The 111,373-nt window shown below is 71.8% G+C and carries 97 protein-coding genes, 13 tRNA genes, 1 other RNA gene and 1 pseudogene (1 of these 112 only partly in view); 60 read left to right on the top strand and 52 right to left on the bottom strand.

Annotated elements, in window-relative coordinates; translation table 11 throughout:
* Positions 1 to 334: 334 nt before the first annotated feature.
* Positions 335 to 883: a MarR family winged helix-turn-helix transcriptional regulator gene (locus ACWEEU_RS23235; RefSeq protein ID WP_385748214.1), complete on the bottom strand. Its 549-nt coding sequence runs from the start codon at positions 881 to 883 to the stop codon at positions 335 to 337.
* A 134-nt stretch (positions 884 to 1,017) separates the two neighbouring features.
* Between ACWEEU_RS23235 and ACWEEU_RS23230 the strand changes: the two genes are divergently transcribed.
* On the top strand, positions 1,018 to 2,277 hold the full coding sequence (locus ACWEEU_RS23230; protein ID WP_385748216.1) for an MFS transporter: 1,260 nt from the start codon (positions 1,018 to 1,020) through the stop codon (positions 2,275 to 2,277).
* Between the two features lie 12 nt (positions 2,278 to 2,289).
* Here ACWEEU_RS23230 and ACWEEU_RS23225 read toward each other — a convergent pair whose 3' ends face one another.
* Positions 2,290 to 3,945: an ATP-binding SpoIIE family protein phosphatase gene (locus ACWEEU_RS23225; RefSeq protein ID WP_385748212.1), complete on the bottom strand. Its 1,656-nt coding sequence runs from the start codon at positions 3,943 to 3,945 to the stop codon at positions 2,290 to 2,292.
* Between the two features lie 130 nt (positions 3,946 to 4,075).
* Positions 4,076 to 5,452 (bottom strand): NAD(P)/FAD-dependent oxidoreductase, encoded by a 1,377-nt coding sequence (locus ACWEEU_RS23220; RefSeq protein ID WP_451734681.1) that lies wholly within the window; start codon positions 5,450 to 5,452, stop codon positions 4,076 to 4,078.
* Between the two features lie 374 nt (positions 5,453 to 5,826).
* Between ACWEEU_RS23220 and ACWEEU_RS23215 the strand changes: the two genes are divergently transcribed.
* Positions 5,827 to 6,525 (top strand): TetR/AcrR family transcriptional regulator, encoded by a 699-nt coding sequence (locus ACWEEU_RS23215; protein WP_385748208.1) that lies wholly within the window; start codon positions 5,827 to 5,829, stop codon positions 6,523 to 6,525.
* Positions 6,526 to 6,819: 294 nt separating this feature from the next.
* On the top strand, positions 6,820 to 8,790 hold the full coding sequence (locus ACWEEU_RS23210; protein WP_451734679.1) for a sigma-70 family RNA polymerase sigma factor: 1,971 nt from the start codon (positions 6,820 to 6,822) through the stop codon (positions 8,788 to 8,790).
* Here ACWEEU_RS23210 and ACWEEU_RS23205 read toward each other — a convergent pair.
* Positions 8,777 to 10,861 carry an asparagine synthase-related protein gene (locus ACWEEU_RS23205; RefSeq protein WP_385748204.1) on the bottom strand — a complete coding sequence of 695 codons (2,085 nt, stop codon included), beginning with the start codon at positions 10,859 to 10,861 and terminating at the stop codon, positions 8,777 to 8,779. The two genes, ACWEEU_RS23210 and ACWEEU_RS23205, sit on opposite strands and share 14 nt — an antisense overlap.
* Positions 10,862 to 11,618: 757 nt before the next feature.
* Between ACWEEU_RS23205 and ACWEEU_RS23200 the strand changes: the two genes are divergently transcribed.
* The 4 genes from ACWEEU_RS23200 to ACWEEU_RS23185 all read left to right on the top strand — a co-directional run bounded on the left by ACWEEU_RS23200 (position 11,619) and on the right by ACWEEU_RS23185 (position 16,733).
* Positions 11,619 to 13,043 carry a hypothetical protein gene (locus tag ACWEEU_RS23200; RefSeq protein WP_018547437.1) on the top strand — a complete coding sequence of 475 codons (1,425 nt, stop codon included), beginning with the start codon at positions 11,619 to 11,621 and terminating at the stop codon, positions 13,041 to 13,043.
* 109 nt (positions 13,044 to 13,152) lie between these two features.
* Positions 13,153 to 14,370, top strand: coding sequence for an L-2-hydroxyglutarate oxidase (gene lhgO, locus ACWEEU_RS23195; RefSeq protein WP_451734677.1), 1,218 nt, complete (start codon positions 13,153 to 13,155; stop codon positions 14,368 to 14,370).
* Positions 14,371 to 14,495: 125 nt separating this feature from the next.
* A complete protein-coding gene (gene trmB / locus ACWEEU_RS23190; protein WP_385748198.1) occupies positions 14,496 to 15,326 on the top strand; it encodes a tRNA (guanosine(46)-N7)-methyltransferase TrmB in 831 nt (276 codons plus the stop codon).
* 72 nt (positions 15,327 to 15,398) lie between these two features.
* On the top strand, positions 15,399 to 16,733 hold the full coding sequence (locus ACWEEU_RS23185; RefSeq protein WP_385748196.1) for a PrsW family intramembrane metalloprotease: 1,335 nt from the start codon (positions 15,399 to 15,401) through the stop codon (positions 16,731 to 16,733).
* A 13-nt stretch (positions 16,734 to 16,746) separates the two neighbouring features.
* On the opposite strand, the gene ACWEEU_RS23180 is transcribed toward ACWEEU_RS23185, so the two are convergent.
* The 4 genes from ACWEEU_RS23180 to ACWEEU_RS23165 form a co-directional block, all read right to left on the bottom strand.
* Positions 16,747 to 17,700 (bottom strand): aldo/keto reductase, encoded by a 954-nt coding sequence (locus ACWEEU_RS23180; RefSeq protein WP_385748194.1) that lies wholly within the window; start codon positions 17,698 to 17,700, stop codon positions 16,747 to 16,749.
* 68 nt (positions 17,701 to 17,768) lie between these two features.
* The gene (locus ACWEEU_RS23175; protein WP_385748192.1) at positions 17,769 to 18,797 is read right to left on the bottom strand and encodes a M23 family metallopeptidase; all 1,029 of its coding nucleotides are present in this window, start codon (positions 18,795 to 18,797) and stop codon (positions 17,769 to 17,771) included.
* 425 nt (positions 18,798 to 19,222) lie between these two features.
* A tRNA-Met gene (locus ACWEEU_RS23170) sits at positions 19,223 to 19,296 on the bottom strand.
* Between the two features lie 66 nt (positions 19,297 to 19,362).
* On the bottom strand, positions 19,363 to 20,496 hold the full coding sequence (locus tag ACWEEU_RS23165; RefSeq protein WP_451734675.1) for a dihydrofolate reductase family protein: 1,134 nt from the start codon (positions 20,494 to 20,496) through the stop codon (positions 19,363 to 19,365).
* Between the two features lie 70 nt (positions 20,497 to 20,566).
* On the opposite strand from ACWEEU_RS23165, the gene ACWEEU_RS23160 reads away from it, so the two are divergent.
* From ACWEEU_RS23160 to ACWEEU_RS23150, 3 genes are all read left to right on the top strand, one after another.
* On the top strand, positions 20,567 to 21,091 hold the full coding sequence (locus tag ACWEEU_RS23160) for a MarR family winged helix-turn-helix transcriptional regulator (protein ID WP_451734673.1): 525 nt from the start codon (positions 20,567 to 20,569) through the stop codon (positions 21,089 to 21,091).
* Between the two features lie 172 nt (positions 21,092 to 21,263).
* Positions 21,264 to 21,896 carry a GTP cyclohydrolase II gene (locus tag ACWEEU_RS23155; RefSeq protein WP_385748186.1) on the top strand — a complete coding sequence of 211 codons (633 nt, stop codon included), beginning with the start codon at positions 21,264 to 21,266 and terminating at the stop codon, positions 21,894 to 21,896.
* 170 nt (positions 21,897 to 22,066) lie between these two features.
* Positions 22,067 to 22,693: a LuxR C-terminal-related transcriptional regulator gene (locus ACWEEU_RS23150; RefSeq protein WP_385748184.1), complete on the top strand. Its 627-nt coding sequence runs from the start codon at positions 22,067 to 22,069 to the stop codon at positions 22,691 to 22,693.
* 7 nt (positions 22,694 to 22,700) lie between these two features.
* On the opposite strand, the gene ACWEEU_RS23145 is transcribed toward ACWEEU_RS23150, so the two are convergent.
* The 7 genes from ACWEEU_RS23145 to ACWEEU_RS23115 all read right to left on the bottom strand — a co-directional run bounded on the left by ACWEEU_RS23145 (position 22,701) and on the right by ACWEEU_RS23115 (position 31,054).
* Positions 22,701 to 23,066 (bottom strand): hypothetical protein, encoded by a 366-nt coding sequence (locus tag ACWEEU_RS23145; protein WP_451734671.1) that lies wholly within the window; start codon positions 23,064 to 23,066, stop codon positions 22,701 to 22,703.
* 75 nt (positions 23,067 to 23,141) lie between these two features.
* Positions 23,142 to 24,284, bottom strand: a complete 1,143-nt coding sequence (locus ACWEEU_RS23140; RefSeq protein ID WP_451734669.1) for a hypothetical protein — start codon at positions 24,282 to 24,284, stop codon at positions 23,142 to 23,144.
* 148 nt (positions 24,285 to 24,432) lie between these two features.
* On the bottom strand, positions 24,433 to 25,596 hold the full coding sequence (locus ACWEEU_RS23135; protein WP_451734667.1) for a hypothetical protein: 1,164 nt from the start codon (positions 25,594 to 25,596) through the stop codon (positions 24,433 to 24,435).
* A gap of 721 nt (positions 25,597 to 26,317) precedes the next feature.
* Positions 26,318 to 26,390, bottom strand: a tRNA-Lys gene (locus ACWEEU_RS23130).
* A gap of 76 nt (positions 26,391 to 26,466) precedes the next feature.
* Complete coding sequence (locus tag ACWEEU_RS23125) at positions 26,467 to 27,957, bottom strand: amino acid permease (protein ID WP_451734666.1); 1,491 nt, start codon at positions 27,955 to 27,957, stop codon at positions 26,467 to 26,469.
* Positions 27,958 to 28,099: 142 nt separating this feature from the next.
* Positions 28,100 to 30,256 carry a DEAD/DEAH box helicase gene (locus ACWEEU_RS23120; protein ID WP_451734664.1) on the bottom strand — a complete coding sequence of 719 codons (2,157 nt, stop codon included), beginning with the start codon at positions 30,254 to 30,256 and terminating at the stop codon, positions 28,100 to 28,102.
* Positions 30,257 to 30,544: 288 nt separating this feature from the next.
* Positions 30,545 to 31,054, bottom strand: a complete 510-nt coding sequence (locus ACWEEU_RS23115) for a hypothetical protein (RefSeq protein ID WP_451734663.1) — start codon at positions 31,052 to 31,054, stop codon at positions 30,545 to 30,547.
* Between the two features lie 131 nt (positions 31,055 to 31,185).
* Between ACWEEU_RS23115 and ACWEEU_RS23110 the strand changes: the two genes are divergently transcribed.
* The 9 genes from ACWEEU_RS23110 to ACWEEU_RS23070 all read left to right on the top strand — a co-directional run bounded on the left by ACWEEU_RS23110 (position 31,186) and on the right by ACWEEU_RS23070 (position 38,765).
* Positions 31,186 to 31,536 carry a metallopeptidase family protein gene (locus tag ACWEEU_RS23110; RefSeq protein ID WP_385747299.1) on the top strand — a complete coding sequence of 117 codons (351 nt, stop codon included), beginning with the start codon at positions 31,186 to 31,188 and terminating at the stop codon, positions 31,534 to 31,536.
* Positions 31,537 to 31,623: 87 nt separating this feature from the next.
* Positions 31,624 to 33,105: a metallophosphoesterase family protein gene (locus ACWEEU_RS23105; protein WP_451734661.1), complete on the top strand. Its 1,482-nt coding sequence runs from the start codon at positions 31,624 to 31,626 to the stop codon at positions 33,103 to 33,105.
* 111 nt (positions 33,106 to 33,216) lie between these two features.
* Positions 33,217 to 33,292: transfer RNA gene (locus ACWEEU_RS23100), tRNA-Glu, on the top strand.
* 238 nt (positions 33,293 to 33,530) lie between these two features.
* Positions 33,531 to 33,605, top strand: a tRNA-Asp gene (locus ACWEEU_RS23095).
* A 24-nt stretch (positions 33,606 to 33,629) separates the two neighbouring features.
* A tRNA-Phe gene (locus tag ACWEEU_RS23090) sits at positions 33,630 to 33,703 on the top strand.
* A gap of 144 nt (positions 33,704 to 33,847) precedes the next feature.
* A complete protein-coding gene (locus ACWEEU_RS23085; RefSeq protein ID WP_451734659.1) occupies positions 33,848 to 34,204 on the top strand; it encodes a hypothetical protein in 357 nt (118 codons plus the stop codon).
* A 127-nt stretch (positions 34,205 to 34,331) separates the two neighbouring features.
* Complete coding sequence (hrpA, locus tag ACWEEU_RS23080) at positions 34,332 to 38,276, top strand: ATP-dependent RNA helicase HrpA (RefSeq protein WP_451734657.1); 3,945 nt, start codon at positions 34,332 to 34,334, stop codon at positions 38,274 to 38,276.
* A gap of 105 nt (positions 38,277 to 38,381) precedes the next feature.
* A tRNA-Asp gene (locus tag ACWEEU_RS23075) sits at positions 38,382 to 38,456 on the top strand.
* 123 nt (positions 38,457 to 38,579) lie between these two features.
* Positions 38,580 to 38,765, top strand: coding sequence for a DUF6274 family protein (locus tag ACWEEU_RS23070; RefSeq protein WP_385747292.1), 186 nt, complete (start codon positions 38,580 to 38,582; stop codon positions 38,763 to 38,765).
* A gap of 431 nt (positions 38,766 to 39,196) precedes the next feature.
* Here the strand turns inward: ACWEEU_RS23070 and bldC are convergent, their stop codons facing one another.
* Together bldC and ACWEEU_RS23060 are read right to left on the bottom strand one after the other, a co-directional pair.
* Positions 39,197 to 39,403, bottom strand: a complete 207-nt coding sequence (gene bldC / locus ACWEEU_RS23065; RefSeq protein ID WP_003949541.1) for a developmental transcriptional regulator BldC — start codon at positions 39,401 to 39,403, stop codon at positions 39,197 to 39,199.
* A gap of 603 nt (positions 39,404 to 40,006) precedes the next feature.
* Positions 40,007 to 40,849, bottom strand: coding sequence for a hypothetical protein (locus tag ACWEEU_RS23060; protein ID WP_385747290.1), 843 nt, complete (start codon positions 40,847 to 40,849; stop codon positions 40,007 to 40,009).
* A gap of 273 nt (positions 40,850 to 41,122) precedes the next feature.
* On the opposite strand from ACWEEU_RS23060, the gene ACWEEU_RS23055 reads away from it, so the two are divergent.
* Positions 41,123 to 42,220 carry a Leu/Phe/Val dehydrogenase gene (locus ACWEEU_RS23055; RefSeq protein ID WP_451734655.1) on the top strand — a complete coding sequence of 366 codons (1,098 nt, stop codon included), beginning with the start codon at positions 41,123 to 41,125 and terminating at the stop codon, positions 42,218 to 42,220.
* Positions 42,221 to 42,565: 345 nt separating this feature from the next.
* Positions 42,566 to 42,817 (top strand): DUF3073 domain-containing protein, encoded by a 252-nt coding sequence (locus tag ACWEEU_RS23050; protein WP_161181528.1) that lies wholly within the window; start codon positions 42,566 to 42,568, stop codon positions 42,815 to 42,817.
* Positions 42,818 to 42,948: 131 nt separating this feature from the next.
* On the opposite strand, the gene purM is transcribed toward ACWEEU_RS23050, so the two are convergent.
* The 7 genes from purM to purS all read right to left on the bottom strand — a co-directional run bounded on the left by purM (position 42,949) and on the right by purS (position 50,420).
* Positions 42,949 to 44,019, bottom strand: a complete 1,071-nt coding sequence (gene purM, locus ACWEEU_RS23045) for a phosphoribosylformylglycinamidine cyclo-ligase (protein ID WP_451734653.1) — start codon at positions 44,017 to 44,019, stop codon at positions 42,949 to 42,951.
* A 42-nt stretch (positions 44,020 to 44,061) separates the two neighbouring features.
* Positions 44,062 to 45,591: an amidophosphoribosyltransferase gene (gene purF, locus ACWEEU_RS23040; protein ID WP_385747285.1), complete on the bottom strand. Its 1,530-nt coding sequence runs from the start codon at positions 45,589 to 45,591 to the stop codon at positions 44,062 to 44,064.
* Positions 45,592 to 45,792: 201 nt separating this feature from the next.
* Complete coding sequence (locus ACWEEU_RS23035) at positions 45,793 to 46,227, bottom strand: META domain-containing protein (RefSeq protein WP_451734651.1); 435 nt, start codon at positions 46,225 to 46,227, stop codon at positions 45,793 to 45,795.
* A 165-nt stretch (positions 46,228 to 46,392) separates the two neighbouring features.
* Positions 46,393 to 47,109 carry a sterol carrier family protein gene (locus ACWEEU_RS23030; RefSeq protein ID WP_385747282.1) on the bottom strand — a complete coding sequence of 239 codons (717 nt, stop codon included), beginning with the start codon at positions 47,107 to 47,109 and terminating at the stop codon, positions 46,393 to 46,395.
* A gap of 115 nt (positions 47,110 to 47,224) precedes the next feature.
* Complete coding sequence (purL, locus tag ACWEEU_RS23025; protein WP_385747281.1) at positions 47,225 to 49,483, bottom strand: phosphoribosylformylglycinamidine synthase subunit PurL; 2,259 nt, start codon at positions 49,481 to 49,483, stop codon at positions 47,225 to 47,227.
* Positions 49,480 to 50,160: a phosphoribosylformylglycinamidine synthase subunit PurQ gene (gene purQ, locus ACWEEU_RS23020; protein WP_385747279.1), complete on the bottom strand. Its 681-nt coding sequence runs from the start codon at positions 50,158 to 50,160 to the stop codon at positions 49,480 to 49,482. Before purQ ends, purL begins: the two co-directional genes overlap by 4 nt.
* On the bottom strand, positions 50,157 to 50,420 hold the full coding sequence (purS, locus tag ACWEEU_RS23015; protein WP_385747277.1) for a phosphoribosylformylglycinamidine synthase subunit PurS: 264 nt from the start codon (positions 50,418 to 50,420) through the stop codon (positions 50,157 to 50,159). The genes purQ and purS overlap by 4 nt, the downstream gene beginning before the upstream one ends.
* Before the next feature lie 310 nt (positions 50,421 to 50,730).
* Here purS and ACWEEU_RS23010 point away from each other — a divergent pair, with 310 nt between their 5' ends.
* The 8 genes from ACWEEU_RS23010 to ACWEEU_RS22975 all read left to right on the top strand — a co-directional run bounded on the left by ACWEEU_RS23010 (position 50,731) and on the right by ACWEEU_RS22975 (position 55,294).
* Entirely contained in the window at positions 50,731 to 51,048 is a 318-nt protein-coding gene (locus ACWEEU_RS23010; protein WP_199581778.1) for a histone-like nucleoid-structuring protein Lsr2, read from the top strand.
* 150 nt (positions 51,049 to 51,198) lie between these two features.
* A tRNA-Gly gene (locus tag ACWEEU_RS23005) sits at positions 51,199 to 51,270 on the top strand.
* A 79-nt stretch (positions 51,271 to 51,349) separates the two neighbouring features.
* Positions 51,350 to 51,422 (top strand) — tRNA-Gly (locus ACWEEU_RS23000).
* A 144-nt stretch (positions 51,423 to 51,566) separates the two neighbouring features.
* On the top strand, positions 51,567 to 52,505 hold the full coding sequence (locus ACWEEU_RS22995; protein ID WP_451734648.1) for an ABC transporter ATP-binding protein: 939 nt from the start codon (positions 51,567 to 51,569) through the stop codon (positions 52,503 to 52,505).
* Positions 52,502 to 53,302, top strand: a complete 801-nt coding sequence (locus tag ACWEEU_RS22990) for an ABC transporter permease (RefSeq protein WP_385747273.1) — start codon at positions 52,502 to 52,504, stop codon at positions 53,300 to 53,302. Before ACWEEU_RS22995 ends, ACWEEU_RS22990 begins: the two co-directional genes overlap by 4 nt.
* 16 nt (positions 53,303 to 53,318) lie before the next feature.
* A complete protein-coding gene (locus tag ACWEEU_RS22985) occupies positions 53,319 to 54,584 on the top strand; it encodes a sensor histidine kinase (protein ID WP_385747272.1) in 1,266 nt (421 codons plus the stop codon).
* Complete coding sequence (locus ACWEEU_RS22980; RefSeq protein ID WP_385747270.1) at positions 54,581 to 55,195, top strand: response regulator; 615 nt, start codon at positions 54,581 to 54,583, stop codon at positions 55,193 to 55,195. The genes ACWEEU_RS22985 and ACWEEU_RS22980 overlap by 4 nt, the downstream gene beginning before the upstream one ends.
* Before the next feature lie 23 nt (positions 55,196 to 55,218).
* Positions 55,219 to 55,294, top strand: a tRNA-Gly gene (locus ACWEEU_RS22975).
* A gap of 37 nt (positions 55,295 to 55,331) precedes the next feature.
* On the opposite strand, the gene ACWEEU_RS22970 is transcribed toward ACWEEU_RS22975, so the two are convergent.
* From ACWEEU_RS22970 to ffs, 6 genes are all read right to left on the bottom strand, one after another.
* A complete protein-coding gene (locus tag ACWEEU_RS22970) occupies positions 55,332 to 56,228 on the bottom strand; it encodes a phosphoribosylaminoimidazolesuccinocarboxamide synthase (RefSeq protein WP_451734645.1) in 897 nt (298 codons plus the stop codon).
* A 72-nt stretch (positions 56,229 to 56,300) separates the two neighbouring features.
* On the bottom strand, positions 56,301 to 57,803 hold the full coding sequence (locus ACWEEU_RS22965; RefSeq protein ID WP_385747267.1) for a N,N-dimethylformamidase beta subunit family domain-containing protein: 1,503 nt from the start codon (positions 57,801 to 57,803) through the stop codon (positions 56,301 to 56,303).
* Between the two features lie 201 nt (positions 57,804 to 58,004).
* Positions 58,005 to 59,810, bottom strand: coding sequence for a hypothetical protein (locus ACWEEU_RS22960; RefSeq protein ID WP_451734643.1), 1,806 nt, complete (start codon positions 59,808 to 59,810; stop codon positions 58,005 to 58,007).
* 266 nt (positions 59,811 to 60,076) lie between these two features.
* A complete protein-coding gene (gene purD, locus ACWEEU_RS22955) occupies positions 60,077 to 61,327 on the bottom strand; it encodes a phosphoribosylamine--glycine ligase (protein WP_385747264.1) in 1,251 nt (416 codons plus the stop codon).
* Positions 61,328 to 61,414: 87 nt separating this feature from the next.
* Positions 61,415 to 63,652, bottom strand: a complete 2,238-nt coding sequence (locus ACWEEU_RS22950; protein WP_451734641.1) for a DNA polymerase III subunit gamma and tau — start codon at positions 63,650 to 63,652, stop codon at positions 61,415 to 61,417.
* 103 nt (positions 63,653 to 63,755) lie between these two features.
* Positions 63,756 to 63,852: signal recognition particle sRNA small type (ffs, locus tag ACWEEU_RS22945), an RNA gene on the bottom strand.
* A 155-nt stretch (positions 63,853 to 64,007) separates the two neighbouring features.
* Here ffs and ACWEEU_RS22940 point away from each other — a divergent pair.
* Positions 64,008 to 64,095, top strand: a tRNA-Ser gene (locus ACWEEU_RS22940).
* Between the two features lie 72 nt (positions 64,096 to 64,167).
* Here ACWEEU_RS22940 and ACWEEU_RS22935 read toward each other — a convergent pair.
* Complete coding sequence (locus ACWEEU_RS22935; RefSeq protein ID WP_451734639.1) at positions 64,168 to 65,844, bottom strand: ricin-type beta-trefoil lectin domain protein; 1,677 nt, start codon at positions 65,842 to 65,844, stop codon at positions 64,168 to 64,170.
* 302 nt (positions 65,845 to 66,146) lie between these two features.
* Positions 66,147 to 66,485 (bottom strand): hypothetical protein, encoded by a 339-nt coding sequence (locus ACWEEU_RS22930; RefSeq protein ID WP_451734637.1) that lies wholly within the window; start codon positions 66,483 to 66,485, stop codon positions 66,147 to 66,149.
* Positions 66,486 to 66,721: 236 nt separating this feature from the next.
* On the opposite strand from ACWEEU_RS22930, the gene ACWEEU_RS22925 reads away from it, so the two are divergent.
* Together ACWEEU_RS22925 and ACWEEU_RS22920 are read left to right on the top strand one after the other, a co-directional pair.
* Positions 66,722 to 66,973 (top strand): hypothetical protein, encoded by a 252-nt coding sequence (locus ACWEEU_RS22925; RefSeq protein ID WP_451734635.1) that lies wholly within the window; start codon positions 66,722 to 66,724, stop codon positions 66,971 to 66,973.
* 130 nt (positions 66,974 to 67,103) lie between these two features.
* Entirely contained in the window at positions 67,104 to 67,736 is a 633-nt protein-coding gene (locus ACWEEU_RS22920) for a mycothiol-dependent nitroreductase Rv2466c family protein (protein WP_385746333.1), read from the top strand.
* Here the strand turns inward: ACWEEU_RS22920 and ACWEEU_RS22915 are convergent.
* From ACWEEU_RS22915 to ACWEEU_RS22900, 4 genes are all read right to left on the bottom strand, one after another.
* A complete protein-coding gene (locus ACWEEU_RS22915; RefSeq protein ID WP_451734633.1) occupies positions 67,733 to 68,335 on the bottom strand; it encodes a poly-gamma-glutamate hydrolase family protein in 603 nt (200 codons plus the stop codon). The genes ACWEEU_RS22920 and ACWEEU_RS22915 overlap by 4 nt on opposite strands.
* Before the next feature lie 34 nt (positions 68,336 to 68,369).
* Positions 68,370 to 70,160 (bottom strand): copper resistance CopC/CopD family protein, encoded by a 1,791-nt coding sequence (locus tag ACWEEU_RS22910; RefSeq protein WP_451734691.1) that lies wholly within the window; start codon positions 70,158 to 70,160, stop codon positions 68,370 to 68,372.
* A 108-nt stretch (positions 70,161 to 70,268) separates the two neighbouring features.
* Positions 70,269 to 70,883, bottom strand: coding sequence for a GNAT family N-acetyltransferase (locus ACWEEU_RS22905; protein WP_385746329.1), 615 nt, complete (start codon positions 70,881 to 70,883; stop codon positions 70,269 to 70,271).
* Positions 70,876 to 72,984, bottom strand: coding sequence for a penicillin acylase family protein (locus ACWEEU_RS22900; RefSeq protein ID WP_451734631.1), 2,109 nt, complete (start codon positions 72,982 to 72,984; stop codon positions 70,876 to 70,878). Before ACWEEU_RS22900 ends, ACWEEU_RS22905 begins: the two co-directional genes overlap by 8 nt.
* A gap of 82 nt (positions 72,985 to 73,066) precedes the next feature.
* Between ACWEEU_RS22900 and ACWEEU_RS22895 the strand changes: the two genes are divergently transcribed.
* From ACWEEU_RS22895 to ACWEEU_RS22875, 5 genes are all read left to right on the top strand, one after another.
* Positions 73,067 to 73,789 carry a siderophore-interacting protein gene (locus tag ACWEEU_RS22895; protein WP_451734629.1) on the top strand — a complete coding sequence of 241 codons (723 nt, stop codon included), beginning with the start codon at positions 73,067 to 73,069 and terminating at the stop codon, positions 73,787 to 73,789.
* Between the two features lie 37 nt (positions 73,790 to 73,826).
* Entirely contained in the window at positions 73,827 to 74,426 is a 600-nt protein-coding gene (locus ACWEEU_RS22890) for an HhH-GPD-type base excision DNA repair protein (protein WP_385746323.1), read from the top strand.
* A 60-nt stretch (positions 74,427 to 74,486) separates the two neighbouring features.
* Positions 74,487 to 75,197, top strand: a complete 711-nt coding sequence (locus tag ACWEEU_RS22885) for an HdeD family acid-resistance protein (protein ID WP_385746322.1) — start codon at positions 74,487 to 74,489, stop codon at positions 75,195 to 75,197.
* A gap of 121 nt (positions 75,198 to 75,318) precedes the next feature.
* Positions 75,319 to 75,633, top strand: coding sequence for a hypothetical protein (locus ACWEEU_RS22880; protein ID WP_451734626.1), 315 nt, complete (start codon positions 75,319 to 75,321; stop codon positions 75,631 to 75,633).
* Between the two features lie 56 nt (positions 75,634 to 75,689).
* Positions 75,690 to 75,818, top strand: a complete 129-nt coding sequence (locus ACWEEU_RS22875; protein ID WP_385746318.1) for a hypothetical protein — start codon at positions 75,690 to 75,692, stop codon at positions 75,816 to 75,818.
* 30 nt (positions 75,819 to 75,848) lie between these two features.
* Here ACWEEU_RS22875 and ACWEEU_RS22870 read toward each other — a convergent pair whose 3' ends face one another.
* The gene (locus ACWEEU_RS22870) at positions 75,849 to 77,483 is read right to left on the bottom strand and encodes a helicase HerA-like domain-containing protein (RefSeq protein WP_451734624.1); all 1,635 of its coding nucleotides are present in this window, start codon (positions 77,481 to 77,483) and stop codon (positions 75,849 to 75,851) included.
* Between the two features lie 160 nt (positions 77,484 to 77,643).
* Here ACWEEU_RS22870 and ACWEEU_RS22865 point away from each other — a divergent pair, with 160 nt between their 5' ends.
* Positions 77,644 to 77,940 (top strand): type II toxin-antitoxin system VapB family antitoxin, encoded by a 297-nt coding sequence (locus ACWEEU_RS22865; protein ID WP_003986294.1) that lies wholly within the window; start codon positions 77,644 to 77,646, stop codon positions 77,938 to 77,940.
* 157 nt (positions 77,941 to 78,097) lie between these two features.
* Entirely contained in the window at positions 78,098 to 78,736 is a 639-nt protein-coding gene (locus ACWEEU_RS22860) for a LytR C-terminal domain-containing protein (protein ID WP_385746314.1), read from the top strand.
* Between the two features lie 31 nt (positions 78,737 to 78,767).
* Here the strand turns inward: ACWEEU_RS22860 and upp are convergent, their stop codons facing one another.
* Entirely contained in the window at positions 78,768 to 79,403 is a 636-nt protein-coding gene (upp, locus tag ACWEEU_RS22855) for a uracil phosphoribosyltransferase (RefSeq protein WP_385746311.1), read from the bottom strand.
* Between the two features lie 753 nt (positions 79,404 to 80,156).
* Here upp and ACWEEU_RS22850 point away from each other — a divergent pair.
* The 7 genes from ACWEEU_RS22850 to ACWEEU_RS22820 all read left to right on the top strand — a co-directional run bounded on the left by ACWEEU_RS22850 (position 80,157) and on the right by ACWEEU_RS22820 (position 84,288).
* A complete protein-coding gene (locus tag ACWEEU_RS22850) occupies positions 80,157 to 80,693 on the top strand; it encodes a tRNA adenosine deaminase-associated protein (RefSeq protein WP_385746347.1) in 537 nt (178 codons plus the stop codon).
* Between the two features lie 59 nt (positions 80,694 to 80,752).
* Positions 80,753 to 81,184 (top strand): tRNA adenosine(34) deaminase TadA, encoded by a 432-nt coding sequence (gene tadA / locus ACWEEU_RS22845; protein WP_037801730.1) that lies wholly within the window; start codon positions 80,753 to 80,755, stop codon positions 81,182 to 81,184.
* A gap of 90 nt (positions 81,185 to 81,274) precedes the next feature.
* A tRNA-Ser gene (locus ACWEEU_RS22840) sits at positions 81,275 to 81,359 on the top strand.
* A 163-nt stretch (positions 81,360 to 81,522) separates the two neighbouring features.
* A complete protein-coding gene (locus tag ACWEEU_RS22835) occupies positions 81,523 to 81,702 on the top strand; it encodes a hypothetical protein (protein WP_161179052.1) in 180 nt (59 codons plus the stop codon).
* 10 nt (positions 81,703 to 81,712) lie between these two features.
* Positions 81,713 to 82,006, top strand: a complete 294-nt coding sequence (locus tag ACWEEU_RS22830) for a Dabb family protein (protein ID WP_385746309.1) — start codon at positions 81,713 to 81,715, stop codon at positions 82,004 to 82,006.
* 195 nt (positions 82,007 to 82,201) lie between these two features.
* The gene (locus ACWEEU_RS22825) at positions 82,202 to 83,053 is read left to right on the top strand and encodes an RNA polymerase sigma factor SigF (protein ID WP_385746344.1); all 852 of its coding nucleotides are present in this window, start codon (positions 82,202 to 82,204) and stop codon (positions 83,051 to 83,053) included.
* Positions 83,054 to 83,361: 308 nt separating this feature from the next.
* Entirely contained in the window at positions 83,362 to 84,288 is a 927-nt protein-coding gene (locus ACWEEU_RS22820; RefSeq protein ID WP_199581704.1) for an RNA polymerase sigma factor SigF, read from the top strand.
* A gap of 105 nt (positions 84,289 to 84,393) precedes the next feature.
* Here ACWEEU_RS22820 and ACWEEU_RS22815 read toward each other — a convergent pair whose 3' ends face one another.
* Complete coding sequence (locus ACWEEU_RS22815) at positions 84,394 to 84,588, bottom strand: hypothetical protein (protein ID WP_385746305.1); 195 nt, start codon at positions 84,586 to 84,588, stop codon at positions 84,394 to 84,396.
* Positions 84,589 to 84,793: 205 nt separating this feature from the next.
* Here ACWEEU_RS22815 and ACWEEU_RS22810 point away from each other — a divergent pair, with 205 nt between their 5' ends.
* From ACWEEU_RS22810 to ACWEEU_RS22795, 4 genes are all read left to right on the top strand, one after another.
* Positions 84,794 to 85,288, top strand: a complete 495-nt coding sequence (locus tag ACWEEU_RS22810) for a MarR family winged helix-turn-helix transcriptional regulator (protein ID WP_385746303.1) — start codon at positions 84,794 to 84,796, stop codon at positions 85,286 to 85,288.
* A gap of 13 nt (positions 85,289 to 85,301) precedes the next feature.
* A complete protein-coding gene (locus tag ACWEEU_RS22805) occupies positions 85,302 to 87,827 on the top strand; it encodes an MFS transporter (RefSeq protein ID WP_451734621.1) in 2,526 nt (841 codons plus the stop codon).
* 109 nt (positions 87,828 to 87,936) lie between these two features.
* Entirely contained in the window at positions 87,937 to 88,758 is an 822-nt protein-coding gene (locus tag ACWEEU_RS22800) for a YceI family protein (protein WP_385746299.1), read from the top strand.
* Between the two features lie 99 nt (positions 88,759 to 88,857).
* Entirely contained in the window at positions 88,858 to 89,325 is a 468-nt protein-coding gene (locus ACWEEU_RS22795; RefSeq protein WP_385746297.1) for a PPOX class F420-dependent oxidoreductase, read from the top strand.
* Here ACWEEU_RS22795 and ACWEEU_RS22790 read toward each other — a convergent pair.
* The 6 genes and pseudogenes from ACWEEU_RS22790 to ACWEEU_RS22765 form a co-directional block, all read right to left on the bottom strand.
* A complete protein-coding gene (locus tag ACWEEU_RS22790; protein WP_451734688.1) occupies positions 89,322 to 90,101 on the bottom strand; it encodes a TetR/AcrR family transcriptional regulator in 780 nt (259 codons plus the stop codon). The genes ACWEEU_RS22795 and ACWEEU_RS22790 overlap by 4 nt on opposite strands.
* Before the next feature lie 28 nt (positions 90,102 to 90,129).
* Positions 90,130 to 90,680: pseudogene (locus tag ACWEEU_RS22785) on the bottom strand (hypothetical protein); the annotation flags it as partial.
* Between the two features lie 43 nt (positions 90,681 to 90,723).
* Positions 90,724 to 91,065 (bottom strand): hypothetical protein, encoded by a 342-nt coding sequence (locus ACWEEU_RS22780; RefSeq protein WP_451734619.1) that lies wholly within the window; start codon positions 91,063 to 91,065, stop codon positions 90,724 to 90,726.
* The gene (locus tag ACWEEU_RS22775) at positions 91,065 to 91,802 is read right to left on the bottom strand and encodes a response regulator transcription factor (RefSeq protein WP_451734617.1); all 738 of its coding nucleotides are present in this window, start codon (positions 91,800 to 91,802) and stop codon (positions 91,065 to 91,067) included. The genes ACWEEU_RS22780 and ACWEEU_RS22775 overlap by 1 nt, the downstream gene beginning before the upstream one ends.
* A 199-nt stretch (positions 91,803 to 92,001) precedes the next feature.
* Positions 92,002 to 92,895, bottom strand: a complete 894-nt coding sequence (locus ACWEEU_RS22770; protein WP_451734615.1) for a DUF2797 domain-containing protein — start codon at positions 92,893 to 92,895, stop codon at positions 92,002 to 92,004.
* 234 nt (positions 92,896 to 93,129) lie between these two features.
* A complete protein-coding gene (locus ACWEEU_RS22765) occupies positions 93,130 to 93,492 on the bottom strand; it encodes an HGxxPAAW family protein (protein WP_451734613.1) in 363 nt (120 codons plus the stop codon).
* Between the two features lie 79 nt (positions 93,493 to 93,571).
* On the opposite strand from ACWEEU_RS22765, the gene ACWEEU_RS22760 reads away from it, so the two are divergent.
* The 3 genes from ACWEEU_RS22760 (at position 93,572) to ACWEEU_RS22750 (ending at position 96,116) form a co-directional block, all read left to right on the top strand.
* Positions 93,572 to 94,051, top strand: a complete 480-nt coding sequence (locus ACWEEU_RS22760; RefSeq protein WP_451734611.1) for a MarR family winged helix-turn-helix transcriptional regulator — start codon at positions 93,572 to 93,574, stop codon at positions 94,049 to 94,051.
* 109 nt (positions 94,052 to 94,160) lie between these two features.
* Positions 94,161 to 94,493: a DUF952 domain-containing protein gene (locus ACWEEU_RS22755; RefSeq protein ID WP_451734610.1), complete on the top strand. Its 333-nt coding sequence runs from the start codon at positions 94,161 to 94,163 to the stop codon at positions 94,491 to 94,493.
* 1,422 nt (positions 94,494 to 95,915) lie between these two features.
* Positions 95,916 to 96,116 (top strand): hypothetical protein, encoded by a 201-nt coding sequence (locus tag ACWEEU_RS22750; RefSeq protein ID WP_451734608.1) that lies wholly within the window; start codon positions 95,916 to 95,918, stop codon positions 96,114 to 96,116.
* 305 nt (positions 96,117 to 96,421) lie between these two features.
* On the opposite strand, the gene ACWEEU_RS22745 is transcribed toward ACWEEU_RS22750, so the two are convergent.
* Complete coding sequence (locus ACWEEU_RS22745) at positions 96,422 to 96,985, bottom strand: GNAT family N-acetyltransferase (protein ID WP_451734606.1); 564 nt, start codon at positions 96,983 to 96,985, stop codon at positions 96,422 to 96,424.
* On the bottom strand, positions 96,982 to 97,755 hold the full coding sequence (locus tag ACWEEU_RS22740) for a GntR family transcriptional regulator (RefSeq protein ID WP_451734604.1): 774 nt from the start codon (positions 97,753 to 97,755) through the stop codon (positions 96,982 to 96,984). The genes ACWEEU_RS22745 and ACWEEU_RS22740 overlap by 4 nt, the downstream gene beginning before the upstream one ends.
* A gap of 192 nt (positions 97,756 to 97,947) precedes the next feature.
* Between ACWEEU_RS22740 and ACWEEU_RS22735 the strand changes: the two genes are divergently transcribed.
* The 4 genes from ACWEEU_RS22735 to ACWEEU_RS22720 are packed head-to-tail and all read left to right on the top strand — an operon-like array spanning position 97,948 to position 101,052.
* A complete protein-coding gene (locus ACWEEU_RS22735; protein WP_451734602.1) occupies positions 97,948 to 98,202 on the top strand; it encodes a hypothetical protein in 255 nt (84 codons plus the stop codon).
* Positions 98,203 to 98,234: 32 nt separating this feature from the next.
* Positions 98,235 to 99,626, top strand: a complete 1,392-nt coding sequence (gene repSA / locus ACWEEU_RS22730) for a replication initiator protein RepSA (RefSeq protein WP_451734686.1) — start codon at positions 98,235 to 98,237, stop codon at positions 99,624 to 99,626.
* On the top strand, positions 99,623 to 99,829 hold the full coding sequence (locus tag ACWEEU_RS22725) for an excisionase family DNA-binding protein (protein WP_451734600.1): 207 nt from the start codon (positions 99,623 to 99,625) through the stop codon (positions 99,827 to 99,829). Before repSA ends, ACWEEU_RS22725 begins: the two co-directional genes overlap by 4 nt.
* Complete coding sequence (locus tag ACWEEU_RS22720) at positions 99,826 to 101,052, top strand: tyrosine-type recombinase/integrase (RefSeq protein ID WP_451734598.1); 1,227 nt, start codon at positions 99,826 to 99,828, stop codon at positions 101,050 to 101,052. Before ACWEEU_RS22725 ends, ACWEEU_RS22720 begins: the two co-directional genes overlap by 4 nt.
* A 77-nt stretch (positions 101,053 to 101,129) precedes the next feature.
* Here the strand turns inward: ACWEEU_RS22720 and ACWEEU_RS22715 are convergent.
* Both ACWEEU_RS22715 and ACWEEU_RS22710 read right to left on the bottom strand, forming a co-directional pair.
* Positions 101,130 to 101,202: transfer RNA gene (locus tag ACWEEU_RS22715), tRNA-Arg, on the bottom strand.
* A gap of 242 nt (positions 101,203 to 101,444) precedes the next feature.
* Positions 101,445 to 101,535: transfer RNA gene (locus ACWEEU_RS22710), tRNA-Ser, on the bottom strand.
* Positions 101,536 to 101,991: 456 nt separating this feature from the next.
* Between ACWEEU_RS22710 and ACWEEU_RS22705 the strand changes: the two genes are divergently transcribed.
* Positions 101,992 to 106,560, top strand: a complete 4,569-nt coding sequence (locus ACWEEU_RS22705) for a PAS domain-containing protein (protein ID WP_451734596.1) — start codon at positions 101,992 to 101,994, stop codon at positions 106,558 to 106,560.
* Between the two features lie 139 nt (positions 106,561 to 106,699).
* Here the strand turns inward: ACWEEU_RS22705 and ACWEEU_RS22700 are convergent, their stop codons facing one another.
* On the bottom strand, positions 106,700 to 108,358 hold the full coding sequence (locus tag ACWEEU_RS22700) for a long-chain fatty acid--CoA ligase (protein WP_451734594.1): 1,659 nt from the start codon (positions 108,356 to 108,358) through the stop codon (positions 106,700 to 106,702).
* Between the two features lie 142 nt (positions 108,359 to 108,500).
* A complete protein-coding gene (locus tag ACWEEU_RS22695) occupies positions 108,501 to 109,112 on the bottom strand; it encodes a SigE family RNA polymerase sigma factor (RefSeq protein ID WP_385749017.1) in 612 nt (203 codons plus the stop codon).
* Positions 109,113 to 109,390: 278 nt separating this feature from the next.
* Here ACWEEU_RS22695 and ACWEEU_RS22690 point away from each other — a divergent pair, with 278 nt between their 5' ends.
* Both ACWEEU_RS22690 and ACWEEU_RS22685 read left to right on the top strand, forming a co-directional pair.
* Positions 109,391 to 110,281, top strand: a complete 891-nt coding sequence (locus tag ACWEEU_RS22690) for a bifunctional DNA primase/polymerase (RefSeq protein ID WP_451734592.1) — start codon at positions 109,391 to 109,393, stop codon at positions 110,279 to 110,281.
* Between the two features lie 197 nt (positions 110,282 to 110,478).
* Complete coding sequence (locus ACWEEU_RS22685) at positions 110,479 to 110,868, top strand: VOC family protein (protein ID WP_451734590.1); 390 nt, start codon at positions 110,479 to 110,481, stop codon at positions 110,866 to 110,868.
* A gap of 20 nt (positions 110,869 to 110,888) precedes the next feature.
* Here ACWEEU_RS22685 and trpS read toward each other — a convergent pair whose 3' ends face one another.
* A protein-coding gene (gene trpS / locus ACWEEU_RS22680; protein ID WP_451734588.1) for a tryptophan--tRNA ligase crosses the window boundary here: on the bottom strand, positions 110,889 to 111,373 show its 3' end. Its footprint extends 559 nt past the window's final position; 485 of the gene's 1,044 nt are visible here — the last part of the coding sequence; its start codon lies beyond the right edge, outside the window; the stop codon is at positions 110,889 to 110,891.

Below are 111,373 nucleotides of genomic sequence, written 5' to 3'. Positions count from 1 at the left end.
TCCCTTTCCGGCGGTTCCGACTCTATCAGATCCTTTTCGGTGTCTGACCCCCAGTCAGCGGGGTTTGTCTTCCCGGCCTCGCGGCCGTTCCGACGTCTCAAACCTTAGCGGATCAACCCCGGCAGTTCCTAATCGGGCTGCCGAGCCCCATTCGAATTGAATTCGGACACGCCGAAAGCTATCCCAGGGGGAGATCGTGCTGGTGGTTTGTGGTGCCGCTCGAGGCGGCGGAGTGTTGCAGGAGAACCGTTACGTCTCCGTGCAACCCGAAGAACTCTACGGATCCGCACGGGGCGAGTCAACCCCTGCTGTCAAGATTTTTTTGAGCGGCAGGTCAGTCCAGGTCGGTGAGCCGGCCGTCCGCGTCCGGCTGGGCGTGCTCCACGCGGCGCAGCAGCCGGGTGAGGACCTCGCCGAGGACCGCGCGCTCGGCGGGAGTGAGGTCCTGGAGCAGGTCCTCCTCGAAGACGGTCGCGAGGCGCATCGCCTCCAGCCACTTCTCGCGGCCCTCGGGGGTCAGCTCCACGATGACGCGGACGCGGTTGGACTCGTCGCGCTCGCGGGTGACCAGCCCCTCCCCCACCATGCGGTCGATGCGGTGAGTCATCGCGGCCGGCGTGAGGCCGAGCCGCTTGGCCAGCTCCCCGGGGCCCATGCGGTAGGGGGCGCCGGACAGGACGAGTGCCTTCAGGACCTCCCACTCGGCGTTGCTGATGCCCAGCTCCGAGGTCTGACGGCCGTAGGCGACGTTCATCCGCCGGTTCAGCCGGGACAGCGCCGACACGATCTTCTCGACCTGGGGGTCCAGGTCCCGGAACTCGCGCTGGTAGGCGGCGATCTGTTCTTCGAGTGTCGGCTCCGCGACGCCGGGGGTGTCGGCCATGCGCGCAGTATCGCACGGGGTCTCCTTGCTTTGAAGTCCTTCGGTATGTAGTCTTTAGCTTCGAACTTTAGCTTTGAAGTCTTCACTCCTAACTAGTGAAAGAGGTGAACGTGACCAGGGCGATGGGGGCGGCGATGCGCCGCATCCACGTGGGCAACGCACTCAGTGCGTTCGGGCTCGGCTTCACGGTTCCGTACCTGTACGTCTATGTGGCGCAGGTGCGTGGGCTGGGAGCGATGACGGCGGGACTGGTGCTCGCCGTCTTCGCCGCGGCCGCGTTGGTCGTGCTGCCCTTCGCGGGCCGCGCGATCGTGCGACGCGGTCCGCTGCCCGTCCTGCTCGCCGCCCTGGTGCTGGCCGCGCTCGGCGCGCTGGGTCTCGGGCTGGCGAGCAACGCGGCGGCGGTCCTGGTGACGGCGGCGGCGCTCGGCGCGGGCCAGGCCGTCATGCAGCCGGCGCTGGCGACGATGATCGTGGACTGCTCGCCGACCGAGACGCGTTCGCGCGCGTTCGCCATGCAGTTCTTCCTGCAGAACCTCGGGCTCGGCATAGGCGGACTGATAGGCGGCCATCTGGTCGACACGACCAAGGTCTCCTCCTTCACTCTGCTGTTCGCGTTCGAGGCGGCGATCTTCCTGCTGCTGGCCGTCGTGATGACGACGGTGCGGATGCCGCGCGCGCCTCACATCACGGACCAGCCGGAGGGCGTGGCCCGGGGCGGCTGGCGGCAGATGGCGGGCAACCGCGCGATGGTGCAGCTCTGCGTGCTGGGCTTCGTCCTCTTCTTCGCCTGCTACGGCCAGTTCGAGTCCGGGCTGAGCGCGTACGGCGTGGAGGCGGCCGGGATATCCACCTCGACGCTCGGCACGGCGCTGGCGGCCAACACGATGATGATCGTCGTGGCGCAGTTCGCCGTGCTGAAGCTGGTCGAGCGGCGGCGCCGGTCGCGGGTGATCGCGCTCGTCGGGCTGATCTGGACCGTCGCCTGGCTGGCGGCGGGGTACGCGGGGCTCGGGCACGGCAGCCGGGAGATGGCCACGGCCGCGTTCGTGTCGACGTACGCCCTGTTCGGGCTGGGTGAGGCGATGCTGTCGCCGACGCTCGCCCCGCTGGTGGCCGATCTCGCGCCGGAGGGCAGCGCAGGGCAGTACAACTCGGCCTTCGCGCTGGTCAAGCAGCTCGCGCTGGCCATCGGTCCGGCGGTGGGCGGTCCGCTCGGGGCCTCGCTGCACGCGCCGTACATCGTGACCTTCCTGCTGTTCTCGCTGGCGATCAGCGTGCTGGCGCTGCGGCTGGGGCGGCGGCTCACGGCCGCGCAGGACCGGCCGTGGTCGCTGGTGCAGAGCCGGGTGGTGGCCCGGGGCAAGGCGTCGGCGGAGTCCGTCAGCGCCTGAACCCGCCCGGGGCTATCCCTTCGGCAGCAGGAACTCGCACCACACCGCCTTGCCGCCGCCCGGTGTCTTCCGGGCGCCCCAGGACGAGGCGATGGTGGCCACGATGTCGATGCCGCGTCCGGACTCGTCGGCGGGTTCGGCGCGGCGGCGGCGCGGGAGGTGGTCGTCTCCGTCGGTGACCTCGATGATCAGGCGGCGGTCGGTGCGGCGGAGCCGCAGCCGCATGGGCGGGATGCCGTGCTGGAGGGAGTTGGCGACCAGTTCGCTGGCGGCCAGGACGCCCAGGTCGTGCAGTTCGACGGGGAAGCGCCAGCTCGTGAGCACGCCGGAGGCGAAGGCACGGGCGCGCGGGGCCGCCTCGATGCCGCCGAGCAGTTCGAGGGCGGCGTTGCGGAAGAGGTCGCCCTCGGGGCCGGTGCGGGCGGGGTGCTGGAGGACCAGGACGGCCACGTCGTCGTCGTGGTCGGCGGTGACTCCGGCGGAGCGGACCAGCCGGTCGCAGACGACCTGGGGGCTGCCCGTTGCGCCGGCGAGGGCGCGCTCCAGGGCGGCGATGCCCTCGTCCAGGTCCTCGTCGCGCCGTTCGACCAGGCCGTCCGTGTAGAGGACGGCCGTGGAGCCGGGGCCGAGGGGGACCGTGCCGGAGGCGTGCACCCAGCCGCCGGTGCCGAGCGGGGGGCCGGTGGGTTCGTCGGCGCGCAGCACGGTGCCGTTCTCGTCGCGGACGAGGATGGGCAGGTGGCCCGCGGAGGCGTAGACCAGGCGGCCCTCGTTGGGGTCGTGGACGGCGTAGACGCAGGTGGCGATCTGGTTGGCGTCGATCTCTATGGCAAGGCCGTCGAGGAGCTGGAGCACCTCGTGGGGCGGCAGGTCGAGGCGGGCGTAGGCGCGGACGGCGGTGCGGAGCTGGCCCATGACGGCGGCGGCGCGCACCCCGCGGCCCATGACGTCGCCGATGACGAGGGCGGTGCGGCCGCCGCCGAGGGTGATGACGTCGTACCAGTCGCCGCCGACGGCGGCCTCGGTGCCGCCGGGCTGGTAGGTGGCGGCGACGCGCAGGTCGTCGGGTTCCTCCAGGTCCTGCGGGAGCAGGGAGCGCTGGAGGGTGACGGCGGTCTCGCGCTGGCGGCGCTCGCTGGCGCGCAGGCGTTCGGCGGCCTCGGCGTGGTCGGTGACGTCGGTGGCGAAGACGAGGACGCCCGCGTCGCGGTCGCCGTCCTTGGTGACCGGGGTGCAGGTGAAGGTGTAGAAGCGGCCGTCGACGGCGCGGCGGGACTTCAGGGTGCGGGGGCGGCCGCTGCGCAGCACCTGGTCGAGGAGGGGGAAGAGGCCCAGCTCGGAGAGTTCGGGGAGGGCTTCTCGGGCGGGTTCGCCGGGGGTGCGGGTGCCGAAGGCGGCGCGGTAGGCGTCGTTGACGTAGGCGAGGCTGTGGTCGGGGCCGTGGACGAGGGCGACGAGGGCCGGGACGCGGTCGAGGACCTCGCGGGCGGGCAGTTCGTCGACGGCCGGGACGAAGGCCGTCGGTCCGTCGGGGTGTTCGCCGCGGGCGGCGGGCACGGAGCCTTCCCCCGGTGGGTTCGGGGACACCGCCTGTACCGCCTGCTCGGTCCGTGCCGCGGCGCGGCGCTGCGTTCCGGGGAGCCGGGCGCTCCAGCGCGTGAAGTTCACAGTGGGGAAAGCCTCGTGTGTGCTGAGTGCGGGCGGATGCCCGGCCGGGGACAGGGGGCAGTCTGGCAGGTGGCCGTCCGGGGCGATATCCGTCAGACGCCCCGGTGCGGGGTGGAGTTCCCCGGTCCGGTCAGGACGACCCCTTCGGGTCGTCGTATGGGGGATGCGGGGGAATTCCACCGGCCGCCAGTTCGAACTCCGCGCGGGGGTGTTCGAGTGAGCCGAGCGAGACGATGTCGCGGCGGAAGAGTCCGGCGAGGGTCCACTCGGCCAGGACGCGGGCCTTGCGGTTGACGGTGGGCACCCGGCCGAGGTGGTAGACGCGGTGTATGAGCCAGGCGGGACAGCCGGTGAGCCGGTGTCCGTACACCTGGGCGACGCCTTTGTGCAGACCGAGTGAGGCAACGGACCCGGCATGAGCGTGCGCGTAGGTCTCCAGGGGTTCGCCGCGCAGGGTGTGGACAAGGTTGTCGGCGAGGACGCGGGCCTGGCGGACGGCGTTCTGGGCGTTGGGCGCGGTCTGGGTGCCGGGCCCGGCGGTGACGTCCGGTACGGCGGCGGCGTCGCCCGCGCCCCAGGCGTGTGCGGTGTCCTCGACGGTCAGCTCGGCGGTGCAGCGCAGCCGGCCGCGGTCGGTGAGCGGCAGGCCGGTGGCGGCGAGCAGGGGGTGGGGGCGGACGCCCGCGGTCCACACCAGGGTGCGGGTGGGGAAGCGCTGGCCGTCGCTGAGCACGGCGATCCGGTCGGCGCAGGATTCCAGGCGGGTCTCCAGCAGGACGCGGATGTTGCGGCGGCGCAGCTGGGTGACGGTGTAGCCGCCGAGTTCGGGGCCGACCTCGGGGAGGACGCGGCCGGTGGCCTCGACGAGGACCCACTTCATGTCCTCGGGGCGGATGCCCGGGTAGTAGCGGGTGGCGTGGCGGGCCATGTCCTCCAGTTCGGCGAGGGCTTCGACGCCCGCGTAGCCGCCACCGACGAAGACGAAGGTGAGGGCGGCGTCGCGGACGGCGGGGTCGCGGGTGGAGGAGGCGATGTCGAGCTGTTCGATGACGTGGTTGCGCAGTCCGATGGCCTCCTCGACGGTCTTGAAGCCGATGCCGTGCTCCGCGAGGCCGGGGACCGGCAGGGTGCGGGAGACGGAGCCGGGGGCGAGGACGAGTTCGTCGTAGCCGAGGAGTTCGTCCGGGGCGTCGCGTTCGGCGGTGGCGAGGGTGCGGACGGCGGCGGTGCGGGTGGTGTGGTCGAGGGAGGTGACCTCGCCGACGACGACCCGGCAGCGGTCCAGGACCCGGCGCAGCGGGACGACGACGTGCCGGGGCGAGATCGAGCCCGCGGCCGCTTCCGGCAGGAACGGCTGATAGGTCATATACGGGTCGGGGCTGACCACGGTGATCTCGACATCGCCCTGTCTGAGCTGCGGTTTCAGCTTCCGCTGGAGACGCAGGGCGGTGTACATCCCGACGTGGCCGCCGCCGACGACCAGAATGCGCGCGCGTTCCTTCACCATCCCATGACGCACCCGGCGCCTTTGTTTGTCCACAGCCCCGGCGATTTGTGTGACCGGAAGACGGTTGTGCGCCGCGTGGGACGCGCCGTCCGGACGGGGGAATCGTGGTCGTGCCGTCGGGTACGGCGGGCGGTGGTGAAGGCATGGAATCCGGACATAGATGGCTCGTACTCCGATCGGGGGCGCACTGTGCGGAACCTACCCCTTCTGAATTGACGCCCTCTCAACTATGTTCATGTGTCGACGGGGTGCGGGGAATGTGGCCGAACGGGGCCCGCGCGGAGCGGTCCGCTCAGGGGCCGGGCCGGTTCCGCGTACCTCCGGCATCAGTGGCGGGGAGTCTCCGGGGGGAGACGTCATCACCGGGGGAACACATGCATCTTCAGGAAACGCACTGGTCGGCCGCGTCCGTCGTGACCGGCGGCAAACGGGGGGACGGTCCGCGCTCGGCACCGCTCCGGGTGGACGCACAGCGCAATCTCGAGCACGTGCTGCGGGCGGCGCGTGAGGTCTTCGGCGAGCTGGGGTACGGCGCGCCGATGGAGGACGTGGCGCGGCGCGCGCGGGTCGGGGTCGGCACGGTGTACCGGCGTTTCCCCAGCAAGGACGTGCTGGTGCGGCGGATCGCCGAGGAGGAGACCGCGCGGTTGACCGAGCAGGCGCGGGCGGCGCTCGGTCAGGAGGACGAGCCGTGGTCGGCGCTGTCGCGCTTCCTGCGGACCTCCGTCGCCTCGGGCGCGGGCCGGCTGCTGCCGCCGCAGGTGCTGCGGGTGGGGGTCGCGGACGACGAGGCCCGGGTGCCGCAGCAGCGCTCGCAGGCGGCCCCCGGTTCGGGTGAGCTCCGGCTGGTGGCGGACGAGTCCACGAGCGTGACCGCGCTGCTCGAAGTGGTCGGCCGCCTGGTGGACCGCGCCCGCGCGGCGGGCGAACTCCGCCCCGACGTCTCCGTGGCCGACGTCCTTCTGGTCATCGCCACGGCGGCCCCCTCCTTGCCGGACGCGGCCCAGCAGGCGGCCGCATCGGCCCGTCTCCTGGAAATCCTCCTGGAGGGCCTGCGGTCCCGCCCGGCGTAGGCCCCGCGTCATCGATCGCGGGCTTCGCGCAAACGATCGCGGGTTCGGCGCGAGCGGCACCGGGTCCGGTGACTCCACCGGACCCGGAGTGCGTCATGGAACCCTCCGCACCCCGCCTCCGGAGGATCACAACACCCTTGCGTGAGCGTCCCGTTCGGATTCCGTTCGTAAGGCGTGGGGATTAATCCGCCCGGACGAGTGACGGGTCGGACGAGTGGCCCAGGGGTGTAAACCTTTGTGGCACCCTGAGCCGGTACGGATTCGGCTGTGCCGGGCATCGGGGGATTTTCGGGGATGAGTGTCGACGGGTGGGACGGCGCGCGCGGTGAAGGTGACGCGGAGGCCAGGGGTCTGACGTCGCCGCAGGTGCCGAGCCAGGGCGGGCGTGGTCCCGGGGCCGAGCAGCCGCGCCAGGCCGAGTCCGCCGAGGCGAGTCTTCCCACCCAGCGCGAGGGCAGCGTACTGCCGCCCCCGCGTGACCTGCCCCCCGCCGACATGCCCCCCGCCGACAGCGAGCTGATCGAGCGGATGCGGGCCGGTGACGACTCCGCGTACGAGGAGCTGTACCGCAGGCACGCCGACGCCGTGAAGCGCTACGCGCGTACCTGCTGCCGTGACGGCCACACCGCCGACGACCTCACCGCCGAGGTGTTCGCGCGGATGCTCCAGGCGGTGCGCGGCGGTTCGGGACCCGAGTACGCGGTGCGCGCCTATCTGCTGACCTCGGTGCGCCGGGTCGCCGCGCACTGGACCAAGTCGGCCCGGCGCGAGCAACTCGTCGACGACTTCGCGGTGTTCGCGCAGCAGGCGGCCCGTTCCTCCGAGGTGTCCGACGACGACACGCTGGACCTCGGCGCCGACGTGCGCGCGATGCACGAGGCGGAGCAGTCGATGGCGATGCAGGCGTTCCGCTCGCTGCCCGAGCGCTGGCAGGCGGTGCTCTGGCACACCGAGGTGGAGGACGAGTCGCCGAGCGACGTGGCCGTGCTGTTCGGCCTCGACGCCAACGGCACGCGCGTGCTGGCCAGCCGGGCCCGCGAGGGCCTGAAGCAGGCGTACCTCCAGGCGCACGTCAGCGCGAGCCTGGTGAGCGACGAGGAGTGCGCGCGCTACGCCGACCAGCTCGGCGGCTACGCCCGCCGCAAGCTGCGGGTGCGCGCGGAGCGCGGCCTGCGCAAGCACCTGGAGGAGTGCGCGAAGTGCCGTCTGGCAGCCGCGCAGATCCAGGAAGTCGCGAGCGGCATCCCGGCGGTCGTACCGGTGGCCGTCATCGGCTGGTTCGGTGCCGCCGGCTACGCGAAGGCGCTCGGTGTCATCGCGGGCGGCGCGGGAGTCGGCGCGGCCGGAGCCGCCGCGGCGGCGACCGGGGCCACCTCCGGAGGCGGCGCGGGCGGTGGCGCGGCGGCCTCGGAGGGGCTCGGCGCGCCGGTGAAGGCGGGTATCGCGACCGGTGTGGTGGCGGTGGCCGCCGCGGCGGTCGCCCTCGCGCTGGTGAACGACAGCCATCCGACCCGGGAGATCGCCAAGCCCTCCCCGTCCCCGGTGATCCAGCAGCCGCACACCCCGAAGCCCGCTCCCGCGCCGAAGAAGCCGGCCCCCGCGCCGGTGGCGGCCGCCCCCGCGCAGCCCCCCGCGCCCGCGCCGAAGCCGACCCCCAAGCCCACGCCGAAGCCGGCCCCGAAGCCCACGCCCACCCCGAAGCCGACCCCGACTCCCAAGCCGACTCCCAAGCCGACGCCGAAGCCCACGCCGCCCCCCGAGCCCACGCCCACGCCGCCCCCCGAGCCCACGCCCAAGCCGACCCCGAAGCCCACCCCGCCGCCCGCGCCCGAGGTCTACGAGACCAACGCGCTGAACTACGACCTCACCGGCGACGGCACCGAGCCCGAGGTGCGCCTGGGTGACAGCAGCTGGGTGTGGCGGCGCTACGACCTGTCGATCGGCGGCACGCACTACTCCCCCGGCATCACCGTGCGCGGCGACTCCTCCGTCACCGTGGACCTCAACCGCCAGTGCACGGCGTACGACGCCCTGGCCGGGGTGGACGACCTCAACCTCACGCGCGGCAAGGTGGCCTTCTCGGTCTACGCGGACGGGGTCCGGCTGTGGCAGTCCGGCGCGGTCGGGGGCGGCGACGCGGCGGTGCCGGTGCATGTGGACCTGACGGGGCGCAGGACGGTGCGGCTCGTGGTGGAGCAGCGCGGCCACACCTTCGAGCAGGTGGCCTTCGCCGACTGGGCGCGCTCCCGCTTCACCTGCCGCTAGCGGCTCCGAGCGCGCCCCGCTGCGGGTCGATGCCCGCGGGGACGGCGCGGGCGCGGGCCGGGGTGCCGGTCCAGCAGCTTCCCCGGCGGGCGAGCAGGCGGCCGAGCCAGAGTTCGACGGAGACGAGGTCGGCGAGGCCGTCCAGCGGGAGGGGTTCGCCCGCGGCGGCCGCGCGGACGGCCTTGCGGACCACGCGGGCCTCGACCAGACCCGCGTCGGCGAGCAGCGGGGTGGCGAAGAGGTCCACGAGGGAGTCGGCGGCGACGCGCAGGCCCGTGCGGGCGGCTGCCGCGCCCGCGGCGTGCGAGGGGGCGCCCCAGCCGGGCGGCAGATCGGTGACCCCGGCGCCGTCGAGGACGGTGCGCAGGACGGCGGCGCGGGCGCCGGGCTTGACCCGCAGAGCCTCGGGCAGGGCGCGGCAGGCGCGCACGACCTGGTTGTCGAGGAAGGGCGCGTGCAGCCGCTGGGAGCGGACCTCGGCGGCCTGTTCGAGGACGCGCAGATCGGCGGCGTGCCGGGCGAGGACGGCGGCGGCGCGGAACTCGCCGGGCCGCACCCCGGGTCCGCCGGAGGCGCGGTCCGCCCCGGACTGCAGAAGAACCGATACTTCAGCCAGTGCTTCCCCGGTCAGCCACCGCGCGGCCGGACCGGGTCTTCCCCAGGTCAGCGCGGCGAGGGACGCACCGACCGCCCCCTTGGGTTCGTCGAAGCCGCGCCGCATCAGCCGCTCGGCCAGCGCCTCCATGCCCGTGCGGTACGGCGTACGGGCCAGGCGGCGGGCGGCGCCGTAGACCCGCGCGGGGACCAGGACCGAGCCGTCGGCGCGGGTGAGGGCGGCGACCGGGCGGACCAGGTGGCGCCGTCTGCGGTCCAGGAGCAGGTCGGCGAGGCGGGCGGGGTGGGCGTCGAGGACCTGGCGGGCGCCGTGTCCGGTGAAGTGGTCGGCGCTGCCCGCCGCGAGCCGGGCGCGGTGCCGGGCGGCGGTGACCAGGGAGGGACCGGGTTCGTCGGTGAGGGGTCCGTCGAGGTCGGCGTAGGGGAGGGTGTCCTCGCCGCCGGTGACCACCACGTGGTGCAGGCGCGGGTTGGCCGCGAGGGCGCCCGCGCGTTCGAGTTCGGCCTCGCGGCCGCCGACGGCCAGGTCGTTGAAGGTGACGGCGAGGAGCCGCTCGCCCGCGCCGGTGCCGTGGCCGAGCAGGGTCCCGGGTCTGCCGGGCAGCCCGGCGGCGAGCAGGGCCAGCGTGCCGGAGGCGGGGCCGCCGGAGAGGTCGGCGCCGATGCCGGGCACCGGCATCCCGCGCGCCGCCCGCCGCTCGGCCGGCCCCATGCCGGGCACCGGCCCGGGATCGAGGCCGGGCACGTGCCGGGGGGCGGCGAGCCGGACCCGGACCGCCTCGATCAGGGCGTCGCGCACGGCGTCCACGGCGTGGGCCGGGTCGGCCGGGGGCGCGGCGACGGCGAGGGAGGCGACCGGCTCGTACCCGGTGATCTCGCGCGCTCCGGCGCGCAGGATCAGCGCGTGTCCCGGCGGAACGCGGCGCACGCCCTCGTACGGCGTGGTGTCGCGCAGCGCGGCGGGGATGTCGGGGGCGGCGAGCAGGGCGGCGAGGTGGCCGAAGTCCAGGTTGGCCTCGGTGAGGTCGGCCAACGGCAGGGCGGCGGTGGCGTAGGAGGTGCCGCCGTTCCAGGGGGCGTGGAAAACGGGGCGGGCGCCCGCGAGGTCGCCGCAGACGGTGATGCGGCGGCCGGCCTGGACGACGGCGGTGTAGCTGCCGGGCCAGGCGGTCAGGTGCCGGAGCGCGCCCCCGCGCGCGGTGAACAGGCCCCGGCGCAGCTCGTCGTCGGAGGCGCCGCAGATACCGAGGACGGCGATGCGGTTCTGCGCGTCGCCCTGGACCACGCGCACCTCGTCGGGGCGCCAGTCGCCGACCGCCCACAGCGGGTCGGGGCCGCCCCACAGCAACTGGGAGCCGACCGGGTGCGGGGTCTCGTCGTCGTATCCGGAGGGGTCCACGGCGCCGGGTCCGAGGCCGCCCGTCGCGGCGCTGCTCCACCCCACCAACCACCGCATCGACGCCTCCACAGGCTGTGGACAATCAGTGCACCGCACGAACCGGACCCATGCTGCCATGAAGAACGCGCCGGAGAGGGGCGGCGGCGCCGCCTTCGCGCGGGAGAAACCTGAGCGAAACGGCGTGCGGGGGCGGGTGCTTGGCACGGAAGGGCAGGGTCACACCGGCAGGCGGCGGTCGGCGGGACCCATGGACGACGCCCTCGGAACACCGGGTGTATGCGATGCGAATGCGCCCCGGTTCACTCCCCGAAAACCCCCTGTGCGCCCTCAACTGCTCTGGTGAGAGCGGGGATCAGCGGTCCGAAAGGAGGGCGGTTTTCGGCCAATTCGTGGGCGGCGTACGGCGGTTGAGCACGCTCCGTACAGAGCTGGGCAGAGCCCCGCGGCCCGGGAGCCGCGCACAGTCCGGGAGGCGGGCATCGCCTCCCGGACCGGTCCGCCACCCGCGGGGATGAAGGTGGCGGTGTCCCCCAGCCCACTGGATTCAGTACAGCGGGCCGACCCACGCGACACCCATGGAACCGCTCCCGAGGGTGGCCGGAGAAGAGCGCACGGACGGGCGCACGGCCACACGGCCGGGGGCACGCCGCGACAGGGCGTGCACGGTGCGTACAGGGCCGTACTCCCGTACGGACCGCAATCACGCCATCCGGAACAATGCCTCTTAACGCTTGGGATGCGGCGAACTACGCTGTGTTTACGAATGCCGCGTGGTTATGCCAGCGGGGCAGCCGTCTGTGTCGAGGGGTGGCGCATGTCCAGGGAGCAACGCGGGCCGAACGAGAAACTCGGCGCCGTTCTCGCCCTCGCGGGAATCAGCAACGCGGGACTGGCGCGGCGCGTCAACGATCTGGGTGCCCAGCGGGGGTTGACCCTTCGCTACGACAAGACGTCGGTGGCGCGCTGGGTTTCGAAGGGCATGGTGCCCCAAGGTGCGGCACCGCACCTGATCGCGGCCGCGATCGGCCAGAAGCTCGGCCGGCCGGTGCCGCTGCACGAGATCGGCCTGGCGGACGCCGACCCGGCGCCCGAGGTCGGTCTCGCCTTCCCGCGCGACGTGGGCCAGGCGGTCAAGTCGGCCACGGATCTGTACCGGTTGGACCTGGCGGGACGCCGGGCGGGATCCGGCGGCATCTGGCAGTCGCTGGCGGGCTCGTTCGCCGTGAGCGCCTACGCCACGCCCGCGTCCCGATGGCTGATAACCCCCGCCGACAGCTCGGTGGAACGCGAGGCGGCCTCGGCCGAGGGCGCCGGCGCACCGATCAAAGTCGGCCACAGCGATGTGCGCAAACTCCGGGAGGCCGCCGAGGACGCCCGGCGCTGGGACTCCAAGTACGGCGGCGGCGACTGGCGTTCGTCCATGGTCCCGGAGTGCCTGCGCGTGGAGGCCGCGCCGCTGCTGCTCGGCTCCTACTCGGACGAGGTGGGCCGCGCCCTGTTCGGCGCGGGCGCCGAACTGACCCGGCTCGCGGGCTGGATGGCGTTCGACACCGGCCAGCAGGAGGCCGCCCAGCGGTACTACATCCAGGCGCTGCGGCTGGCCCGCGCGGCGGCCGACGTACCGCTCGGCGGCTATGTGCTCGCCTCCATGTCCCTCCAGGCCACCTACCGGGGCTTCGGCGACGAGGGCGTGGACCTCGCGCAGGCCGCCCTGGAGCGCAACCGGGGCCTGGCCACCGCCCGCACGATGAGCTTCTTCCGACTGGTGGAGGCGAGAGCGCACGCGCGCGCGGGCGACGCCCAGGCCGCGGGCGCCGCCCTGAAGTCGGCCGAGGGCTGGCTGGAGCGTTCCCGCGAGGGCGACAACGACCCGTCCTGGCTCGGCTTCTACGGCTACGACCGCTTCGCCGCCGACGCCGCCGAGTGCTACCGCGACCTGAAGGCACCCCGCCAGGTACGCCGCTTCACCGAACAGGCGCTGTCCAAACCGACCGAGGAGTTCGTGCGCTCGCACGGGCTGCGCCTGGTCGTCTCCGCGGTGGCCGAGCTGGAGTCGGGCAACCTCGACGCGGCCTGCGAGCAGGGCGTGCGCGCGGTGGAGGTGGCCGGACGGATCTCCTCGGCGCGCACCACCGAGTACGTCAAGGACCTGCTGCACCGCCTGGAGCCGTACGGCGACGAGCCGCGCGTGGTGGAGCTGCGCGAGCGGGCCCGGCCGCTGCTGATGGCTCCGGCGTGAGCGGTCCCGGCGTGCCGGGCCCGACGGCTCCGGCGTAGTGGACCGGCCACGTGCCGTCGGCCGCGTTTGAAGCCGTTGTCAGTGGCGCAGTGCACTATCGAGTCGGGAGGTGGTGCAGGTGAGGACGGGCGCGTACGACTGCGATGTGCTGGTGGTCGGTGGCGGGATCGTCGGGCTGTCGACGGCGTACGCGATCACCCGCGCCGCGCCGGGTACGCGGGTGACGGTGCTGGAGAAGGAGCCGGGCCCGGCCCGGCACCAGACCGGGCGCAACAGCGGGGTGATCCACAGCGGGATCTACTACCGCCCCGGCTCCCTGAAGGCGCGGTACGCGGTGCGCGGCGCGGCCGAGATGGTCAAGTTCTGCGCGGAGTACGGCATCCCGCACGCGGTCACCGGCAAGCTGATCGTCGCCACCGAGCGCTCCGAGCTGCCCCGGCTGCACGCCCTGGTGCAGCGCGGCCGGGAGAACGGCATCGCGGTGCGGGAACTGGGCGCCGCCCAGATCGCGGAGTACGAGCCGGAGGTGCGCGGCCTGGCCGCCATCCACGTCGGCACGACCGGCGTGTGCGACTACGGCGCGGTCGCGCGGCAGCTCGCGCGCGCCTCCGGCGCCGACATCCGCTACGGCGCGCGGGTCGTGCGGATCGACCGGCGCCCGGAGCGGGGCGTGGCCGTGCTCACCTCGTCCGGCCAGGTGGTGCGCGCCCGCGTCCTGGTGAACTGCGCGGGGCTGTACTGCGACGAGGTGGCCCGCCTCGCCGGGGACGAGCCGGACGTGCGCATCGTGCCGTTCCGCGGGGAGTACTGGGAGCTGGCCCGGCCCGAGCTGGTGCGGGGCCTGGTCTATCCGGTGCCGGATCCGGCGTTCCCGTTCCTCGGGGTGCATCTGACCCGGGGCATCGACGGCGAGGTCCACATCGGCCCCAACGCGGTCCCGGCGCTGGCCCGCGAGGGGTACGGCTGGGGTGTCGTACGCCCCCGTGAGCTGGCGGGCACGCTCGCCTGGCCCGGCACGTGGGCACTGGCCCGGCACCACTGGCTGTACGGCGCCGGTGAGCTGCGCCGGTCGGTGTCCAAGGGGGCGTTCCTGAAGGCGGTGCGGAGGCTGGTGCCCGCCGTCGGGGAGACGGACCTGGTGCGGGCCCCGGCCGGGGTGCGGGCGCAGGCGGTGGCGCGGGACGGCTCCCTGGTGGACGACTTCCTGCTGCGCGAGGCCCCGCGCACGATCCACGTCCTGAACGCGCCGTCCCCGGCGGCCACGGCCTGTCTGCCGATCGGCCGCGAGGTGGCGGCCCGGGCGCTGGCGATGCTGGGCGGGACATGACCCGGCACCCGGGCACGCCACACGGCCCGGCCCCCGTACGGGCGTGACCCGCCGTACGGGCGTGACCCGTCACACGAGGAGAGCAGAGGGAGAGCCCCTGCCGACCGCCTAAAATCGGATGCACTGTGTCTGACTTCGTGAACGCCCCCGCAGCCGAGCGACCCGCCACCGACGGGTCGTCCGTTCCGCTGTCCGCCCGGACCTCCCGGAGCAAGGGGGAGCCCCGGTTCCCGGGCGGCCCCCAGGCCGATCCCGCCGGGTCGCACTTCGAGCGGCGCATCCGCAGCTTCCAGCCGCGGCGCAGCCGGGTGACCACCGGGCAGGCCGACGCCCTGGAGCGGCTGTGGCCGCAGTGGGGCATGGACATCGACGGCCGGCGGGTCGTCGACCTCGCGGAGCTGTTCGGGAACACGAACCCGGTCGTCCTGGAGATCGGCTTCGGCATGGGCGAGGCGACCGCGCAGATGGCGGCCGCGGCACCCGACGTCAACATCCTCGCGGTGGACGTGCACACCCCCGGCCAGGGCAATCTGCTGAACCTCGCGGACCAGGGCGGGCTGACCAACGTGCGGGTGGGCAACGGTGACGCGATCATCCTGCTCCGCGAGATGCTCGCGCCCGACTCCCTCGACGGTCTGCGCGTCTACTTCCCGGACCCGTGGCCCAAGAAGCGGCACCACAAGCGGCGGCTGATCCAGCCGGCGTTCCTGAGCCTGGCCGCGACCCGGCTGCGGCCCGGCGCGGTCGTGCACTGCGCGACGGACTGGGAGCCGTACGCCGAGCAGATGCTGGAGGTGCTCTCGGCGCACCCGGACTTCGAGAACACGCAGGCGGAGGGTGGCTTCGCGCCGCGTCCCGGGTTCCGGCCGCTGACCCGTTTCGAGGGCCAGGGACTGGACAAGGGTCACGTCGTGAACGATCTTCTTTTCCGCCGCGTACCTCACCGGCAGCCGTAGGCCCGTCCGGTCGTCGCGTCGGGCCCGTATTTCCCGATGGCCTGCCGTCGGGTCACCGTTAGGGTCGATGCCGTGGCCACCAGTTCTCCCTCTCCGATAGCCCCGGAACACCCCGGACGCCATAAGCATCCGCACTGGTGGCAGCGCCGCTGGGTGCGCTACGGCGCGCTGAGCACGCTGCTCGCGCTGTCCGGGCTCGTCATCCTCGCGCTGGTGCGGCTGCAGACCGGGACCGAGGGGTTCCTGGTGGGGCTCGGGCTCGCGGTGCTGCCGGTGCCGTGGCTGATCGCCGCGTTCCGCTGGCTGGACCGGGTGGAGCCGGGTCCCTGGCGGAACCTGGTCTTCGCGTTCGCGTGGGGCGCCTGTGCGGCCGCGCTCATCGCCATCGTCGCCAACAGCTTCGCGACCCACTGGATCGCCACGGCCGCCGCCGACCCGGACGACGCCGACACGCTCGGCGCCACGTTCATCGCGCCGGTCGTGGAGGAGTCCGCGAAGGGCGCCGCCGTGCTGCTGGTCTTCCTCTTCCGCAGACGCGACTTCACCGGTCTGGTGGACGGCGTGGTGATCGCGGGAGTGACGGCCACCGGTTTCGCGTTCACCGAGAACATCCTCTACCTGGGCACCGCCTTCGGCGAGGACCGGGTCTCCGGCGCCGGGGGCATCGTCTCGGTCACCGCCGCCACCTTCTTCGTCCGCGTGGTGATGTCCCCGTTCGCGCACCCGCTGTTCACCGTGTGCACCGGCATCGGCTTCGGCCTGCGCGCGCTCGCGGCGCCCCGGCAGCGGGTGCGACGCGTGCTGTTCCCCATCGGCGGCTGGCTGCTGGCGATGACCCTGCACGGCCTGTGGAACGGCTCGGCGTCCTTCGGCCAGTTCGGCTTCCTCTTCGTCTACGCCGGTTTCATGGCGCCCGCGTTCGGTCTGCTGACCTGGCTCGCGGTCTGGACCCGGCAGAACGAACTGCGCACGGTGCGCGAGGAGTTGCCGACCTATGTGTACGCCGGGTGGCTCGGCCCCGGCGAGCCGTTCGTGCTCGGCTCGATGCGGGCCCGCCGGGTGGCCCGCGACCACGCCCGGCACCACCTCGGCGGCCGGCCCGCCGCCCGCGCGGTCGCACAGTACGAGGCGTACGCGACCTCGCTGGCGTTCCTGCGCCGCCGGGCGCGCCGGGGCAGGGCCGGATCGGACTTCCTGACCCGCGAGCACGAGCTGCTCGCCGCGCTGTGGCGGCGCCGCGAGGTGGCCCGGCCCGCGCTGGAGTACGCGGCCCGGGTCACCGCGCCCGCACCCCGTCCGCAGTGGCCCGCCTACGGCCACCCGGCGGTGCCGTACGCGGGCTACGGACACGCGGGGTACGGCTACCCGTCGGTGCCGTACTCCGGCTACAACCCCTACCGGTCGTAGCCGGCGCGCCCGCTCAGGCGGAGGCGGCGGTCAGCCGGTCCAGCTCGTCCTGGGTCAGGCGCAGGTCGGCCACCCCGAGCAGGGCCGGGAGCTGGTCGACCGTGCGCGCCGAGGCGATCGGGGCGACCACGGTCGGCTGTGCGGCGAGCCAGGCGAGGGCGACCGTGGCGACCGGCGCGCCGTGGGCGGCGGCCACCTCGTCCAGGACGGTGAGCACCTTCTGGCCGCGCTCGGACGCCAGGTACTTGGCGGCGCCTTCGGCACGGGGGCTGTCCACCTGGGTGCCGGGCCGGTACTTGCCGGTCAGGAAGCCGGAGGCCAGGGCGTAGTACGGCACCGCGGCCAGCCCCTCCCGGGCGGCGAGGTCCTGCAGCGGGCCCTCGTAGGTGTCGCGGGATACCAGGTTGTAGTGGGGCTGGAGGGCGACGTAGCGGGCCAGCCCCTCGCGGTCCGAGAACTCCAGGGACTCCCGCAGCCGGTCGGCGCTGATGTTGGAGGCGGCGATGTGCCGGACCTTGCCCGCCTTCACCAGCTCGTCGAGGGCGCCGATGATCTCCTCGACCGGCACCTCGGGCTGGTCGAAGTGCGTGTAGTAGAGATCGATGTGGTCGGTGCCCAGGCGGCGCAGGGAGGCGTCGGCGGCCGCCTTGATGTTGGCGGCGGACAGGCCCTTGAAGTCGGGGTGCTGGCTGACCTTGGTGGCGACGACCACCTGGTCGCGGTTGCCGCGGGCGGCGAGCCACTTGCCGATGATGGTCTCCGACTCGCCGCCGGAGTTGCCCTCGACCCAGGCCGAGTAGGAGTCGGCGGTGTCCACGAAGTTGCCGCCCGCCGCCGTGTAGGCGTCCAGGACGGCGAAGGAGGTCTTCTCGTCGGCGGTCCAGCCGAAGACATTGCCGCCGAGGGCGAGCGGGAAGACCTCGAGGCTGGAGGCACCGAGCTTGCGCAGATGAGGAGAGGCAGTCATGTCTCTACTCAACGATCACGCGGCACCCGTCCATTCCGCCCGTCACCCGAATGCCGTCGCGAAAGGGCTCAGGGATTGAGCCCCTTGCCGCGCAGCCACGTCATCGGGTCGATGCCGGTTGCCTGGCCGCCCGGGTGGACCTCCAGGTGGAGATGGGGCCCGGTGACGTTGCCGGTGGCGCCGACGCGGCCGATGACCTCGCCGGTGGCGACCTTCTGGCCGGTCTTGACGCTGATCGAGGACTGGTGGCAGAACCACAGCTCGGTGCCGTCGTCCAGGGTGAGGACGGTCCGGTAGCCGTAGGCCCCGGCCCAGCCGGCCTGGGTGACGGTGCCGCCGTGGATGGCCTTGATGAGCGTTCCGGTGGGCGCGGCGAAGTCGAGACCGGTGTGATAGCCGGAGGACCACAGGGCGCCGGGCTCCCCGAAGGTGCCGGTGATCGTGTACCCGGAGGTCGGCAGCGTGTACTGCTTGGCCAGGGAGGCCAGCCGGTCCGACTCGGCCTTCTTCCTGGCGTCGGCCTCCGCCTTCTCCTTGGCGTCGGCGGCCTGGGCGGCGGCCTCCTTCGCGGCCTTGTCGGCGGCGTCGGCGGTCTGCTTGTCGGCCGCGGCGACGGCGGCCGCGGTGGCCCGGCTCTCGGCCTTGCTCTGCTGGTGGGCGGCCTGGGCGATGATCCGGCTGCGCAGTGCCTCGCCCGCGTCGGAGGCCTCCTCGCTCTGCGCGGAGGCCGAGCCGACGGCGCTCAGCGAGGGTGCGGGCTCGGGCTCGGCGGAGCCGTGGTCGAGGAGGGAGTCGACGCCGGGCAGGTCGGGCAGCGCGATGGAGACGGGCGGCTTGCCGGTGTTGGCGCTGGCCATGCCGCCCGCGCCGACGGCGGCGATGACACCGACGCCGAGCACGGTGGAACTGCGGGCGAGCCCGCCGCCCCGCTGCTTGGCGACGCGGTGCCGGCCGCCGCGGGCGGAGGGGAGGGTCTCCTCGGTGGGGTTCCACTCCTCCCAGGGGCCGTCACCGCGCGGTGCGCCGTAGCCGAAGGTGTCGAAGGTGTCGTGCTCGCCCGGGGTCGGTGCGAAGGGGGTGTGGGGGTCGGACGCCACGGGGGCGCGCTCCTTTCCTGCCTTCGCCTGCTACCGGGTTCGCGGTGGGGGCGATCCCCGCCTTCGAGGGCCGGGGGAGGGTGTGGGATGCGGCGCGTGCGCACGGAGCCGTCCGGGGTGACGGCTGGGTCGACCGCGCTGCGTTATCGAACGTTAATAGACCCGGCTATCGGTTTCCAAGCCGATCCGCTTGATCTTTAAGCTTCTTCGGAGCGGACTTAACCGCCAAGCCGGACACAAAGAGGGCGAGTTGACCGGCGATCAGCAGTGAGCGCGTTTTTGATGATGACTCAGAATCGCTGCGGAGGGAAACCTTTACCTCACACTGCGTGACGGCGAGGGCGGGAAATCCGGATCGAAGCCCGGGGCCGGAAAACACTCAGGGCCGGAATCCGATGAACTGGATTCCGGCCCTGAGTCTTCAGTAGCGGGGACAGGATTTGAACCTGCGACCTCTGGGTTATGAGCCCAGCGAGCTACCGAGCTGCTCCACCCCGCGTCGTTGTGTCTCAACCATACGTCATGCGCGGGCCCAGATGCACATCCATTCCGCGTGACCTGCGCCTCAGGGCAGCAGATGGCCGTTCGGTGCCTTCGCGGCGGCTTCGTACTCCGGCAGCGTCACCACCGTCGCACCCGCGTCCGCCAGCACCCCGGACCCGTCGGCCGCCGCCACGAAGGTGTCGGGCTCGCGCCACGCGGTGACCACCCGGCGTACGCCGGAGCGCAGGATCAGACCGGCGCACGGGACGGGCCGGGAGGCGCGGCGGGCGCACGGCTCCAGGCTGCTGTAGACGGTGGCGCCGGGCAGCCGCGGGTCGTCCGGGGCGATCTTGGCGAGGGCCGCCTCCTCCGCGTGGACCACCGGGTCGCCGCCCTCGCGCGAGTGACCTCGCGCGAGCTCGGTGCCGTCGGCGGCGACCACGACCGCGCCGACACTGAAGGCGGTGTCCGAGGGCGGGCACAGCGCGGCCAGCTCGCAGGCGGTGCGCAGCCAGCGCCGGTCGGCGGCGACGGGCAGCGGTCCGGTGCCGGGGGCGGTGGGCTCGTAGCGCATGAGCACCACGTCCTCGATGCGGCGGCTCTCGGTGAGTCGGAGGCGGCCGCCCTGGTAGGCGCCCGGTCCGAAGAGGCGGGGCGCGGCCGGGTCGCCGACGAAGAGCGGTGCGAGGACCAACTGGAGTTCGTCGGCCAGGCCCTGCTGGAGCAGCTGGGTGTGGACGGCCCCGCCGCCCTCGACCATCAGACGCCGTACGCCGCGCTCGTCGTGCAGATGCGTGAGCAGGGCGCGCCAGTCGAGGGCGGGGCCGAGGGAGACGACGTCGGCGGTGTCGCCGAGGACGCGGGCGGCGCGCTCGGCGCCCGCGTCGGTCGTGTAGACGGCCTTCTCGCCGCCGGTGTGCCAGAAATTGGCCTTCGGGTCGAGGTCGCCGGAGGCGGTGACGGTGACCTTGAGCGGGTACTCCGCCCTGCCCTCGGCCCGGCGGGCGGCGCGGCGCCCGGGGGCGTTGACGAGGAGGCGGGGGTTGTCGGCGCGGATGGTGCCGGCACCGATCAGGATGGCGTCGACGGAGGCGCGCACCTCGTCGACCCGGTCGAAGTCGGCGGGGCTGGAGAGCAGGAGGCGGTCGGGGCCGGTGTCGTCCAGGTAGCCGTCGAGGGAGACGGCGGCGGACAGCAGGACGTACGGGTACGGCATCGGCGCGCTCTCTCCGGGTGACTCTCGGGCTGATCTTGGTTCAAGTTTGAAACAAACCTACACTGGAGGCATGACGACCCGCTGGCTCACGCCCGAGGAGCAGCGCGCCTGGCGCGCTTACCTCGCCGCCTCCCGGTTGCTGGACGACGTGATCGACCGGCAGCTCCAGCAGGACGCCGGGATGCCGCACCTTTTCTACTCCGTCCTGGCCATCCTCTCCGAGGCGCCCGACCGGCGGCTGCGCATGACCGACCTCGCGGAAGAACTGAAGATCACCCGCAGCCGGCTGACGTACGCGGTGACCCGCCTGGAACGGGACGGCCTGGTACGGCGCGAGAACTGCCGCTCGGACCGGCGCAGCAGCCTCGCCGTACTGACCGACGAGGGGATGTCCGTCCTGGAGCGCACCGCGCCCGGCCATGTCGGCACGGTCCGCGCGACCCTCTTCGACCGCCTGAGCCCGGAGCAGGTGCGGCAACTGGAGGAGATCTGCGCGGGGGTCGCGCGGGGGCTCCAGGGCGAGGAGGCGGGGGCTACGGCGGAGGAGGTGCCGTGGCGGCGGCGGTCGACGCCGTGTACGGAGCCGCCACGCTGAGGCGGTGGGTCCCAGTGCCGGCCGGTGGCGGACCGCTCACGGACGGTTGATTCAACTTTTAAGCATGGGATAGGGTCCGAGACCGTACCGCTGTTTCAAATCTGAAGCAGATGGAGCGCGGACGACGACCGACCACGACCGCGACGCCGACCGCACGGAACCCGGAGGCCCGATGCCCGACACCCCTGCCGCCACCCCGCGCGCCCGCGTCCGGGTGCCGCTTCGCTTCGGCGACGGCTACGCGGCCGACGCCGAGCTGGTCACCTTCCACGGGCTCACCGACGGCCAGGAGCACCTCGCCCTGGTCCTCGGCGACCCGGGCCCGGTGCCGCTGGTGCGGCTGCACTCCGAGTGCCTGACCGGCGACGTGTTCGGTTCGGCCCGCTGCGACTGCGGACCGCAGTTGCGCGAGGCGGTCGAGCGGATCGCCGTGCGCGGCGGCGTTCTCCTCTACCTCCGCCAGGAGGGCCGGGGCATCGGCCTCTACAACAAGCTCGACGCCTACGCCCTCCAGGACCAGGGCCTCGACACCTACGCCGCGAACGCCGCCCTCGGCCTGCCGGAGGACGCCCGCGACTACACCGCCGCCGCCCAGATGCTGGGTGCCCTCGGCGTCACCGAGCTGGACCTGCTCTCCAACAACCCCGACAAGGCGGCCCAGTTGCGCGCCCTCGGGATGACGGTCCGCGAGCGGGTCCCGACGGGTGTCTTCTCCACACCGCACAACGTCCGTTACCTGCGTGCGAAGGTCCTCCAGACCGAACACACGCTGCCGCTGGCGGAGTTGGGGGAAGTGGGAGCCTGACGGGTACCGGTGCGCCCGGCGCCGCCCCGCAACGGCCCCGGCTTCCCCCGGACGGATCACCGGGGGTGCCGCCGCTCGCGCCAGGGCGGACTCTGGGACCGGGCGGCCTCCACCGCCCGCCGTTCCGCCGCGCAGCAGACGGTCTCGCCCCACCCCCGCCGGAGCGTCCGATGAGCCGAGCCGTGACCTCGTTGGTCGTCATCTGCGACTGGCCCCTGCTGCAGCTCGGTCTCGCGCAGGCGATCAAGACGCAGCCGGACCTCGACATCGTCACGTTCGTGGCGAGCGTCGACGAGATGCCGCGGGTGCCGTCCGCCGCGGAGATCGTCCTCTACGTCAACCTTCAGTCCAGCGACCAGGTGACCTCGGGTGAGGTCGCCCGGCTGAACCGCGCCGGGCACGCGGTCGTCGTACTGTCGGCCTCGGAGCCGCAGTCCGACGCCGTGCTGTGCATCAAGGCCGGAGCCCGCGGCTATCTGGGGCGGCGCACCGGCATCCCGGAACTGCTGACGGCCCTGCGCGCCGTCGCCTCGGGCAGCGACTACTTCGGCGCGAGCCTCGCCGGGCGCAGCATCCCCGCTGCTCCCCCGCGCATCACCGCCCGGGAGCGGGAGATCCTCCAGCTCCTGGCCGGCGGCGCGACGGACCGCGAGATCGCCACCAAGCTGAACATCACCGAGAACACGGTCCACACCCATCTGGAGCGGCTCCGCAAGAAGAGCGGTGCCCGACGCCGGGCGGACCTGACCCGGCTGGCCCTCGAGTACGGCGTCATCGACACCGGTCCGGCGAAGTGAGCGCGGCTCAGCCACCGGATGTGCTCGCGCCCGCGCTCGGGGCGCTCGGGTGGATGTCGTTCAGGCTGCCGACGATGGTCACGGACGGCGGGCGGGGCGGTACGGGCACCTGGACGAGGATGGGGATGTAGACGATCTCCCCGTGTCTGAACTCGGCCTTCGCCGAGACGCGGTAGCACGTGACGGTCCCCGGGTCGCGCTGCGTCGCGTAGCAGCGGAGTTCTGTCGGGGAGGCGGGGGCCCGGGTCTGCCGTGTCCGCGTCGCGTCCGGCGGACCACTTGCGCCGGCCTCGGTGGCGCTCGCCGACGTACCCCACGCGCCGGCCGCGCAGCAGGCCGTGATGACCGCGACCGCGAGACTCACACCACGCACGGTCGTCTCCTTCCGCGTGTCGAGCATGTTCGTGCCCCGCGGAGGGGGTCCTCCGCGAGGCACGAACTTTCATGGTCAGCCCTGGGTGCCGCCCTGGGTGTTGCCGCCGCCGCCACCCTGGGTCCCGCCCTGGGTGTTGCCGCCGCCGCCACCACCCTGCGTACCGCCCTGGGTGTTACCGCCGCCGCCACCCTGCGTGCCGCCCTGGGTGTTACCGCCGCCACCACCCTGCGTACCGCCCTGGGTGTTACCGCCGCCGCCACCCTGGGTGCCGCCCTGGGTATTGCCAGTGCCGCCACCCTGCGTGCCGCCCTGGGTGTTACCCCGGCCACCGCCCTGGGTGCCGCCCTGGGTGTTACCAGTGCCGCCACCCTGCGTACCGCCCTGGGTGTTACCGCCGCCACCACCCTGCGTACCGCCCTGGGTATTGCCGCCGCCGCCACCCTGGGTCCCGCCCTGGGTATTGCCGGTCCCGCCACCCTGGGTCCCGCCCTGGGTGTTACCAGTGCCGCCACCCTGCGTGCCGCCCTGGGTGTTACCCCGGCCACCGCCCTGGGTGCCGCCCTGGGTGTTACCAGTGCCGCCACCCTGCGTACCGCCCTGGGTGTTACCGCCGCCACCACCCTGCGTCCCGCCCTGGGTATTGCCGCCGCCGCCACCCTGCGTACCGCCCTGGGTGTTACCGCCGCCACCACCCTGCGTACCGCCCTGGGTGTTACCGCCGCCACCACCCTGCGTCCCGCCCTGGGTGTTACCGCCGCCACCACCCTGCGTACCGCCCTGGGTGTTACCGCCGCCACCACCCTGCGTCCCGCCCTGGGTGTTGCCGGTCCCGCCACCCTGCGTACCGCCCTGGGTGTTACCGCCGCCACCACCCTGCGTACCGCCCTGAGTGTTACCGCCGCCACCGCCCTGGGTCCCGCCCTGGGTATTGCCAGTGCCGCCACCCTGCGTACCGCCCTGAGTGTTGCCCCGGCCACCGCCCTGGGTCCCGCCCTGGGTGTTGCCGGTCCCGCCACCCTGCGTACCGCCCTGGGTGTTACCCCGGCCGCCACCCTGCGTCCCGCCCTGGGTATTGCCCCTGACCTTGCAGTTCTTACGCTGCTTGCACGGCTTCGGCTTCTCTGGCGACAGGTGGTGCGCCTGCGTCGAACCGGAAGGAGTCGATACCGGTGCCGCTGAGGCCGGGCCGCCGATGGTGATGATGCCTCCCACCATGGCCGCCGACGCTATCGCGGTCGCTATTTGCTGCCTCCGAGAGTGCCGCATGATTGGTTTCCTCTCTTCCCTGTGGGGTCGTGTCGACTTCGGCGTCTGGTGCTGCGACGCGCGGTGTTGTCGATTCACCGCGCGAATTGCTTTGCCGTCAGGTCACGGGTGTCGCGGGGGCTGGAACGGTCGCGCCACCCTGAGTCCCGCCCTGGGTATTGCCGGTCCCGCCACCCTGAGTCCCGCCCTGGGTATTGCCGGTCCCGCCACCCTGAGTCCCGCCCTGGGTGTTACCGGTCCCGCCACCCTGAGTCCCGCCCTGGGTGTTACCGGTCCCGCCACCCTGAGTTCCACCCTGGGTATTGCCGGTCCCGCCACCCTGAGTCCCGCCCTGGGTGTTACCGGTCCCGCCACCCTGAGTTCCACCCTGGGTGTTACCGGTCCCGCCACCCTGAGTTCCACCCTGGGTATTGCCGGTCCCGCCACCCTGAGTCCCGCCCTGGGTATTGCCGGTCCCGCCACCCTGAGTTCCACCCTGGGTGTTACCGGTCCCGCCACCCTGAGTTCCACCCTGGGTATTGCCGGTCCCGCCACCCTGCGTTCCACCCTGCGTGTTACCGGCCCCGCCACCCTGCGTCCCGCCCTGGGTATTGCCGGTCCCGCCCTGCGTTCCGCCCTGGGTGTTACCGGTCCCGCCCTGCGTACCGCCCTGGGTGTTGCCCTGGCCGCCGATCTGGGTGCCACCGATCGTGTTGCCGGTGCCGCCGTTGATCGTGTTGTTGACGATGTTGGTCGTGTTGTTGGTGACCTGGTTCACCACGGTGGGCGGCAACCCGAGCCGCTGCGCCTCCGCTTGGGCCGTCTGCCGTCCGATGGCGACCGCCTGCTGCTGGGAGGCTCCGTTGCGCACTGCCTGCTGTGCCGCCGCCGTGCCCTTCGCGGTCGCCGCGGCCGCCGCGGCGGACTGTGAGGCGTTCCCGCCGGCTTCCGACCCGGAGGACGAGCACTGCGTGCCGCCCACGGCGAAGGGGCCACCGCCGGTGACACCGGCCTGAACGCCGCCGTTCGACCCCGCCGAGACGCGAGAAATAGTTTGTCCACCGCGCGTGACGTTGTACGACTGATTGGGGGTGAATCCGCTTCCCCGCACCGTCCCGTTCTGCAGGCTGCACGTCGCCGAGGGGACCGCGGCAGCGGGGTTTGCGGGAAAGGCGAAAACGACCGCCCCTGCCGACAGCGTCGCGGTTATCGCGGCTGCCACAATTCCTTTTCTCATGGATTTCTCTTCTCCTGCGGGGGTGAGTCCGATACGTTCACGCAATGCATCGGAGAGCTGACCCGAACCAGGGAAATGGATACCGCTCGTCGGATTCAGGCACGCCGGACAAGCGGCTCAGTTCCCCATGCTGGTCCCACCCGTAGGTCGCGTCAACTCAAGGCGCAGGTCAGCGAATATCTCCCCTCGCTGCCGTCACCGAAAATACCGACAGGTCCCCGGGAAACTCCTCGGGAGCGCCGCTTGACTTGACACATAAACTAGCGACACCACTGTGGTCACAAATGACGACCCGCCCACACATCGCCATTCCTTATTATGGTCGCCCTCGGCTACCAGAATCCGTCGAGGCACAAATGCCTCGCATTTCGAGCTTTCGCAGCCCGCGCGCGGAACAGGAGACGTAGCGGCACGCCCGACGAAGGGTGCTACCGGAGTCCACCAGGGTGGTCGGGCTCTCCCGTACGGGCCGTGGAGACGCCCAGCTCCTCGGTGGCCGGGCGGTGTGCCCATGGCGTCGACAGGACCAGCGAGGGGCTCGTGGAGCGCGGCAAGGTGCCGTCGAGGGCGAAGGCGGCCCGGGTACCCGTGTCTCACGACCGCCGCTCCGCTCCCGGCGCGAAGCCGCGTACCGGCACCGGTACTTGACCGCCACTCGGGCTGTACTGCGCTTCGGCGGAGCACCGGTTGGGCGGGAGCCTCGGAGGGCAGCCGCAGAAAGGACACGCCCCCAGCTCGATACCTCTCCGAGCTGGGGGCGTCCTCGTAGGCCCTGTGGGACTCGAACCCACAACCAATGGATTAAAAGTCCACTGCTCTGCCAATTGAGCTAAGGGCCCAGGCGATGTTGCCTGTCCGAGCATAGCGGGAGGCGGCCGTGTCTCCGATCGGGTATCGGGGACACGGCCGCGTCGATCACTCCTTGGACCGGGCCAGGAACCAGTGGCGGGCCGAGGCGAGCCACCAGGTCGCGGCGAAGCCGAGGACCACCAGGACCGCGATCGGGGCGTAGTTGAAGGTCTCCCAGGTGACGGGGGAGACCTGGGGAAGCATGAAGAGGATCGTGATCAGGACGACCCAGGCGACCGAGACGACGCCGATGGGGACCGACCAGCGGCCCAGGTGCCAGGGACCGCGAACGAAGCCGTCGCCCTTGCGGACGCGGAGCAGGGTCGGGATGACGTAGGCGAGGTAGAGACCGATGACCGCGATGGACGTCACGGCGGCGTAGGCCGTGGAGTTGATGAGGTACGGCAGGCCGAGCGCCAGGGCGCCGAGGGCCGCCAGCCAGACCGCCGCGACCGGGGTGCGGGTGCGGGGGCTGACCGTGTGCCAGACGCGGGAGAAGGGCAGCGCGCCGTCGCGGGAGAAGGCGTAGATCATGCGGCTGTTGGCCGTCACGGAGGCCATGCCGCAGAAGAGCTGGGCGCCGATGACGATCAGGAGGAGGAGCTTGCCGGTCGTGGCGCCGAGGGCGTCGAGGAGGATCTGCGCCGGGGGCGCGCCGGTCGGGGACTCCAGCGCCTTGTCATACGACTGGATCGCGAAGGTGAAGCCGAGGAGCAGGACGAAGCCCGCGATCCAGGAGGTCCAGATGGAGCGGACGATGCCCTTGGGGCCCGCCGTCGCCGCGTCGTGGGTCTCCTCGGTCATGTGGGCGGAGGCGTCGTAGCCGGTGAAGGTGTACTGCGCCATCAGCAGGCCGAGCAGGACGACGTAGAAGGAGCTGCCCCAGCCGGTCTCGTTGACGAACTTGGTGAAGACGAAGGACGCCGACTGATGGTGGTCCGGCAGGATCGCCAGGGCGCCGACGATGACGGCCACCCCCACCACGTGCCACCACACGCTGACGCTGTTGAGCAGCGCGACGATGCGGACGCCGAAGGTGTTCAGCAGGCCGTGCAGCAGCAGGATCGCGGCGAAGAGGAGGACCGTGCGGCCGGGGGTCACCTCGAAGCCGAACTGGAGGTTCAGCCAGGCGCCGAGGAAGGACGCCGCGCCGAAGTCGATGCCGGCGGTCACCGCGACCTGCCCCAGCACGTTGAACCACCCCGTGAACCACGCCCACGCCGCCGCCGACCGCTCCGGCGCCAGCCGGTGCGCCCAGAAGTACAGGCCCGCCGAGGTGGGATAGGCGGAACAGATCTCGGCCATCGACAGCCCGACGAACAACGTCATCAGACCGACCGCCACCCACCCCCAGGTGATCACCGCCGGGCCACCGGTCACCATGCCGAAGAGATACAGCGTGAGACACCCGGACAGCACCGAGATGATCGTGAAGGACACGGCGTAGTTCGAGAACGCCGACATCCGGCGCGCCAGCACCTGCGTGTAACCGAGCTGAGCGAGCCGCTCCTCGTCGGAGAGAACCGGCTCGCCCCCGGTCTTCGTATCGTCTGTCATGCCCCCAGCAATTCCCTGACCGCTGACGTGACATGCGTCACGCGATGGCCGGAAACCATCGGAAACCACGGGGTAACGCGAAGGGCCCGTACGGAACGAATCCGTACGGGCCCTTCGTGAGTTCAGCTCAGCTCACGAGCCGTCAGCCGTTGCGCTTCCAGCGGGGCTTGTCGTCGCGGCGGCCGAAGGAGGAGGAGCCGCCGGTGCTGCCCCGGTGGTCGTCGCGGCGGCCGTACGGGCGGTCGTGGCCGCCGGTACGGAAGCCGGGACGGTCGTCACGGCGCTCGCGGTTGAACGGACGGTCGCTGCCCCGGTGGCCGGTGCGCTCGTCGCGGCGGAAGCCGCCACGGTCGTCACGGCGCTCGAAGCCACGGCCGCCACGGTCGTCACGACGCTCGAAGGAGCCGCCGTTGCCACGGTCGTTGCGGTCACGGTCGAAGGAACGACCACCACGGTCGTCACGGCGCTCGAAGCCACGGCCACCACGGTCGTCACGACGCTCGCGGTCGAAGGAGCGGCCGCCACGGTCGTCACGGCGCTCGAAGGAGCCGCCGTTGCCACGGTCGTTGCGGTCACGGTCGAAGGAACGGCCACCACGGTCGTCGCGACGCTCGAAACCACGGCCACCACGGTCGTCACGACGGTCACGGTCGAAGGAACGGCCACCACGGTCGTCACGGCGCTCGAAACCACGGCCACCACGGTCGTCACGACGGTCACGGTCGAAGGAACGACCACCACGGTCGTCACGGCGCTCGACACGCTCGGTCTCGCGCGGGGCCGGACGCTCGGCCTCGGCGGACGCCTCGGCGACGGCCTGCTCGGCGGACGCCTGGGCCTCGGCGACGGCGGCCTCCGGGTCCTCGCCACGGTCGCGGGCGACCCGGGCCACGAGGCGGTCGGCCTCGTCGCGCAGCTCGGCGGCGCGGCGCTGGGCACGCTCCAGCTCCTTGGTGAGCTGGGCGACCTCGCGCTCGGCCTGCTGCGCGGCGTTGCCCGCGGACTCGGCCTGGACCTCGGTCATGGAGCGGGCGCCGGTGATCTCGGCGACCTCCGGGTCGAAGGCGTCGCCGCCCTGGATGATGTGACGCCCGGCGTCGACGCCCGCGTCCTCCATCAGACGGAAGATCTGACGGCGCTGGTGCGGCAGCGACAGGGAGACGACGGTGCCGGTGCGGCCGGCGCGGGCGGTACGCCCCGCACGGTGCAGGTAGTCCTTGTGGTCGCCCGCCGGGTCGACGTTCAGGACCAGGTCGATGCCGTCGACGTGGATGCCGCGCGCGGCGACGTCGGTGGCGACCAGGACGTTGACGTAGCCGTCCTTGAAGTCGGCCAGGGTGCGGGTGCGCGCGCCCTGCGTCATGCCGCCGTGCAGAGCGTCGGCCTTCACACCGGACTCGCGGAGCTGCTCGGCGACACGGTCGGCACCGAGCTGGGTGCGGACGAAGATGATCGTGCGGCCCTTGCGGGAGGCGATCGCGGCGGTGACCGGCGCCTTGTCCTTGGGCTTCACGATGAGGATGTGGTGCGACATGGTCGTGACGTTGCCCTGGGCGCTGTCGACCTCGTGCGTGACCGGGTCGTTCAGGTAGCGCTTGACCAGCGTGGAGATCTCGTTCTCCATGGTGGCGGAGAACAGCATCCGCTGACCGTCGGCCGGGACCTGGTCGAGCAGCTCGGTGACCTCGGGCAGGAAGCCAAGGTCGGACATCTGGTCGGCCTCGTCGAGGACGGCGATCTGGACGTCCTCCAGCGAGCAGGCGCCGCGGTTGATGATGTCGCGCAGACGGCCCGGGGTGGCGACGAGGACGTCGACACCGCGCTCCAGGGCGTAGATCTGGTTGCCCATCGAGGTGCCGCCGCAGACGACCTTCATCTTCAGGCCGAGGACGTCGCCGTAGGGCTGGAGGGCGTCGGCGACCTGCATCGCCAGCTCGCGGGTCGGCGTCAGGATGACGGCGCGCGGGCGCTTCTTCTCGGTGCGGCCGCCGGCCAGCGTGGCCAGGGTGGGCAGACCGAAGGAGAGGGTCTTGCCGGAGCCGGTGCGGCCACGGCCGAGGATGTCCTTGCCGGCCAGGGCGTCCGGGATGGTCGCGGCCTGGATCGGGAACGGCGTGGTGACGCCGTTCTGCGCGAGCTTGCGCACGATGCCCTCGGGCAGACCGAGGTCGGCGAAGGTGATCTGGGGGGTGTCGGTGGTGTCGTCGGCCTCGACGACAGCGGTGACCTCGTTCGTCTCGTCGACGGGGGCGTCCCCGTTCTCGGGCACGACGAACTGATCAGTACTGGACACGGACATGCGAATGCGAAACCTTCCGGAGTCTCTTCGGCACGCGCCCGTCAACTCCGTGTTTCGCTTCTACGACCGCCTAGATGCGGTCCGCCACGGCAAAGGAGAGTACGCGCCACACGGCGCGCTCTGCAGTGGCGCCGGGCAAATGGGATCAAACGATCTACCACCATACGCACCCCCTGCCCTCGAAGGCAAACCCGCTCGTGAGGGCCCTGTGCGACCCCGAAAAGCCGCGCACGGACCCCTTCCGTGCCGCCATCGCGACCGCCTTCCGCCCGCCACCGCGACCGCGTTCTACGCCGCCACCGCGACCGCCGGAACCGGCACCCGCTCGACCAACTGCGGTCCCGGGTCCTCGTGCGCCGAGGAGGACGGCTCGGCGGTCGGCGGCGGGGAGTCCGGCGGCGGCGCACTGGAGGCGGGCGGCTCCGGCGGGGCGGAGCTGGCCGGCGGGGTCGGCGGCACGTTGGTCGGAGCGGGCTCGCCCGGGTGCACGGTCTGGCCCGGCTTCGGCGGCGCCGCCGAGCGGTCGTGCTTGCCGGAGGCGCTGGCGGACGCCGAGGCCGACTCGCCCGGCTTCTTCTTGCCTCCGTGCCCGTGCTTGTCGTCCCCCGCCGCCTCCTCGTACCCCGGCCCGCCGCCACCCGCGACCGGGGCGCCGCCCGGCGCACCGCCGTGGCGCTGCCCCACCGAGTGCTCGGGCCGGGCCGGTCCCGCGCCCTCCCCCACGCGCACGCAGCCGGTGGCAGCGGCGGCGGCCAGCACCATGACGACCAGACGGACGGGTACGTACTTGGGGCGCACGGCGGCCACCTCCGGGACAAGGGAAGGAGTCGACCTGTCCAACTCCCGCCGCCCGCAAGAGGACACGCCCGTTGTTCGAACCGGCTCACCCTCAACCACCGTTCGGGCCGTCCGTCCCCGACAATGGCGGTGTGCTGGAGATGACACGCGACAGGTTCGAAGAGCTGGTGAGCGAGGCCCTGGACCGGATCCCGCCGGAACTGACGCGGGTCATGGACAACGTGGCCGTCTTCGTGGAGGACGAGCCGCCCGCCCACGACCCGGAACTGCTCGGCCTCTACGAGGGCACCCCGCTCACCGAGCGCGGTGAGTGGTACGCCGGGGTCCTCCCCGACCGCATCTCGATCTACATGGGCCCGACCCTGCGGTACTGCGGCTCGCAGGAGGACGTGGTGCACGAGGTGGCCGTCACCGTCGTGCACGAGGTCGCCCACCACTTCGGCATCGAGGACGCCCGGCTGCACGAGCTGGGCTGGGGCTGAACCGGGGCGTGAGCCGGAGCCCCGGTCGGCGCCGAGCCGCACCGGGGCCTCCGCATACCCCGTGGCGCCGCTGGGCATACGGCCCCAATGTCCCGCGTCCCCGCCGCCCCGCTCCGCCGCCGGAACCGGAGAACAGAAGACCGCCGACGTCTCCCCTTCCTCGCCCTCACCGCCCGGCCCCGCCCCTGGCTGCGGGCGCTCGGCCTCGTCACGGTCGTGCTCACCGGCGCCTGGCTGGGGCTCCTGGTCGTCGGCAACGTCCGCACCCCGGTCGGCCCGATGGACACCACCATGGCGCTGCGGCCCTCCCTCAGCGGTGGCACGAAGATCAACGTCTCGCCTCTGGGCGCGCTCACCCTCGACAGCCATGTCGCCCCGCTCCGCCTGGACGTCGACATGGACCAACTGGACCCCGTGCGCGCACAGGCGCTGGTGGACCACCCGGAACGGCTCGCGGGGCTCCAGCAGGAGGTCACCGACGACATCGAGCACGGCACGCTCGACCTCGCGCTGCGCTCCACGGTCGCCGTCGTCACCGGCGCCACGGTCCTCGGCCTCGCCGTCTACCGCAGGCCCCGCCGCGCCCTCGCGGCCGGCGGACTGGCCCTCGCCCTGCTCGCCGCCTCGGGAATCTCCGCCTACGCCACCTGGAACCCGCGCTCAGTGCTGGAGCCCCGCTTCTCCGGGCTGCTCTCCTCGGCGCCGTCGGTGGTGGGCAACGCGCGCAGCATCGTCACCGAGTTCGACGTGTACCAGAAGGAGCTGGCCCGGCTGGTGACGAACGTGACGAAGCTGTACGACGTCGCGTCCACGCTCCCCGCCTACCAGCCCGACCCCTCCACGATCCGGGTGCTGCACGTGTCGGACATCCACCTCAACCCGGCGAGCTGGAAGATCATCGCGTCGCTGGTGACCCAGTACAAGGTGAGCGTGATCGTGGACTCCGGCGACACCATGGATCACGGCACGGCGGCGGAGAACGGCTTCCTGGACCCGATCGAGGATCTGGGCGTGCCCTATGTGTGGGTCAGGGGCAACCACGACTCCCAGGCCACCCAGCGCTATCTGGAGCACATGAAGAACGTGCACGTCCTGGACGACGGCCGCGCCGCGACGGTCGGCGGGGTGCGGTTCGCGGGCACGGGCGACCCCCAGTTCACGCCCGACCGCTCCCAACCGACCGGCGGCGACGCGGCCGAGCGCCTCGCGGGGGCGCGGCTGGCCTCGGCGCTGCGGGACCAGCGGGCCAAGGGCACGCCGGTGGACATCGCGGTGGCGCACGAGCCGGTGGCGGCGCAGGAGACGGACGGCACCGTGCCGCTCGTGCTCTGCGGGCATCTGCACACCGAGGGATCGAAGATCCTGCCGCTGGGCACCCGGCTGCGCCGCGAGGGCTCGACCGGCGGCAGCGGGCTGCGCGCGGTCGAGGGGCAGTACCCGGCGCCGATCGAGGCGTCGATCCTCTACCTGGACCGCGACACCCGCAGGCTCCAGGCGTGGGACGAGATCGGACTCGGCGGGCTGGGGCGTACGACGGCCGAGGTCAGCCGCCATCTGGCCAAGAAGTGAGGTGCCAGGGGACCTCGCCCGTCGCCGTAAAGCGTTTTGCCGATACCACTGGACATCCCCTATGCTGCTCACGTCCCCGACGCGCTGCGAAGCGCCCACGGCGGGCCGATAGCCCTCATCGTCTAGCGGCCTAGGACGCCGCCCTTTCAAGGCGGTAGCACGGGTTCGAATCCCGTTGGGGGCACCAGAGCAGAGTTGTCACGAAACCCGTCCTGATCCAGGGCGGGTTTTCGCGTTCCCGGCGTTCCGGCGTTTGCCGGCGTTTCCTGGCGCCCCTCCGCGTTCCCAACACGTTTTCGGAGCACCCCCGGTGCTCTGATACGCTTCTCCAGCGACGTCAGCCCAACAGATGCGCACCTCACAGCAGGTGGGAATCACGTTGGGAAGACCCGCAACCGTGTGCGACACTGTCGTACACAGCGCTTGGTCCTGTGGAGCAGTTTGGAGTGCTCGCCACCCTGTCAAGGTGGAGGCCGCGGGTTCAAATCCCGTCAGGACCGCTGAGGTTTCACGTGAAACCTCGTGGCTGGGTAGCTCAGTTGGTACGAGCGATCGCCTGAAAAGCGATAGGTCGCCGGTTCGACCCCGGCCCCAGCCACAAACGCCCTCACCAGGGCCGACACCCCCTCCGGAGTATCCGGCGGGGGTGTTTTCGTATGCCAGGGCACGCGGTTGCGGGCATCCGGCGCGGGGGCCACAGTGAAGAGGGCCAATCGCGGGAAATCACCCCGAGGGAGCTCCCATGCCCGTCACGAAAATACAGCGGGCGGCTGTGTTCAGCTCGATGTTCGTAGCCGCGGCCGTCGTTCTCGCTCCGGTGTCCTTCCAGCAGGTCGCCTCGGCGGCTCCCGCCACCGCCCAGACCGGGACGGTGACAAGGCTTCCGGCTTCCCCCGGGGACCCCAGGGACTACCAGGACGGTTTCCGGGACGGATTCAGGTCCGGGTTCCGGGACGGTCAGCGCACCTGCTACCGCTGGAACGACGGCCACCGTCAGTTCCCGGTCCGCTCGCTGCCGCGGGACCCGCGCTGGGACTACCAGGACGGCTACCGGGACGGGTACGGGTCCGGGTTCAGGTCCGGGCAGCGAAGCTGCTGAGCCGAGCGGCGGACCTGCCGAACCGAGGGGACGGGCCCTGCGCGGATCCGTCCCCGCTGGGCGCCACGGATCCCGGGCGGCAAATCGTTCGCGCGCTGTTTCCCCGAGGTGAGATCCTGGATCGCGTATGTCTACGCATCCCGCCCCCGCCCCGAGCGCCCTCGCCTCCCGACTGACCGAGCTGTCGCTGCGCGACGAGCACCGGCTCGGACGCAGGCTCGAGGGCGCGCGCAAGATCCGTAAGCCGGAGGCCCGCGCCGCCGTCCTCGCCGAGATCGAGGGCGAGATCGGCCAGGCCGCCTCCCGCATGGACGTCCGGCGCTCCCGTGTGCCCGCCGTCACCTACCCCGAACAGCTTCCGGTCAGCCAGAAGAAGGACGAGATCGCGGCCGCCATCCGCGATCACCAGGTCGTCATCGTGGCCGGTGAGACCGGCTCCGGAAAGACCACCCAGATCCCCAAGATCTGCATGGAGCTGGGCCGGGGCGTGCGCGGCATGATCGGGCACACCCAGCCCCGCCGCATCGCCGCCCGGACAGTGGCCGAGCGCGTCGCCGACGAGCTGAACACCCCGCTCGGCGAGGCCGTGGGCTGGAAGGTCCGCTTCACCGACCAGGTGAACCCGGACGCCACCTTCGTGAAGCTGATGACGGACGGCATCCTCCTCGCGGAGATCCAGACCGACCGCGAGCTGCGCGCCTACGACACGATCATCATCGACGAGGCCCACGAGCGGTCCCTCAACATCGACTTCCTCCTGGGCTACCTCGCCCAGTTGCTGCCGAGGCGCCCCGACCTCAAGGTCGTCATCACCTCGGCCACCATCGACCCCGAGCGCTTCTCCCGCCACTTCGGCGACGCCCCGATCGTCGAGGTGAGCGGGCGGACGTACCCCGTCGAGGTGCGCTACCGGCCGCTCCTGGAGGAGGACTCCTCCGACGCCGACCGCGACCAGATCACCGCGATCACCGACGCCGTCGAGGAGCTGATGGCCGAGGGCAAGGGCGACATCCTCGTCTTCCTCTCCGGCGAGCGCGAGATCCGGGACACCGCCGACGCCCTGGAGAAGAAGAAGTACAGATTCACCGAGGTGCTGCCGCTGTACGCGCGCCTCTCGCACGCCGAGCAGCACCGCGTCTTCCAGCCGCACACCGGACGGCGGATCGTGCTCGCGACCAACGTCGCCGAGACCTCGCTGACCGTCCCCGGCATCAAGTACGTCATCGACCCCGGCTTCGCCCGCATCAGCCGCTACAGCCACCGCACCAAGGTCCAGCGGCTGCCCATCGAGCCGGTCTCGCAGGCCAGCGCCAACCAGCGCAAGGGCCGCTGCGGCCGTACCTCCGACGGCATCTGCATCCGGCTGTACTCCGAGGACGACTTCCTCGCCCGGCCGGAGTTCACGGACGCCGAGATCCTGCGCACCAACCTCGCCTCCGTCATCCTCCAGATGACCGCGGCCGGCCTCGGCGAGATCGAGAAGTTCCCCTTCATCGACCCGCCGGACCACCGCAACATCCGCGACGGCGTGCAGCTCCTCCAGGAACTCGGCGCCCTCGACCCCGCGCAGAAGGACCCGCGCAAGCGCCTCACCGATACCGGCCGCAAGCTCGCCCAGTTGCCGGTCGACCCCCGTCTTGCCCGCATGGTCCTGGAGGCCGCGCGGAACGGCTGTGTCCGCGAGGTCATGGTCATCGCCGCCGCCCTGTCCATCCAGGACCCGCGCGAGCGCCCCTCCGACAAGCAGACCCAGGCCGACCAGCAGCACGCCCGCTTCAAGGACGAGACCAGCGACTTCCTCGCCTACCTCAACCTGTGGCGGTACATCCGCGAGCAGCAGAAGGAGCGCGGTTCCTCGTCGTTCCGCCGGATGTGCAAGCAGGAGTACCTGAACTTCCTGCGCATCCGCGAGTGGCAGGACATCTACAGCCAGCTCCGCACGGTCGCCAAGCAGATGGACATTCGCATAGGCGAGGAGGACGCCCCCGCCGACCGCATCCATGTCTCCCTGCTCGCGGGCCTCCTCTCCCACGTCGGCATGAAGGACGTGAAGGACGGCAACAAGAACGAGTACCTGGGCGCCCGCAACGCCAAGTTCGCGATCTTCCCCGGTTCCTCGCTCTTCAAGAAGCAGCCGAAGTTCCTGATGTCGGCCGAACTCGTGGAGACCTCCCGCCTCTGGGCGCGCGTCAACGCCAAGATCGAGCCGGAGTGGGTCGAACCGCTCGCAGGCCACCTCCTGAAGCGGACGTACAGCGAACCGCACTGGGAGAAGGACCAGGCCGCCGTGATGGCGTACGAGAAGGTGACGCTGTACGGCGTCCCGATCGTCGCCCAGCGCAAGGTGAACTACGGCCGGATCGACCCCGAGCTGTCCCGCGAACTTTTCATTCGCAACGCGCTGGTCGAGGGCGACTGGCGCACGCACCACAAGTTCTTCGCCGACAACCGCAAGCTCCTCAGCGAGGTCGAGGAGCTGGAACACCGCGCCCGCCGCCGGGACATCGTGGTGGACGACGACACGCTCTTCGACTTCTACGACCATCGCGTGCCCGAACACGTGGTCTCCGGCGCCCACTTCGACTCCTGGTGGAAGCGCAAGCGGCACGAGCAGCCCGACTTCCTCGACTTCGAGCGGGAGATGCTCATCCGGGAGTCGGCGGAGGCGGTCACCAAGGCCGACTACCCCGACACCTGGCACCAGGGGAACCTCAAGTTCCGGGTGACGTACCAGTTCGAGCCAGGCGCGGACGCCGACGGCGTGACGGTGCACATCCCGCTCCAGGTGCTCAACCAGGTCACCGACGAGGGATTCGACTGGCAGATCCCGGGCCTGCGCGAGGAAGTCGTCACCGAGCTGATCCGCACGCTGCCCAAGCCGATCCGCCGCAACTACGTCCCCGCGCCCAACTACGCCAAGAAGTTCCTGGAGCGTGCGGTTCCCCTCCAGGAGCCGCTGACGACCACCATGGCGCGCGAGCTGAAGCGCATGGTCGGCGTGCCCTTCGAGGCAGCCGACTTCGACTGGTCCAAGGTGCCCGAGCATCTGAAGGTCACCTTCCGGATCGTCGACGAGCGGCGCCGCAAGCTGGCCGAGGACAAGGACCTGGAGGCGCTGAAGCTCCAACTGCGCCCGAAGGCCCGCAAGGCCCTCTCCCAGGCCGCCGCGGCCACCGCCTCGCGGCAGGGCGGGGAGTCTCTGGAGCGCTCGGGCCTGACCGACTGGACGATCGGCTCGCTGACCCGCGTCTTCGAGACCAAGCGGGCCGGACAGCCCGTCAGGGCCTACCCGGCGCTGGTGGACGACGGCGACACGGTCTCCGTACGCCTCTTCGACACCGAGGAGGAGCAGGCAGAGGCGATGTGGAAGGGCACGCGCCGGCTCATCCTGCGCAACATCCCGGTGAACCCGGGCAAGTTCGCCTCCGACAAGCTGACGAACGCCCAGAAGCTGGCGCTCTCGGCCAACCCGCACGGCTCGGTGCAGGCTCTCTTCGACGACTGCGCGATGGCCGCGGCCGACAAGCTGATCGCGGACTTCGGCGGCCCGGTGTGGGACGAGGAGTCGTACCGCAAGCTCTACGACAAGGTGCGCGCCGACATCGTGGACACCACCGTGCGCGCGGTCGGCCAGGTCCAGCAGGTGCTCGCGGCCTGGCAGGCGGCCGAGCGGCGGCTGAAGTCGGTGAAGAGCCCGACCCTGCTCGCCAACCTGACGGACGTGCGCCGGCAGTTGGACGCCCTGGTGAAGCCCGGCTTCGTGACCTGGGCGGGTCTCAAGCGGCTGCCGGACCTCATGCGGTACCTGGTGGCCGCCGACCGGCGACTCCAGCAGATGCCGACGAACGTCCAGCGGGACACCTCCCGCATGGAGAAGGTCCAGGAGATGCGCGACGAGTACGCCTGGCTCCTCGAGCAGCTCCCCCAGGGGCGCCCGGTGCCCCGGCAGGCGCTGGACATCCGCTGGATGATCGAGGAGCTGCGGGTCAGCTACTTCGCCCACGCGCTGGGCACGGCGTACCCCGTCTCGGACAAGCGGATCGTGAAGGCGATCGACGCCCTGGCGCCCTGATCACAGCGTGACGGGAGATGCACAGAGGGTGAGTTCGACCTGGACATCCACCCTCGTGTACAGTCCTTCTCGCAGCACAACGCAGCAGCAAGTGCCGCGAGAGATGGTCCTGTGGAGCAGTTTGGAGTGCTCGCCACCCTGTCAAGGTGGAGGCCGCGGGTTCAAATCCCGTCAGGACCGCAGTAAGGAAGGGCCCCCGCGAGGGGGCCCTTTCGTCGTTCCCGGCGCTCTTGACGGCACGGGCCGGGCTCGGTACCCAGAAGGCAGGCCGTCTTTCCCCCGTGCGGCCTCCGGAGGTGGCGGATGGCGGCATCGGCCCGGCACGCGACGCGGGCGCTTCTGAGGGCGCATCTGTCGGCCGCCTCCGCCTATCGGCACGCCACCCGGCACTGCCCCGTGTGCCATCGCCTCCAGCGCCTCGCCATGGACACCGACGCACGCGCCGAGGAACCGGACGAGAACCCCAACACCCGTCCGCACAAGGGCTGATGGAGCGCGCGAACCCAATAGCGCACACATGCCGGTGGCAACAAGACGCCTGGCCTGTGACGGGAGTCACGGCATGATTTTTTGAAAGTGTGGTTCTTACCAGTGTCCTACAACGGGTCAATTTAATATGTGCAATTGCACCTGCCTCACGGGTCCCGCACGGCGCTTCCCACACTCCTCCCCAGACTCCGACACAAGCCCGACAAGGCCGCGCACGGAGGATCAGGAAGGGCCCCTCGTGGGCACAAAAAAGATCGCGCTGGACCCGGCGGAGTCCAGCGCGATCTACGACGCACCCTGTGCCACTTACTCAAGCATGTGAATCGGCTCGGGCGGGGGACCTGTTGGGGCAGGTCCCGCGTCGTTCAGAGCTAGGGTTCGGGCGCCCCGACCAGTTGGGGTTCGGTCGTTCTGCCCGGTTATGGAGTTGTTCAGGCCTCGCTGCGCTGCTGCGGGATGCCCGCGAGCAGGGCGCGGACCTCCGCCTCGCGGTAGCGGCGGTGCCCGCCGAGCGTGCGGATCGACGTGAGCTTGCCGGCCTTCGCCCACCGCGTGACCGTCTTGGGGTCGACACGGAACATGGTGGCGACCTCAGCCGGGGTCAGCAGCGGCTCGGCATCAGGGGTGCGAGCGGTCATGAGCGGCCTCCTCGGGAGAACCGACGTTCTCGGTTCTTTCCTCTAAATTCTGCACCTTGACCCGCGTTGCCCGAAATGGCGGACGCGAGTCGAGTCGGTTATAGGACGAACGGCTTGTCCTCGGCACTACAACTACACCATCTGTCCAGCCGCGTCGGCCAAACCGATGGAATTGCCCTCCCAGGTGTTCATCAGCGACGGAAGCCGATGGACCATGCCATAGCGGACAGTCACGCCGATGTGACGATCAGTCACTTCGGCGATCAGGAGGCACCGGACCCCCCAAAGCGGGCAATGCTGCGATTCCGCCCATAGTGGAGCACAGATGGACAGACGGAGCCCTCCCCGGGCTCCTTGTCCTATTTTGGCATGAGGAGCGGCAAGAGACGCAAGAGCCGCGTAAGTGCCGTCCATCACCCTTGATGGGAAAAAGCCCGGATCGGGACCAACATCCCGTCAGATGAGTCAAGTCCACAGACCGTACGCTGTTCGAGGCCATTTCGACCGTGATCTGCGTCACTTCTCGTCTGTTCGGGATGCGCCGTCATCAAGGAGTACGTACGGACAAGGCGATCAGTTCGCCCAGATGTACGGACAGGGCGATCAGTTCGCCGAACGCAGGTCCCGCACCGCTCGCCAGCGCTGCACCAGGCGGCCGTAGACCCGTCCCGCGGCCGGGCCGTCGCCCCGGCGCAGCGCGTCGATGCCCGCGGCCACGTCCGCCGCGGAGTGGTCGTCCTCGAGCGCTCCTGCGGGCACCGCGTGGACCAGACCGCCGTAGTCCAGCTCCACCAGAGAGCGGGGGTGGAACTCCTCCAGCCAGCGGCCGACGTCCACCAGGCCGTCGATCAGCGGACCCTCCTCGACCGCGTCCTTCAGCGTGCGCAGTGCCCGCGCCACGCGCCGCCGGGCCTGCACCATCGGCGTGCGGTAGCGCAGCAGCGGGGGCACGTCGCCGGTGCCCTTCTCGAAGCGCCGCTCCTCGTCGCCGACGAGCACGAACCAGTTGAGCGGCACCTGCCAGGTCGCGGTGCGGATCCAGGGCCGCGCCTCGGGATTACGGGCGAGCCAGCGCTCGTAGTCCAGGGCGGCCTGCTGGCGCACAAGCGGGGGCAGGACCGCGTCCAGCACCGGCGGGGGCAGTTCCTCGTCCAGAGCGGCCAGCGCCTGCCAGCCGCGCAGCCGGGTGCGCCAGGGGCAGACGCAGAGGACGCCGTCCACCTCGGTCACGAAGGCGTCCGCGCTCTCGTGCACCGGCACCGCGACCGGCGGCGTCGGCAGCAGGTCGGCCAGCGAGCGGCGCAGCTCGTCCTGGTACGAGGGACGGTCGCGCCGGCGGGCGTACCGCGCCCAGTGGGTGCGCTCCGGCTCGGGGAAGGCGGCCAGCGGCTCGTACACGCGCAGGTACGCGGCATAGGGGACGACCACGGAGGACACCTTGGGCACGCTCCCTCCCTCCCCCTCGCGCCCGGCTCGAAACCCCCGCCGGGTCCGGCTCGGAACCACTGGGCATCGTGCCACGGCGAGCGGCCGCGCGGGCACGGAAGAGTGATCCCCGGCGTACCCCGGATACGGGCCGCGAGCAGGCTCTACGCTCAGCCTTGCGGCCCAACGGCCGCGTGGCAGCACCCCGCCACCCACCCCCACGGCCAAAAGTGTGGGGAAACCCCAGGGGCCACCCCGGCCCCGTCCGCCGCTACACGCACAGGAGTCACCACCGTGACCTACGCAACCGGCGCATCCACTGACGTCCTGCGGACCCTCTTCCACTCGGACCAGGGCGGCCATGAGCAGGTCGTGATCTGCCAGGACCGCGCCAGCGGCCTCAAGGCCGTCATCGCCCTCCACTCCACCGCCCTCGGTCCCGCCCTCGGCGGCACCCGGTTCCACCCGTACGCCACCGAGGCCGACGCCGTCGCCGACGCGCTCAACCTCGCGCGCGGAATGTCGTACAAGAACGCGATGGCCGGTCTCGACCACGGCGGCGGCAAGGCCGTGATCATCGGGGACCCGGAGCGCGACAAGACCGAGGAACTGCTGCTCGCCTACGGCCGCATGGTCGCCTCGCTCGGCGGGCGCTACGTGACCGCGTGCGACGTCGGCACGTACGTCGCGGACATGGACGTGGTGGCCCGCACCTGCCGCTGGACCACCGGCCGCTCCCCGGAGAACGGCGGCGCGGGCGACTCCTCCGTGCTCACCGCCTTCGGCGTCTACCAGGGGATGCGCGCCTCCGCCCAGCACGTCTGGGGCGACCCCTCGCTGCGCGGGCGCCGGGTCGGCGTCGCGGGCGTCGGCAAGGTGGGCCGGCACCTGGTGGGCCACCTGCGCGCCGAGGGCGCGGAGGTGGTGCTCACGGACGTACGCCCGGACGCGGTACGCGGGATCCTGGCGCAGTACCCCGAGGGGGTGACGGCGGTGGCGAGCACGGACGAGCTGATCCGTGTCGAGGGTCTCGACGTCTACGCCCCCTGCGCGCTGGGCGGCGCCCTGGACGACCTGACCGTGCCGGTGCTGACCGCCAAGGTGGTGTGCGGCGCGGCCAACAACCAGCTCGCGCACCCGGGCGTGGAGAAGGACATCGCGGACCGCGGCATCCTCTACGCCCCCGACTACGTGGTGAACGCGGGCGGCGTGATCCAGGTGGCGGACGAGCTGCACGGGTTCGACTTCGAGCGGTGCCGGGCGAAGGCCGCGAAGATCTTCGACACCACGCTGGAGATCTTCGCGACCGCAAAGGCTGACGGCATTCCGCCGGCCGCCGCGGCCGACCGGATCGCCGAGCGGCGCATGGCGGACGCCCGCGCGGCGCGCTGACGCGCGGGGGCTCCGTACCGGCCGATTCACGCCCGTACGGCCCCCGGGCCGGGTGCCCGGCCGCACGGGCGGGCGGTACCCGCCGGAGGCAACTTGGAGAGAACTCTCACTTCCACCGGCGGGTCGTACCCCGATAAGTGGTTAAAATCGCTGTTGACCAGCGAGGACAGGGCTCCTCGAGGGTCCTGTGCACACGCGCGTGCTGCGGGCGACGTACCGTATGGGCGCGGGCTCAGGTACCGTGGAAGCCCTACGGACCGGCATCTCTGCGGAGAGTCCGTTCCAGATCATGAACGCGTGTCAGACTCTGGGGCCGTTGAGCCCCGTCACCGAGGGGGTCGAGCCATGGGGCGCGGCCGGGCCAAGGCCAAGCAGACAAAGGTCGCCCGCCAGCTGAAGTACAACAGCGGTGGGACTGACCTGTCACGGCTGGCCAGTGAACTGGGCGCATCGACTTCGAGCCAGCCGCCGAACGGCGAGCCGTTCGAGGACGATGAAGATGACGAGGATGACCTCTACTCCCGTTACGCCGACCTCTATGAGGACGACGACGAGGACGAGGACGACGGTCCCTCACAACACCGTCGCGGCGCTTGACCTTGCACTGAGCATCAAGCCGGTCGGTGGCACTGCCACCGACCGGCTTCTGTGCTGCCGGTGAAGCGGTCGGGGCGGTCGGTGCATCACAGAGGGCGGGCGCCCCGCGGGGAGCCCGCCCTACAGGTGTTCTAGCGCGCGTAGTCCCCGGTCAGCTCGGCGCCCGAGGCGCGGCCGTCCCGGCCGGTGATCTCGCCGGCCACCCAGGCGTCCACGCCGCGGTCCGCCAGCGTGGTCAGGGCCGCCTCGACGGACTCGGCGGGCACGGCGGCCATCATGCCGACGCCCATGTTCAGGGTCTTCTCCAGCTCCAGGCGCTCCACGTCGCCCGTGCGGCCGACCAGGTCGAAGATGGCACCCGGGGTCCAGGTCGAGCGGTCCACGGTGGCGTGCAGCCCGTCCGGGATCACCCGGGCCAGGTTGGCCGCGAGGCCGCCGCCGGTGATGTGCGAGAAGGCGTGCACCTCGGTGGTGCGGGTGAGCGCGAGGCAGTCCAGCGAGTAGATCTTCGTGGGCACCAGCAGCTCCTCGCCGAGCGTGCGGCCCAGCTCCGCGACCTCCGCCTCCAGGGCGAGTCCGGCGCGCTCCAGGAGGACGTGGCGGACCAGGGAGTACCCGTTGGAGTGAAGACCGGAGGACGCCATGGCGATCACGGCGTCACCCTCGCGGATGCGGTCCGGGCCGAGCAGCCGGTCGGCCTCCACCACGCCCGTACCGGCGCCGGCGACGTCGAAGTCGTCCGGGCCGAGCAGACCGGGGTGCTCGGCCGTCTCGCCGCCCACCAGGGCGCACCCGGCGAGCACACAGCCCTCCGCGATGCCCTTGACGATGGCCGCGACCCGCTCGGGGTGGACCTTGCCGACGCAGATGTAGTCGGTCATGAAGAGCGGCTCGGCACCGCACACCACGATGTCGTCCATGACCATGGCGACCAGGTCGTGGCCGATGGTGTCGTACACGCCGAGGCGGCGGGCGATGTCGACCTTGGTGCCGACGCCATCGGTCGCGGAGGCGAGCAGCGGGCGCTCGTAGCGCTTGAGGGCGGAGGCGTCGAAGAGCCCGGCGAAGCCGCCGAGGCCGCCGAGGACCTCGGGGCGGCGGGTCTTCCTCACCCATTCCTTCATCAGCTCGACCGCGCGGTCGCCCGCCTCGATGTCGACGCCCGCGCTCGCGTAGCTGGCACCCGTGGTCTCAGAGGACATGACTGTGAGAACTTTCCTGTCGTACGGCTCTGACGGCGCAGCTCAGGGACGCCGGATGGCGTCGGCCGCGGCGGTGGCGGCGGTTCCTGCCGCCAGCTCGGTCTCCAGCAACTGCTTGCCGAGCAGCTCCGGGTCGGGCAGCTCCATCGGGTACTCGCCGTCGAAGCAGGCGCGGCACAGGTTCGGCTTGGCGATGGTGGTCGCGTCGATCATGCCGTCGATGGAGATGTACGCGAGCGAGTCGGCGCCCAGGCTGGTGCCGATCTCCTCGATGGTCATGCCGTTGGCGATCAGCTCGGCGCGGGTGGCGAAGTCGATGCCGAAGAAGCAGGGCCACTTCACGGGCGGCGAGGAGATCCGGATGTGGACCTCGGCGGCGCCGGCCTCGCGCAACATGCGCACCAGGGCCCGCTGGGTGTTGCCGCGCACGATCGAGTCGTCGACGACGACCAGGCGCTTGCCCTTGATGACTTCCTTGAGGGGGTTCAGCTTCAGCCGGATGCCGAGCTGGCGGATGGTCTGCGAGGGCTGGATGAAGGTGCGGCCCACGTAGGCGTTCTTCACCAGGCCGTTGCCGAAGGGGATGCCGGAGGCTTCCGCGTACCCGATGGCGGCCGGGGTTCCGGACTCCGGGGTGGGTATGACCAGGTCGGCCTCGACCGGCGCCTCCTTGGCGAGGCGGCGGCCCATCTCCACGCGGGAGAGGTAGACGTTCCGCCCGGCGATGTCGGTGTCCGGGCGCGCCAGGTAGACGTACTCGAAGACACAGCCCTTGGGCTTCGCTTCCGCGAATCGGGAGGTGCGCAGGCCGTTCTCGTCGATGGCGACGAACTCGCCCGGCTCGATCTCACGGACGTAGCTCGCGCCGCAGATGTCGAGGGCGGCGGACTCGGAGGCGACGACCCAGCCGCGCTCCAGGCGGCCGAGGACCAGCGGGCGGATGCCCTGCGGGTCGCGGGCGGCGTACAGCGTGTGCTCGTCCATGAAGACGAGGCTGAAGGCGCCCTTCACCTGCGGGAGGATGCGGTGGGCCGCCTCCTCGATGGTGAGCGGCTTGCCGTCCTCGTCGACCTGGGCGGCGAGGAGCGCCGTCAGCAGGTCGGTGTCGTTGGTGGCCGCGACCCGGGTGGAGCGGCCGTTGGTGTCCTTGGGCAGGTCGGCGACCATCTCCGCGAGCTGCGCGGTGTTGACCAGGTTGCCGTTGTGGCCGAGCGCGATCGAACCGTGCGCGGTGGCGCGGAACGTCGGCTGGGCGTTCTCCCACACGGAGGCGCCGGTGGTCGAGTAGCGGGCGTGTCCGACCGCGATGTGACCCTGGAGCGAACCGAGCGAGGTTTCGTCGAAGACCTGGGAGACCAGGCCCATGTCCTTGAAGACGAGGATCTGGGAGCCGTTGCTGACCGCGATTCCCGCGGATTCCTGACCCCGGTGCTGGAGGGCGTAGAGCCCGAAGTACGTGAGCTTTGCGACCTCTTCGCCAGGCGCCCAGACACCGAAGACGCCGCAAGCGTCCTGGGGGCCTTTTTCGCCGGGAAGCAGATCGTGATTGAGTCGACCGTCACCACGTGGCACGGCTCCGAGTGTAGGCGAGGCAGACGGTTACTCCGAATTGGGGATACGTAGCGGCTGCCGAACCCAGACTTGCGATCACCTTGGTGCTTTTTCCGTTTCGCCTGGTCACAGCGGTGCGTATCGGGTGGCTTCCGGCACGGCCGGGCGCTCCGCGGCGTCTGGGGCGGTCCTGCCGGGGCGCCCCGAGTGAGGTGTCGCACATCAATCGGGCGCGACCCGGGTCAGGTTCACGCGCTCCCCGCGACCGCCCGTGAGCGTGAGTTTCCCGTCCTCGGTACGGGCGGTGAGGGTCTGCCGGTCGAGCGCGGCGGCGAGTGCCCGCTCGAAGGTCATCCGGGGACGGTCACAGGCGACCTTGGTCGTCCGCAGGGCCCCGAACGCGATCCGGTCGTCGCGCACGGTGGCCCGGGCGCCGAAACTGTTGCAGCCGAGGTTCCCGCCCGCGCTCCCGTCCTCCTCCACCCGCAGCCGGGCCCCGGCGGGCGCGCGGAGGGTGGTGTGGGACGCGGTGATGCCGTCGACCCGCCACTCCACCCCGGTCACCGGCTGCTCGGGCCCCACCGCCCCGCTCCCCGCCCCCTCGGTCCCACAGCCCACCGCGAGCGGGACGAGCACGGCGACCGCCGTCAGGTTCATGCGCTGCTTGTGCCGATACATACCGGTTCGACGCGGGCGGACGGCTGGGGGTTCCGCCGGGGGCCAGAGCCGGGGAGGCGAGCCGCCGTGGCCGGGCGACCCCGGGACGTCCCTACGGCCCGGCCGACGCGGGTTACGCCGCGGTCCGGCGGGCGCCGGCTTCCGCTACGGCAGCAGTGGGAGCAGCCCCGACAGGTCCGCTCGCTCCCCACTGGCGCTCACCTCGGCGCGGGCGAGGGCGTCTGGCCAGGTCAGGCGTCCGGATGCCAGACGGAGCCAGGTCAGGGGGGTGGTTTCCACGACGTTGGGCGGGGTGCCCCGGGTGTGGCGGGGTCCTTGCACGCACTGGACGACGGCGTAGGGGGGTACCCGGACCTCGGTGGAGGCGCCGGGGGCCTTGAGGGCGAGGGCGTCGGCGAGGGCGCGGGTGGCGGTGGCGAGGGCCTGACGGTCGAGAGGGACGTCGTGGCCGCGTGCGGTGAGGTCGTCGGCGCACAGGACCAGGTCGACGAGCCGGGTGACGAGGAAGTCGTCGAGGGCCATGACGCCGGGACCGACGTCCACGGGGTGTCCGGCGGGGTGGGTGTCGAGGAGGTCCCGCAGGCGCGCCTCGGCCTCCGCAAGGGGAGCGGCCGAGCCGCCCGGCCGGACGCCCGGTGCCAGGAACCACTCCGCCGGGGTGAGCGTCGGCTTCGCGCCTGTCGGGCGGGCGAGGGCGTGCTCGACCTCGGAGAGGGAGGCGGCGACCGCCGCCGTCAGCGTACGCACCGGCTCGGAGTCCAGGTCCCGGACGGCATCCCGCACATGACCGAGCTGGGCGAGGACCGCCGCACGCGTCTTGGCGGGGTCGTACCTGCGAGGGCGTTTCTTGGCCGGGGGCATGGCGGTGAGCCTATGCGGCCCCCGCGCCGCCAGGCTCCCGTGCGGCGTGACCGCGCGGAAACAAGAAGGCCCCCCGCGCCCTCGGGCGGGGGACCTTCTCCGTCACGTCCGATCCCTACGCCAGCAGCGCCGGAATCGTGTTCTCGTGTGCCTCGCGCAGCTCGGCCAGGGAGAGGGCGAACTCGCCCTGGATCTCCACCGAGTCGCCGTCCACGACACCGATGCGGGTGGCCGGCAGTCCCCGCGCGCCGCACATGTCGGTGAAGCGCAGCTCCTCCGAGCGCGGCACGGCCACCAGGGCACGGCCCGCGGACTCCGACAGCAGGAAGGTGAACGCGTCCAGACCGTCCGGGACGATCAGCCGCGCGCCCTTCTCCCCGAGCAGCGCCGACTCGACCACGGCCTGGATGAGGCCGCCGTCGGAGAGGTCGTGCGCGGAGTCGATCATGCCGTCGCGGGAGGCGGAGATCAGGATGTCGGCGAGCAGCCGCTCCCGCTCCAGGTCGACCTTCGGGGGCAGCCCGCCGAGGTGGTCGTGGACGACCTGGGACCAGGCCGAGCCGCCGAACTCCTCGGAGGTGTCGCCCAGCAGGTAGAGGAGCTGGCCCTCCTCCTGGAAGGCGACCGGGGTGCGCCGGGCCACGTCGTCGATGACGCCGAGGACCGCGACCACCGGGGTCGGGTGGATGGCGGCCTCGCCGGTCTGGTTGTACAGCGAGACGTTGCCGCCGGTCACCGGGGTGCCGAGCTGGAGGCAGCCGTCCGCCAGACCGCGTACGGCCTCCGCGAACTGCCACATCACGGCCGGGTCCTCGGGCGAGCCGAAGTTCAGGCAGTCGGAGACGGCGAGCGGCTTGGCGCCGGTCGTCGCCACGTTCCGGTAAGCCTCCGCCAGCGCGAGCTGCGCGCCCGTGTACGGGTCGAGCTTGGCGTAGCGGCCGTTGCCGTCGGTGGCGATGGCGACGCCGAGACCGGTCTCCTCGTCCACGCGGATCATGCCGGAGTCCTCCGGCTGGGCGAGGACGGTGTTGCCCTGCACGAAGTGGTCGTACTGCGAGGTGATCCACTTCTTCGACGCCTGGTTGGGCGACGCGACCAGCTTGAGGACCTGCGCGCGCAGCTCCTCGGGCGTGGCCGGGCGGGGCAGCTTGTTCGCGTCGTCGGCCTGGAGGGCGTCCTGCCAGTCGGGACGGGCGTAGGGGCGCTCGTAGACCGGGCCGTCGTGGGCGACGGTGCGCGGGTCGACGTCCACGATCTTGCCGCCGTGCCAGAAGATCTCCAGCCGGTCGCCGTCGGTGACCTCACCGATGACGGTGGCGATGACGTCCCACTTCTCGCAGATCTCCAGGAAGCGGTCGACCTTCCCGGGCTCGACCACCGCGCACATGCGTTCCTGCGACTCGCTCATGAGGATCTCCTCGGGCGAGAGCGTGGAGTCGCGCAGCGGTACGTCGTCCAGGGTGACGCGCATACCGCCGGAGCCGTTGGAGGCCAGCTCGCTCGTCGCGCAGGACAGGCCCGCAGCGCCGAGGTCCTGGATGCCGACGACGAGCTTCTCCTTGAACGCCTCCAGGGTGCACTCGATGAGGAGCTTCTCCTGGAAGGGGTCGCCGACCTGCACCGCGGGGCGCTTGGAGGGCTTGGCGTCGTCGAAGGTCTCCGAGGCCAGGATCGACGCGCCGCCGATGCCGTCGCCGCCGGTGCGGGCGCCGTAGAGGATGACCTTGTTGCCGGCGCCGGAGGCCTTGGCGAGGTGGATGTCCTCGTGCCGCATGACACCGATGGCACCGGCGTTGACCAGCGGGTTTCCCTGGTAGCAGGCGTCGAAGACGACCTCGCCGCCGATGTTGGGCAGACCCAGGCAGTTGCCGTAGCCGCCGATGCCGGCGACCACGCCGGGCAGCACGCGCTTGGTGTCGGGGTGGTCCGCGGCGCCGAAGCGCAGCGGGTCCACCACGGCGACCGGGCGGGCGCCCATCGCGATGATGTCGCGCACGATGCCGCCGACGCCGGTCGCGGCGCCCTGGTACGGCTCCACGTACGACGGGTGGTTGTGCGACTCCACCTTGAAGGTGACCGCGTAGCCCTGGCCGACGTCCACCACACCGGCGTTCTCACCGATGCCGACGAGCAGGGCGTCCGACTGGGGCGCCTTCTCGCCGAACTGGCGCAGGTGGACCTTGGAGGACTTGTACGAGCAGTGCTCGGACCACATGACCGAGTACATGGCCAGCTCGGCGCCGGTCGGGCGGCGGCCGAGGATCTCGACCACGCGCTCGTACTCGTCCTTCTTCAGACCGAGTTCGGCCCAGGGCAGCTCGACGTCAGGGGTGGCGGCCGCGTTGTCGACCGTGTCCAGAGGCGTCCGGCTCATGCGTTGACCAGCTTCTTGAGGATCGAGGTGAAGAACGGGAGGCCGTCGGTGCGGCCCGTGCCGATCAGCGGCTCGACGGCGTGCTCGGGGTGCGGCATCAGGCCGACGACGTTGCCGGCCTCGTTGGTGATGCCGGCGATGTCGCGCAGCGAGCCGTTGGGGTTGACGTCCAGGTAGCGGAAGACCACCCGGCCCTCCGCCTCCAGCTTGTCGAGCGTGTACTCGTCGGCGACGTACCGGCCGTCCATGTTCTTCAGCGGGATGTGGATCTCCTGGCCCTGGCGGTAGTCGCCGGTCCACGAGGTCTCCGCGTTCTCCACCCGCAGCTTCTGGTCGCGGCAGATGAAGTGGAGGTGGTCGTTGCCGAGCATCCCGCCGGGCAGCAGATGCGCCTCGGTGAGGATCTGGAAGCCGTTGCAGATACCGAGGACCGGAAGTCCGGCCTTCGCCTGCTCGATGACGGACTCCATCACCGGCGAGAAGCGGGAGATCGCCCCGGCGCGCAGATAGTCGCCGTAGGAGAAACCGCCGGGCAGCACCACGGCGTCGACCTGCTTCAGGTCCTTGTCCTTGTGCCACAGCGCGACCGGTTCGGCACCCGCGAGCGTGATCGCCCGCCGGGTGTCACGGTCGTCGAGGCTTCCCGGAAATGTGACGACACCAATACGAGCGGTCACTCCGTCGCCCCCGCGACTTCTTCCACCTTGACGGTGAAGTCCTCGATCACGGTGTTGGCGAGGAAGGATTCCGCAAGCTCATGGATGCGGGCGAGCGCGGCCTCGTCGACCGGTCCCGCTACTTCCAGCTCGAATCGCTTTCCCTGACGGACGTCCGAGATCCCTTCGAAACCCAGACGCGGCAGCGCACGCTGGACCGCCTGGCCCTGGGGGTCGAGGATCTCCGGCTTGAGCATGACGTCGACTACGACGCGTGCCACTGGCACTCCCGGTGTGTGGTGCTGAGCAGGTTCCTTCAGACTACCCGTACAAAATTTCTACGCGAGTAGAGTTGGAGGAAAGTACGTGACCCGCATCACGATCGGGTGTCGAAGACGTGCGCCCGCGAAAATTTCTGGGAAAGTTCTCCAGTCCGTGCGCGACATCTATTGAAGGCGGACACGCGGGCGGTTTTAGTGGGTCTTCCCCTTTCATTGCCGAGCGCTGTACAAATGAATTGGCAATAGCGGATACTCGGCATGTCGTAGCCGGTGAGCCGTATCAACGTGCCGCACGAAGGGACCGATATTCGTGGCGCAAAAAGTCGTGGTCACTCTGTTTGACGACATCGACGGCTCGGAAGCGGCGGAAACGATCGCCTTCGGGCTCGACGGCAGGTCGTACGAGATCGACCTGAACGAAACCAACGCCCGGAAACTGCGCAAGGCGCTCGCGCCCTACGTGGAGGCCGGCCGCAAGCGCGCCCGCTCGGGCAAGGCGTACAAGCAGACCGAGGTCGCCCCCGACCCGTCGGCCGTCCGCGCCTGGGCCCAGGCCAACAAGATGGACGTCCCCGCGCGCGGCCGCATCCCCAAGAAGGTCTACGAGGCGTTCAGCGCGGCCCAGTGAGCCGTGGCGGTTCCTCGGGGCCCGGCAGCGGGCCCTGAGAGTCGCTCACCTGTCCGCGGGGGGAACCGACTTGCGCTACCCCCCTGCCGATCGGCTAATGTCTGGAGCACGCCGAGGGGCGAGGCCGAAAGGCCGAATCCCGAGGACCGTGCGGGTGTAGTTCAGTAGTAGAACATCCCCCTTCCAGGGGGAAGGCGCAGTGTGCGATTCCTGTCACCCGCTCTGGCACCGGTCACAAGCATCCTTTTGGATCAGGTAGGCTGGTGCTCGCACCGATCGGTGGGAGCCGGTCGGGAGCAGTGCGGACGTAGCTCAGTTGGTAGAGCGCAACCTTGCCAAGGTTGAGGTCGCGAGTTCGAGCCTCGTCGTCCGCTCGGGAAAAAGACCCCGGTCCACTGGACCGGGGTCTTTTCGTATGCTGTCAATCCGCTGCTCCTCCGGTCCGTTCTGACATTTGTCATGCCGGTCGATGACAGCGCGCACTGCCGACCCGTGGCCGCCGCCGGGACGCTGAACTCATGGACAGCGACGAGCAAGAGCACGTGATCGAGGTCACCGACCTGCGGCGCGTCTACGGCACCGGATTCGAGGCCGTGCGGGGCGTCACCTTCTCCGTGGCCCGCGGGGAGATCTTCGCCCTGCTCGGCACCAACGGCGCGGGCAAGACCTCGACCGTCGAGCTGCTGGAGGGACTGGCCCGTCCGGCGGGCGGCCGGGTCCGGGTCCTCGGCCGTGATCCGTACCGTGAACGTGCCGCCGTACGCCCCCGCACCGGGGTCATGCTCCAGGAGGGCGGGTTCCCCACCGATCTCACCGTCGCGGAGACCGCCCGCATGTGGGCGGGCTGCACGAGCGGGGCGCGGCCCGAGGCGCAGGTGCTGGAGCGGGTCGGGCTCGCCGGGAAGAGCGGCGTACGGATCAAGCAGCTCTCCGGCGGCGAGCGGCGCCGCCTCGACCTGGCGCTCGCCCTGCTCGGCGATCCCGAGGTCCTGTTCCTGGACGAGCCGACGACCGGGCTGGATGCCGAAGGGCGGCGGGACACCTGGGAGTTGGTGCGCGCTCTGCGCGACGCGGGCACCACCGTGCTGCTCACCACGCACTATCTGCACGAGGCCGAGGACCTGGCCGACCGGCTCGCGATCCTGCACGAGGGACGTATCGCCGCGTCGGGCACCCCGGCGCAGGTCACCGCGGACCGGCCCGCGCGCATCTCGTTCCGGTTGCCCGAGGGCTGGTTCCCCGGCGATCTGCCGCCGCTGGCCGAACTCGGCGTGTGCGGACACGAGGTCAGCGGACGGACCGTCCGGCTGAGCACCCGTGAACTCCAGCGCTCCGCCACCGGGGTGCTGCTCTGGGCCGAACGGAACCGGGTCGACCTGCACGGACTGGACGTACGCCCTGCCTCACTGGAAGAGGCGTTCCTCTGGATCGCCGGAGAGCGGGAGGCGGCGGCATGAGCGGGACCGTCATCACGGCGGCGGAGAAGCGGGGCCCTTCGGCCGTTCAGCGGCTGACCGCGCTCGCCCGGGCCGAACTCGCCCTCCTCGGACGCAATCGGGGTGTCGTGCTCACCGCGCTGATCGTGCCGCTCACTGTGCCGTTCAGCCTGCGCGGGGCGGTGAACACGATGGACCTGAGGCAGGCGGGGCTCACCGTCGGCGCGGTCATGCTGACCGCCGCCCTCGGCTTCACCTTCCTGTTCGCCGTCTACACCGCGCTCGTCAACGCCTACGTCGCCCGCCGCGAGGAACTCGTCCTCAAGCGGCTGCGCACCGGCGAGCTGTCCGACACCGAGATCCTCACCGGCACCGCCGTGCCCGCCGTGAGCCTCGGCTTCGCCCAGGCCCTGCTGCTGTGCGCGGGCTGCGCGGTGCTGCTGCGCACCGGGCCGCCGAAGGCGCCGCATCTGATGGTGCTGGGGGTCGTCGCGGGGCTGGTGCTGAGCGCCGCGCTGGCCGCGCTCACCGCCTCCTTCACCCGGAGCGTGGAGAGCGCCCAGGTCACCGCGCTGCCGCTGGTGTTCGTCTCGATGATCGGCTCCGGGATCATGTTCCCGGCCGAGATGATGCCCGACGGGCTCGCCCGGATCTGCGCGTTCCTGCCGCTCTCCCCGGCGCTGCGGCTGGTGAGCGGCGGCCTGACCGGCTCGATGAGCGCGTACGAGGCGCTGGGTGCCGTCGCGGGCGCGCTGGCCTGGGTGATCGTGGCCGTGTTTGCTGTACACCGGTGGTTCCGCTGGGAACCGCGCCGGTGACTTGGGGGGAGCGGGGATGCTCGGGCACGCGCGGCGGCTGCGGCAGCGGCACTGGCGGGAGCGGAGCAAGGCGGAGCGGGTCGAGCTGACGACCGTCGTCATGTGGTACCTGACGCCGTGGCTGCTCGGGCTGGTGTGGATGGTGCAACCGGTCGTCCTCGGGGTGCGCCACCGGCCGGCGCCGCTCGTCCTCGGCGCGCTGCTCCTCGTGGCGGGCGCGCTCCAGTGCGCGGACGCCAACCGGCTCACCCGGACCGCGCTCGACCACTACCTCGGGCGGCGTGAGCTGCCGGGGCGGGCGCTGTGGGGCTCCTGGGCGCTGCTCGTCGTGACGCTCGCGCCGGCCCTGGCGCTGGCCGCGCTGAACGGCGCCGAGCCGGTGACGGTCAAGCTCTCGCTCGGCGCCGCCCTCATGCCGTTCGGGCTGCTGTACGGCATGGTGACGCCGGTGCGGACCTATCTGCGCACGGCGGCGGTGCTCACCGTGGTCCTCACGGCCGTGTTCGGGCTCGTCCACCCGGACGGCTCCGGCATCCTCGGCACCGCCCTGGTGACCGCCTTCGGCGCCCTGTTCCCGCTGGCCGCGTGCCGGTGCGGTGCCTGGACGCTCTCCGTGCTGTGGGAGGCGGAGCGGGCCCGGGAGACCGAGGCGCGGCTCGCGGTCGCGGAGGAGCGGCTGCGGTTCGGGCGGGATCTGCACGACGTGCTGGGCCGGAACCTCTCGGTGATCTCCCTGAAGAGCGAGCTGGCCGTCCAACTCGCCCGGCGCGGACGGCCGGAGGCGGTGGAGCAGATGATCGAGGTGCAGCGGATCGCGCAGGAGTCGCAGCGCGAGGTCCGCGAGGTCGTACGCGGCTACCGCGAGGCCGACCTCGCCGTCGAACTCGTCGGCGCACAGGGCGTGTTGAGCGCCGCCGGAATCGTGTGCGAGGTGCGTGCGGAGACGGCGGAACTGCCCGCGTCCGTGCAGTCCGCGCTGGGCTGGGTGGTGCGCGAGGCGGCCACCAACGTGCTGCGGCACGGGGACGCGCAGCACTGCGCCGTCGCGGTGCGGGTGGGCGAGGGGCGCGCGGTGCTGACGGTGGAGAACGACGGCGTGGGCGAGCCGGCCGGGAGCGGCGGCTCGGGGCTCGCCGGGCTGCGCGAGCGCCTGGCCGCCGTGGGCGGCGCGCTGGAGGCGGGACCGGTGACCGGGAACCGGTTCCGGCTGGTCGCCGAGGTGCCGCTGTGCCGTACGGTCCCGGCGGCGGAGGTACGGCACGTGAGCGAGGTCGCCCCGTGAACGGTCCGGTACGGCTGCTGCTGGCCGACGACGAGCATCTGATCCGGGGTGCGCTGGCCGCCCTGCTCTCCCTTGAGGACGACCTGCTCGTGGTCGCGGAGGCGGCGAGCGGGCCCGAGGCGCTGGCCATGGCGCGGGCCCACCGGCCCGACGTGGCGGTGCTGGATCTCCAGATGCCCGGCGCCGACGGTGTGAGGGTCGCCACATCACTGCGGGCCGAACTGCCCGGCTGCCGGGTGCTGATCGTCACCGGGCACGGGCGCCCCGGGCATCTAAAGCGGGCGCTCGCGGCCGGAGTGCGCGGGTTCGTGCCGAAGACGGTGAGCGCCCAGCGGCTCGCGGAGATCATCCGTACCGTGCACTCCGGACAGCGGTACGTCGACCCGGAGTTGGCCGCCGACGCGATCTCCGCCGGTGACTCCCCGCTGACGGCGCGGGAGGCCGAGGTGCTGGAGCTGGCGGCGGACGGGGCGCCGGTCGCGGAGATCGCGGACCGGGCCGCGCTGTCCCCGGGGACCGTGCGGAACTACCTCTCCTCGGCGGTCACCAAGCTCGGCGCGGAGAACCGGCACGCGGCGGTGCGTCTCGCACGGGAGCGGGGTTGGGTATAGTTGGCTCCGCGCCACGGCGCACTGCGGACGTAGCTCAGTTGGTAGAGCGCAACCTTGCCAAGGTTGAGGTCGCGAGTTCGAGCCTCGTCGTCCGCTCCATGAAGAAGCCCCCGGTTCCCACCGGGGGCTTCTCGCGTTACCAGCGGGTGCCGGTCAGGTGCTCGTACGCCTCGATGTACTTGGCGCGGGTCGCCGCGACGACCTCGTCGGGGAGCGCGGGCGGGGGCTGCTCGCTCGTGCGGTCCCAGCCGGACTCGGGCTCGGTGAGCCAGTCGCGCACGAACTGCTTGTCGTACGACGGCTGGGCGCGGCCCGGCTGCCACTGGTCGGCCGGCCAGAAGCGGGAAGAGTCCGGGGTGAGGACCTCGTCCGCGAGGACGAGCGTGTCGCCGTCGTAGCCGAACTCGAACTTGGTGTCCGCGAGGACGATGCCGCGTTCGCGGGCGATGTCGCGGGCGCGGGAGTACACGGCGAGGGTGGCCTGGCGGAGCTGGGCGGCGGTCTCGGCGCCGACCTGACGGGCGACCTCCTCGTAGGAGACGTTCTCGTCGTGCTCGCCGACCTCGGCCTTGGTGGCCGGGGTGAAGATCGGTCCGGGCAGCTCCGAGCCGTCCTCCAGACCCTCCGGCAGGGCCAGGCCGCACACCGTGCGGGACTCCTTGTACTCCGCGAGGCCCGAGCCGGTGAGGTAGCCGCGGGCCACGCACTCCACGGGGACCATGCGCAGCGACTTGCAGACCAGGGTGCGGCCCTCCCAGTCGGCAGGAGCGCCCTCGGGCAGCTCGGTGCTGATCACATGGTTGGGGACCAGGTCGCGGAGCTGGTCGAACCACCACAGTGAGAGCCGGGTCAGGACGCGGCCCTTGTCGGGGATCTCGCTGGGCAGCACCCAGTCGTAGGCGGAGATGCGGTCACTGGCGACCATCACGAGGTCGCCCGCCTCGTTCTGGTACAGGTCGCGCACCTTGCCGGTGTGCAGGTGCACCAGACCCGGAACCTCGATCGGCTCGGGCTTTTCTACGAATCCGGACACGGTTCCTCCCCGTGGTTCTGTCCAACTGCCTCGATTCTCCCGTATACGGCGAAGAGGGTGTCGTCCGGGTGGTCAGTCGCGTTTGCAGATGCGGTCCAGGAGGTTGGCCGTGGCCCGCTGGACGCGGGGGTCGACATGGCCGGGGCGGTCGAGCGCCGGGGACCACGCGAAGGTGCCGGAGGCGAACACCCAGGCGCCGGAGGGGGCGCGGTAGAGCGAGGTCTCCTGGTGGCGCCGTACGCCGTCGCCGTCGAGGTAGGGGGAGTGGGCGAGGAGGACGCGCTCCTCGTGCTCGGGGAGGGCGGTGCGCGGGAAGTAGCGGTCGGCCTCGCCCGCGACCAGACCCTCGATGCCGTCGCCCTCGCGGGCGCCGGTCGCCTCCCACAGCCAGTGATCGGCGTTGCGGACGATCAGGGGGCTGGGCTCGGGGACACGGCCGGCGTACTGGATGCCGATGAGCTGCTGTTCGGGGCGGTCGATCTCGCGCCAGAGCACCGGCTTCCCGGGACCCTTGCGCTTGCGGCAGGTCAGCAGCCGGTCCGGGACACCGGAGGGGGAGGGCGCCAACTCCACCTGCCAGTACATGGTGTTGGCGGACAGGAAGACCAGCGAGGTGCCGTGGTCGCGGGCGTTCTCCACGGCCCGGCGCATCGGCACCGACCAGTACTCGTCGTGGCCGGGGAAGACCAGGCCCCGGTAGCGGGTGGGGTCGACGCGGCCCGCATGCAGATCGCGGGCGTCGGCGTAGGCGAGGTCGTAGCCGTAGCGCTCGGCCCAGCGGATGAAGTCGTAGGCGTGGCCGACGTGCAGGGGCAGGCCCGCGCCCGCGTACGGCCGGTCGAAGGAGACCGTGACGGCCGCGTCGGCCTCGCCGAGCAGCCGGCCCTTCTCGTCCCAGGCGTGGTAGAGGCTGGCGCCGGTGTGGCCGTCCTCCGGGTAGAGGTTGTACGCCTGCCAGGTGATGTCGGGAAGCAGCAGGAGCAGGTCGGCGGGCTGGTCGTCGCGGACCGTGAAGGGGATGTGGGAGCGGTAGCCGTCGTGGGTGGTGAGGACGGCCACGTAGGCGCCGACCTGCCACTCCTCGGGGACCTGGAGGCGCCAGGACAGCCACCAGTGGTGGCAGGAGACGGTGCGGTCGGCGGCCAGCGGCTCGGGCTGGACGATGCCGGACAGCCGGGGGCTGTTGGTGATCTTCGCGGCGCCGTGCCCGGCGTAGTGGCCGATGCGGTAGATGTCGACGCTGAACTCCTGCGGCGGGTCGACCGTGACGTGGAAGTCGATCGCCTTGCCGGGCTCGACCGCGCCGGTGGAGGTGAAGCCCTTGATCTGGCGGTGCACGTCGTCGGCCGAGCGGGGGCCGGGACCCGCCGAACGGGGAGCGGGGACGCGGGTGCCGCTCGCACTCGACGTGGTGTGCGGCTGGGTGGTGTCCACGTACCAGGGCACCACGTGACCGGTGTCGTCGAAGTAGGTCTCACTGCCGCGCAGCCAGGGCACCGGGCCCAGGCCGAAAGGGTCGGTGACGGCGTGCGCGAGTGCTCCGGACTCCCAGCGGCGGATGTGGTCCGAGGCCATGGGCGCTCCCCTCCCTCATGCCCCCGTTGCCGTTGTGGTGGTGCGGGTGGTGCCGTGTCGCTCGGTGCGGGTCTGCTCGGCGTGTCTTATGCCGATGCCATGTGCGTGTCGGTCCCAGCACATCACATAAAGCACGTCTCCGGTCACTATTCGTTGTGAATTGGCCTGAAGTGGAAGTCCGTGCTCCGTTATCGGCCGAAGTCAGCCCAGCCGGACCGGCTTCTCCGGACGTATCCCGGCGGCGGCGAGCCAGTCCCGCAGCGGCGCCGGGTCGCCCTCCTCGATCAGGCTGAGCACCCTCGGCCCGAGGTCGGCGGCCCGCTTGCCGCCGAGGAGCAGCGTCGGCCCGTCGAGCCAGTCGAGGCCCGGTGCGGCTCCCGCCGAGTCGACGGCCGCGCAGCACACCATCGCGGTGACGTGCGCGACGAGCAGCTCCCGGCCGGTCCGGGGCGGCTGCAGGGGGAACAGCGGCAGGGCGCCGTCGTCCCACGACGCGCCGTCCCGCCCGAGTCCGGAGGCGGTGGCGCCCCGGGGCACGCCGCTCTCCTCCCGGGCCAGCTCGGCGCTGAGACCGGCGGCGAGGGCGGAGCCTCGTTCGGTGGTGGGGTCGGGGTCCTCGGGGTCGGTCCGCGCGAGGGCGTCGGCGGGCGTGGTCGGTGCGTCGACGGGGCCGGCCGGTGCGTCGTCGTCCGGCTTCCTGCGCCCGGGCACCCCGGGGGGAGCCGCCAGATGGTCCAGAACCCGCGCCAGAGTGGCGCCGCCCGGGGCCGGGGGACGGTCGGGGAGGGCGTCCAGGACGCGGTGGAGGCGGGCCGCCTCCGCGCGCCAGGTGCGGTCGACGACCTCCTCCGGGTAGGCGTGCCAGTCGACCGGGGACCACTGGGGGCCCGGGCCCGCCGGGGCGCCGTGGAAGAGGCGGGCGGCGAGCAGGGAGACCGCCTCGTCCGCGACCCCCGGCTCCTCCAGGAGGTCGCAGGCCGGGCGCTCACCGAGCCGCGAGGTGAAGCCCTCGGCCAGCCGGTCGCGCCGGGACAGCTCGGTCAGCGCCGCTACCACGCCCGCGTCCAGGCGGGACGGCCAGCGGCCCATCCGCCAGGCGGGCAGCGCGACCTTGGTCAGCAGCCGGTCCCAGCCCGCGTAGGCGAGCCCGACCTGCTCCTGGGCGACGATCCGGGGGCCGTAGTCCACCGCCTGGGCCCGCTCGGCCGCCGCCGCGGCGACCCCACGCTCCATCAGCACCGCGTGCTCCCGGCAGGCGCGCAGCAGCAGCCTGGCCATCCAGCCGAGCGCCCCGCACACCCCCCGGGTCAGCGGACAGCGCCCGCTCGTCGCGGAGACGGCCACCGCCGCGTCCAGGCCCCGTACGAAGCGCCGGGCGGCGGCTATGTCCGGGTGCGCGGACGGGCCCGTACCGGCGACGACCGGGGCGAGCACCGCGCGCAGCTCGGCCACCCGCATCCACCACAGGAACGGGGAGCCGATGACGAGGACGGGCGCGGTCACCGCACGGTGCGGCGCGCGGGGGTCCGCACCGGGGACAGGGGCGAGTCCGGGCACCTCTGCGGGCGCGGCCGTCTCCCGCGCCGGAGGCCCGTGCGCCGGGTGCGTGCGGTCCTCCAGCCAACTGTCGCAGTCGGGCGTGAGCGCTATCGCGGACGGCGCGGGCACGTCGAGGCGCTCGGCCAGGTCCCGCACCAGCCGGTACAGATCCGGCGCGGCCCGCTCCGGAACCGGCACCGTGGGCGTCTCGGCCGGCCGCGCGCGGGCCACGACCAGGGCGATGCCGGCTGCCGCCAGCAGCACCACCAGCGCGAAGCCGCCGACGATCCAGCGGGCCAGATCCCAGCCGGGTCCGGCGAACTGGCCGGTGGCACCACCCGTCAGCAGGATCACCTCGGCCGCCGCGGGCAGCAGTGCCACGCCCAGCGCGCGGCCCCGGACCCGCAGCACGGCCAGGGCCCGCGAACGCGCGGCCCGCGCGCCCGCCTCCCCACCGATTCCGGTCATGAGCGGAGCTCACCCCCTCCGTGCCGCTCCCGTGCTCTCCTGGCGTTGCCCACTCCCCCACTGTGGCACCCACCACCGACATCGCAATGCCGGTGGGCCAAGTGCCGGAATGCTTGCGCCGCACCATAGTTGGGGCCCCGGCCCCCGTCAGCCGGATAGCTGATTGCTCACTCGATGGAATGGCTTTGGTTAGAGGTGGGTGACAGAAAGCAAAGATCAGGCCCCGGATTCACGCATGTCCGGGGCCTGATCGGAAAAACCCGGGGTTACGCCTCGGCCGCCCGCGCGGCGATGTCACCGCGGTGCTGCGAGCCGTCCAGCCCGATCCGGGTCAGCGCGCGGTACGCCCGCTCGCGCGCCTTCGCCAGATCCTCGCCGACCGCCGTGACGGACAGCACCCGGCCGCCCGCGCTGACGATCTCCTCGCCCTCGCGCCGGGTCCCGGCGTGCAGGACGTAGGCGTGCGGGGCGTCCTGCTCGGCCACCTCGTCCAGACCGGTGATCGGGTCGCCGGTGCGCGGGGTACCGGGGTAGTTGTGCGAGGCGACGACGACGGTGACGGCCGCGTCGTCGCTCCAGCGCAGGGGCTCCAGGTCCCCGAGCGTGCCGTTCGCGGCGGCGAGCAGCACCCCGGCCAGCGGGGTCTTCAGCCGGGCCAGCACGACCTGCGTCTCGGGGTCTCCGAAGCGCGCGTTGAACTCGATGACCCGCACCCCGCGCGAGGTGATGGCGAGCCCGGCGTACAGCAGCCCGGAGAAGGGCGTGCCGCGCCTGCGCATCTCGTCCACGGTCGGCTGGAGCACGGTGCGCAGCACCTCGTCCACCAGCTTCGGGTCGGCCCACGGCAGCGGCGAGTACGCGCCCATGCCGCCGGTGTTCGGACCCTCGTCGCCGTCGAGCGCGCGCTTGAAGTCCTGCGCGGGCTGGAGCGGTACGACGCTCACGCCGTCGGTGATCGCGAAGAGCGAGACCTCGGGGCCGTCGAGGAACTCCTCGATCACCACGCGCTCGCACGCGGCCGCGTGGGCCCGGGCCGCCTCCGCGTCCTCGGTGACGACGACGCCCTTGCCCGCGGCCAGCCCGTCGTCCTTGACGACATAGGGCGCGCCGAAGGCGTCGAGAGCCACGGAGACTTCTTCGGGCGTCGTGCAGACGTAGGAGCGGGCGGTCGGCACCCCGGCCGCCGCCATGACGTCCTTGGCGAACGCCTTGGACCCCTCGAGCAGCGCGGCCTCCTGCGAGGGGCCGAACACGGGGATGCCCGCCTCGCGCACGGCGTCGGCGACACCGGCGACCAGGGGCGCCTCCGGGCCGACCACGACGAGGTCGGCCTCCAGCTCACCGGCCAGCGCGGCGACGGCCTTGCCGTCGAGCGCGTCGACCTGGTGCAGCTCGGCCACCTCGGCGATGCCGGCGTTGCCGGGGGCGCAGTACAGCGCGGTGACGTCGGGGTCGAGGGACAGGGAGCGGCACAGGGCGTGTTCGCGGGCGCCGCTGCCGATGACGAGGACCTTCACGGGGGTCAGCCTATCGGCTGGGTGACCGAACCCCGGAGGCCGGTGAATTCGTGCGATCCCACAAGCGGGTTGACCGCTCGCGGCCGCTCACTGGTCGTTGGAGATCTCCTCGACGACCGTGGCGCCCAGTTCCCGCACGATCAGGTCGCGGCCGGAGAGGGCCGACTCGTCCAGGTCGGGGTCGTCGTCCTCGGGGGTGTCGTCCTCGGGCGAGACGTGGCGCACGGGAGCGGGGGTGGGCGCGGGGGCCGCCGGGGCCGGGGGTCTCGCCTCGGGTGCGGCGGACGGCTGCTGCTGCGTGGCGGGCTGGGGTGAAGGGGCGGCGGGGCGCGGGGCGGACGCCGGGGCGCCGTAGCCCCCGGCGGGTGCGGAGCCGTAGCCCTGCGGGGGGCCGGGCGGGGGCGCGGAGCCGCCACCCGAGGGGTCCACGACCGCGTCGATCTTCCACTGCACGTTGAACTGCTCGGCGAGCGCCTGGCGCAGGACGTCTTCGCTGCCGCCGCTCGTGAAGGTGTCACGGGCGCCCGCGTTGACGAAGGCGATCTGGAGGGTGGTGCCGTCGAAGCCCGCGACCTGGGCGTTCTGGCTGAGCAGGATCCAGGTGAAGCGGCGGCGGTTCTTGACGGCTTCCAGGATGTTCGGCCACAGGACGCGGGGGTCGAGGCCGCCGGCGGGGGCGGGAGCGGGGGCCTGGGTCTGGGGCGCGGCGGCCGGGGTCTGCGGCTGCTGCTGCGGGCGGCTCGGGGACTGCGGCTGCGACTGCGGCTGGGCGCCGCCGCCACCGGCCGGGGCGGCGGTGGGCCAGCCGCCGGGGCGGCGGCCGCTGCCCACGGGGGCGGCGGTGGGCCAGGCGCCCGGGGCCGGGGCGGAGGCGGCGGGAGCGGCGGGCGGCTGCTCCACGGGCTCGGGAGCCGCAGGCGCAGGTGCGGGAGTGGGCGCGGGAGGCGCGACGGGAGCCGGGGCGACCGGCGGTACGGCCGCGGGAGCGCCCGGGCCCTGTCCCCGTACGGCGGCCCGGGCCGCGGCGGGCCCCCCGCCGGGCGGCATCGAAGGTCCCGAGGGCTCGGCCGTGCCCATGCCGGGGTGGGCGTCGGGGCCGGGGACGTACCCCATGGCCGGGGCGACGGGGGCGGCACCGACACCGGCTCCTGCACCGATACCGGCTCCGACCCCGCGCTCAAGGCGGTCGAGGCGGGCCATGACGGAGCGCTCGTCGCCGTAGGCGGCCGGGAGCATGACGCGGGCGCAGATGAGTTCGAGCTGGAGGCGGGGCGAGGTGGCGCCGCGCATCTCGGTCAGGCCCTCGTTGACCAGGTCGGCGGCGCGGCTCAGCTCGGCGGCGCCGAAGGTCTCGGCCTGGGCCTGCATCCGCTCCAGGACGTCGGCGGGGGCGTCGATGAGCCCCTTCTCGACGGCGTCGGGCACGGCGGCGAGGATCACCAGGTCGCGCAGCCGCTCCAGCAGGTCGGCGACGAAGCGGCGGGGGTCGTTGCCGCCCTCGATGATGCGGTCGACGACCTCGAAGGCGGCGGCGCCGTCACCGGTGGCGAATGCCTCGACCACGGAGTCGAGGAGGGAGCCGTCGGTGTACCCGAGGAGGGAGGTGGCCATGGGGTACGTCACACCGTCCTCGCCGGCACCGGCGAGGAGCTGGTCCATGACGGACATGGAGTCACGGACGGAACCGGCACCGGCGCGCACGACGAGCGGCAGGACGCCGTCCTCGACCGGGATCTTCTCCTTCTGGCAGACCTCGCCGAGGTACTCGCGCAGGGTGCCCGGGGGCACGAGCCGGAAGGGGTAGTGGTGGGTCCGCGACCGGATCGTCCCGATGACCTTCTCGGGCTCGGTGGTGGCGAAGATGAACTTGAGGTGCTCCGGCGGCTCTTCGACGACCTTGAGCAGGGCGTTGAAGCCGGCCGACGTGACCATGTGGGCCTCGTCGATGATGTAGATCTTGTACCGGCTGGAGGCGGGGCCGAAGAACGCCTTCTCGCGCAGCTCACGGGCGTCGTCCACACCACCGTGCGACGCGGCGTCGATCTCGATGACGTCGATCGATCCCGGGCCGTTGCGCGCGAGGTCCTGGCACGACTGGCACTGACCGCAGGGCGTGGGCGTGGGACCTTGCTCACAGTTCAGACAGCGGGCCAGGATGCGCGCGCTGGTCGTCTTGCCACATCCGCGCGGCCCGCTGAACAGGTACGCGTGATTGACCCGGTTGTTCCGCAGCGCCTGCTGCAGCGGGTCGGTGACATGCTCCTGCCCGATGACCTCGGCAAAGGTCTCGGGTCGGTAGCGGCGGTACAGCGCGAGAGACGACACGCATACGAGGTTATAGGGGAGCACCGACAACCGGCCGCGCTCCGGAACCGGGCACCGTCCCACCGCAGGTCACAGCCTGGGCCCCGCCCCGCGCTCGGGAAAAAGCAAGGGCCCCCCACGCACCTGCCAGAGCCGACCTACCCTTGCTGCCTTCCGGCCCTGGGGGAGTTCAGTCAGATAGCACCGCGTGGGGGGCTGCCGAAAGAGTACCCGATCCGGACCGGTGGGAGGTACCTCGCCAGGGCTCACCGCGAGACGTCTCGCACCCCCCGCGAAGAGCCCTGGTCCGAGCCCCCGTCCGAGCCTCCGGAACGAGGTTCGCGAGCACCCTCCGCGGTCATGTAATGTTTGCGGCGGAGGATTCGCCTAGAGGCCTAGGGCGCACGCTTGGAAAGCGTGTTGGGGGCAACCCCTCACGAGTTCGAATCTCGTATCCTCCGCCAAGTGCCTCACCGGGCACTAAGTCGAAGGGCCCCGCTGCTTGCAGCGGGGCCCTTCGACGTGAGGGGCTGTTCTCAGGCCAGGGAGAACTTCTGGGCGGCGGAGCCGTTGCAGTCCCAGATCTGGAGGCGGGTGCCGTTGGCGGTGGCGCCCGAGGGGGAGTCGACGCAGCGGCCCGTGGTCGGGTTGGAGAGGGAGCCGTCGGCGCCTGGGACCCAGTTCTGGTAGCCGCCGCCGTTGCAGGTGGCGAGTTGGAGCTTGGTGCCGGCCGCGTTCGCGCCGCCGGCGATGTCCAGGCACTTGCCGAGGGTGCGCAGGGTCTGGCCGTTCCAGGTCCACTTCTGGTCCAGGGAGGTGGCCTGCTGGCAGTCCCACAGCTGGACGGCGGTGCCGTCGCCGCCGGTGTCGTCGCCCGCCACGTCCACGCACTTGCCGCCCGGACCGTAGATCGGGGTGCCGATGGCGAACTGCTGGGCGCCGGAGCCGTTGCAGTCCCAGATCTGCAGGCGGGTGCCGTTGGCGGTGGCACCGGAGGGTGAGTCGACGCAGCGGCCCGAGGCCGGGTTGCGCAGCGTGCCGTCGCTCTGGCGGAGCCAGTTCTGGTAGCCGCCGTTGTTGCACGTGGCGAGTTGCAGCTTCGTCCCGGCGGCGCTGTCGCCTCCGGCGATGTCCAGGCACTTGCCGAGGGTCTGGAGGGTCTGGCCGCTCCAGGTCCAGTGCTGGTCCTTGGCTCCCTGCTGGCAGTCCCACAACTGGACCGCGGTGCCGTCACCGCCGGTGTCGTCACCGGACACGTCCACGCACTTGCCGCCGGGACCGGTGATGGTCTGGCCGGTCACCGAACCGCCCCCGCCCCCGCCCCCGGAGCCCGGTCCCTTGTTGTACACGGCCACCGAGTCGACGACCAGCTTGCCGCCGGAGACCGTGGCCGCGTTCGGACCACCGCCGAAGGCGTCCGGGAAGCCGCCGCCGATCGCCAGGTCGTAGATGATGAAGAAGGGGTGGTCGACCGCGTCCGCCCAGGTCGTCGCGTCCACCTGGCTGGCGTTGACGGTGAAGAAGTTGTTGCCGTCGAGGTAGAAGCGGATCTGCTCCGGCGACACCGAGCGGTCGATCTCGGCGGCGTAGTCGTGGAAGCCGGTCTGGCAGCCGGAGCAGGCGCGTTCGCCGGAGCCGATGCCGGTCGACTCGTTGCACGGTCCGCCGGGGTTCACCCCGCAGTGCAGCGTGCTGAAGACGGAGCTGCGGCCGTTGATGTCCTCCATGATGTCGACCTCGCCGGACTTCGGCCAGGTCACACCGGAGCGCAGCGGGGCGCCGAGCATCCAGAACGCGGGCCAGTAACCAGCGCCGTTGGCGGTGGTGACGTTGGGCTGCTGGAGGACGGACTCGATGCGTACGACGCCGCCCGCCGCGGCGCCGAAGCCCGCCGACTGGGTCTCCACGCGCCCCGACGTCCACCCGGAGCGGGGGTCGGAGCCGGAGTGGAGTGCCTGGAGGACCAGGTGCCCCTGACCGTCGTAGTAGACGTTCGAGGTGCTGTTGGTCATGGTCTCGATCTCACCGGTGCCGAAGCTGCTGCCCGGCCCGGTGTCGTACTTCCACAGGTTCTGATCGATGCCGGTGCCGGAGGCACCGTTGAAGTCGTCGCTCCAGGTGAGCGTGAAGCCCGACGGCGTCGGGGGCACCGCCGCCTGGGCGTCCAGCGAGGCGACGGCGGTGGTCGCCGTCATGACCGCGACGACGGACACCAGGTTGAGAACTCTCCGCCATCTGCCGCGCCGCGGCTTGGTACATCTCGGGCGCATCTGTCCGACCTCCGTGGGGAAGGGGCGTGCTTGCGTGGGGGTCCGCTGTGACCTCTTCGGCGGGGCGCGCCCGGGCAGGTGACGCCGGGGCGCGTCAGCCCGCCCGGCGGGAACGAGCACCCGCCGAGTGTCATGTACACAGCTTGTCCACGGGGTTGGTACGGGACAAGGCTGCTGACAGGTCTAGTCCTTCGACTTTGCGAACCGTTGACGCCGAGCCGGGGCGGCGGCGCGACGACACGCCCTCAGCCGGAGACGACCCGGCGCCGCCTCCAGTCCAGCAGCGCCTCGACCCCGATGGTGAGGAGCAGCAGCACGACGCAGCACCCGAGACCGATCGCGCCGCCGATGGCCACGAAGCCCGGACGCGGATCCGTACACGCCAGAAGCGGCCGGCAGCCGACGGCCCGGGGTGCCGGCGGCGGTCCCGCCGACCGCAGGACGACAGCCACGCAGAGCACGGAGACGACGGCCCCGGCACCCAGCATGATCCACCGGACCCGTCGGCTCCCCCACCACGACAGGAGCCACCCCACGAGGATCACCGCCGGCAACGTGAAGACGTAGCCGAGGATCACGTCCACGCGGAGTCGCTCCGCGAGGTCGAGGTGCGGGCGGTCCGCCGCGGGGTGAGATGGTTGGCCATGGCGGTCAACGTACCGTCGGGGAACGGCGTTCGGCAGGTCACCCGCCGGTTTCCGCGCCCTCGCCTCCGCGGCTCTTCCCTTCACCGACGGACGTATCCCTCGGAGTCCCGCCCATGGGGCCGGAGTGCCACCCGGGGAGGGCAGGCTGGGCGGGACGCCTTAGGGTCGCGCGCATGAGTGAGGACAGCCGGGCGCCGGGCACCGCCGAACGCGAAGGCCGCACCTGTCTGCGATGTGACATCCCGCTGCGGAAGCGGCGCATACCCCGCCTGTTCTGCTCGGCCGGTCATGCGGCTCAGGGAGCGGCTGCGGGGGTGCTTTTCGTCTTCGCGGCCGAGCGGTTCGGGCTGCGCTTCGTTCTGCGGGTGGTGCGTGCGGCGCTCTACTTCGCCCACCTGCGGGGGTGGTTCGGGCTCCAGGACTGAGCCGGGTGGACAGCGCCGTCTGACTGGTGACGGGGCACATCGCATCACGCGAGAGCGGGCGCAGTGGCCCACGATCCCCGCCCCGAATTGGACCTCGCGGCCATGCCACCTCCGCCCATAGCGTCGCCCAATGACCATCGACGCGCCAACTCCCCAGTCTCCGACCCGAGTCGACTTCTACTTCGACCCCGCCTGCCCCTTCGCCTGGATCACCTCGCGGTGGATTCTCGAAGTGGAGCCGTTGCGGGGGCTCGACGTGCGGTTTCACGTCATGAGCCTGTATCTGCACAACGAGGGCAATGAACTTCCCGAGTGGTACCGGGACTTGGTGGACCGCTCGCTCGGGCCGGTCCGGGTCGCCGTCGCGGTGGGCGAGGCTCATGGCGAGGGCGTACTGCGGGAGTTGTACACCGCTCTCGGCAGCCGCATCCACGACAAGGGGAACAAGGACTTCGACGCCGTCACCCTGGAGGCGCTGGAAGAACTGAAGTTGCCCGCCGGACTGGCGGCGGCGGCGCGGAGCGCGGAGCACGACGACGCCCTGCGGCGCAGCCACGACGCGGGGAAGGATCCGGCCGCCGGTGGTTACGTGGGGACGCCCACCCTGCACATCGACGGTACGGCCTTCTTCGGGCCCGTGCTGAACAGCATCCCGCGGGGGGAGGAAGCGGCGCGGCTCTTCGACGCGGTGCGGACGCTCGCCGCGCACCCGGACTTCTTCGAGCTGAAGCGGGAGCGGACGGGGAGCCTCAGCTTCGGCTAGTTCGACCGGGCGCCGAGTCGTCGTACGCCCTCCGTCACGCCCGCCACCACCTCCTCCGGCGGTACGTCCCGCAGCCCCCGTGTCCGTGCCGTCAGGGGCAGTTCGATCTGTACGCCACCCTCCCGGGTCAGGTTCACCGGGTTGCTGGGGTGGAGGCCGCGCAGGCCGGAGGGGATGGCCGTCAGGTCCGTCACCGGTGTGAACGACGGGGTCAGGGTGCGCAGTGCCTCCGCCAGGATCTGCGCCGCCTCCCGGTTGGTCCCGCCCAGGAAGATCGCGTCGGGAGTCGCCGGTCTCAGATGACCGTGCAGGGAGATCGTCAGGGACACGGCGGACAGGAACGCCTCCAGTGTCCTCGACCGCGCCTTGGACAGGAGGTGGGACGAGATGTGCGTCCGGGGAGGCGCCGGCTGGGAAAAGGTCAGGCAGGTCGCACCCGTCCGCGCGGCCACCTCCTCCGCGAGTTCCGCCGTGCCGCCCTCCAGACCGCCGTGCAGGGCGAGGAGTCCGAGGCGGGAGTCGCGGGGCGTCAGACGCAGGACGAACTCCGTGCCGTCCAGCCGCAGCCGTTCGGTGGTCGTCTCCTCCCGGGCGGGCATCAGGCGGTCCCCCGCGCGCTCTCCCGTGTGTCCATCAGCGCACCACCCGCACCCGCCGCTCCACCGTCACCTGGTCCAGCTCCGACACCCGCACCGTCACCTTCATCGTCCACGTACCCGGCATCGGCAGGCTGAAGGTGTTCGCCGCCCAGTAGCCGCCGCGGTCGGTGACCTTGGTGTCCAGCGGGCCCAGGTCACGGCTGGGCAGGACAAAGGCGATCCGCAGCTCGGGTACGGAGGCGAAGCCGCCGTCGGGGCCGTAGACGACCGCCTGGACGGAGTTGGGGCCGACCCGGCCGGGGTCGAGGGTGATCTGGACCCGGCCACGGCCGCCGGTGGTGCCGGTGTCGAAGGGGATCGTGGTGACCGAGGCGGACGGAATGCCGGCGACACCCGACCCGGCCGGGCCCGCACCGGTCGCCGCCTCCTGTGCCGCGCGGCCCGGCAATGTGCTGGTCAGCAAGGTCGTCAGCACCAGGACCACCACCGCCACGGCCGCCTCCGCGAGCACCGAGCGCCGTAGGTACGTCAGCGTGAGCGAAGGGGAGAGCGGCTCGGGAACCGGGGAGACCGCGGGCGCCCCCGCCCCCTCCAGCACCCGCACCCGCTCCGCCGCCGGCCGCGCCAGGCTCGCCGTCCACACCCGCGACCACGCCGCCGCCAGGAGCAGCAGCGTCACCGCCGCCAGCTTCGCCAGCAGGATGCGGCCGTACGACGTGTCGGTGAGCGCCTGCCAGGAGCCGAGGCCGCGCCAGGACTGGTAGGTGCCGGTGATCACCAGGACGACGACCGAGGTCAGGGCCACGCGGGAGAAGCGGGTGACCACGCGCGGGGGCAGCGCCTCCGCGTCCTTCGCGCGGCGCAGGGTCAGCAGCAGGGCCGCCAGGCCGCCGAGCCAGGCCGCCGTGGCCAGCAGATGCAGGGTGGTGGAGGCGAGGGCGACCGGGACCTGGATGCCCGCCGAGGCGTGGTCGGAGGCGGACCAGGTGAGGGTGAGGGCCACCGCGAGAACGGCGGCGGACGTGAGGGCCGCCCGGCGCGGTATCCGGCGGCGCCGGTGCCGCAGGGTCAGGACGCCCGCCGCCGCGACGAGCAGCAACAGCAGGCGGAGCAGGAGCAGTTCTCCCGGGCGGGTGGTCACCGTGCGGGCGAGGGTGGCGAAGGCGTTGGACGGAGCCGTGCCCTCCTCGTACGGCCCCCGCAGCAGAAGCAGCGCCAGCGTCGTGCCGAGCAGCGTCCACGCGCCCACCAGGAGCAGCGGACGCAGATGGTCCCGGCTCGGCGGGCGGCAGTACGCCGCGAACGCGGCCGTGCCGAGCAGCAGGGCCATCGCCAGGTACGCGAGGTAGCGGGCGATGTTGTAGAGGCCGGCGGTGGTCTGGTTCTCGGTGCGGTCGGGGAGGGCGGTGACCGGGGTGGCCGTGCGCTCGCCGACCGAGAAGGTGAGGGCGCCGGAGACGGGGTGGCTGTCGGCCGAGACCACCCGCCAGGCGACCGTGTAGGTGCCCTTGCCGAGGCGCGCGGGGAGGGTGATGCGGGCGGTGTCGGAGTGGCCGGGGGCGTGGCCGGCCTCGCCGGTGCGCAGACGGTGGTTGCGGGGGTCGTAGACGCGGAAGGAGTCGGTCAGCAGGCCGACCGACTCGCTGAAGGTCAGGGTCAGCTCGCGCGGGGCCCGCTGGAGAACCGTTCCGTCGGCCGGGTCGGAGCCCCGCAGCGTGGCGTGCGCGGAGGCGGGGACGGCGGCGCCGAGCACGAGCAGGACGAGGGCGGCGCAGGCGGTGAGCGCCCCGCGCAGCGCGCCGAACGGCGCCTTGAACCCCGGCATCCGGCGCCGCCGCCGCTCCTCACCACGCACGTCGTCCGCCCTCCGCATCCCGCGCGTGACCGTGTGTCCCGCGTGTCCCGTTACGTACGGACGCCGGTGGCGTCGCGCTCACACGGTAACGGTGCCGCTTCCGGGGGCGAACGCCGTCTCCCGGGTCAGGAAGGCCAGTTGGGCCCGCTTCTCGGGGAGGTACACGTCCGGGAGGTCGATCTCCGGGAGGACGACCTCGGGTCCGGTGGTGAAGCCCTGGCGGGCGAAGCGGGCGATGGCCTTGGTGTTGCGGACGTCCGGGTCGACCACCACGCGCTCGCGGTCGAGCACGACCAGGACGTACGTCGCGATCGCGGTCAGCAGGGCGGAGGTCCAGCCGGGGCGGTGGCCGTCCGTTCCGGCGGGGGCGAGCAGGAGGTGGACGCCGATGTCGCCGGGTCGGACCTCGTACACCTCGCTGACGCGGTCGGCGGCGGGTTCGTAGGTCTGGAGCAGGGCGACGGGTGCGCCGTCCTTGGTGACGAGGTGCGCGTGGTGGGTGGGAAGTCCGGCCATGTGAGCGTAGATCTGCACCACTTGGGCCTGGGTGAGGCCGTTCATGCCCCAGAACGCCGCGCGTTCCTCGCTGACCCAGGAGTGGACGACCTCGGCGTCGGCGGCCGGGTCAAGGGGGCGGATGCGGACGGTGCCGAAGCCGGGGAGGGGTTGCTCGAAGGCGTTCTGATCAGTCATCGAAGTCCTCGTGGTCTTCCGTGTGTTCGAGGGTGAGGAGGGTCCAGTCGGTGACCACGGGGGCCAGTTCTCCCGTGAGCCACATGGGGAGTTGGTCGCGGTGGTGGTCGCTGCCGGGCACGCCGTCCGCGCCGAAGGGGACGACCCACCGGCTGTTGGCACGGTCGGCCAGGTCCCAGACGTAGCGGGCGGCGGGGCCCCGGCCCGCGAGGTCGGTGATGCCGGGAACGGCGGAGGTGCACAGCACGCAGTCGTGGTCGCCGGCGAGGCCGGGCTCGCCCTGCGGCGCGCCGGGCAGCGCGCGCCATGGGGCGAGGCGGTGGGTGTCGGACCAGGGTCCGGCGGGGGGTGCGGCGGCGACCTCCTCCAGTGCGGCACGTACGGCGCCGTCGCGGTCGATGCCATACAACTCCTTTGCGCATAGCAGGTGTTCGAGGGCGTAGCCGATGCGCGCGGTGAGGGACATCCAGGGGAGGAGGACCTCGGGGTAGGCGGGCGGTTCGGTGAGGGCGGCGAGGGCCGGGTGGGCGGCGAGGCGTCGGACGACCGCCGAGCGGAGCGCCGCGTAGGCCGCCGCGTCGGTGCTGTCGGCGTCCATGTGCCGGTCCCATGAGTGGAGTTGGTCGCGCAGGGCGGCCGCCTCGGGGGTGAGTCCTTCGAGTGCGGCGGCGCGGTCGAGGAGCGCGCCGGTCGAGCCGAGGTGGGTGTCGGTGTGGATGCGGGGCAGTTCGGCGGCGGACCAGACGCGGCGCTCCTGGAGCAGGGCGTGGATGCGGTCGGCGCGGTGCGGGGCGGCGAACTCGACACCGAGCGCGGTGGCGAGGCCGCGCTGGTTGGCCATCACCGCGGTGCCGTCCGTGAGTGGGACGTGCGGGGTCTCCAGCCAGCCGTTCCACTCGTGGCCGGGCTCCCAGGCGGGCACCAGACGGCGCCGGTTGGCCTCGGAGCGCGCCGGTACCCGGCCGGCGACCCGGTGCAGCAGGCCGCCCTCGGTGTCGGCGGCCTGGACGACGTTGACCGGCTCGGCCCAGGCGTTCAGGGCGTCGTCCACGTCGTCCACGGTGCGGGCGCGCAGCAGCGGGAGCAGGGCGCCGAAGCCGAGGTCCTCGGTGACGCGGGGCGGGTAGCGCAGGGCGAGGGCGGTGGGCGATTCCGGCTCGGGGGAACCGGATTCGAGCCCTTCCGGGCCGCCCGCGACGACCGGGCCGCGCTCGGTCTCGACGACCTCGATCTCCACCGGGGACTCGCCCGCCACCTCGACCGACTCGGTGTGCCGGGCGGCGCGCCGCCACTCGCCGTCGGGGCCGAGGGCCTGGACGCCCGCGCCGGTGCGGCGCAGCCGCTCGCGGTAGAGGTCCTGGTAGTCGGCCATGGCGTTGGTGATGGCCCAGGCGACCGTGCCGGTGTGTCCGAAGTGGGCGATGCCGGGGACGCCCGGGACGGCGATGCCGACGACGTCGAACTCGGGGCAGGACAGGCGGATCTGCTGGTAGACGCCGGGGTCCTCGATGAAGCGGTGCGGGTCTCCGGCGATCAGGGGGAGACCGGTGTCGGTGCGGTCCCCGGCGAGGAGCCAGCCGTTGCTGCCGGAGGTGCCGGGACCGTCGGTGGCGAACAGGCCGACCGCCTCGGGGCCGAGGTGCCGTATCGCCTCCTCGCGCCAGAGCTTGGCCGGGAAACCGGCGAAGAGGATGTGCGTGGCGAGCCAGACGCCGAGCGGGGTCCAGGGCTCCCAGCGGCCCGGTTCGAGTCCGGCGCGGTCGAACTCCGGTGTGCGGGCGGCGCCTTCGGACAGGCCCGCGTTGACCCCTTCCACGTACGCGCGCACCCAGTCGGCCGTCTCCGCCTCGCGTCTCTCCAGTGCGGCGAAGCAGCGTCTCGCGGTGTCGTCGAGGCGGGCGCGCCGGGCGAACACGTCCCATGACAGCGCGGGGGCGCCGAGGAAGGAGGCGGAGGTGCCCTGGGCGCGGTGCCGTTCGACCTCCAGCTGCCAGGCGCGGTCGCGGGCGGTCACCCGGCCCTGGGCGCGGGCGAGTTCGCGTGCGGTCGTGGCCCGCAGATGGGGGATGCCCCAGGCGTCGCGGTAGGTCTCGGTGGTCACCCTGGAGCACCCCTTTGCTTTAGGTTAGGCTTGCCTAACTTAACCGTTGGGTGAGGAATCGTACGCGAGGGGTGGAGTGGCGATGGGCCAGGGGCGAGGCTGGGAGGGAGCGGTCCTCAAACTGCTGCGGGCGAAGGACTTCACGTTCACGGTCACCGGCGCCGAGGACGTGACCCCGCACTACCGGCGGCTGCGGCTGACCGACGGCGGGCTGCTCGCCGCGACCGGCGTCCACCCCACCATGTGGGTCCGCCTGTGGTTCTCCGACCACGGCCGCCCCCACCAGCGGGCCTACACCCTGGTCGACCCCGAACCGCAGACCGGCACCTTCGCCCTGGAGTTCGCGCTGCACGACGGCTGCGCCTCGGACTGGGCGCGGGCGGCGAAGGCGGGCGACACCATCGAGGCGACCGTCCAGGGCACGGGCTTCGAGCACCCGGACCCGGCGCCGTCCCACCTGGCGATCATCGGGGACACGGCATCGCTGCCCGCGATCAACTCGCTGCTGGGCGAGCTGGGTTCGGTCCCGGCGACCGTCTGGTTCGAGGGGACGCGCGACGGGCTGCCCTCCGCCGCCGACCCCGACCGGCACCACTTTCACGAGGTCCCCCGCCAGGGAGCGGGCGCCCACCTGGTCGAGCGGGTCCGCGCCGAACTGCCCGAGGTCCTCTCCACCACCGAGGACCCGTACGTCTGGATCGCCTGCGACACGAGGACGACGCGCGCGCTCGGCACGTACGTCCGCAGGGAACTGGGGCTGCCGAAGACCCGGGTGCACGCGCTGGGGTACTGGCGCGCGGACTGAGACGGCGCGGCGGGCGCCCGCGCGGGATCATCGGTCCATGGACGTCACCCTGCACCTCGCCCAGGACCCGGCCGCCGACGCGCTGCTCGGCCGCAGTCCGCTCGCCGCGCTCGTCGGGATGCTGCTCGACCAGCAGATCCCGATGGAGTGGGCGTTCAAGGGCCCCGAGACCATCGCGCGGCGCATGGGCGCCGACGACCTCGACGCGCACGAGATCGCCGCCCGCGACCCCGAGGCGTTCGCCGCGCTCCTCTCCGAGAAGCCGGCCGTACACCGCTACCCCGGCTCGATGGCCAAGCGTGTCCAGACCCTCTGCCAGTACCTGGTCGAGCACTACGACGGCGACGCCGAAGCGGTGTGGCAGGGCGTCGACACCGGCGCCGCCCTCCTCAAGCGCCTGGAGGACCTCCCCGGCTTCGGCAAACAGAAGGCCCAGATCTTCCTCGCCCTCCTCGGCAAACAGCTCGGCGTACGCCCCTCCGGCTGGCGCGAGGCCGCCGGCGCCTACGGCGAGGAGGAGTCCTACCGCTCCGTCGCCGACATCACCGGCCCGGACTCCCTCGCGAAGGTGCGCGCGCACAAGCAGGAGATGAAGGCGGCGGCCAAGGCCGCGAAGGCGGCGAAGACCGGGAAGTAGCCCTGGCCCGCAGGCTGCTCCCGAGTGGCGGAATTCGGCTGCTCGGTCCAAGCATGGAACATGACCGAGTCACCGAGCGAAGGCCCCGTCAGGGGCAACGCCTATGACGACGCGAAGGGCCCCGCGAGCCCGACGCCGAGCGGGGCGCCGCGTACCGACGCGGCTGCCCGGACCGAGCAGGGGAGGCATCCCGAGGCGGAGGCGCCGTTCGAGGGGCCGTTGCACGCGCTGTCCCAGGCGGCCTGGCAGGTGGTGCTGCTGACCGGCATCGCCTCGCTGATCCTGGGCATCCTGGTGCTGGTCTGGCCCGCTGCCACGCTGCTGGCGGTGGGCGTGCTGTTCGGCGTGTACCTGCTGGTCAGCGGTGTGTTCCAGTTGGTCTCCGCCTTCGGCACGCACAAGAAGACCTCGCTGCGGGTGCTGGCCTTCATCAGCGGTGCCCTGTCGATCGTGCTGGGTCTGTTCTGCTTCCGCGGACCGATGCAGTCGATCCTGCTGCTCGCGCTGTTCATCGGCATCGGCTGGCTGATCCGGGGCGTCACGCAGACCATGGCCGCCATCTCCGACACCAACATGCCCGCCCGGGGCTGGCACATCTTCCTGGGCATCGTCACCTTCATCGCGGGCATCGTCCTGATCGACTCCCCCTTCGAGTCCATCGCCGTGCTGACCCTGGTCGGCGGCTGGTGGCTGATCGTGGTGGGCATCGTCGAGATCATCACGTCGTTCAGCATCCGGAGCCGGGCGAAGAAGATTCCCCGGACGGTGTGACCCCGCTGCGGCGGGGTGCCGGGGCGAGGCCGTCAACCTCGCCCCGCACTCGTACGCCGTGCGGGCGGATCTGCCCCGGTTCTGGATGAGCCACCGGTGTCACGTGGGCACATGGCCCTCCGTGAGCACCGCAGCAGACCGAGCCCGCAGCCTTCGCCCGCTGTCGCGGGTCCTTCTGCTGCTGCTCGTCCTGCTGGTGCCCCACGTGCAGGCGCCCCAGGCGGCACCCGCACCGGGCGCGACCACCGTCGCGGAGTGTGAACACGAGGTCCCCCTCACCCCGTCCCGGAGCGTCGGCCGGACCGTGGGACGGCCGGACGCCCCCGCCCTCACACCCGCTCCCGAGGACGCGGCACCGAGCGCACCCCGTGCCCGCCCCACGCCCGCCACTCCCTCCCCCGCGCCCCGGCCCCGCACGGTCGTCCTGCGCTGCTGACAGAACTGCTCGTCACCCGAGGACCGTTCTGCCGGCACGACGCGAGGAACACAGCCATGCCCATCGACCCGTACGCGATCCTGCGCGCCCTGCTGCGCGCGGAGGCCCGGCGCAGCAGCCGGCCCCGGCCGGACAGCGAGGCACCCCGTCAGCCGCAGCGGCCCCCGGAGGGGGACCGCCGCTGACACCGGCACGGCAGGGACGGCGGGGGCGGGCTACCGCCTCCGCCGAGCCGTGCCGAACAGCGACCGCGTGATCTCCCGCCCCAACTGCGTGCCGACCGAACGCGCCAGGGACTTGAACATCCCGCTCCCGACGACCTGTTCCACCAGCGAGGGCTCCTCGGCCGGGGCCTTCTTCCGCCCGCCCCTGGCTTCGCCCTTCCCGGCCGGAGGCTTCGCCGCCTCCCGCGCGCCCAGCCGCTCGTAAGCCGATTCCCGGTCCACAGCCTGTGCATAACGTTCGTACAGCGGCGAATCCCGGACCGCCCGGTCCAGTTCCGTCGCGTCCACCGGGCCCATCAGGGACTCGGGGGCGCGCAGCCGGGTGGCCGCGACCGGAGTCGGGGCACCGGTCTCGCTGAGGACGGTCACCACCGCCTCGCCCGTGCCGAGCCCGGTGAGCAGTTCCTCCAGGTCGTACGGCGAGTCGGGGAACGTCTTCACCGTCGCCTTCAGCGCCTTCCGGTCGTCGGGGGTGAAGGCGCGCAGCGCGTGCTGGACGCGGTTGCCGAGCTGGCCGAGCACGTCGGAGGGGACGTCCTTCGGGGTCTGGGTGACGAAGAAGACGCCGACACCCTTGGAGCGGATCAGCCGCACGGTCTGCGTGATGGCGTCGAGGAAGGCGTCCGAGGCGTCGTGGAACAGCAGATGCGCCTCGTCGAAGAAGAACACCAGCTTCGGCTTGTCCAGGTCGCCCGCCTCGGGCAGGTCGTGGAAGAGGTCGGCGAGGAGCCACATCAGGAAGGTGGAGAAGAGGACCGGCTTGTCCTGTACGGCGGCCAGTTCGAGGACGGAGACGACACCGCGTCCGTCCGGCGCCGTCCGCAGCAGCTCGGCCGTGTCGAACTCGGGCTCCCCGAAGAAGTCCGCCATGCCCTGCGCCTCGAACGCGGTCAGGGAGCGCAGGATGACCCCGGCCGTGGCGGTGGACAGGCCGCCGATGCCCTTCAGCTCGGGCTTGCCCTCGTCGGAGGTGAGGAAGGCGACGACCGCGCGCAGGTCCTTGAGGTCGATCAGCTCCAGGCCCTTGGTGTCGGCGTAGTGGAAGATCAGCCCGAGGGACTGCTCCTGGGTGCGGTTCAGCCCCAGCACCTTGGACAGCAGCACCGGGCCGAAGCTCGTGACCGTGGCGCGGACGGGGATGCCGTGGCCGATCCCGCCGAGCGCCAGGAACTCCACGGGGAAGCCGGCCGGCGTCCACTCCTGGCCCGTCTCGGCGGCGCGTGCGGCGACCCGGTCGCCGCCGGGTCCGGGCCGGGAGATTCCGGAGAGGTCGCCCTTCACGTCCGCGAGGAACACCGGAACGCCCTGCGCCGAGAGCTGTTCCGCGACGAGCTGGAGCGTCTTGGTCTTGCCGGTGCCGGTGGCGCCCGCGACCAGCCCGTGCCGGTTGAGCATCGGCAGCGGGACGCGGACCCGCGCGCCGGGGTGGCAGGCGCCGTCCCACAGCAGGGCGCCCAGATCGAGGGCGGGGCCGGTGAAGGCGTACCCGGCCGCGATCCGCCGGGCCGGAGCCGCAAGTGCCGCGTCCCCGCCCGCCGTCCCCTCACCCGTCGCTCCGTCACCTGCCGTACTTTCACCCGCCGTTCCACCGTCCGCCGTCGCGCCGTCGGTCCCCGGGTCGGTCATCTTGAGGCCCCTGTCCCCGCTGGTCTCGTCCCCGATCGTCTCCGATCGTCTCCGGTATGCCACCTTTGTCATGCCTTGCCATGACGTGCCGTGGCTTTTTCAGCGTCGCACTACGCCGCCATGGCTGCGCCCGGAACGTCTGGGCCGGTAGGCTTTCCGTGTGATCTTCAAGCGCATCGGAAACGGCCGGCCGTACCCCGACCACGGCCGGGAGAGCACCCGGCAGTGGGCGGACGTCGCGCCGCGCCCGGTCCGCCTCGATCAGCTCGTGACCACCAAGCAGCAGCTCGACCTCGAGACGCTGCTCGCCGAGGACTCGACGTTCTACGGCGACCTCTTCGCCCACGTCGTGAAGTGGCAGGGCGACCTCTATCTGGAGGACGGGCTGCACCGCGCGGTCCGCGCCGCCCTGCAGCAGCGTCAGGTGCTGCACGCGCGCGTGCTCGAACTCGGCTGAGCACCCCGGCGAACGCGCCTGAGCCACCCCGGCGGACTCCCCCGAGCCGGCCCGACGGCCCTGCTCGGTACCGGTGTTAGCCCATTTGGGTTGGGCTGTACTCCGTCTGCTGATCATCTAATAGGCATCCCAGCCGCGGCGCACTACGCTGCGGCTCATGAGTATGCTGACTCCCCCCGGCATGGGCGGCAAGTACCGGATCACGGGGGAGACATACCCTCGGATGCGCCCGCCCCGGCGGCGGGGCAGGCTCGTCGCCGCCGCCGTGGCGTCCGTCGCCGCACTGGGCCTGGTCGGCTGGGGCACGCTCCAGCTCGTCGACGTCTTCACGGGCCACCGGCACGCCTCGAACGCCGCGTCCGCCGCCTGCCTCAAGAAGGCGAGCCCGGCTCCCGTCAAGGCGCTGCCCAAGCCCGGCACCATCACGGTGAACGTCTACAACGCGACCACGCGCGCGGGGCTCGCCAAGCAGACCGCCGACGAGCTGAAGAAGCGCGGCTTCAAGATCGGCGACGTGGGCAACGCGAGCAAGGACTTCGACAAGAAGGTCAAGGGCGCCGGCGTCCTGCTCGGACCCGCCACCGCCCTCGACACCTCGCTCCCCGTGCTCGGCACGCAGCTCACCGGCGCCGAGCGCCGTACCGACGCGGCCCGCAAGGGTGCCGCGCTCGACCTGATCATCGGGGACGCGTTCAAGACCCTGGACCAGCGCACGGCCGCCGACCAGGCGGTGGTCAAGCTGACCGAACCCGCGCAGACGGCGGCCGTGGTGAAGAAGGACAAGAAGGACTGCTGAGCCCGGCCGGCGACGGCCGGGAGCGGGGGTACTACTCGGCCGCGCCGTAGAGACGGTCGCCCGCGTCACCCAGACCCGGGACGATGTAGCCGTTCTCGTTGAGGTGGTCGTCCACGGCCGCGGTGACCACGGTGACCGGGGTGTCGGCCAGCTCGCGCTCCATGACCTCGACGCCCTCGGGGGAGGCCAGCAGGACCACGGCGGTCACGTCGTCGGCGCCGCGCTTGATCAGCTCCTGGATCGCGGCGACCAGGGTGCCGCCGGTGGCCAGCATCGGGTCGAGCACGTAGACCTGGCGGCCGGAGAGGTCCTCCGGCATCCGGGAGGCGTACGTCTCGGCCTGCAGCGTCTCCTCGTTGCGGATCATGCCGAGGAAGCCCACCTCGGCGGTCGGCAGCAGCCGGACCATGCCGTCCAGCATGCCGAGACCGGCGCGCAGGATCGGCACCACCAGCGGACGCGGGCGGGCGAGCTTCACCCCGGTGGTCCGCGCGACCGGCGTCTGGATGTCGACGGCCTCGGTGCGCACGTCCCGCGTGGCCTCGTACGCGAGCAGGGTGACCAGCTCGTCGGCGAGACGGCGGAAGGTGGCGGAGTCGGTGCGCTGGTCGCGCAGCGTGGTGAGCTTGTGAGCGACCAGAGGGTGGTCGACGACGTGGAGACGCATGTCTCTAACAGTAACCGCGCCCCGCTCCCGCCTCGCATCGCGCGCCGTCCGCAAGGCCCGGCAGCCACCGTCGCCGCGGGCCGAACCTCCCGCCGCCGGGCCACGATCGAGGACCTGGGCGCGCACCCGAGCACGCCGAAACCCGCACCGAACCACCCACCGGACCACCTCCCCGCGCCCCGAGGCACAGGCCTCCGGTCCCCGGCGCTTGCGGCCCCCACGGCCATTCCCACGCCCCGGCCACAGGGCCGGACCGGATCAGCTCCCGCACCGCACCATCGACCCCCACCGACCACCAGACGCCCGCACCGCCCACACCCACCACCCGCCCCGCAGCAACCCCGCCGAAGCGCACCCGCCACACACTCCCCGCCCCGAGCCCAGCGCAGCGCCCCCGCGCCACGCCACGCCCCTGTGAACGTTCCGTCGGCGGGCCTCCGCGGCGTACGGTCCTGTCTGCAAGGCCGTGGGAAAAGCCCCGGTGAGCAGGACCGTGTCCGCCCCGCCGTGACGGGAGGGCGGGCGTGGGTAGGTGCCCGGAAAGCCGCGTACGATCCGCAGGTGGCGGCGACGGGCGTGCTGTGGACGCACGATCGGAACAGCAAGACACAGGGAGCCGAAGACGTCCCCTGACGGACTTGTTTCTGCCACGATTCCCAGTGGGCGGACCCCGGGGCGACAACCCCTCCCGCCCAGAGACCTCCGCCGGGGGGATCGCCAACCGGCACGCCTATGACCAGTGGGAGAGTCACGGTGTACTTCGCCGCACTGCTCGCGCGCACCGAAGACGGGTGGGAAGCGAGCGACACGGAGCTCGACGATGTGGAGACCCTGTCCGATCTGGCCGACCTGGCCCGCGAGTCCTCGCCCGAGGAGGACACGGTCCTCGTCCTGATCGAGCAGGAGGACTCCTGGTTCGGCGTCGTCCGCGTGGACGGCGAGGAGGACCCGCGTATCTACGTCTCGGACGCGGCCGCCGCCGCCCGCAGCGCGTACGGCGAGCTGCTGCTCACCGACGAGCTGCTGGGCCGCGAACCGGGCGCGGACGACGGCCCCGACCTGGACTCGCTGGACCTCGACGGCACAGAGGACGGCGAGAACGAGGAGGACGACGACGGCGAGGACACCCCCTCCGCCGACGCCGTTCCGCACAGCCCCGTCGGCGACCGCGAGATCCTCGACGACCTCGGCATCGGAGAGAAGGAACTGCGCGCGCTCGGTGCCGACGACGCGCTCGGTGCGATCGCCGAGGCGCTCGGCGCCTCGGAGGTGCTGGAGACCGTCCGCTGACCGCCCCCGAAGAGACGCGGGGCGTGCCCGACCCGGTGCGCGCTCCCTGGGAAACCGCGATGCGGCTCGCCCTGGCCGAGGCCGAGCGGGCCGCGCTCGGCGGGGACGTCCCCGTCGGCGCCGTCGTGCTGTCCCCGGACGGTACGACGGTGCTGGCCACCGGGCACAACGAGCGCGAGGCCACCGGCGACCCCACGGCCCACGCCGAGATCCTCGCGCTGCGCCGGGCCGCCCGGGTGCTCGGCGAGTGGCGGCTGACCGGCTGCACGCTCGTCGTCACCCTGGAGCCCTGCACGATGTGCGGCGGCGCCCTCCAGCAGTCCCGGCTCGACCGGGTGGTCTACGGCGCCCGGGACGACAAGGCGGGCGCGGCCGGCTCGCTGTGGGACGTGCTGCGCGACCGGCGCCTCAACCACCGCCCCGAGGTGATCGAGGGCGTCCTGGCCGACGACTGCGGACGGCTGCTCACGGAGTTCTTCCGGGGCCGCTGACCGGGGCGGGACCGGTCACCGCGCCCCTGTCCCGGGACCCCGCGAGAACCGATTTCAGACCATGCCCCACTGTGCTGTAAGGTCTCCCTCGGTAGCGTGTCCGAGCGGCCGAAGGAGCTCGCCTCGAAAGCGAGTGTGGCGCAAGTCACCGAGGGTTCAAATCCCTCCGCTACCGCCGAAGAAAGGGCCCCGTCGAGAGACGGGGCCCTTCGTGCGTCAGGCTCCGGACGCCAAGTGCCAAGGTGGTGGCGCCCGTTGATCCCCAAAAAAGATCGTGACGGTTACACTCGCCGCTTGCAGCAGGGGCCCGTGGGGCCGAGGGACAGGGGAGGGCCGCGGTGGCGGTGAACGCGAAGAAGATCATCGTGTACGCGCTCGTGGTCTTCGCGCTGTACGTGATCATCACGGACCCGGCCAAGGCGGCGGGCTATGTCCAGATAGTCTTCGAGGGCATATCGGACGCGGCCGGGTCCATAGGCGACTTCATGACCTGGGCCGCCAACGGCGGAAAGAGCTGAGGTACATCCCATGATCCGGCACCTGGTCCTCTTCAAGCTCAACGACGGGGTCGAGCGCGACGACCCCCGGGTGATCGCCGGTGCCGCCGCGTTCGAGGAGCTGGGCGGGCTGGTCCCGGAGCTGCGCTCCTGGGAGTGCGGCTGGAACCTCTCCGACCGCCCCATCGCCTACGACTTCGCGATCAACTCCTCGGTCGAGGACACCGCCGCGCTGCAGCGCTACATCGACCATCCCGCCCATCAGGCGGGCGTCGCCCTGTGGCGGGAGTTCGCCACGTGGGTGATCGCCGACTACGAGTTCTGAGGCGGCCCGCCAACCTCACGGCCCCTCGCCCCCAGCCCTCCGCCACCGACGGCGGGGGGCTTTTCGGCGTTTCCGGATACCCGAGTTGGGGGCGTTTGAGCCCAACACGACGTGATGCGGTGCTTGCACACAGTGCACATGTCTTGTGATGCTATGACCGCTTTTGACGGATGATTGACCGATGAAGAGGTGGCGTTGACCGTGTCGGCCAGTTCTGCGCCGCCCCAGGCGGAGGCACCCGCCCCCGCCCCGGCACCCCCCGAACAGCCCGCACCCGAGAAGCGCCGGGGCGCCGACACCCGCGCCCTCACCCAGGTCCTCTTCGCCCAGCTCAAGGACCTGACGCCGGGCACTGCGGAGCACACCCGGATCCGCGGCGCCCTCATCGAGGCCAACCTCCCGCTCGTGCGCTACGCCGCCGCCCGTTTCCGCTCGCGCAACGAGCCCATGGAGGACGTGGTCCAGGTCGGCACCATCGGCCTGATCAACGCCATCGACCGCTTCGACCCCGAGCGGGGCGTGCAGTTCCCGACGTTCGCGATGCCGACCGTGGTGGGCGAGATCAAGCGGTACTTCCGCGACAACGTCCGCACCGTCCACGTACCGCGCCGGCTGCACGAGCTGTGGGTACAGGTGAACAGCGCCACCGAGGACCTCACCACCGCCATGGGCCGCTCCCCCTCCACCGCCGAGATCGCCGAGCGGCTGCGGATCAGCGAGGAGGAGGTGCTGTCCTGCATCGAGGCCGGGCGGTCGTACCACGCCACCTCACTGGAGGCCGCCCAGGAGGGCGACGGGCTGCCCGGGCTGCTCGACCGCATCGGCTACGAGGACCCCGCCCTCGACGGCGTGGAACACCGCGACCTGGTCCGCCACCTCCTCGTCCAGTTGCCCGAGCGGGAGCAGCGCATCCTCCTGCTCCGCTACTACAGCAACCTCACCCAGTCACAGATCAGCGCGGAGCTGGGTGTCTCCCAGATGCACGTCTCGCGACTCCTCGCGCGCAGCTTCCAGCGGCTCAGATCCGCCAACCGGATCGAGGCATGACCGGCGCACGGGAGCACAAAGCCGAAAACCGCAGGTAGCGCGCGTTCGCAAGCAGGAGCGAACGATCACCGTCCGGAGCGAATCACGCATCCGGTCCGATGCCGACAGTTGTGCGCCGAAAGCCCGTCAGACCGCCTTCTTCCAGGGGCGATTGACGTCTCACGTGTCGACATGTCACTTCAGCGCGTTGCCGACATGTGACATTCTGCGGGAAGCGCGTTTGCCGAGGCTCCGGCTCCGGTATTCAGGTGAAGGTCGCGTTGCCTCCAGGCAGCGCGCCGACCGTCCCGCGACCCAAAGGGGGTGGCATGTCCGCAGAACAGGGCAGCTCGAAGGTGCTCACGCCCACGAAGAGCGAGGCAGCGCCCAAGAAGCTCGACGCTCTCGACGTCCTCGACACCTTCGAGGGCACCACGGCTCTCGACGCCGCGCCCGCGGCGGCGGCCGCCCCGGCCCCCGTCCCGGAGACGGCCGACCTCGACACCCGCACCCTCTCCCGCTCCCTGTTCCTGCGCCTTGCCGCGCTCTCCGAGGACAGCCCCGAGCGCGCCTACGTCCGCGACACCCTCATCGAGCTGAACCTCCCGCTCGTGCGGTACGCGGCGGCCCGCTTCCGCTCGCGCAACGAGCCGATGGAGGACATCGTCCAGGTCGGCACCATCGGCCTGATCAAGGCGATCGACCGCTTCGACTGCGAACGGGGCGTGGAGTTCCCGACGTTCGCGATGCCGACGGTCGTGGGCGAGATCAAGCGGTTCTTCCGCGACACCTCGTGGTCGGTGCGGGTGCCGCGCCGGCTCCAGGAGCTGCGCCTGGCGCTGACCAAGGCCAGCGACGAGCTGTCCCAGCGCCTGGACCGCTCCCCGACCGTGCCGGAACTCGCGGCCGCGCTCGGGGTCTCCGAGGAGGACGTGGTCGACGGCCTCGCGGTGGGCAACGCCTACACGGCGTCCTCGCTGGACTCCCCGGCCCCCGAGGACGACGGCGGCGAGGGCTCGCTGGCCGACCGCCTCGGCTACGAGGACACGGCGCTGGAGGGCGTGGAGTACCGCGAGTCGCTGAAGCCGCTGCTGGCCAAGCTGCCGCCGCGCGAGCGCCGGATCATCATGCTGCGGTTCTTCGCGAACATGACGCAGTCGCAGATCGGTGAGGAGGTCGGGATCTCCCAGATGCACGTGTCCCGGCTGCTCACCCGCACCCTCTCCCAGTTGCGGGAGGGCCTGGTCGCCGACTGAGCGACCGGCCGAGGACGCGGAAAAGACGGCGGCGTGGAGCGATTCGCTCCACGCCGAGTCCGCCACATCGGGTGAGTCGGAGGGGCTCCTGACGGAGCCCGTCCCTTAACCGAGCGCCAGCCACGCCACCGCGGCGACGACGACCACGGCCACGACGACGCCGATGATCAGACCGACGCGCGGACCGGACGAGGCCGCCTGCTGCTGGGCGGGCGGAGGAGCGTCGTCGACGAACGCGCGGAACATCTGGGTGCTGCCGGCGGGGTCGTAATTGCCCTGCGGGCCCTGGGTGTTAGCCATGGGCCGAGACACTAGCGAATCCCCGGTTGCGGCCCAAGTGCGGGGCCACCGGGACAGACGCGGGCACGTCACCCGCAGCCACCTGCGTATTTACGATCGCAATACTTGCCTTTGCCAAGTTTTTGCGCCGGACCACCCCTCTTTATTTGCCTGTGGCAACCAAACACTCTTATGGTTGCCCAAAGCAACGAATACGGGAGGTGTGATGGCCGAGCAGGCGCAGTTCGAGGAACTGGCACGTCAGCTCAGTGCCGTCGGCGCCGTGAAACGCGACATGGGGCGCATTCTGCCCCCGGACTGCCCGGCCGGCTCCGCCGCCGTGCTGACGCTGCTCGGCCGCCACGGAGCCATGCGCATGAGCAAGCTCGCCGAGCTGCTCGCCGTGGACATGTCGGTCACGAGCCGGCATGTCGCGCACGTCGCGGCCCGCGACTGGATCGAACGGTCGCCGGACCCCGCCGACAAGCGCTCGCGCATCCTGCGCCTGACGCCGGCCGGAGCACGACAGCTCGAGGAGCTGTCGCTGCGGTCCAGCCGGCTGCTGGCCGAGCGGCTGAGCGACTGGACCGACGACGAGGTCGGCCAGCTCATCCGGCTGATGACCCGGCTGCGCGCGTCCTTCGGGGACTGCCGCAGCGGGCTGCCGAGACAGGGCGCCCCCGTAGTCGAAGAAACCACCCGTACACCCGCGAACACGTAAGAAAAGGAAGCCCATGGCAACGACCACACCGGCCGGTGTGCGGGCTCACGCCAAGCACGGGGGAGGCGCCGACCACGCCCCGATGACGCACCGGCAGATCATGGAGGCGCTCTCCGGGCTGCTGCTCGGCATGTTCGTGGCGATCCTGTCGTCCACGATCGTCTCCAACGCCCTGCCCCACATCATCGGAGACCTCGGCGGCGGCCAGTCCGCCTACACCTGGGTGGTCACCGCCGCCCTGCTGTCGATGACCGCGGCCACTCCCCTGTGGGGCAAGCTCGCCGACCTGTACAGCAAGAAGGCGCTCGTCCAGATAGCCCTGGTCATCTACGTCGTCGCCTCCATGGCGGCGGGCCTGTCACAGAACCCCGGCATGCTGATCGCCTGCCGTGTGGTGCAGGGCATCGGCGTCGGCGGTCTGTCCGCCCTGGCGCAGATCGTCATGGCGGCGATGATCTCCCCGCGCGAGCGCGGCCGTTACTCCGGCTACCTCGGCGCGACCTTCGCGGTCGCGACCGTCGGCGGTCCGCTGCTCGGCGGTGTCATCACCGACACCTCCTGGCTGGGCTGGCGCTGGTGCTTCTACGTCGGCGTCCCCTTCGCCGTCCTGGCGCTGATCGTGCTCCAGAAGACCCTGCACCTGCCCGTCGTGAAGCGGGACGTCAAGGTCGACTGGGGCGGCGCGTTCCTGATCTCGGCGGCCGTCTCGCTGCTGCTGGTCTGGGTCACCTTCGCCGGTGACAAGTACGACTGGGTCTCCTGGCAGACCTACACGATGGTCGCCGGCGCGATCGTGCTCGGCGCGCTGTTCGTGCTCGTGGAGGCCAAGGCCAGCGAGCCGATCATCCCGCTGCGGCTGTTCAGGAACCGCACCATCACGCTCGCCTCGCTCGCCTCGCTGTTCGTCGGCGTCGCGATGTTCAGCGGCACCGTCTTCTTCAGCCAGTACTTCCAGCTGGCCCGTGACAAGTCCCCGACGATGTCGGGCGTGCTGACCATCCCGATGATCGGCGGTCTGTTCATCTCCTCGACCGTCTCGGGTCAGTTCATCACCCGCACCGGGCGCTGGAAGGCGTGGCTGGTCAGCGGTGGCGTCCTGGTCACGGCGGGTCTGCTGCTGCTCGGCGGCATCCGGTACGACACGGACTACTGGAAGATGGCCATCTACATGGCCCTGCTGGGTCTCGGCATCGGCATGATGATGCAGAACCTGGTGCTCGCCACGCAGAACCAGGTGGCGCCCTCGGACCTCGGCTCCGCCAGCTCCACGGTCACCTTCTTCCGCTCCCTCGGCGGCGCGGTGGGCGTCTCGGCGCTCGGCGCGGTGATGGCTCATCGGATCACGCACTACGTCAAGGACGGCATCTCCGCCCTCAGCCCGAAGTACCAGGCCGCGCTGGCCGGTTCCAGCTCGACCGACACCATCCCGGACATGAACAAGCTGCCCGCGCCGCTGCGCACGCTCCTGGAGAGCGCGTACGGCCACGGCATCGCGGACGTGTTCTTCATCGCGGGTCTCCTCGCGGCGGTCGCCTTCCTGATCACGCTGTTCATCAAGGAGGTCCCGCTGCGGACCAAGGGCGCGCTGGCGCAGAGCGCCGAGTCCGAGGCCCCGATCGACCCGGCCGCCGCCCCGGTGGTCGCCGAGTCCCAGGAGGTCCCGGTCCTGGTGGGCGCCGCGTCCGAGCCGGCACCGCAGGCCGACGGCACGGCTCCGGCCGCGCACGCCACGACCACGGCCGTCGCCTCCGTGGCCGAGTCCCCGTCGGGCACCGACGCGGGCACGCCGGTTGGCGGCCACGTCCGGGGCGCCGAGAGCGCGCCGGTCCCGCAGGCCGCCGTCACGCTGATCTCGCTGACCGGGCGCCAGCTCGGCCGCGCGGTCGCCCAGGCCGACGGCGCGTACAGCGTCCGGGCGCCGGGCGCCGGCTCGTACGTCCTCATCGCCTCCGCCGACGGCTACCAGCCGCAGGCGTCCACCGTGGTGGTGGGCGAGGAGCCGCTGACCTACGACATCCTGCTCAGCGGCACCAGCGGCCTGACCGGTGTGGTCCGGGCGGCCGGGAGCGCGCTGCCGGTCAAGGACGCGATGGTCGTCGTCACCGATGTGCGCGGGGACCTGCTGGCCTCCGCCGTCACCGGTGAGCAGGGCGAGTTCGCCTTCACCGACCTGGTGCCGGGCACCGTCACCGTCGCGGTCAACGCGAGCGGCTACCGGCCGCGGGCGCTGCCGGTCGAGGTCGCGGCCACCGGGGTCACCCGGGTCGAGGCAGAGCTGGACACCGGCGCGCTGCTGCGCGGTGTCGTCCGGGCCCCGCACGGGCCGCTGGCCGACGCCCGCGTGACGCTGGTCGACCAGGCGGGCAACGTGGTCGGCACCGCCACCACCGGGACGGACGGCGAGTACGCCTTCACCGACCTGGACGCGGGCGACTACACGGTCATCGCGACCGGATACCCGCCGGTGGCCACCGCGCTCACCGTCTCCGGCACCGGAGCCGACGGGCACGACATCGAACTCGCCCACCCGGGCGAGTAGTTCGACGAGCCGGCCCGTGGTGCGTGGGGGCGCGCCACGGGCCGGTCCCTTGGGAACGACACGCGGGGACCAGCACGCGCAGGTCCCGCGCAGGGAGAAGAAGAACGGGATGGCACTGACCGCGAGAATCCGCACCCGCGACAACTGGGCCGTGTCGCACGCGGTCGTCACGGTGACCGACATGACCGGCACACAGGTGCTGCGCGCCGAGGCCGACGACGACGGCGCCGTGCACGACACCACCGCGCTGGCGCCGGGGCCGTACACCGTGATCGTGACCGCCGTGGGGTACGCGCCCGTCGCCTCCAGCGCCTTCGTCACCGCGAGCGGGCGGGCCGAGATCGGCACGGTGACCCTGGCCCGCCAGGGCGGCACCGAACTGCCGCCGCCCGGGCCCTGGACCATCGACCCGGTGCACTCCACCGTCGGCGCCGTCGCCCAGCACCTGGGGATCTCCAGTGTGCGGGGCCGGTTCACGGAGTTCGGCGGGAGCATCGAGATCGCCCCCGACGACCTCGCCAAGTCCCGGGTGGAGGCGGTGATCCGGGCCGAGTCCATCGACACCGGCAACACCCTGCGCGACACCCATCTGCGCTCCGCCGACTTCCTGGACGTGGAGCACCACCCGGAGCTGACCTACCGCTCCTCGGGCATCACCCAGGCGGGACCGGACCGCTGGACCGTGCACGGCGAGCTGTCGATGCGCGGGATTCTGCGACCGGTCGACCTGGACCTGGCCTACCTCGGCACCGGCGCCGACCCCTGGGGCGGCACCCGCGCCGCGTTCCGCGCGACGGCCGAGCTGCACCGCGACGACTTCGCGATGAACTACAACCAGGTCCTCCAGGCGGGCATCGCCGCCATCGGCACCACCCTCCGCGTCGAACTGGACATCCAGGCGGTCCAGGGCGACACCCTGCCCTCACTCTGACGCGTGCTCTGACACACGCGCTCCGACGCGACGCAGGAATCCGACAACGGCCCGGCCGGGCGCACCCCGGCCGGGCCGCTGTCGTCCTAGGCTGCCGCCATGCCGAATATCGCGACCAACACCCGCGTGACGCTGGACGAACTGCTGGACTTCGTACGCCCCCGCCACCGCGCGATCCTGCTGACCCGGCGGGGCGACGGCGGGCCGCAGGGGTCCCCGCTGACCTGCGGGGTGGACGACTCGGGGCGGATCGTGGCCGCCACCTACCCCGAGCGGGCCAAGACCAGGAACATCAGGAAGGACCCCCGGGTCAGTGTGATCGTGCTGAGCGACGACTGGAACGGGCCCTGGGTCCAGGTCGACGGCACGGCAGAGGTCATCGACGCGCCGGACTCCCTGGAACCGCTGGTGGAGTACTACCGCAACATCGCGGGCGAGCACCCCGACTGGGACGAGTACCGGCAGGCGATGATCCGCCAGGGCAAGTCCGTGGTCCGGGTGACGCCGGAGCGCTGGGGTCCGGTGGCGACGGGCGGCTTCCCGGCGCGGCTGGTCGAGGGGGACTAGGGCCTGGCGTCCGTCGTCCCTCGGCCGCGTGCGACCATCGCCTCGATGCCCGCGATCAGCAGGTCGAGGGCGAAGGTGAAGTCGCGGTCCAGCATCTCCTCGACCGTGTCGCCGCCGCGTGCCGCCATCAGCTCGCTCGACTCCCGGAACATCTCGGCGGTGCCGGGGATCTCCGAGAAGGAGGTCATGGCCTGCGCGAAGTACTCGTCCGGGCTCAGGCCGGTGGCGGTGATCCGGGCGAAGAAGTGGCCCTCGATGGTGCCGAAGCCGTACACGAACTGGAAGACGGCCGAGATCGCCCCCGTCACCCCGTGCGCGGGCAGCCCCGCCCGGCGCACCGCGAGGCGGATGCCCTGGGAGAAGGCGAGGGAGTTCGGGCCGATGTTGAGGTAGCGGCCCGCGAGCGGGGACAGCCAGGGGTGGCGCACGAGCAACGAGCGGTAGGCGGTGGCCAGTTCACGCAGCCGGCCGCGCCAGTCGGTGCCGGTGTCCTCGGGGTCGGGCAGCGGCAGCTCGCCGAAGGCCGCGTCCAGGGCGAGTTCGAGCAGGTCGTCCTTGGTGTCGACGTACCAGTACAGGGACATCGCGGTGACGTTCAGCTCGGCCGCGAGGCGTCGCATGGAGAACTTCTCCAGTCCCTCGGCGTCCAGCAACCGCAGGGACGCGGTGGTGATCCGCTCCCGGTCGAGCCCCGAGGGCTGGCCCGCACGGGTGCCGCGCCGCTCCTTGCCGCCGAGCCAGACACTGTCCCGCGCCGACCGCTCCGCCTTCGCCATCGGCGCATCCTCCTCGTCGCTGGCCCGGTCACCGGTCACGATGCCAGACCTGCCGGGCGGTCCTGTGGCCGCATACCCGTATCTCCGTCTCCCAGGCGGCCGTGCGCTCCGCGCGCCGCAGCAGTCCCGCCGCCACGAACCCGCCCGCGAGTACGGCGACCGCGCCCGTGAGCCGTCCCTGCCCGAGCCCGTTGCCGGACTCGGCGAGCGTGCCGTTGATCCCGGCGCCGACGCCCGCCTTGTCCGGCGGGATCGCGCTCATGACGGCGTGCGCCATGGCCGGATTGGCGATCGCGCACCCGGCGCCGATCGGCACGAGCCCGAGCAGCGTGCCGCCGTACCCGGCGGCGGCCGGCTCGGCGATGGCGACGAGCCCTCCTGCCATCAGCACCATGCCAAGGGCGAGGGGCGCGGTGCGCACCCCGCCTCCAGCGGGCAGTGGCCGAGCACGAACTGGAGGTGCCGGGTGAGCAGGAACAGCGCCCCGCCCATCCCGAAGACGATGAGCACGACCCCGGCGACCGCGCAGGTGAACCCGCGGTCGCGGAGGAAGTGCGGGTCGAGCATCGCCGGGACACGGCCGCGGAGACGACCTCGCCGTCGCTGACGTACCCGGCGACGGTCAGTTTCGGCGTCGGGGTCCCTTGGTGAGCAGCGCGCCGACCTTCTGGGCCGGGGTGGCGCAGGTGTCCGCCGGAGTGGCGATTCCGCCCGCCGGGCCGCCGGGGCTCGCGGTGTCGGGCAACGGGAACGGGCGACCGACCGCGCGCTGGGCGATCTCCGACACCTTGCGGTCGAGCTGCTGGTAGAGCAGCTCGTGCCGGGCGAGCGTGGTCACGGTGCCGATCACCGCGACCACCACGGCGAGCAGTGCCACGGACGCGACGACCAGCCGGGTCCGCAGCGTGCGCGGTCGCGCTGTCAGGCGTCCGCCGGACCCGCGCGGCCGCCGTCGCCCGCTCATCACACGGCGGGCTTGATCAGATACCCCGCGCCGCGCCGCGTGTGGATCATCGGCTCCCGTCCGGCGTCGATCTTCCGGCGCAGATACGAGATGTACAGCTCGACCACGTTGGCCTGCCCACCGAAGTCGTACGACCAGACCCGGTCCAGTATCTGCGCCTTGCTGAGCACCCGGCGCGGGTTGCGCATGAGGAAGCGCAGCAGCTCGAACTCGGTCGCGGTGAGGTGGATGGAGTCACCGCCCCGGGTCACCTCGTGGCTGTCCTCGTCCAGCGTCAGGTCCCCGACCACCAGCATGGAATCCGACCTCCGGTCCGCCGCCCCGGAGCGGCGGATCAGCCCGCGCAGCCGGGCCACGACCTCCTCCAGGCCGAACGGCTTGGTCACATAGTCGTCGCCGCCCGCCGTGAGCCCGGCGATCCGGTCCTCCACCGCGTCCTTGGCGGTGAGGAACAGCACCGGTACGTCGGGCAGTTCACGGCGCAGCCTGCTCAGCACGGCCAGGCCGTCCATGTCCGGCAGCATCATGTCCAGGACCACGGCGTCGGGCCGGAACTCCCGTGCGGTGCGCAGCGCGCCCTGACCGTCCCCCGCGCTCCTGATCTGCCAGCCCTCGTACCGCAGGGCCATGCTCAGCAGTTCGGTGATGGACAGCTCGTCGTCCACCACCAGCACACGGACGGGACTCCCGTCCGCCCTCAGCAGTTCGGTGCGCCCCTGGGGCGAGGTCGTGGTCATGGCGGAACCATGTCCGGGGCCTCTGAGAAGAGACTTTCGGGAATCTGTGATTTCGCTGAGAAATGCGCGAGGAGCGATCGGAAAGGGGTGATTGGGGAGTTGCTTGGGCGAAGGGCGGGATTCGCTTGGGGGGTTGATGGGGATTTGTTGGGGGAGCCGGGGCTGCGACGGGGGCCGTTCGGCGGAGGGGCGCGTCCCGTCAGAAGAGGCCGTCCTGCTGATCGGCCTGCTTGGCCGTGAACTTCCTTGTCGGGAGCGTGGGTTCATCGCTGTGCGACGCCTGTGGCGTCACGAGGTCCCAGCCGGTCATCAGCCGGGTGTCGAGGACGACGACCCCGTGACCGTCGACGGCGAGGTGCAGATCGGGTCCCGCGACGGCGACCAGCTCTCCGCCGAGGGCACCGCCGGGGACCAGCTCGCGTACGTCGGCGACGGCGGGTTCGTCGCGCCGGATGCCGAATGCCTCCACGTGGTCCACGACTTGGCAGGGAGCGGGGTCGAGGGACTCGGGCCAGGCGGGAAGGGCGCGAGCCTGAACGTGCAAGTCCTCCACTTCTCGGGCACGTTCGGCACGGGTCGGCGGGAGATGCGCCCGTACGGCCCGCTTCTCGGCGTACGGCACCCGGTCCGGCACGTTCAGTGCGGCGCGCAGCAGCTCCTCGGTGCGGCGGGCCGCCATCAGGGGGCCGGTGCCGAGCCAGCTGAAACAGACGGCGCCCTGTTCGAGCAGGCGCGCGGAACCCCGCTCGGCGGCCGTGATGCCGACCTTGGTCATGCCGGGGCCGAACCAGGCCAGATAGACACGGTAGGGACGCGGATCGTCGGCCAGGGTGTCGGCGGCCACCGAGTGCGCCCGGTCCAGCCGCGCACACTCCTCGCACCGGGCACCGGTGCTTCTTCCCGACACCGCCGCGCGCACCGGACAGTCGTTCCCCCGCGCGCCGACACATCGGCGCGCCGTCTCCTCCGCCACACCGAAGGCGATTGCCTTCCCTCTGGTCAGCGGGCTGCGCCGGCCACCGCCCCACACCAGCACGGGCCCCTCCGGGGTCCAGCGGAGTCCGGAACATCTCCATACGCGTGCGGGTGCCATGGGTGCCGAGAGTAGGGGAGGACACTGACATCGTGCCGTGCGGCAGGGTGAGCCTTTCGCAGCCGCGCTCCGGTGGCCGCGTACACGAAGTCGTTGATCTCGATCGCTTAGCGTCGCGGAGTCGCCGCGTCCCGGGAACCCGTGCCGTTCACGTCCCGCTCGTTACGTCGAGCATCACCTCCACCCCGGAAGCTAGGGACGCCTCTCACCAACTGCCCTGCACACAGCGCACGTTCACTCGACAGAGGACAGAGTTATCGATTCCGCGCCTGCCCCCGTCCCCACCAGCGCGTGCTCCCGACTCCGCCCCCGCCCGGCCATCCGGCACCCGACGCACCCCGGATGCCCGTCCTTGGCCGCCGTGTCCCGGACCCGCATCCCCCACTGCTCCCGGGGCCGCACCCCCGGCGGCTTGCCCCAGCCCGCCAGATGCAGGACCCAGGTGACGAGAGCCCCCAGCCCCACGATCACCGCACCCCCCACGAGACAAGGCACGGACACCACGCACACACCCACCCCGAGGACACACGCCCCCGCCGTGGCGACGCCGACGCCGGTCCAGCCCGCGATCGTGTGACCCTCGTCGTACAGACTCATGGAGACCCCTCCTGGGGAATATCTCACCAACTAAGAGATTCGTCTCCCGAATATCTCACAAGCTAAGGAATCTGGCCAGATGGACCGCCCCGCCCGACCGCCCGCGACGCCGGCCCAGGCGCTGTCGGCGATGGATCACCTCATCGCCGCCCATCTGATCGGCCAGCAGGAGATGGCCCGGCGGCTGGGCCTGAACGTCACCGACCTCACCTGCTTCGGCTTCGTCCTGGAGGCGGGCGACGACCTGCTCACCGCGGGCGACATCGCCGCCCGCGCCCACGTCACCACCGGCGCGGTCACCGGCATCCTCAACCGCCTGGAACGCGCGGGCTACGTCACCCGCCGCCCCGACCCCGCCGACCGCCGCCGCGTCCGCGTGGCCGCCGTGCCGGAAGCGGTGATCCGTGTCGGGGCGGAGTACGCCAGCCACTACGAGAACCTCATCGCCCTCTTCGCGGACTACTCCCCCGACGAACTGGGCGTCCTCACGGACTGGTTCACCCGCGGCACGGCCCTGGCCCACGAGAGCCTGGAGCGCCTGAACGACAAGGAGGGCTGAGGCGCGACCCGTATCCGCCCGTGCCTCGATCGTCGCCCGGGCTCTCGGCCCGCCGGACCGAGGCGGTTCACGGATGCACGCGGCGGGGCCGGGCCCGTAGCGTGGCCACATGCCGAAGCCTCAGCACATCGTGCACATCACCGAGCGCTCTCTGTGGGAGGCGGCCCGTGCGTCCGGTACCTACGAGATGTCCACCCGCGGCCGCACGCTCCAGCAGGAGGGGTTCATCCACTTCTCCACCCGCGACCAGCTCCCGCGTATCGCGGCCTTCCTCTACGGCGACCACGAGGGCCCCGAGGAGTTGGTGGTACTGGTCGTGGACCCGGCCAGGCTCGACGTCCCGCTGAGGTACGAGGCCATGCCGCCGAACGGCGAGGAGTTCCCGCACGTGTACGGGGCAGTGCCGGTCGAGGCCGTGGTGGACGTCGAGTCCTGGGTGTGAGCGGACAGGGAGAGGCGGCCGCCGCCCGCCGGCGGCCGAGGGTCCGGAGGAGCCGACAGTGAGAGCAGATCCGCCGGCGCCCCGGTTTGGAAGATCGCGTACGCGGACGCGGCCTGACGCGGGGAAACGTTGACATGCGCGTTCTTGGAACGCTGTCCGTTGGTGGCGTTCAGCAGCCCTTGACCGGGTGAGCAGCGGGCGGCGCCGTCGCCTGCAAATTCCAGTCAGGTGGCTCACCGGGTCCGATCAGCTGCGCCGTGGCCTGGCTGCCGTCGGCCAACTTCTTGTGCCACGTCCACGAGCCCTGAGCGAGCGAGCCTTGGTCCGACGTCCACCCCAGATCCCGCATGGCGGCCCCTATATGTGCCGCTACCCGAGGCTCGGACCCGCCTCCGATGAAGTCGACGGCGACGGTCGCCTCGTTCCAACCGTAGGTCGACCTTGTTCCGTCGCAGGAGTTCCATCGCGGCTCGAAGCTCTGCTTCAGCGTGACGTGTGCGCCCGACGGCACCACGGACAGCACCGGGTGAATCGCCCTGAGCCGTCGATGCCCCGGATCAGGGTCGCCGGCCGGCCGCGGAATCCCGCTGCATCCTGTCAGTGCCATGACTGTTGCGACCACGGCGGCAGACATCACACCGTGCGCCGAACGACGCTCGACCCCCCACATGGGGGCCATCATCACACGACCGCTTTTCGGGCGGTGCCGGATAGAGCGGTTGCCGTGCTTCGCTGCTGTACACCTCTGAAACGCAAGAGGCCCCGGATCTCTCCGGGGCCTCTTCGCTGTGCACTCGGCAGGATTCGAACCTGCAACCTTCTGATCCGTAGCTCTATAGAGATCGGTCGTCAGCGGTCATACAGGCTGCCGAGCAGGCAGTGGGGGGCACCAACGACCATGCGTAGTTGCTGTAGTTGCTGTACTCCGCTGCTGTACCGCAAGAACCGCTGGCGTCCCACTGACCTAGCGTCAGGAGTCGGAGTCCGGGGCCCCCTCCTCGCTCCGTCTGCGGCGGTTGGCACGCCAAACGAGGGTTGCTCGGCGTACCGCGTAATTCACTGACACGATCACGAGCGAACTAGCCGCATTGGTGATCAGATCGTAGATGAAGCCCTGCACGTATTCTCCGTTGGCAGCTCGAAGCTACCCACCGGATGAGCGGGCTTAAGCGACGTAGGCCGATCATCGATCGGCTGGAAAGTAACCCCGTCCTCGCACAGGGGCCGTGCCGTGGCACGACCCCTTCAAGGTAGCAGGGAGATGTCAAGTTCGTCTTGCCCTGCATCAGCCACCGCGTCGAGCAGTGACCACCACCTGTCAGCCTTGATCTGCGGGGTACGACGGCACTTCGGGCATAGGAACGTGTACGACTCCCGCCCGATCATCGACCTCGGTTCGGCATCCGACATGGGAGGCGCAAAGTGCTCAAGCGCAAAGCTCATGCCTCGATCGCTGCGGTGAAGTCGAGCGGTCGTCAGCCGGATACGACGGTGTTGATGCCGGTCCGTGCAGATGACAGCAACGAATACGCGCTCCTCATCAACCTCAGGCACTTGATTACGGTACCTGCGCTCGAAGGTCGGTGGAGCGGCTTTGGGCTGGAGCTGCTTTGGGGGGAGTGATCATGGCCCCGTAAGCTTCCGGCGAGTCGGGCAGTCTGTGGACCTGCCCGTTAAAGCACGACGTTGGGGCCATGATCTTCGAGGCTCCCCCCAAAGTGGCTGCCTAAAGCCGTGGAGCCGACCGCCCCAGCCACGACGTGTTCTGGCCTCATGCCGCCCGGCCCACCTTGCCTCAGGGCGCGCGTCGGCGCAGCGCGGGCAGAGCGGGCCGGAGGCAGGAGCGTTGCCCGCAGCGGAGCCGGGAAGCGCGCCCGGCGAAGCGGAGCGCAGCCGGGGCTTGATGAGGTAGAGAAACCCGTAACGGATCAGGTGAACAGCGGCTCAGGCGACGGGGTTTCGTCGGTGAAGCCGTGTGCGGCCGGGCGGGCAGGCCGTTGAGCGAGCCAGCCGGAAACTCGCGGTCCGCCGTTGACGGCAGCGCCTTCGCGGACGGTCCTGACGTGCTCGAAGCCCTGGGCCAAGTAGTACTGCTGGAGACGGCTGTTGGTAGTCCAAGCGTCTAGGCGCAGCCACTTGGCAGAAGATCGGTAAGCGCGGCCACCTGCCCAGTCCAGGAGCCTGCCCCCGAGGTTCTGACCCGCGTACTCCCGTGCGACGGTCAGCTTGTTGACGAACATCGACGGCTCTCCCAGTTCAGCCTCCGACCACAAGCCTTCCTCCGCCTCGGCGGTAAGTGTGATCGTCCCAGCCGTCACGTTGCCGTCTCGCAGCATGAAGACCGTCCCCGCGTTGATCGTCGCTAGCAACCGGTCTGCCGGATAGGGGCGGCTCCATTGATCGCTACCGAGCTTGCCGATCCAAGAGGCCGCCTCCTGGCGGAAGGACAGCAGCCGATCGAGGTCGGCAGGGGTAGCGCTCGTGATCTTCACTTGGCTTCGTTCTCGTCTCGGGCGGACAGGTCGCCGATCTCGTAGTTCATGCGGTTGAGATCGCCACGCAGGGTCGTGACGGTGCATCGGATGGGCCGATCTGCGGAGTAGCCGGTGCGGGTCCAGAGAAGCACCGGTACCCCAGCACCGATCTCCAGAAGACGGGCTTCCTCCGGGGTGGGCATCCGGGTCGCGATCTCGTCGGCGTAACCCACCTGCTCGATGCCGAGGCTCGCGAGGTAGCGCGTGGTGCCCTCTTCGATGTCGCCCGGTTCAGTGAGCCTCGGGGCTTCCTGGATAAGCCAGTCCGGATAGTGCGTGGCCTGAGTCGACCACGGCACGTCGTCCACGAACCGGTGGCAGAACCGCAGAACGGAGCGAGAGGACGGCTCCACCTTCAACCGCTGCGCGACGTACTCCGGCGTGGTCGTCACCTCGACTCGGAAAGTCTGGTGCGGGCGGCGGCCAGCGCTCGTGACGTCCGTCGAGTACGCATCGCCGTTCTGGGGGAAGTTCAGGTTCTCGAAGCGGGAGGCGTTCAGCTCGAAGACCTCGTGCTTCCGCACCTCGTAGCCGAGTCCCTGGCTCGATGAAATCAGGCCCTGGCTGACCAACAGGCTCAGGCCGGAGCGCACGGTGTTCCGCGACGCATCGAACCGGGCGGCCAAGTCGGCTTCCGAGGGCAGCCTCGCACCGGGCTCGTAGGTGCCGTTGTCGATCTCTCGACGCAGGGCGTCGGCCACCTGCTGGTACTTCGGCTGCTTGCTCATGCCTCCATCATGACGCACTCAGTCAACTTGTTGGTACATGTGACGTCGAATCGCTTGACGTGACCTACACATCACCCCATGCTTGTACCAACAAGTTGAGCAAGAGGATTAACCTCCTCTGCCGCAGCAGAGAGCGGCGCCCAACCGCCAAGTCAGATCGCCGCTCTCGCCCCCATGAAGGGAAGCCCCATCATGCCTGCTTCTGTGGTGATCGCGCCCGCCGCCTCGTCGGCCGAGTCGTCCGTGGCGCCGGTTCGTCTGGTGCGTGGGGGCCGGGGTTGCCCGGTCTGTGGTGAGCGCCGTTGCCCGGTTCCGGCCGAGTGCGCGACGGAGTACGCCAACCGGTCCTGGGGTGCCTGCGACGACTGCGCCGGGTCCGGCTACGACACGACCGGCTTCGACATCTGGTGCCCGGTCTGCGTCGGTACCGGCGTGGTGGAGGTCTGAGCGTGACGGTGTTCCCCGTCCCTCCGGAGGCCGTGGCCGGTGTCGCGGCCTCCTTGGGCACCGACCCCCTGACGCTGGCGGATCTGCTGCGGGTGGCGAACGCGCCCGGCTTCGACCGCTGGCAGGAGCAGGTCCGGCGCACGGGCGGCTGTGCGCACCCGATCCGGCTCATGGGCCAGACCACCACCCGCGACCGTACGACCGGCGAAGTCCTCTACTCCTACACAACTGCTGACGAGCCCGGCGGAGCCTTACGCGTCGCGTGCGGTAACCGGCGTGCCTCCCGCTGCCCCGCGTGCGCGTGGACGTACGCCGGGGACACCTACCACCTGATCCGCGCCGGGATCACCGGCGACCCGCTCAAGGGGGTCTCCCCGGTGGTCCGCGATCACCCCCGCGTGTTCGCCACCCTCACGGCCCCGTCGTTCGGCCCGGTCCACAACCGGCCGGACTCCGGCCGCTGCCGCTGCGGAACCGCTCACGCCGAGGACTCCCCGGTCCTGGGTACGGCGCTCGATCCGGGCCGCTACGACTACGCGGGCTCCATCCTGTTCAACAACCATGCCGGGGACCTGTGGCGCCGGTTCACGATCTACCTGCGCCGGGAGATCGCCGCCCGCGCCGGACTCACCCAGACCGCTCTCAATGAGGTGTGCCGGGTCTCGTTCGGGAAGGTCGCGGAGTTCCAGAAGCGCGGCGCCATCCACTTCCACGCGGTCATCCGCCTCGACGGTCCCGAGGGTCCGGACACGCCGCCCCCGGTGTGGGCGAGCATCGCACTCCTGGACGGTGCGATCCGCGGTGCCGCCGCCCGCGTCTCCGTCCCCGTCCCCGCCTCCGGCGACCACCCCGCCCGCGTCCTGCGCTGGGGGACACAGGTGGACGTACAGGCCATCGGCGCCCTGGGCCGCGAGGAACTGACCGAACAGGCCGTGGCCTCCTACGTCGCCAAGTACGCCACCAAAGCCGCCGAGACCACCGGCACCGTGGACCACCGCATCGGGGAGCTGTCCGAGTTGGACCGGCTGCCGCTGCCTGAGCACACCCGGCGCCTCATCGAGGCGTGCTGGGACCTCGATGACGCCTACCCGGGCCGGATGCTGGCGCGGTGGGCTCACATGCTGGGCTTCCGCGGGCACTTCTCCACCAAGTCCCGCCGCTACTCCACCACGTTGGGTGCCCTGCGTCAGGTGCGTGCCGACTACCGGGCCCGGCAGGAACGCCGCGAACGCGGGCTCTCCGAGGACCTCGACGACACGGAGGGCTCCACGCTCGTCCTCGCCCACTGGACCTACGCCGGACAAGGCCACACCCCCGGCGAGTCCTGGCTCGCCGCATCGATCGCAACGGAGATCCGGCTGAACCGGGAGACCGCACGCCAAGCCCTGAACGACCTGGACGACTGGGAGGAACTCGCAGCATGACCACGACCATCATCCGACCGAAGTGGCACACCACGGCCGAGGTCGCGGCCATGCTCGGCTTCGGCCTGTCCAAGACCAAGATGCTCATCCTCACCGGGGAGATCCGCTCGGTGAAGGTCGGCCGCAACCGGCGCATCCTCCCCCAGTGGGTGGACGACTACATCGAGCGCGTCACCACCGCCGCAGAGGAGGTGTCAGCGTGAGCGGCAAGCGCGCCAACGGGGAAGGCTCGATCTACCCCTACAAGAACGGCTTCGCCGCCTACGCCTGGGTGGACACCCCGGACGGCAAGCGCAAGCGCAAGTACGTCTACGGCAAGACCCGCGACGAAGTCCACGACAAGTGGATCGCCCTCCACGCCGAGGCGAAGAAGGGGCCGGTGGCCACCCGTCACCGCACCCTCTCCGTGTTCCTGGCGTACTGGCTCGAAGAGATCGTGAAGCCCAACCTGGCGCCGCTGACATACGTGTCCTACGAGGGCTCCGTGCGGCTGTACATCGCTCCGCACCTCGGCTCGAAGCGGCTCGACAAGCTCACGGTGCGGGACGTGCGGGAGTGGATCAACAAGCTCTCGGCCACCTGCCAGTGCTGTGCTCAGGGGAAGGACGCCAAGCGCCGCCCCACGCAGCAGCGTTGCTGCGCCATCGGGGAGTGCTGCGAGATGCACCCCTCCCGCCGTGTCGTCCAGGCGGCCCGTGACGCTCTGCGCGCCGCGCTCACGCACGCCGTGGCAGAGGAAGAGATCGGCAAGAACGTGGCCTCCCTGGTGAAAGTCCCCAAGCCCCGGCGTCGGCGGATCAAGCCCTGGTCGGTGGCGGAAGCGGGCCGATTCCTGGCTGACTGCGCCGCGCGCGAGGATCACCTCTTCGCGGCCTGGATGCTGGTGCTCTGCCTCGGTCTGCGCCGGGGTGAGGTGCTGGGGCTCACCTGGAAGTCGATCGACTTCGAGACGAGCGAGATCTACGTGGATCACCAGATCCAGCGGGCCGGGCGGCAGATCCTGCACCGGGAGACCAAGACCGAGGAGTCCGACGACTTCCTGCCTCTGCCGGCGCTTTGCTCCAAGGCACTTCGGATGCGCCGGGCTCAGCAGACGGGAGACCGCAAGGCGGCCGGGGAGCTCTGGCAGGGGACGCACGATCTGGTCTTCACCACGAAGTACGGCACCCCGATCGAGCCGGGCAACCTGACGCGCATGTTCGCCCTCCGAGCCCGCCGCGCCGGTCTCCGTGTGATCCCGCTCCGGAACACCCGGCACACATGCAGCTCGCTCCTGGTCGCGCTCAAGGTGCACCCGAAGGTGGCTCAGCGCATCCTGCGGCACTCGCAGATCGCCATGACGATGGAGGTCTACGCGGAAGCGAGCGAGGAAGAAGTGCGGGCCGCGATCGGCAAGCTGTCCGACGCCATGGGCGGCGCCGGATAGAGCGGTTGCTGTACTTCGCTGCTGTACACCCCAGAAACGTAAGAGGCCCCGGAGTGATCCGGGGCCTCTTACCTGTGTGCACTCGGCAGGATTCGAACCTGCAACCTTCTGATCCGTAGTCAGATGCTCTATCCGTTAAGCTACGAGTGCTTGTTCTTTTGTTTTCGTCTTCCGTTCCGGCCCTTTCGGCCCGTCCCGGCGACAGGAAGAACATTACATGACTGCCGCCGTCATGTGAAATCCGTTCCGATCACCCCCTCTGACCTGCGGAAACGCGGATCTGGGGCGGGGTGACGCGGGTGCGCCGAGAGTGGGGCGCGGGGTGGAAACGGCGGGGTGCGTTCCGGAAAGGCCGAAGCCCCGGTCCTGGGGACCGGGGCTTCGGGATGGTGCGGAGGCGGAGGGATTTGAACCCTCGATGGGCTTTAAGGCCCAAACCGCATTAGCAGTGCGGCGCCATAGACCGGACTAGGCGACGCCTCCAGCACAACCGTTCACGCGCGAGCGCGCGATCGGTGCGTGCAGATGATGACACAGGCAAGCGCCGCGTCACCAATCGACCCCCACGGTACTAGGCGCGAGGGCCGCAGGGCAAAGGGCTTCCGTGGCGTGGCGGAGGACGTGACGAAGAGATGGGGAGAGAAGGGGAGGGAGCGGGGAGAAGCCGGGAAGGGACGCGGAAGGGGAGGGCTGAGGGAGAAGGGAGGGCCGGGCGGCGGTCGCGTCGTACGCGCACGGGCGGTCGTCTCGTACGCGCGCGCATCCCCTCGCGTCGTACGCGCGCACATGTTCGGGGTCACTTCCTCGTGGGACCTCCCCCGTATCCGGCGCCGCGAGCGCGACCGGTGCCCTTAGACTCCCTCGCGTGACACCCCGCGGGCCGGTTGGCAAGATGGCCCGAGCGGTAGGCAAGGTGCGGTAACAGGGAGGAAGCGTCTCGTGAGCAGCAGGCCATCCCGAGGCGCTGCTCGCCTCGCAGCCATACTCGACGCGCTGCCCGACGCGTTGCTCCTGGTCAACGCCAACGGCACCGTCGTCAACGCCAACACCATCGCCCTGGAGACCTTCGAGGCGCCCGGCACGGCGCTCGTCGGGCGCGGGCTGCTCGATCTGCTGCCGCAGTTCGACTCCAAGCTGATCCCCGGCTCCATGCGCCGCCCCGACCACATGGACCCGCGCGGCCGCACGAAGCCCACGCGGATGGTCGCCCGGCGCACCGACGGCACCGAGTTCCCCGTCGAGGTCACCAGCGCGAACCTGGAGAACGGGCAGCAGGCGTACGACGGTTCCGGCTACACCGGCGACGAGCTGCTGATGCTCGTCGTACGGGACCTGTCGGGGACCGTGGACACCGAGGCCGAGCTGGCCCGTTCGCAGCGGCAGACCGAGATGATCCTGCGGGCGGCCTCCGAGGGCGTCGTCGGTACGGACACCGACGGGCGGATCGTGCTGGTCAACCCGGCCGCCGCGCAGATCCTCGGCTACCGCGCCGGCGAGCTGGGCGGCAAGGAGCTGCACACCCTCGTCCTGCACTCGCGGGCCGACGGCTCCCCCTTCCCGTACGCCGAGTCCCCCCTCGCCGACACCCTGCGCTCGGGGCGCAAGCACCGGGTGCGCGGGCAGGTGCTGTGGGCCAAGAACGGCGACGAGGTCTCGGTCGACCTGACCACCGCACCCGTGCGCGACGGGGACCAGCTCGTCGGCGCCGTGATGACCTTCACCGACCGGCGTGCCTACGAGACGCTCTCGGTGGAGAAGTCCGAGCTGGAGAAGGCGCACGCCGAGGAGCTGGAGAAGCTCTCCGAGGAGCACGCCTCCGACCTGACCGCGCTGCGCCAGAAGCACGTGGGCGAGCTGGAGGAGCTGCGCGAGGACCGGGACACCCAGCTCGCGGAGTTGCGCGAGGAGCGCGACACAGAGCTGGCCGGGCTGCGTGAGAAGCACGAGGAGGAGCTGGCGGCGGGCGAGGAGCGGTACGCGGCCCTCGCCGAGCGCGAGAAGGACCGCTACGAGGCCCTCTCCGCGCGGCACGAGCAGCTGCTGACCCTCCTCGGCGACTCCCTGCGCGGCCCCCTCGACGAGCTGCGCCGCGAGCTGGCCGCCCTCGCCGCCGACGACGCGGGACAGCTGTGGCCCGAGGCCAACCAGGTCCTCCACCACCTGTCCGCCGGGTACGCCCGCATCACCGCCCTCATCGACAACGTCCTCTCCTACCAGCGGCTGGACTCCGGCAGCGAGGACATCGCCCGTACGAAGGTGATGCTGGACGCCGTGGTCGCCGCCGGCGTGGACGGTGCCGTCGAGCTGATCGGCCCCGGCCGGGTGCAGTTCGCCGTGCACGCCCCGCCCATCGAGGCAGAGGTCGACCCGCAGCGCCTGGCCACCGCGCTCGCCCACCTCGTGGCGGACGTCGCGGGCGTGGACGCCACCGGCAACGCGCCCGTCTCGGCGGGCGGTTACCTGGACAACACGGTCGTGGTCGCCGCCGCCCAGCGCGGCGAGGTCGCCCGCATCGAGGTGCGCGGCCCGTACGCCGGGGGCGACGCGGTGCACGAGCCGATCGTGCGCGGGATCGTCCGCGCGCACGGCGGTGTGCTCCAGACGCACGAGGTCCCGGGCATGAGCGGCAGCGCGTACGTCCTGGAGGTGCCGCTCGGCGGCGGCGCCGGGACGGTCGCCCTGCGGCTGCCGGCCGTCCAGGAGGACGCGGCCGAGGAGACTCCGGCTCCGGAGGCGCAGGACGCGGGGCGCCGGACCCGGCGCTCCTCCACCGACGCCTTCCTCGACAGCGACCTGTCCGCCGCCGGTCCGGTGAGCGGCGACGCGGACGCCCCCGCCCCGACCGGACGGCGCCGCAGGCGCGGTGCCCCGGCCCGGGAGGAGGGCGGACCTGCCGCCCTGGAGACGGCGCAGGCCGCGTCCGGCGGCACGGGACGGCGGCGCGGACGGCCCGCCGACGCCGGTGCCGGCGCCGGTGCCGGTCAGGACGCGGTGGCCGAGGGTGCCGTGATGACGGCGGCCGAGCACGCCGCCGGTACGGCCGCCGTGGCCTCGGGGCTCGGCGCGGCCGTGCCCCCGCAGGGGGTGCCCGCGTCCGGTGGACGCGAGGAACAGGCCGCCCTGCCGCCCGCGCTGCCCGCCGCGCCCGACCCGAGGGTGGCCGCGGGCGTCCAGCCGACCGGACGGCGCCGCCGCGCGCTGGGCGCCGCGCCGGAAGCGGCCGGTGCCGCGCCGGAGGCCGCCGCGCAGGGGCCCAGGACCGTCTTCGCACTGCCGCCCGCCGAGGCCGACCGCGCGCCGGAGGCGCCCGCGGCGGCTCCGGTTCCGGCACCGGTTCCGGCTCCTGGCAGCGAGGGGCAGCACGACTCCGTCCCCGTCGATCAGTCCGACGATCACACTCCGCCCCAGCCGCACCCCACGACCGCGCCCACCGGACGCCGTCGCCGCGCGGTGGCCCAGCCGAGCGAGCCGACGCGGGAGGCGCAGGGAGTGGCACAGGTTGCTCCCCCGGCTCAGCCGGGCGCGGTGCCGGCTCCCGGTATGGCACCGGTGCCTGGTCAGCAGGGTGCGGTTCCGGGCCCGCCCGCCGTGGCCGGTCCGGTCGCGCCGGTGCCCGGTCAGGCGGTTCCGGCCTCAGGTCAGCCGGGCGCGCCCGTCGGTCAGGCCGTCGCCGTGGCCGGGCAGCCCGCGCCGGTGCCCGGTCAGGCCGTACCGGTTCCCGCTCAGGCGGTCCCGGTGCCCGGTCAGCCGGTTGCGGTGCCCGGTCAGCCGGTTGCGGTGCCCGGTCAGCCGGTTGCGGCGCCGGGGCAGCCCGTACCCGTGCCCGGTCAGGGCACGGCGGTTCCCGGTCAGGCGGTCCCGGTTACGGGGCAGGCCGTTCCGGTCGCCGGTCCGCCGGTTCAGGTTCCCGGTCAGACCGTCGCCGTGGCCGGACAGGCACCGGCCGTCGCCGTACCCGCGCCTGGCCAGCCCGTACCCGTGCCCGGTCAGGCCGTCGCCCTCCCGGCTCAGGCTCCCGGCGCCGCCGTACCCGCGCCCGGGCAGCCGCTGCCGGTGCCCGGCCAAGTCGCGCCCGTGGCGGCGCAGCAGCCCGCGCCGATCCCGGCGCAGGGGATGCCCGTGGCCGGGCAGCCCGTTCCGGGCGCAGCCATCCACGCGCAGGCCCCGGCTCCCGCCGAGGCGGCGCCGCAGGGGACCCCGCAGCCCGGGGCGCAGCCGCTGCCCGTCGAAGCCGCGCACACGACCCCCGTGCCACAGCCGTGGCCCGATGACGACGAGGACGACACGGCAGGCGCCGGGGTACCCGCGCCGCAGGCGTCCGCGTTGCCTCCGCGTGCCGCGCAGCCGTTGCCCGCGGAGGCGCCGGGTGCGCCCGCGTACGACCCGACCTCCACCCAGGGGCAGGGGTTCAGCGTGCGGACGCTGGGCCAGGGCGTGCCGTTCGTCCGTCAGGCCGCGCAGGTGCAGCAGGCCCAGCAGGCGCCGCAGCCTGGTGCCACCCCGCCCCCGCACGGGACGAACGGCGGTGGCAGGCGTCGCAAGCTGGGGACGCCCCCCGCCGCGCGCCCCGAGGCGCAGCCGGAGCAGCCCGGCAAGCCGCACGCGGCCGCCGAACCCTCGCTGGCAGGGCAGACCCGGCTCGCCCCCGGTACCGAGGGCATCGGGCGTTCGTACGCCATAGGGGCACCGGACGCGAACGCCGCCGAGGGGCCCGAGCCGCTGGACGGTCCCGGCGGTGCCGTCGAGGTCGCGGACACCCCGCGCCCGCAGCCGCTGGACGACGAGCTGCCCCCGGAGCCGCTGGACAACCCGCGCAGGCTGCTGGTGTGGCCCGCGCCGGACACCATGACCGAGCAGGCGCTGAGCGACCGTGGCTACCGTCCCGTCGTCGTGCACTCGCGCGAGGAGGTGGACGCGCAGATCGCCGCGTTCCCGGCCGCGCTGTTCGTGGACCCGCTGACCGGCCCGATCACGCGTACGGCGCTGCAGTCGCTGCGCCAGGCGGCGGTCGCCGCCGAGGTCCCGGTGCTGGTGACGGCCGGGCTCGGCCAGGCCTCGCGCGAGGCGGCGTACGGCGCCGATCCCGCCGTCCTGCTCAAGGCGCTGGCGCCGCGCGACAGCGAGCAGCATCCGCCGCGGGTGCTGCTGGTCGAGGAGCACGCGGAGATCGCGCTCGCGCTGACCGCGACGCTGGAGCGACGCGGGATGCAGGTGGCGCGGGCGGCGAGCGACGGGGACGCGGTGACGCTGGCCGGGCAGTTCCGGCCGAACCTCGTCGTCATGGATCTGATGCAGATGCAGCGGCAGCAGGCCGGGATCGTGGACTGGCTGCGGACGAACGGGCAGCTCACCCGCACCCCGCTGGTCGTCTACACCGCGACCGTCGACCCCGGCGACCTGCCCCGGCTGGCCTCGGGCGAGTCGGTGCTGTTCCTCGCGGAGCGCGCGACGACCGACGAGGCGCAGTCGCGGATCGTGGATCTGCTGGCGCGGATCGGCACGAACTAGAGCCTGTCGTCCGGAACTTGCCGAGGGTCGCGGCAGCCACAAGGTGCCGTCGGACCAAGCCGGCCCGATCCGGAAGAGCAGGCCCTGGCCGTACGGGCCCCACCACGCGGTGGGGCCCGATCCCGTAAAGGGCGGACGGTCAGGCCAGCTTGGTCACGTCCAGCTCGCCCAGCCGGTGTGCCTCGCGGATCTTCTTCTTGTCGAACTTGCCGACGCTGGTCTTCGGGACCGTCTCCACGATGGTCCAGCGCTCGGGCAACTGCCAGCGGGCGACCCCGGCCTCCTCGGAGAGGAAGGCGCGCAGCGCCTCGAAGCCGATCTGGGCGCCCTCCTTCAACACGACCGTGGCCAGCGGACGTTCGCCCCACTTGTCGTCGGGCACGGCAACCACGGCCGCCTCGGTGACGTCCGGGTGGGACATCAGCGCGTTCTCCAGGTCGACCGAGGAGATCCACTCGCCGCCGGACTTGATGACGTCCTTGGCGCGGTCGGTGAGGGTGAGGAAGCCGTCCGGGGAGATGATGCCGACGTCGCCGGTCTTCAGCCAGCCGTCCTCGCTGAACTTGTCGGCGGGGCGCAGGGGTTCGGCGTCGGGGCCGTTGTAGTAGGCGCCCGCGATCCAGGGGCCGCGCACCTCCAGCTCGCCCGCCGACTCGCCGTCCCAGGGGAGGCGTTCGCCGTCGGGTCCGGTGAGGCGGGCCTCGACGCCCGCCGGGAAGCGGCCCTGGGTGACGCGGTAGGCGAACTCCTCGTCGGTGCCGATGGCGTGGGCCGGCGGACGGGCGACCGTGCCGAGCGGGGAGGTCTCCGTCATGCCCCAGGCGTGGCAGACCCGCATCCCCAGCTCGTCGAACGCCTCCATCAGGGAGGGCGGACACGCCGAGCCACCGATGGTGACCTGGCCGAGGGAGGAGACGTCACGGGGCTTGGCGCGCAGCTCGGCGAGGAGTCCCTGCCAGATGGTGGGGACGGCGGCCGCGTGCGAGGGGCGCTCGGACTCGATCATCTCGGCGAGCGGCGCGGGCTGGAGGAACCGGTCCGGCATCAGCATGTTGACGCCGGACATGAAGGTGGCGTGCGGCAGGCCCCACGCGTTCACGTGGAATTGCGGGACCACGACCAGGGTGGTGTCCGAGTCGGTCAGGCTCATCGACTCGGCCATGTTGACCTGCATGGAGTGCAGGTAGATCGAACGGTGGCTGTAGATCACGCCCTTGGGGTCGCCGGTGGTGCCGGAGGTGTAGCACATGGCGGCGGCCCGGCGTTCGTCCAGCTGGGGCCAGTCGTAGCTCTCCGGGCGGCCGGCGAGGAGGTCCTCGTACTCGTGCAGGCGCGCGGTGCCGCCGGTCAGCGGGGCGCGGTCGCCGGGGCCCGCGACGACGATGTGCTCGACCGTCGGCATCTGCGGCAGCAGGGGCGCGAGCAGCGGGATCAGCGAGCCGTTGACGACGATCACGCGGTCGGCGGCGTGGTTGACCACCCACACGAGCTGCTCGGCGGGCAGCCGCAGGTTGAGGGTGTGCAGGACGGCGCCCATGGAGGGGATCGCGAAGTACGCCTCGACGTGCTCGCTGTTGTTCCACATCAGGGTGGCCACGCGCTCGTCGCCCGTCACCCCCAGCTCGTCCCGCAGGGCGTGCGCCAGTTGGGCCGACCGGGCGCCGATCTCGGCGAAGGTGCGGCGGTGCGGCTCTCCTTCCCCGGTCCAGGTGGTGACCCGCGAAGATCCGTGGACGGTCGACCCGTGGGTGAGAATCCTCGAGATCAGCAGCGGTACGTCCTGCATGGTGCTCAGCACGGCGGGCGTCCTCCCCGGCAACATTGCCTCAGCGGAAGTAGAGTCGCGCTGATTCTGCGCACATACCGCGCGGTATGTCACTAGGGGGGCCGAAACTCGCCGGTCAGAGGGGGCGGGCACTCCCCCTCCGGCACCGGCCGGATCAGACCCCCGCGTCCGACCCGTCCCGGCGCACGACCCCCAGCTCCGGGTCCTCCCGCAGCTTGCCGAGCGCACGCGACACCGCCGACTTGACCGTGCCGACCGAGACGCCGAGCAGTTCGGCGGTCTGGGCCTCGCTCAGGTCCTCGTAGTAGCGCAGGACGACCATCGCGCGCTGGCGGGCGGGGAGTTTGGCGATCGCGCGCCACATCGCGTCGTGCAGCGCCTGGCATTCGGCGGGGTCCGCGAGGCCGCCCCGCACCTCCGGCTCAGGCAGCTCGTCGCAGACGAACTCGTCCACCTTGCGCCGACGCCACTGCGAGGTCCGCGTGTTGAGCAGGGCGCGCCGCACATAGCCGTCGAGCGCCCGGTGGTCCTCGATCCGCTCCCAGGCGGCGTAGGTCTTGGCGAGCGCGGTCTGGAGCAGGTCCTCGGCGTCGTTCGGGTTGGTGGTCAGGGAGCGCGCGGTGCGCAGCAGCACGGGGCGCCGGGCGCGGACGTAGGAGGAGAACGACGAGTACGTGGTCGTGGCCGTACGGAGCCGGGGGTGCGGAAGGGTCTGCCGCGCTGGTGCGGCGGCGGCCGAGGCGCTGGAGCAGACGGGTGCGGTCATGGCTCCACGCTAGGAGTGGAGGTGCCCGCGGCGGATCGGCCGCAGGTCCCGAAGCGGGGTCCGCCTCAGGTCGGAGGTCCGGGGGTGGCCTCACCTCCTGAGGGTGGAGTACCCCGCGATCCGGCCTGAGGGTTGACCCTGAGGGGGCGAGCCGGGACGGACCCGGGAGACCGGCCGGGACCGACTCGATGCCGCCCCCGGGACGGACCTCACGGGCGTCCGGGACGGACCCCGGAGGCCCTCTGGCGATCATCGAACATACGTACGACTATCGTTCCATGGCCACCTTCCGCCGACAGGTCACCGCCCTGGCCCTCGCCCACGCCCTCTCGGCCGCCGAGCGCGGTCTGGCCGTCCTCCCCCTGTCCCGGACCAAGCTCCCGGCGCTGCGCTCGCCGCACCGCGGCGACCCCGCGCGTCCACCCTGCCACGGCGAGTGCGGCCGCCCCGGACACGGCGTCCACGACGCCTCCACCGACCCCGCCCGCATCCGGGAACTGTTCGCCGCGGCTCCCTGGGCCACCGGCTACGGCATCGCCTGCGGCCTGCCCCCGCACCACCTCGTCGGCGTCGACCTGGACACCAAGCCGGGCACCGAAGCCCCGGCCGCGCTGCGCGCCCTGGGCCTGAGGTTCCGGTTCACGATCCCCCCGACGGTCGTCGTCCTGACGCCGAGCGGCGGCCGCCACCTCTGGCTCACCGGCCCACCGGACACCGTCGTACCCAACTCCGCGAGCCGCCTCGCCCCCGGAATCGACATCCGCGGCGCCGGCGGCTACCTGGTCGGCCCCGGCTCCCGCACCGCCCACGGCGTCTACGTCACGGCCCCCGGCACCGCCCACCTGCGCCCCGCCCCCTGCCCCCGCAACCTCCTGCGCCTGCTCCTGCCGCCACCCCGCCCGCCCCGTACGCCCCGCCGCGCCCCCACCGAGGGCCGGGGCCTCCTCCACTTCGTCCTCACCGCCCACGAGGGCCAGCGCAACACCCGCCTCTTCTGGGCCGCCTGCCGCGCCCACGAATCCGGCCTCGGCCCCACCCTGACCGCCTCCCTCCTCGAAGCGGCCCTGGCCACGGGCCTCCCGGAGCCGGAGGCCCGCGCGACGATCGCTTCGGCGGCGCGGGTGACGGGGGCGTCCGCCGAGAGCGGCAGCCGTGTCCCGCCGCCCTGACTCCGCGCCGCGTCCGCCAGGGCCGCGTCGCACCGCCCCGCCCGCGCGTGTGCGGTGGACCCCGTGACCGTCCCGGCACGAGGTCCCCCGTTCGTCGAGCCAGGCTCAACGAACGCAGACCGGCGCGCGCTTGATGGTCTCCCCGCCCCGGCGGATCGTGGAAGACGCGTCCACACGGTCTTCCTCTGGAGGGAAACATGACGGAACTGCACGTCAAGGGCTTCGACCACCTCGTCCTCAACGTCGCCGACGTCGAGCGCTCCCTCGGCTTCTACACCGGGTTTCTCGGGCTTGAGCCGGTGAACGTGGAGGCGTGGCGGGCGGGGAAGGCGCCGTTCCCCTCGGTGCGGGTCTCCCCGGAGACGATCATCGACGTGGTCGGCAAGCCCCGGGGCGAGTCGAACGTGGACCACTTCTGTCTGACCGTGGACCCGCTGGACTGGTCGGAGTTCCTGAAGTCGGCGGAGGTGGCCGTCGTGGAGGGGCCCGTGCGGCGGGACGGCGCCCGGGGTACCGCGACCTCCGTGTACGTCCGGGACCCGGACGGCAACACGGTGGAGCTGCGCTGGTACCCGCAGGACGCCTGACCCGCCGCGGCGACCGCGCTTCAGTAGTCGCTGTTTATGGCGGTGCGCACCTCCGCGAGGGTGGCGTCGGCGACGGCCCGGGCCCGCTCGTTGCCCTCGCGCAGGACGCGGCGGAGCAGGGCGCGGTCGCGGGCGTACTCGGCGCGGCGGGCGCGGATCGGGGCGAGGTACTCGTTGACGGACTCGGTCACCACCTTCTTCAGCGCCGCCGCCCCCAGGGAGCCGATCTCGTCCGCGATCTCCTCGGGGGACCGGTCCTGGCACAGCGCCGCCAGCAGGAGCAGGGAGGAGACCTCGGGGCGGCCCTCCGGGTCGTAGTGGATGTGCCGCTCGGCGTCGGTCCTGGCGCCTCTGACCAGCCGGGCGGTCTCGTCGGGGGTCGCGGCGAGCGCGATGGCGTTGCCCCGGCTCTTGCTCATCTTGGTGCCGTCCGTGCCGAGCAGTGCGGGAGCGCGGGAGAGCAGGGCCTCGGGCTCGGGGAAGACTCCGGCGCCGTCGCCGTACC

It is taken from the genome of Streptomyces sp. NPDC005004 (genome assembly GCF_053600675.1).
Note: the sequence above shows the minus strand (reverse complement) of the source record. Positions and strands in the feature narration are given on the sequence as shown.

Bases quoted from the DNA above. Each gene is read 5' to 3' on its own strand.
- ACWEEU_RS22695 (WP_385749017.1), bottom strand. From the start codon at position 109,112: ATGACCGCACCCGTCTGCTCCAGCGCCTCGGCCGCCGCCGCACCAGCG.
- ACWEEU_RS23070 (WP_385747292.1), top strand. From the start codon at position 38,580: ATGGCGGCATCGGCCCGGCACGCGACGCGGGCGCTTCTGAGGGCGCAT.
- ACWEEU_RS22905 (WP_385746329.1), bottom strand. From the start codon at position 70,883: ATGACTGATCAGAACGCCTTCGAGCAACCCCTCCCCGGCTTCGGCACC.
- ACWEEU_RS22805 (WP_451734621.1), top strand. From the start codon at position 85,302: ATGGCAACGACCACACCGGCCGGTGTGCGGGCTCACGCCAAGCACGGG.
- ACWEEU_RS23215 (WP_385748208.1), top strand. From the start codon at position 5,827: ATGCATCTTCAGGAAACGCACTGGTCGGCCGCGTCCGTCGTGACCGGC.
- ACWEEU_RS22990 (WP_385747273.1), top strand. From the start codon at position 52,502: ATGAGCGGGACCGTCATCACGGCGGCGGAGAAGCGGGGCCCTTCGGCC.
- ACWEEU_RS22830 (WP_385746309.1), top strand. From the start codon at position 81,713: ATGATCCGGCACCTGGTCCTCTTCAAGCTCAACGACGGGGTCGAGCGC.
- ACWEEU_RS23035 (WP_451734651.1), bottom strand. From the start codon at position 46,227: ATGAACCTGACGGCGGTCGCCGTGCTCGTCCCGCTCGCGGTGGGCTGT.
- ACWEEU_RS22770 (WP_451734615.1), bottom strand. From the start codon at position 92,895: ATGGCACCCGCACGCGTATGGAGATGTTCCGGACTCCGCTGGACCCCG.
- ACWEEU_RS22775 (WP_451734617.1), bottom strand. From the start codon at position 91,802: ATGACCACGACCTCGCCCCAGGGGCGCACCGAACTGCTGAGGGCGGAC.
- ACWEEU_RS22765 (WP_451734613.1), bottom strand. From the start codon at position 93,492: ATGAGTCTGTACGACGAGGGTCACACGATCGCGGGCTGGACCGGCGTC.
- ACWEEU_RS22790 (WP_451734688.1), bottom strand. From the start codon at position 90,101: ATGGCGAAGGCGGAGCGGTCGGCGCGGGACAGTGTCTGGCTCGGCGGC.
- ACWEEU_RS23160 (WP_451734673.1), top strand. From the start codon at position 20,567: ATGACGACCCGCTGGCTCACGCCCGAGGAGCAGCGCGCCTGGCGCGCT.
- ACWEEU_RS22925 (WP_451734635.1), top strand. From the start codon at position 66,722: ATGAGTGAGGACAGCCGGGCGCCGGGCACCGCCGAACGCGAAGGCCGC.
- ACWEEU_RS23210 (WP_451734679.1), top strand. From the start codon at position 6,820: ATGAGTGTCGACGGGTGGGACGGCGCGCGCGGTGAAGGTGACGCGGAG.
- ACWEEU_RS23125 (WP_451734666.1), bottom strand. From the start codon at position 27,957: ATGACAGACGATACGAAGACCGGGGGCGAGCCGGTTCTCTCCGACGAG.
- ACWEEU_RS22890 (WP_385746323.1), top strand. From the start codon at position 73,827: ATGGACGTCACCCTGCACCTCGCCCAGGACCCGGCCGCCGACGCGCTG.
- upp (WP_385746311.1), bottom strand. From the start codon at position 79,403: ATGCGTCTCCACGTCGTCGACCACCCTCTGGTCGCTCACAAGCTCACC.
- ACWEEU_RS22685 (WP_451734590.1), top strand. From the start codon at position 110,479: ATGACGGAACTGCACGTCAAGGGCTTCGACCACCTCGTCCTCAACGTC.
- ACWEEU_RS22895 (WP_451734629.1), top strand. From the start codon at position 73,067: ATGGGCCAGGGGCGAGGCTGGGAGGGAGCGGTCCTCAAACTGCTGCGG.
- ACWEEU_RS22820 (WP_199581704.1), top strand. From the start codon at position 83,362: ATGTCCGCAGAACAGGGCAGCTCGAAGGTGCTCACGCCCACGAAGAGC.
- ACWEEU_RS23200 (WP_018547437.1), top strand. From the start codon at position 11,619: ATGTCCAGGGAGCAACGCGGGCCGAACGAGAAACTCGGCGCCGTTCTC.
- ACWEEU_RS22920 (WP_385746333.1), top strand. From the start codon at position 67,104: ATGACCATCGACGCGCCAACTCCCCAGTCTCCGACCCGAGTCGACTTC.
- purL (WP_385747281.1), bottom strand. From the start codon at position 49,483: ATGAGCCGGACGCCTCTGGACACGGTCGACAACGCGGCCGCCACCCCT.
- ACWEEU_RS22810 (WP_385746303.1), top strand. From the start codon at position 84,794: ATGGCCGAGCAGGCGCAGTTCGAGGAACTGGCACGTCAGCTCAGTGCC.
- ACWEEU_RS23050 (WP_161181528.1), top strand. From the start codon at position 42,566: ATGGGGCGCGGCCGGGCCAAGGCCAAGCAGACAAAGGTCGCCCGCCAG.
- ACWEEU_RS22795 (WP_385746297.1), top strand. From the start codon at position 88,858: ATGCCGAATATCGCGACCAACACCCGCGTGACGCTGGACGAACTGCTG.
- ACWEEU_RS23085 (WP_451734659.1), top strand. From the start codon at position 33,848: ATGCCCGTCACGAAAATACAGCGGGCGGCTGTGTTCAGCTCGATGTTC.
- ACWEEU_RS22780 (WP_451734619.1), bottom strand. From the start codon at position 91,065: ATGAGCGGGCGACGGCGGCCGCGCGGGTCCGGCGGACGCCTGACAGCG.
- ACWEEU_RS22800 (WP_385746299.1), top strand. From the start codon at position 87,937: ATGGCACTGACCGCGAGAATCCGCACCCGCGACAACTGGGCCGTGTCG.
- ACWEEU_RS22725 (WP_451734600.1), top strand. From the start codon at position 99,623: ATGACCACGACCATCATCCGACCGAAGTGGCACACCACGGCCGAGGTC.
- ACWEEU_RS22885 (WP_385746322.1), top strand. From the start codon at position 74,487: ATGACCGAGTCACCGAGCGAAGGCCCCGTCAGGGGCAACGCCTATGAC.
- ACWEEU_RS22875 (WP_385746318.1), top strand. From the start codon at position 75,690: ATGCCCATCGACCCGTACGCGATCCTGCGCGCCCTGCTGCGCGCGGAG.
- ACWEEU_RS22735 (WP_451734602.1), top strand. From the start codon at position 97,948: ATGCCTGCTTCTGTGGTGATCGCGCCCGCCGCCTCGTCGGCCGAGTCG.
- ACWEEU_RS22860 (WP_385746314.1), top strand. From the start codon at position 78,098: ATGAGTATGCTGACTCCCCCCGGCATGGGCGGCAAGTACCGGATCACG.
- tadA (WP_037801730.1), top strand. From the start codon at position 80,753: ATGCGGCTCGCCCTGGCCGAGGCCGAGCGGGCCGCGCTCGGCGGGGAC.
- ACWEEU_RS23235 (WP_385748214.1), bottom strand. From the start codon at position 883: ATGGCCGACACCCCCGGCGTCGCGGAGCCGACACTCGAAGAACAGATC.
- ACWEEU_RS23230 (WP_385748216.1), top strand. From the start codon at position 1,018: ATGCGCCGCATCCACGTGGGCAACGCACTCAGTGCGTTCGGGCTCGGC.
- ACWEEU_RS22740 (WP_451734604.1), bottom strand. From the start codon at position 97,755: ATGAGCAAGCAGCCGAAGTACCAGCAGGTGGCCGACGCCCTGCGTCGA.
- ACWEEU_RS23150 (WP_385748184.1), top strand. From the start codon at position 22,067: ATGAGCCGAGCCGTGACCTCGTTGGTCGTCATCTGCGACTGGCCCCTG.
- ACWEEU_RS23220 (WP_451734681.1), bottom strand. From the start codon at position 5,452: ATGGTGAAGGAACGCGCGCGCATTCTGGTCGTCGGCGGCGGCCACGTC.
- ACWEEU_RS22965 (WP_385747267.1), bottom strand. From the start codon at position 57,803: ATGGCCTCGGACCACATCCGCCGCTGGGAGTCCGGAGCACTCGCGCAC.
- ACWEEU_RS22995 (WP_451734648.1), top strand. From the start codon at position 51,567: ATGGACAGCGACGAGCAAGAGCACGTGATCGAGGTCACCGACCTGCGG.
- ACWEEU_RS23180 (WP_385748194.1), bottom strand. From the start codon at position 17,700: ATGACTGCCTCTCCTCATCTGCGCAAGCTCGGTGCCTCCAGCCTCGAG.
- ACWEEU_RS23205 (WP_385748204.1), bottom strand. From the start codon at position 10,861: ATGCGGTGGTTGGTGGGGTGGAGCAGCGCCGCGACGGGCGGCCTCGGA.
- ACWEEU_RS23030 (WP_385747282.1), bottom strand. From the start codon at position 47,109: ATGCCCCCGGCCAAGAAACGCCCTCGCAGGTACGACCCCGCCAAGACG.
- ACWEEU_RS23105 (WP_451734661.1), top strand. From the start codon at position 31,624: ATGTCCCGCGTCCCCGCCGCCCCGCTCCGCCGCCGGAACCGGAGAACA.
- ACWEEU_RS23165 (WP_451734675.1), bottom strand. From the start codon at position 20,496: ATGCCGTACCCGTACGTCCTGCTGTCCGCCGCCGTCTCCCTCGACGGC.
- ACWEEU_RS23120 (WP_451734664.1), bottom strand. From the start codon at position 30,256: ATGTCCGTGTCCAGTACTGATCAGTTCGTCGTGCCCGAGAACGGGGAC.
- ACWEEU_RS22755 (WP_451734610.1), top strand. From the start codon at position 94,161: ATGCCGAAGCCTCAGCACATCGTGCACATCACCGAGCGCTCTCTGTGG.
- ACWEEU_RS22760 (WP_451734611.1), top strand. From the start codon at position 93,572: ATGGACCGCCCCGCCCGACCGCCCGCGACGCCGGCCCAGGCGCTGTCG.
- ACWEEU_RS22985 (WP_385747272.1), top strand. From the start codon at position 53,319: ATGCTCGGGCACGCGCGGCGGCTGCGGCAGCGGCACTGGCGGGAGCGG.
- ACWEEU_RS23155 (WP_385748186.1), top strand. From the start codon at position 21,264: ATGCCCGACACCCCTGCCGCCACCCCGCGCGCCCGCGTCCGGGTGCCG.
- ACWEEU_RS22915 (WP_451734633.1), bottom strand. From the start codon at position 68,335: ATGCCCGCCCGGGAGGAGACGACCACCGAACGGCTGCGGCTGGACGGC.
- ACWEEU_RS22910 (WP_451734691.1), bottom strand. From the start codon at position 70,160: ATGCCGGGGTTCAAGGCGCCGTTCGGCGCGCTGCGCGGGGCGCTCACC.
- bldC (WP_003949541.1), bottom strand. From the start codon at position 39,403: ATGACCGCTCGCACCCCTGATGCCGAGCCGCTGCTGACCCCGGCTGAG.
- ACWEEU_RS22960 (WP_451734643.1), bottom strand. From the start codon at position 59,810: ATGACCGGAATCGGTGGGGAGGCGGGCGCGCGGGCCGCGCGTTCGCGG.
- ACWEEU_RS23140 (WP_451734669.1), bottom strand. From the start codon at position 24,284: ATGGTGGGAGGCATCATCACCATCGGCGGCCCGGCCTCAGCGGCACCG.
- ACWEEU_RS22690 (WP_451734592.1), top strand. From the start codon at position 109,391: ATGGCCACCTTCCGCCGACAGGTCACCGCCCTGGCCCTCGCCCACGCC.
- purM (WP_451734653.1), bottom strand. From the start codon at position 44,019: ATGTCCTCTGAGACCACGGGTGCCAGCTACGCGAGCGCGGGCGTCGAC.
- ACWEEU_RS22815 (WP_385746305.1), bottom strand. From the start codon at position 84,588: ATGGCTAACACCCAGGGCCCGCAGGGCAATTACGACCCCGCCGGCAGC.
- hrpA (WP_451734657.1), top strand. From the start codon at position 34,332: ATGTCTACGCATCCCGCCCCCGCCCCGAGCGCCCTCGCCTCCCGACTG.
- ACWEEU_RS22870 (WP_451734624.1), bottom strand. From the start codon at position 77,483: ATGACCGACCCGGGGACCGACGGCGCGACGGCGGACGGTGGAACGGCG.